We start from the raw sequence: 85,384 nt of genomic DNA, 5'->3' as shown, positions 1-85,384 counted from the left end.
GGCTATATCCTTCCCACTACCGGGCGGATTCGGGACTTGCACCCGCTAGAAACGTGCGCCGCCGGGCGCACTTTAAAAAAAGAGGATCTGCGCAAAGCAGATCCCCTAAAAGATGCAGAATCAATTTCAAGATTACTGCAGCATGCTTAATACACCCTGAGGCATAGCGTTGGACTGGGAAAGCATAGACTGAGCAGCCTGTAAAAGAATGTTGTTCTTTGTATAAGCTGTGATCTCATCTGCCATATCTGTATCACGGATACGGCTTTCCGCTGATGTAATATTTTCAGAAGTAACCTTCAGGTTGTTTACCGTATGCTCCAGACGGTTCTGGGCAGCACCAAGGGTTGCACGGTAAGTAGATACTGTCTCAATTGCAGCATCTACAGATGCCATTGCTTTGAATGCATTAGTTGTGTTATCTACCGCAATACCGTCAACCTTTAAATCTTTAGCTGTCATAGTCTGCTGTGCAACAGTCATTGCGTTGGCTGTAGCTGCAGAAGCACCGATGAAGAAAGTCAGGTTCCCCTTCTTCGCAGGATTTAAAGGTTTCTCACCGTTGAACTCTGTAGTAGTAGCGATACGGGTAATTTCTTTATTCAGTGCATCAATCTCAGCCTTGATGTTGGCTCTTGCGGTTTTGGTATAAGTACCATTTGCTGCCTGGGTAGTCAGAGTCTTCATACGCTGAAGCATGGAGTGGGTCTCTGTCATAGCACCTTCTGCTGTCTGGATCAGACCGATCGCATCGTTTGCATTGTTTACAGCCTGGTTTAAACCATTGATCTGGGAACGCATGGTCTCGGAAATAGCCAGACCTGCTGCGTCATCGCCTGCACGGTTGATCTTGTAACCGGAAGACAGCTTCTCTAAGTTTTTGCTCAGTGCGTTCTGGTTGGTACTTAAGTTTCTGTAAGAATTGATCGCTGCAATATTATGCTGAATTACCATAATGAATTCCTCCTTTTATAAAAGAAAATATGGCAGTGGACTCCTTTCCTCTGTCTTCTACTGTCCCAAGGGCCCTTTCTGGAACAGCAGAATTTTCTTTCTATATATATATCGTCTTATGTTAAAAAAACATAAGCCTGTTTTTCATTATTTCTTTCATTTTTATTTTAAAAGTTCAAGTATGGTCTGAGGGAGATTATTTGCATTTGTAAGCATCATATTAGAGGACTGTAGGACGATGTTACTGCTGGTATATTTCGTGATCTCCTCTGCCATATTGGTATCACGGATCTGGCTTTCTGCCGCCTGCATGTTTTCACTTGTAACGCTTAAATTATTGTGGGTGTGATCCAGATGCATATAAGCAGCTCCAAAGGATGCCCTGACTTTAGAAACAGCCTCTATCGCGTTTTCAATGTATCCCACAGATTTATGTCCCTTTTCTACATCGGAAAAATCTGTCTGATCCAGCTGTAGTTCCCTGCTTCCTATATAATAGCGTTCTACATCCAGAACTTCTCCAGCCTGAGCAGAACCGCCGATCTGGAGCGGGATCGTATCGTCCAGCTCTGGCGGCTGCCAGAGCTGTGTATTTGTATTGGCATCTGCCCTGGAAAACAGGGAGATTTCTCCAAATTTAGTGGTAGAACCAATCCTGTCAATCTCCTCAAGGATATGGTCTTTTTCCATGTTCAAGGTTTCCCTGTTGGACTGATCGTAAGTTCCATTTGCAGATTTTAAAGCCAGAGTCTTCAGTCTCTGGAGCATGGAATGGACCTCTGTCAAAGCGCCATCTCCTACATTGGTAAGTCCGATGCCGTCATCAATGTTTCTCATCGCCTGGTTCAGGCTGTTGATCCTGCTGCGCATACCTTCCGAGATCGCCAGTCCAGCTGCATCATCTCCCGCACGGACGATCCGAAAGCCGGAAGACAGCTTTTCAAGGGACTTTTTCAGCTTTCCTGTTTCGATCCCCTGATTTCTGGCAGCATTTATGGATGCTATGTTATTCTGCACCTGCATGATGTTTCACCTTCCTTTGTATCTTCTATGAATATCATCAAATAACCATTTGTTTTTATTATCGGCAAAATGCCTTATTTTATTGATACCAGGGTCAAAAGGCCGGAATTGCGGGAGTGCAAAGCGCGCGGCAATCCGGTATCTGTCTGTCAGATCAGCGTACCCGTATCCTTACCCATATTCATCATCATCTGAAGACGGAGGATCTGCACCATATTAGACCAGTCTTCCCCGGAAAGGTTCTCTCCCTTTCCTGCTGCCAGAAGTGTACCAAGGCTGCCGGCGCCGGACAGATCGGTATTTCCCGCAAAGCTGCCTAAAAGACTGCCTGCTGTCAGACCGCTTCCTGTAAGGCCACTTCCGATAAGGCTGCTCACTGCTGTACTGCCGGATGTTTTCCCATATGTTCCGGTACTCACCGTACGTCCTGCCAGGATCGTATTGTTTCCCGTATAATCCGCCATGATCTTTTTTACATAATTCTGGGTTTCTTTATATGGTGGGATGCCTCCGTATTTGGTCACACTGTTCGGACCTGCGTTATAAGCTGCCAGTGCAAGGCTTACGTCTCCTCCGAACCGGTCCAGATTTTGTTTTAAGTATTTTGCCCCTCCAAGGATATTTTGTCTGGCATTGTAAGGATCGCTTACTCCAAGAGAACGGGCTGTTCCCGGCATCAGCTGCATCACGCCCATAGCCCCTGCTTTGGATACAGCCTTTGGATTAAACCCTGACTCTGCCTTTGCCACCGCCCTGAGAAGTTTAGAAGGGATCTGATATAAAGCAGAAGCTTCTTCGAAAATAGAATCCATATCTTCTTTTATGGCATTCAGCCCATTTTTCAGTATCCCCTGAAATTCCTGGACCGGTGTTGTCTTCTGTGTCTGATCCGCTGCCTGTGCAGCTAACTTTCCCCCATCTCCTGTTATCGGTGCTAAACTCATATTTCTTACTCCTTTCGGCCTGCGCCGTCTGCTCCCAGGTACCAGCCATCCTGAGAACGGTTTACTGCCATAGATCCATCGTTATTTAAATAATACCAGATATTTTTATCATACAGCCAGCCGGTCTTCATATCCCCATCAGGGTTTAAGTAATACCATTTTCCATTTCCTGTGTTCACCCAGCCGGTCTTCATATCCCCATCAGGGTTTAAGTAATACCATTTTCCGTTTCCTGTGTTCACCCAGCCGGTCTTCATATCCCCATCAGGGTTTAAGTAATACCATTTTCCATTTCCTGTGTTCACCCATCCGGTCTTCATACTTCCATCAGGGTTTAAGTAATACCATTTTCCGTTTCCTGTGTTCACCCATCCGGTCTTCATATCCCCATCAGGGTTTAAGTAATACCATTTTCCGTTTCCTGTGTTCACCCATCCGGTCTTCATATATCCATTTCCGTCGAAATAATACCATTTTCCACCATACTGGAACCACCCCCTGGTACGGTTTCCTTCAGCGTTAAAGTAGTACCATATACCTCCCACCAGCTTCCAGGTATTAACTGCCAGAGTCCCATCCGGCATAACAAAGTTGTCTCCCTTTAGAGAACCTGCTACGCCTGGACCAGTACTGCAGCTCTGGGAAGTTGCTGCATGTTCTTTCTCCTCTTCCGCACTGTCATCTATATCCTGTTCCTGTGATGTAACAAATTCCCCTTCTTTTAAGTATTTTTTCTGTTCTGCCGTAACCGGGACCGCTTTTACCTGATAATAGTAGATCTTGTCCGGATCTGTCATGTACTCCTTTAAGCTGACAGAGTTACTTGTAACTGTCATCCGTTTCACCACTTTATCATTTCCATATAAAGTCAGGGTATAGCCCGGAGCATAGTCTACCTTCTTCCACACTGCCTTTTCTGAGTCATGTGAACTCCAGCCTGCTAAAGCTGTGTCACCCAGAACAGTGACCGGCGTATAGTTCACTTTTACCTGCATGGTGGTATTATCCAGGGCTTTCGCCGATACAAAATCAGCCCCGGTCACACGGCATTTGGATCGTCCAAGGGACACAGGGAAATACTTTCCCTGTGCAGCATCCACAGTGATCTCCATCCGTACCTTTTTACCAGGTTTCCAGTTTTCATATTCTGTTTTGTAATAAATATCCCCAATGGATACCCCTGATCCGCTGATGGTGATCTGGGGCTGTGGTATTTCCTCCGGATCTCCAAAAGTGGTGTTAAATTTAATACTCATGGTCTCGATGATACTGCTCTCTGCCCCATAAGCTGTATACATATGAAAGATTCCCCCTGGCACAGACTGTAAGCTTCCTGTGCTAAGCAGCAGTCCTGTTCCGGCACAAAGGAGTATTTTTCTGATCATTTTCATTTCCATTCCTCACATATCTTTACCTGTACCAGATCCCGTCCCCATTAACATAAAATCCATTGATATACTGGTTTTTTGCCATTTCACCTGAATCCGGCCAAAAATAATACCAATTCCCGTCAACCTGATACCAGCCGGCAGCCATAACTCCGTCAGCATCCAGGAAATAAGTTTTCCCTTCCCGGATCAGCCAGCCGGTAAACATGACTCCCTGAAGGCTGTTGTCAAGTGTGTTTAAGTAATACCAGGAACCATTCTGTTCCAGCCAGCCGGTATATAAGGAGCCGTCTTCCCTGAAAAAGTAATAATCCGCCCCTATGATCTTCCAGCCTCCATAAGCCATGGTTCCCTGTGTATGCCCATTTTCCGTTAATGGCCAGAAGTAATACCACTGTCCATTGATCTTTGCCCATCCGGTTGCCATTTCCCCGGTACCATACAGGTAATACCAGTCATTTTCCATCTTCTGCCAGCCGGTGAGCATCGTGCCATTGACATCAAAATAATACCAGTATCCGTTGACCGACTGCCATGTACCCCGGCATATAGAGCCATCCGGAAATCTGTAATTCCATATATTGCCTTTTTTTACCCAGCCTACTTTATCTGTGGTTCCGCGCTTTGCAGAAGGATTTTTTGATTGCTGTCCTTTACCATCTGATACATACCGGTCTGTAATGGAAAGCTCCCCGGATTCTATCCATTCGCTTTTTCCACCATATTTTTTTTGGGAATCCGTTCCCGGTACTGTGCGTACCTTAAAGGTATACTCTCCTGTTTTTGTCATATATGGATAAAAATTATACTGAACCGCACTGGTCTGGGAGACGCTGTAAACTTTCGTTTTTCCTCTGTAAAGCTGCACTTCGTAATAACCGGATGTGTTATCCGGCTTTTCCCATTTAGCCTGTCCCAGGCTTTTTTCATTCCACCAGGCATCTTCCGGAGCAGCATAGTCTCCTTTGATCCCTTTTACCCGCAGGGTAACTACCAGTTCATCTCCATCTCGTCTGGCAGACACAAATGTGCCCCCACTGATCTTTACATTCGCTTTTTTATAGCTGGAAACAAAATAATCTTCACTGACATCTTCCGGTTCCAGGGTGACTTTCATCTGAGGCTCTTCAGCAGCTTTCAGTTCATTGGAGCTTTTATCCGTCCATTCGGCCTCGGAAACGCTGTATTTACCTCCACTTGCATCTACTGCCACTTCTCCATCTGAAACCGTGGTCGTTTCCAGTTTTATATCCGGAAGCTTGCTGCCTACTTCCAGCTTGGATGTAACACGGATATTTACTGTTTTAATCTCTTTTGCTGCTGCAAAAGCATCTATCTTTCCCCATTGGAACAGCAAGACTCCCGAAAGAAGGAGCAGAAACATTTCCCGTCCGTGTCTGGATCTTCTGTCAGGTATTTTCGACTTTTTCTTCATTTTCTTTTTCCTCCGGTGACGGCACATATCCTAAAAAGTAAATATAGATCTCTATGATCGCCTGATATAATTCTTCCGGCACAGCCGCTCCCAGCTGTAATCTGCTTAAAAGAGTTGCAAGAGAATCATCCTCATAAACCGGAACCCCTGACTTTCTGGCTGCTTCCGTGATCTTTTCTGCCATATATCCCATTCCGGAAGCAACGATTACCGGGGCAGTGTCCTTTTCCGGCGAATATTGAAGCGCAACTGCCTTTTGCTCTAATAACCGCTCAAACGCTGACATTAATACCATTCTCCTTTTTTCTTATCTTTGGAAAAACATCCAGCAGACGGTAATGAGCTTTCCGTTCCTGCACCTGCATCATTTTCACGCGCATCCCGTTTCTGGTACATATTTCCTGAAGCTTTGCCTGTATCTCTCCGGCTCCGGCAGAAAGATTTTTAGGAACTCCCAGCTCCATGGATATTTTATGATCCTGGAGATCTGCCAGAAGCTGGAAATCTCCCAATCCCCTGATCTCAAAGTCCACCAGAAGGCGTATTTTCCTGCCTCCATCTTTTTCTTCTTCTTTTTTCTCTGCATCCGGATCGATCCAAAATTCAGATACTGCCTCTTTTCCCTGATATTGAAAAGGAAGGACAAAATGATTAACAGACATATATACACTTTCGTTTACCAGCATCCCTCGCATCAGCTGATAAAAATCCTGTACATGTTCCAGCCCGGCTTCTCCTTTGGCTCCTCTTTCCACAAGTGAGCCAAAAATATCTCCATAAATATTTCCTTTTTTTCCTTTTGAACCGGTAAGTACAGCATACAGCTCTTCAGGCTCTGTTTCAAAAAAACGTTTAAAATCCCTATTAGCTGCCATTTGTTCAAAAAGGCTTCTGAGAAGGGCACTGCTTCCGTTTTCATAACGTGCCCCATAAAGGATCAGCTGGATCACGCTGCTTCTTACATTGCCATAATCATGGGTACGGGAAATATATCTTGAAAGAAAGGGGACCAGCTTCTGAAACAGAACCTGGGAATTTTCCTTTGTTTCCCCATTTTCTGCCTTCCAGTCCAGCTGATCCAGAATTGATGCGTATTCCTGTCTTGCAGAGGTGTAAAGCATTCCTTTTATTTCATCTGTCAGTTCCTGCATCTGTTCTAAAAGATGCTCACCGCTGGAATAATTGTTGAATACCTGAAGGAATTTGAGGGCTGTTTCCTGCAGGCCTCTGTTTCCTTCCTGCTGCAAAAGAGTTCTCAGGTTTTCAAAGAAAGTACCGGAAAATTTAGTCTGTCCCTGCATTTTTAAAAAATCCAGCAGCTGGCCAGAATCTTCAAAACTGGCAGAATCCAGCAGCTGCTGCACCATTTTACCCAGACCTTCATCACCTTTAGCGATAACGGCTCCATCCCGGAACAGGATCCGGCCCAGGGAATCCTTTATTTCATTTTCCTGCCCCAGCTTCTGAAGAAAGTCCGTATAATTTCCATTATAATTGCGGACGCTGAAGCCACTTTCATTTTCCTGGTCACCAGCGGTACCGCTTTTCTGTCCATCTGCCCGCACTACACGAGATGGGTCAGAAGGATTCTGGATCTGGGAACTGTTCAGGGCGCTTTGCTGCTCCTGGCCTGTGTGGAGATTTCTATTATCTATATATGTAGAAGGATCTGTTACCTGTAATATATTAGACATGTTTTATCCCTTTTCTTTTTGATTCTATATATTATGATGTTGGGGTCAAAAGATTTTGACCCCTCTGATACCGAATTACCCTGCATGCTTCCATATGTATATTTAATCGGCGTTTTCCCGTTTTTTATAATTATTATTTTTCTTATATTTTCAAGAAAAAAGGCGATAATTTACATAGATATAGATTCAGTAAGCATGTGAAAATCACAGGATACTTTTGTGGTCCTGCCGTTTTATTTTAAGGTGAGGAGTAATTGTATGAAAATTCAAAATTTTATCCAGGAGCAAATACACATGGAACATGTATCAATGAGACAAAGCAATATTGCTTTGTCTGATAATATTTCTGCAAAACCGGCTGATCTTGACCGAGCCAGTTTTGAATACACCGAAGGTATTTCGGCTGATGAAACACTTTTCGCACGCTCTCTGGCCCACAGCATTACAGAAGATGTCTGCCGCGAGAAAGGCGTTTCCGTTGAAAAGGCTGCCCAACTGAAAAAACAGGTTGAGGAAGGAACCTACGAACCGGATCCCATGGCCATTGCAAGGGCCATGTATAATCTATGAGGGCGCCTGAAAGCCTGATCCCGGTATTAGAACAGCTGTGTACTGTATTAGAACAGCTATGCCGGGTTGAGGCTGATAAACTAACCGTTGTTTCAGCTGATCATCCTGACCAGCTGGAATCTCTTTTAAATGATGAAAACATGCTTTTACTGCAGCTGCGCGGACTAGATAAAAAACGAAGTGATCTTCTTCGCAGGTCGGGTCTTGAGGGGCTTACTTTCCGCCAGATTTTGATGCAGGAGGACAGCGAGGAGGCTGTGGCACTTCTCTCTCCGATCTTGGAACGTTTATCCAGCCAGGCTGAAAAGCTGAAAAAGATAAAAGGCGGCACAGACCGTCTGATCCGGATCCGCATGAAACAGTTAGAACAGCGCCTTTCCGGTGCGAAGCAGAGCGATCCTCATGTTTATGACAAATATGTCTGATAAAACTGTGGGGACTGCAGGATACTTATATTTTGGAGGTAATAATATTTTATGGTAAGAGCAACTTTTTCCGGTTTTAATACCGCTCTGTCCGCTCTCCAGGCCAACCAGAAACGTCTGGATATTACAGGACAGAATTTGTCAAATATGAATACTGCCGGATATACCAGGCAGCAGTTAGAGGCATCCAGCCTTAATTATACGAATCCTGTTTCCCATTATTCTAATGGGAATGAAACTGCAGTAGGCTTTGGGGTAAGCATGGACCGGGTCTCACAGATCAGAGATCCTTATCTGGATATCCAATACCGCAGCCAGTCTGCTGACTGCAGCTATACCAATCGTTTACAGACTGCCCTTAATTCTCTGTCAAAGGTACTGGACGAAACAACCATTTCCGGCATCCGCAAGGCATTTGATGATATCCAGTCTACCCTTACAAGCATGCAGGATCCTGCAAAGGTATCCGATCCCATCTATGAAAGTGAGCTGCGAACTAAAATGCAGTCTGTATGTAATCTTTTTAACCAGGCATCCAGACAGATCACACAGGCCGAACAGAATGAATTTCAAAGGCTCACAGGGGAAGGCAGCAGTGAACAGGGCGATGTACAGAAGATCAATGACATCCTCCGCCAGATCGGCGACCTGAACGTGCAGATCAAACGTAACCAGGTTGCCGGTCATCCTTCCCTGGAACTCCAGGATGAACGAAATCTTCTTCTGGATGAGCTTTCCGGTTATATTCCTGTTGAAACAAGATATTACAAGGATGATGCCCATTCCGGGAATAACGCCTATGACTATGATGCAAATGGTGCTGTGATCGGCAAGAAGGATTGGCCTGATGACCTGGAAGTGAGCATGAATTATATTGATGCCCAGGGAAAGAGCCAGAAGCTGATCCTAGTAAATGGATCTGACCTTGGTGCTGACGGTCTCACAAAAAACTACGGTCAGTTAAGTATGTTAAAAGGCGATCACCAGACAGCTGCTTCTGTTTCTGATCCTGCAAACATTTCCATCAAGTTTGAAAAAGCCCCCAGCTATCAAGGGAATGGACAGGCAGCTGCAGATGTATACGCAGAGTTAAAAGGGATCCATTTTGAAGGCGGCTCTCTTCAGGCAAGCCTGGATATGCTCCAGAAAACAGGTACCGGCACTGTGATAAATGGATCTACTGCTGTGGATGATGTCCGTGGATACCAGTATTACTCAGGAAAACTGGATCAGTTAGCTTCCACTTTCGCAAAATCCATGAATGACATCAACAATGGCAAAAAACCCACGGATAAGAATCTTTTATCTAATTCCACCGATGACTCAACAACTGGTATAACAGCCGGAAATATCGGTATCAGCAAAGGCTGGACCAGTGGAACGATCCATATTTCTACAGACGGCACCAACCGCACAGATACAATCCTTGATATGATCGCAGCTATGAAGGATACCAAGAAATTGAACGGGAAAACATTTGCTGATTATATGAATAACCTTTCCACCCAGCTGGCATCTGATTCCAGCTCCAACCAGACTGCATTAAAGACGGGCACAACTGTTTTAAACAGTATCCAGGACTCCAGAGACTCTCTTTCCGGTGTCAGCCTGGATGAAGAAGCAACCAATATGATGGCCTACGTTTCAGCCTATAATGCTGCTTCCCGTCTGATGACTGCCCTTGATGAAGTGTTGAATACCCTGATCAGTAATACTGGTGCATAAATATAAGGAGGATTAATAAATTATGAGAGTTGTACGTTCATCTGTTTACCGCAGGTATACTTCTTCTTTAAATGATCTTCAAAGCAATCTGAACAAAAGCATGAACAAGGTTTCTACCGGCGCTGCTTATGAAACAGCTGCTGATAATCCTCTTGCTTATTATCAGGGAAAGAAAATGGATCATTTATATCAGGATGCAAAGAGTAAAAGTTCTATTTTAGGTGATATTAAAAACCGTCTGTACCAACAGGAGCAGGGCGCAAGGGATATCCAGAAAACTTTAAGCAACAGTAAGACTTCCATGCAGTATGTGCTGGATTCCTCCCATAACAGCTCAAAAACTTCTGTCCAGACAAAAAGAGATGCTCTTCTTCAGGATGTGCAGAGCATGGTCAGCAATCTGAACAGCCAGTATCAGGATTTCTATGTTTATGGAGGAAATGATATTACAACAGCTCCGTTTTCTTTAAGCGGAGATGGAAAAACCCTTACTTATACCCATAAGTATTCAGACGGTACCACAAAGACGGTCAATATGACCATGGCTTATGACAAAAATAACAATACTTACAGTTATCATTTAAGCGATGATGACCTGAACAACCTTGTGACAGCTATGAGAGAACAAGGCCGGGTAGATATCGGTTATGGCGATATTTCCAACCGCCAGTCTCTTTTAGATACCTATACCGGAGGACTGAATATGCTTACGGGGCTTACTTCAGATTCCTTAAATGCCATGTCTGATGCGGATGCAAAGGATGCGGTCAAAGCTGCCCTGGAAACAACTCCTGTGGCACTTCTGAGCCGTTCGGTTATGGCCTGTGATAATTATATCAATGATACTACGACCGTTGATCAATTTACAGATACTATGGGCAGTGTACTTAAAGATGCAGCTAATACAGAGCATACCATCAGCACCATTTACAGCGACCTTGGTAATAAATATTCCCTGGTAGAAACTACAAAAACCCGTCTTGATACTTTAAGCGACAACCTGACAGAGGAATACAAAGACATTCTCGGAGCTGATCCTTATGAGGCCATTACAGAAATGTTCTCTTACCAGTACTCCTATTCTGCTGCTTTAAAAATGGGGTCAAACCTGATGCAGTCATCTCTTTTTGATTTTATAAAATGATACCGGTACATTGTTTACAAAAAACAAGCAAAAAATAATTTTCTATTTTCAGGTCAGAAGAAGGTGAAAATGTATGAAACCTGTGATTGAAGCAAATTTTAAACCTTTTGAATCTGTCCGTTTCCGTCAAAATGCCAGTCTGGTTTCAAAGGACCAGCTGGCAGCAAGACAGCATCAGGCGATTTCCCAATACCGCCTGAAAGTACGTCAGGCTCAAAATTACGGGATCAGTTCTCCGGAAAGCATGACCTGTATCCAGGATATCAGACAAGCTTTTAATCTCCGGGATACTGTCCAAAGAGTACATGGCACAGCAAACGTCTCTGGATCAGGAAACAGCTTTTGTGATCCATTTTCTGGCAGCCCTGACAATAATGGGCTGTATACCCTTCAGAGAGGTGAATTTGAATTTCGTGTGGCATCTGGCAATCTGGAATACGTACCAGCCCTGGAAATGACCATCATAACCTCTTATCCAAAAGTAGAGTTTGTATATACCGGCACCCCCAATTATGTTCCACCAAAAAAAGAGCCGGATTCCCCTGCTCTTAATGTTACCATATAAAAACTGACCCCCGGAGGCTTATGCAATCATGAAGATTGATACAAAATATTACGGCGAAATTGATTATACAAAAGATGAACTGGTTGTATTTCCAGATGGTTTATTTGGTTTTTCCCAGTACCATGACTATCTTCCCCTCTCTATGGAGGAAGATGACAGTTCCCTGCTGATATTGCAGTCTGTAGACGAACCTTATGTAGCCTTTTTTCTCATCGATGCAGCAGCACTCTTTCCTTCTTATTCACCGGTTCTTCTACCAGAAGAATTATCCTTTCTGGAAGTAAATTCCAGTGATGAATTGTCCTATTATGTCATATGTGCTGTAAAGAAGGATTATCTGGATGGAACCGTCAACTTGAAATGTCCTCTTGCCATTAATCCGGATACCCGCAAAGGAATCCAGGTGATCTTATCCAACGCTGACTATGATTACCGCCATACCTTACGTTCTCTTCTTGGTAAAGAGATAAAGGAACAGGACACTAAAAAAGGAGATAAATAGCCATGCTGATACTGAAACGTAAAAAAAATGACAGTATCCTGATCGGGAATGACATACGCATCACTGTACTTGACTGCGACAATGGATCTGTCAGCCTGGCTATAAATGCCCCGAAGCATATTTCTATTTTGCGGGAAGAATTGACAGAAGCAGAACGCAGCAACCTGGATGCCTTATTATCTGATACAGATTCACTGCGCTCTATTGAAAAAGGACTGAATTCTTATATGAAGAAATAGACCATAAGCTTAATGACCCGCAAACGGGTGAATACTGATAAAATGACTCTTATCTGCTATACAAAATATCATATAGCTCTTTCAGCTGCCGGCGTACGAGAGAAAAAAACTCTCTCAGACGCCGGTAAAATAATGCTCTTTTTTCCATGCGGTTTTCCCGCTCTTCTTCTTTTAATATGTCTGATCTAAGATCCAGCGCCTGTTCATCTGTTTCCGGCCCAAATTTCCCTGTCATGCCGTAGAATACATTTTTCTCCAGTATATCAAATACCTGGAGTTCTTCTTCCTCTGTCTCCATGCTGGCACATTCTTCCCGTGTTCCAAACCACATATAGCTTAAATGCAGAAGCTTCTGCGCCAGTATATTTACTTTAAATTCCTTTAGCCGGTTCTCAAGCTCCTGAAACTGGTCTTCTTCTGCTGCTTTTCTGTAAAATACATATAAGTCTGTCAGATGGCGTATCTGCAGATGTCCTGTTACATATAGGTAAGCAGACTGGATCATCAGATAGACTAGCTGGTCTATGGCATTCCATTCATAAATGTAGTTACCATTTTCTTTCAGGAAAACACGCTGGAGCAGCTTTTCCATCCCCCTCTGGTATACCTGGGTTTTAAAAGGAAAGGTATGATAGATCTCCACAGAAAAGCGACCTGGTATACGCATCTTTTCACCCACTCCCGGATAGAGCGTATCCGTTTCGTAGCCTATATTGACCAGATAGCCTTTTGCAAAAAGATAATCTTCCGGGTCAAGAAAAAAAAGCTTCAGAGAGCTTTCCCCTGCCATTTCCTCCCTTGGATACAGCTGTCTGCGGCTGCTGGAGGAAAGGACGAGTACCGGGATTTTTTTTAATTCCAGAAGGACCAGTATCTCCCGTTCTCCTTCTGTGCAGCTTTCGTTGAATTTCAGAATATCGCTGTAGCGCTCATAAAAGCGTGTTTTCCACCGTTCCGGCATTTTTTCATTATTTCCAAGGATTGCAAGATAGATCAGGTTTGAAATTTTGTTATAATCTGCAACCCGGAACAGCCTTTCCCAGTCCAGATTTCCATGAAGCGGCTTTAAATCATCCTGGCGCATAACAGATGCAGCCATATTTACCAGTATGCGGCCTTCATAAAAGTTTTGATTTTCCATTTAACTTCACCTGTTTTTTGATATTCTTCTGTTAAGTCCCCCATCGATCCTGCGTATCTTATCTAAAAGCTTTTCTGTGCGGCAACGCAGATCCTCAATACGCTTCTCCAGCATTTTTTCCTGCTCTGTCTTTCCTTTAAAACAGCTTTTTACATTCTTTAATGGACCTTTAGCCAGATCTCGTAGATACCGGGCCCGAAGGCTGTTTCCCGCAGTCTGCAGGATGATCTGTTCTTCACAGTCTGCATGGCGCTGCAGCTGTTCTCCCCTCATATCTAAAAGAAGAGAAGCGGAGACTGTGTCGCCGCGCTCCACTGCCTCCGCCAGTTCTTCCGTCAGACTACAAACTTCTCTTAATATATTATATCTCCTTTGAAGATATATCAAAATTGTTTCCAAGTCTGCGCTCATATATTCTCCTTTAACCGAAAACACTTCGTTCTCTCACAATATGCTGATCGCCGGAAATCTTTCCTGCCTGGTTAAATGCATCTCTTAATTCAGAAAGTATGTGGCTGATCCTTGGAATCTCTTCTGCCCTGCGTTCCCTTCCTGCTTTAACACGGCTGATATCATAGATCAGGTACTCATAGATACGTTTCAGATCCTTGCTGATGGGATACTGCATATCCAGTATCTGTATTAAATACCGGACGATCCGTCCTGTTTTTTCGAGACATTCTTCAAAAGTCTCATATTTTTTATCCTCAAGTGCGATCTGTGCCATTTTCAGACGTTTCACTGCTTCATCATACAATAAAAGCAACAACTCCAGATTGCTCATAGAATAGATCGTACTTTCCTTGTACTGCTTAAACTTTTCGTACATGCTTTCTTACCCCCATCAGCCACCTAACTGTGACAGGTAGCTGGACTGTGAATTCATCTGATTGATCAGCCTTTCCATCTGCGTAAACTGGCTGATATAACGGTCCTGCTCAGTTGACAGCTGTGACTGCAGGTTTGTGATGGTTTCCTGCATATCCTTTAATTCTTTATAAATACTGTTGTTAGTCAGGGTCAGGCTTAGTTTTTCAGATCCTGCCTCTTCAATAAGCACACCATAGGAATTTCCATTCTTGCTTGCATATCTGGTGGCATAAGTAGAAAGAGTACTGTCTATGGTGTTTACAATACCATGCGTGCCTGTGAACAGGTCTGATACCTTTTCCGGATCACTGTCCATGGCAGTTTTAAACTTTTCTTCATCAAATACGATCTTTCCACCTGCTGTGTAATCATCTGAGAAGGAAATTCCGATCTTTTCAAGATCGTCATAAGAAACACCGTTCATCATCATTGAAGAGAAAATGCCCTGGGTAGCATTGTCCAGATCTTTTAAAGCGCTGCTGTTGTACAGAATACCCTCTTTTGCCTTATCCTCCCAGTTTTTAATGGAATTTTCATTCATTTCATTTTTCTGGTCATCTGTCAGAGGCTTATAATTACTGTCCGGCTTGGTTGTTGCCTGGGTGCGGACCTCATCGATCATGGCATTATAAGCTTCAATGAATTTCTTTACAGTCTCTGTCACCTTTTCTGTATCTGCTGAAGCAGTAAAGCTGACACCGCCTTCTGCTGTTGCAGAGCCTGTATTAAATGTATTAGTGGCTCTAATATCCAGACCGTCAATGGAGAAGGTATTGCTGCTGCTGGTAATGGTGGTCTGTACCCCATTATAGAGAATACTCATCTCACCATCTGTGCCATCTTGGCTTACCCCGCCGAAAATGAGATTTGCTGCATCAGTAGTATCTTTTGGATCTGCACCAAGGGTGATCTTACGGCCCTCACCTTTTTCATTGGAAGAAAGAACAAATTTATTTTCACTGCCCAGATAGGTGGCAGTTACTCCCGCATCTTTATTATTATTGATCGCAGTAAGCAGTCCGTCTACTGTGGTATCTGCAGTAATATTATCTATTTTTGCACCATTGACTGTAAAGTTTTTTAATGCGTCGTTTAATTTCTCTTTTGTATCGTATTTTCCCAGTCCCAGTTTGACCCTGTTCTCCCACAGGCTGCTTCCTGTACTGATCTTGTTTGACTGGGTAGATGTGATACCCAGAGCATTCTGGAGTTCCTTTGAGTCTGCGGATATCTGTAATGTCTGTTTGTTGTCTTTTGCAGTAAACGTCAGGCTGCCATTTTGACCCTCACCTACAGTAACCTTTCCTGAACCGAAGGCTTTATCCAGCTTATTCTGTAAGCTATCCTTAAAAGCTTTAAAATCTTTTATCTCTTCCTTATCGCCGATCAGTTCAATATTCTTTGTCTGTCCGCCATAAGAAACAGAAATTGATTTTCCCTTAAGATAGCCGGAAAGGGGCTGCTTTGTTATAGCTGCAGCCTCGAATGAAGATTTATTTGAAGATGCGTTAAATTCATCAAGTGAAATGCCGTTATCTATATCATCCTGATTCATCTTGCCGGAATTAAAGCCAAGACTCTTTAAAGCAGATGATGTTTCCCTGATCACACAGCTTTTTCCTTTATCGGTAATACTGTCTGTCTGACTGATCTGGATCTGATCACCATTCAGTGTAAATTTAATGCCGCTCTTTCCATCTTTTCCGAGAAATCCCTGGGAATCAAGGGCTTCATTCAGCTGTTCTACTATCTTGTCAGAACTAGCCGTATAATCAATGGTAACTGTCTCTGTTTTTCCATTGTCCAGCTTTTTTTCATAACTGGTGGGGAACGTAAAGGTTGCTTCCGTTGTAAACTGCTTATCTGTAATACTGTAGGTTCCAAATGTCAGCTTCGTTCCGGAAAGATTGGAGGTCTTTATTTCTTTATTGCTAAAATCAGACGCGCTGATGCCGCCTAAGGTAATAGCTGAATCTGTTTTCTTTTCGCCGGAGATCAATGTGGCAGATGTTGCTAATTTGTTTACTCCCAGAACTGATACTCTGGATGCAGTGTCTGCGTTTCCTGTCGCTGATATATATTTTGTATAGTCAGGATCTCCCTGTACACTGACCTGGTTTTTTGCAAAGAAATCACTGTTTTTTAAGCTCTTTGTTGCTGAATAGCTAAGGTAATTGTCCTGAAGATCTATGATCTTATTGCTGATAGAACGATATGCATCCCGCTTCCATTCCAGTTTGGTCATAGCCTGTTTCTTGGATGTGATCTTGGATGTTGTTCTTGCTGTCATCTGTTCGATCAGTGCATCCCTGTCAATACCGGAAGCTAAACCACCAAATCCTCTTAAAGCTGTATTTCCAAGACTGCTGCTTGTACTTGATACACTTGACATATCTGCTGCTCCTTTCAGTCATGTGATGTCGCGGAGTACATAAAATGCGCCGCTTCTGTATACTTTATCCCTGTGATTCTATAGATTCTATATAAATATTTCGGCGCAGCATGAAAATTTATAAGATATGGCGTGGATGTTCTTTTACTTCCATACAGGCTCTCATGGACTGACTTAAAACAGCCACACGGAATTTATTGCGGTAAAAGGTTAACAGCATCGGGACTGTCGTATTATCTGCTACAATATATTTGGGCGGCAGCCTGGTAAGCATCAGCGCCTTCACATCTGCCTGACAGCGGCTGCAGGTACAGGTATCATTGCTTTTCAGTGCGTCAAGGATCAGTTCCGGAGTAAGAATCTCCTCCATGATATTTACGACCCGGTAACTTGGACCATCTTCCTGCTTCTGCTCTTCCTGTTGTTCCGGTTCTTTCTGTACAGGTGTCCCTGCGTTTGTTTTGGGCTGCTCTGTCTGTTCTTCTGTCTGTTCTTCTGTCTGTTCTTCCGGCTGTTCTTCCGACTGTTCTTCTGACTGTTCTTCTGACTGTTCTTCCGACTGTTCTTCCTGCTCCCCGGGCTGTTCTGCCTGCTCTTCTGTCTGTTCTTTTTCCAGCTCCTGGATCAGATTCTTCTGGATCTCTTCTGCCAGCTTTCCTTCTTCTCTTGGATCAACTACAGTCACATTAGCGGAAGGCACTCTTACCGGTTCTTCAGCAGCTGATCCTTCCTGCTGTGTTTCACCGGAAGCTGAAGAAGACGGCTGTGTTTCGCCAGAAGACGCAACTGGCGGCTGTGAACCTGTGATAAGGTTCAGCACATGTGAGGTTTTATTTGTTTTTTTTGCCATATTATTTCTCCCTGAAACCTATGATCTTTTCTACCTCATCTAAAAACTTTCCATAATCCTTTACAGCTGATGCTCTCGGACTGTACTCAAAAATACTTTCTCCATGGGCCGGTGCTTCTGCAATCGCCACTCCGGACCTTATTTTTGTGTCAAATACCCGGGTTTCCAGCTGCGCGGCCAGCTGCCCGGCCATTTCCAATACATCCCTGCAAAGACATGTTCTTGGATTAAAGCGGTTTAGCAGGATACCCATGATCTTAAGGCCGGGATTGATCTGTATGCGGACAGATTCTACTGTTTCCTTTAACTGTGACAGTCCAACCAGACTGAGGATATCCGATGCCATTGGTATAATAAGATAATCAGAAACTGCATATGCGTTAACTGTGAGAAGATTTAAGGCAGGGGGTGTATCGATCACAATATAGTCATAAAAATCCATTACCGGCTTTAAAACATTTTTTAAAATAGATTCTTTTTCTTCTCCCGGATTATACTCCAGACCACTGCTGCTTAATGTAATATCAGAAGGAAGGATATCGATCCCTTCTGTGCGGCTGATAGCCTTTTGTATGGATATATCTCCTTTTAATACATCCAGTATAGTAGATCCTCCTTCGGTATCCAGACCAAGGCAGAATCCAAGATTTCCCTGGGGATCCAGGTCTATACACAGAACCTTTTTACCTGCCATCGAAAATCCTGCAGCCAGCGCTGCTGATGTTGTGGTCTTTCCCACACCGCCTTTTTGATTTGAAACCGTAATGACCATTTATGTATCTCCTTTTATCCTCTCTTCTGCATACAATATTTTCTGAAAGATCTCCCTGTATTATTCTCCAAGGCGTTCCATGGATTCCTCTACCTGTTTTACCAGCTCCTGGATTTCCTGATATACAGCTGCTGACTCATTTGCCATACGGCCGATCTCATCTGCCACAACACCAAAGCCTACACCTGCTTTTCCGGCACGGCCTGCTTCAATGGCCGCATTCAGGGAAAGCATTTTTTCCATCGTAGCCGTCTGCTCCAGTCCCTTTGCCTTATACTTGATCTGTCCTACTGCATCCCGTACTTTCTTTTCCTCTTTTGCAAATGCTTCTACGCTGTCTGCATTGCTCTTCCGGTAATAAAGGGCATTAGCCCACAGATTCAGCATCTCAGCTAAAAGCTGCCCACCGGCACTTACTACTTCCTGGCTTGGGGCTGAATCATCCGGGTAATCTCCAAGGACGATACCGCCGATCACTGTACCTGCACGGAATCCTCCTACTGTAAGATCCTGGGTAAACTCTCGCAGCTCATTATGTTTTCCATTGGTATACCTGCTGTAAAAGCTGGTAAAGGAGTTTCCTCTCGTAATGTATTTTCCTTTCATATCCACTACTGCTGCTGTCATGCCTGTGACCGTTAAAAACAGATCCTGGATCCGCTGAAGTTCTTTTATATCCAGGATCTGACGGATATCCAGATTTTCTGTACTTTCATCTTTTGTAACGGTATCCATATAGGAAGTTTTCCCTGATACAGCTGATCCTGTTGCCACTTTAGAAGCTGTAACTTCATTTTTGGCTCCATTCTGGATCCACTGGGCCAGCTTGCGGTCTGTTTCCCGGATATGCTTAACCAGCACGCTTACCATATAGTTGATCTCGCCCAGGGAATTGATCGTCGGACCTTCCTGCTCCAGTTTTATAATGGCATCCCCCAGTTTCTGTTTATACCATTCATGAAATTTATGATGTTCTGTATATTCCGGATATTTTGACTGCTTCTGGAGATCCTCCTCATCTGAAAAGTGTTTCGTTACATATTCAACAAGAAATTCTCCCAGACTTGAGAGTTTTTCTCTTCCCTTTCCTTTTGAGCATGCATCCAGAAGGGTATTGACTTCGTCAAAAATCTTCCTGTGCTCACTGTCGATCAGTTCATTTCCTGTTACAAGATCCTGTGTTAATACATATTTTTCCATCCTTAGAGTCCTCCTTACTGCTGACTGTACTGTTTTTTAAAACGGGCAAGCAGTTCATCCATTACTGTGATCAGATGCCCGATCTCCGGCTTGGAAAGCTGTTCGTCTGCACCTAATTCTTTCCCCTTCTGCCTCATCTGCTCATTGATCAGGGAAGAGAAGATGATAACCGGGATCTTCTTTAAATGTTCGTCATCCTTGATCAGCTTTGTAAGCCTGTGGCCATCCATTTCCGGCATTTCGATATCTGTAATGACCAGATTGACCTTATCATACAGATCAGAATCATTATGTATTTGTGAAAGGTAATCCCATGCCTCCTGGCCATTGGAAAAATTCTTTACATTGGTAAATCCGGCCCTTTCCAGAGAATCATCGATCATTTTACTTAAAAGAATGGAATCTTCCGCGATCACAATAGGACTGTTGCAGATAGGGCGGTCTCCCATCTTATCTACATCTGTCACCTGTATAGTTGTTTCCGGTGCGATCTCTGCCACGATCTTTTCAAAATCCAGGATGATCACCAGCTCTTTTCCGCACTGGGCAATACCGGTAGCAACACTGTCATCTCCATTTGCAATGGTCTTATCTGGCTTCTGTATATCTTTCCATGAAATCCTGCTGATACCTTCGATACTGTCTACCCGGAAAGCGACCGTCATTTTATTAAAATTTGTTACGATAAACAGATCTCTTGGCCCATTTTCCCGGTCATCTCCTGTAAGATATTTTGCCAGGTTGATCACTGTGATCAGCTCATCCCTTGGTTTAAAGATGCCTTCTACTGCCGGGTTTGCATGAGGCATCGGTTTTACCTTTTCACTCATGATGATCTCCTGGACTTTTGCCACATTAATGCCATAAAATTCACCCAGAACTGTGAATTTCATTACTTCAATCTCGTTTGTTCCTGATTCTAAAAGAATCCCTTCTTTTTCATTTTTGACCATGATCTTCTCTCCTTTTTTCTGTAAACAGGCATGTCACAGATGGTGACACCACCATAAATGAAAGCCCTGGCTATAGATGGCGTTCCGGTCGTCCCACTGTACGCACGATCACATCGCCTGTTGCAAGATCTAAAAGCATGGTACGGGCATAATTTCCTCCTGTATCCTCTGCTGCGATACAGATTCCTTCCTGGGCCATGACTTTTTTTACACTTTCTGCATTTCTCTGCCCGATATTTCCAAAGCTGCTGTTTCCGCTGATCTCAAACATCTTGGCTCCCCCTGCGATCTTAACTACCATCCGGCTTTTTACCATACCGAATATTTTCAGCTTTCTGAGGGTTTCCCTGATGCCGCTGTCTGCAAATTTAAATGGATTGGAATCCTTTCCTTCAAACTGTGCCGGAAGCATGATGTGCAGAAGTGCTCCCAGACGGGTAACCGGATCATAAAAGGTTATCCCGATACAGGAACCCAAAGCATAGGTTATGATCCTTCCTTCCCCTCGTGAAAACTTCATATCACCGATTCCTACTTTTAATTCTGTGCCTCCGATCATTATGAAACTCCCAACCTCTCTAAAATATCGTTTAGAGAACGAATGTCCGGCAGCATGAGCAGCCAGTCAGAAAGTGCTTTTCCGCCGATCACAAAATCTGCATTGCAATACATCAGTTTATCTGTTTCATATCCATACTCAGCAATAGGTACCATTAAGATCCCACCCAGCATGTTGATGGTAGCACTTGGAACAGACAGTTCCACCTCTACATTTACAAGTTGTGAAAAAGCATTTATATAAGAACAGATAATGATGTTTCCTACTTCTACCAGTGCTGATCTGGCCATTTCGTCCATATCCAGAAAGGACTTATAACGGCTTCCAAGCAGTTTTTCCAATACCTCATTTGCAAAATCCAGGTCGAAAAGGAACAGCATCAACCCCTCAATATCACCTGACATTTTTACAAGGGCTGCTGCAACAAGCTCCTCCGCATCACCGATCCGGTTCATGGCATCATTGTATCCAAGGATATTCACAGATGGGATCGAGATCCGGACTTCTTTCTGCAGAAGCTTGGAAAGAGCAGTTGCTGCATGACTAGTACCGATACTGCCGATCTCCCGCATTACATCCAGAGCCTGCAGGTCCATATCTTCATATCGCTTTATTTCCATTTTTTACCTTATCCTCTCAGTGAATTGATCGTTCCCTCTATATCATCTGATGTAGTGATCATTTTTACAGCATAAGAAAAGGCTCTCTGACATTCGATCACATGGACCATTTCTTTTGCCATATCGGTGCCTGAATTCTCCAGTGCCCCTTTTTGCAGGACCGCATCTGATTTTAAAGAAGCTTCCATTCCATCCTGTGCTTTATATTCATTATCTCCTACGCTTAAGAGACGGCTGGGGTTTGAAAATGTGTATACACTTACCTTAGGAAGGTCAGTATCATCCTCTGTGCTGTCTGTATCATCTGTATCGTAGTCATCGTCTTCTGACTCTGATTCCTCCTGCAGCTTTTCTACATCTGTTACTTCCAGCTTAAGAGGCTGCCGGTTCTGGTCCAGCACCAGCTTTCCATCTTCTGTTGTAAGATAAAATCCATCTTCACGTTCTCCCCTGTGAAAATGACCGTTTCTTGTATAGGTGATCTCACCTGACGCAGGATCCTGTATCATAAAAAATGCATTAGGCTCCATAATTGCATAATCATATTCTTTTCCGGTCTGAGTAGCACCGGCTGTACTAAAATCCGTCCAGGTACGCTCCACTCTGGCTCCTGAACCTGTCTGCAGCTCTGTCTGGGCATTTTCAGAATCATTAAGATTATAGTGGATCAGTTCAGAAAAAGCCGCTGTTTTAGGTTTAAAGCCTGTATTGTTGATATTGGCCAGGTTATTGGATACAACTGACAGTTTTTTTGTAAACTGTCCGGCTCCTGCTGCTCCTGTATAAAATGACATATTCATTTCTTTATCCTCCTTACAGCTTACCGACATCTGACACAGACTTACTCATGATCTGATCATACATTTTCAGTGACTGGGCTGCGCTTTGAAGCGCTCTCTGGGATGACATCATAGCTGTCATCTGCTCCACCATGTCTACATTGGATTTTTCCAGCATTTTCCATTGAACAGTTGTATCTGCAGGCGTTGTTTCTGCCTGTGCAGTAGAGAAAAGTCCATTATCCTCTGCATGAAGCTGCCCCTGATCTGGAAAATCCACTACTTTCAAAGTTCCATAATCCTCTATGGTAACTTCCTGGCTGCCGCTTTCTTCACCATCAGACTGTTTTGTAATAGCAGCAGTAATGTGTCCTTTGGAATCAACTGTAAAGTTCTCATTTTTGATCTGGACAGGCTGTCCTTCTTTGTTTAAGACTCTTCCTGCCTGGTTTAAAACCAGATATCCATCTTTATCTACTGAAAATGAACCATTCCTTGTATACCGAATGCCCTGTGATGTCTGGATGCAGAAAAAGCCATTTCCATTTAAGGCAAAGTCATAGATCCCATCTGTCTGTTCCAGACCGCCCTGGTCATAATTGGTATAAACCTGCTTTGCTGTCTTTATTTTTGAAACAGTTGCCAGCTGGGTTGGATTTTCTTTGCTATACTGTCCTGTACGATAAAGCATTTCTTCTTTGAAAGTACTGCTTACCATTGTTTCGTTTTTATATCCAGGAGTCTGGATATTCACCATATTATTGCTGATGGTATTTAAGTTCCTGCTCTGGGTCAGCATGCCTGACGCCAGATTATAAAATCCCTGATACATCTGACTTTATCCCCTTTCCATTTTTTGTTTCTATAAAATGGCGCAGCTTACGCAAGGCGATCGTGTGGATCTGGGATGCTCTGGGCTGGCTGACACCTATGACCCGGCCCACCTGTTCCATTTTCAACCCTTCCATATAATGCAGTGCCAGTGTTTTCTGCTCTTTTTCATTTAGCTGGGCTATGCCTTCTGCCAGCACCCGCATATCCTCTTCCCACAAGCATGCTTCCTCAGGCTGTACCTGGGTATCGTTGTTTGTGATCTGGAGTCCATTGGATGTATTCTGGTTTTCCAGTAAAAAATCAAGAGACTGGATATTTCTCCTGTTTTTCATGGAAATGATCCTCTGACAGCGTTTTTTTTCTATTCCAAGATGCTTTGCCAGTTCATCAACTGTTGGTGTTCTTCCTAATTCACGCTTCATGTCCTCGCATGCAGATTCTATAATCCCCAACTGCTTGTAAAATCCCCGGGGCATCCACTCCTGTTTTCTTACATAATCCAGCATTGCTCCTCTTACCCGCGTTGTAATGTAAGTGGAAAACTTAATGTTTTTATCCGGATCATACATATCGATCCCTTTTATGATCGCCACCACACCTTCATTCACTGCATCTTCCATCTGCATGGTGGTAGAATAAAGATCATATAGTTTCGTTGCCGTGGTTCTGGCTATGTACAGATACTGCATTGTGATCTCTTTCTTTATTTCCGGATCTTTCGTTTTTTTATAAAGCGCAAATAACTCCTTCTCTGCCTTTTCCTGCTTATCTTCCATAACTTTACTCACTCCTGTTATCTGCTGTTTATATCATTTGACCGTACACTTATGATCCTTTTTTCATTGTACTTATATTTCCAATTGACTGGATCTGCACATTATTTGCGATCTCATTAAATGAAAGCACCCTGATATTAGGATAAAAGGGTTCTACCAGATGGTAAAAATGGATCCTCATAACCTGTGAAGTCAGGATCACCGGATTCTGTGATAAACCACTGAACTTTTTTATCTGCTCTGCCAGCTGCCGGATCACATGCTGGAGCATTTCCGGGTTTAATGCCAGATATAAGCCATTTTCCCCTTTTGACAAGGATGCGACCATTTCCCGTTCCAGCTGGGCATCCAGTGTGATGACTTTCATGCATCCGTCTGTACAGTACATGCGGGTAATGGTACGTTTAAGAGCTGTCCTGATCTTTTCTACTGTCTGGTCCAGCTCTCTTGGAGGAAGACCTGTTTCTGAGGCTGTCTGCATCAGATTCTCTACAATGGTCTCCAGGTCGCGGATCGGGATTCCTTCTTTTAGAAGGTTTGTAAGAACTCTCTGGAAATAACTGTAGCTGATCATCTGTGGTATTGCCTCTTCCACCAGTTCAGGAGCTGTTTTTTTCAAATTTTCCGTAAGCCTTACCACTTCCTGTCTTGTAAGCAGTTCGTATGAATGCTGCCGGATGACTTCTGAAAGATGCATGAGCAATACAGACAGAGGATCAATGACCGTATAACCATATAATTCAGCCCGATCTCTGTTTTCAGGCTTGATCCACCTGCTGGGTATACCGTATGCCGGTTCAATGGCCTCAATACCTTCAATTTCTTCTTCCACCTCCTCTGGTTCCAGAGCAAGGAAATAATCAATCAGGATCTCTCCTCCTGCAACTTCTTCTCCTTTTATGCGGATACTATACTGACTTGGTCCCAGGGAAGAACTGTCCCGGAGCCGGATGGATGGGATCACAAACCCCATATCCTGGGCATATTGGCGGCGGAATATAACGATCCTGCTGATCAGCCTTCCGCCTACTGACTCATCTGCCAGAGGGATCAGACTATAACCAAACTCGATCTCCACTGGCTCCAGTGTAAGAAGGCTGTATACATTATTTACATCTTTAAAATATTCTTCCTCACTTACTTCCTCTTTTGCAGCAGCCGCCTGAGCCTGTGGGGAATCCTGAAGCTGGGTAGAAGGAGCCATTGCCATTTGTGACAATGCCTGTGGCTCTTTTTTTATCTTTCCGGAAAGATAAAATCCGCTTCCCATAAGACATGCAGCCACAACCAGAGTCCTTACTGCCGGCATTCCAGGTATCACAGCCATAACCGCCACTGCTGCACCACTAACGATCATAGCATGAGGCTGGGCCAGAAACTGCTTTGATACATCTTCATTTAAGCTGCCTTCTGAAACAGCTCTTGTAACGATCATTCCTGTTGCAGTAGAAATAAGAAGAGCCGGTATCTGGGATACCAGACCATCACCTACTGTCGCAATGGAATAGGTACTCAGCACGGCTGAGATGCTGCTGCCGGACTGTACAATACCGATGATGCTGCCGCCGATCAGATTGATGGCAGTTGTGATAAGTGACATAACTGCATCACCCTTTACGATCTTAGTCGCACCATCCATTGCGCCATAAAAATCTGCTTCTCTCTGAACCTTGGCACGCCGTTCCCTTGCCTGTGTTTCATTGATCAGGCCAGAACTAAGGTCTGCATCAATAGCCATCTGTTTTCCCGGCATGGCATCCAGATTAAATCTGGCTGCCACCTCTGCCACTCGTTCTGCACCTTTTGTGATAACAATAAACTGCATCAACACGATGATCAGGAAGATGATCAGACCTACTACTACGTTTCCTCTTAAAACGAAATCACCAAAGGCAGCAATGACACGGCCTGATGAACCTCCCTGAGAAAGGATATTTCTCGTGGTTGAAACATTGATACCCAGACGGAACAGCGTGGTAATAAGCAAAAGAGAGGGGAATATGGAGAATTCCAATGGCTCCCGAATGGTCATGGTTATTACCAGGATCATCATGGAAAGGGACATATTCAATATGATCGCCACATCCACCAGTCCCGCCGGAAGGGGAATGATCAAAAGCAATATGATCGTGATCACAAACATAACCACTGAGTAACTCAATAACCGTTTCATTCGTCCATTAATCTCCAACTATTATTTTTTATCTTTATTTTTCCCGTTATCCTGTTTATACAGATATACCAGGATTTCTGCCACTGCCGTATAAAATTCTGAGGGGATCGGCCTGTCCAGTTCACAGGAATTGTACATAGCCCGTGCAAGTGGTTTATTTTCAATGGTATAAACATTGTTTTCTTCCCCCACCTTTACGATTCTTAACGCCAGTTCATCTAATCCCTTGGCAAGTACTACCGGAGCATTGTCATGATCAGGATCATATTTTAAAGCAATGGCCACATGGGTAGGATTTCGTATGATCACATCTGCCTGGGGAACCTTCTGCATCATCCTGCTGGATGCCATCTGACGCTGCAGGCTTTTGATCCTGTTTTTAATCTCAGGATTACCTTCTGTCTGTTTATACTCATCTTTTACTTCCTGCTTTGTCATACGAAGCTCTTTTTCGTATTCCCAGCGCTGATACAGATAATCGCCAAAGGCAATGACCATAAAGGCAATACATACACGTATCAGCAGATCAAAGATCATTTTCATCATATAAGCCGCAGATGCTGCAGGATTCATATCGATCATTGATGCCATGGGCTGCAGATCCTGCTTCAGTATGTTGTAAAGCAATACCAGCAGCAGTGTTATCTTGATGGAGTTTTTCACCAACTCTACTGCATTTTTCATGGAAAACAGACGTTTTATACCTGAAAGAGGATTAAGCCTGTTCCATTTTGGCCGGATGGATTTAAAGGATACATTAAAACGTGTTTGTACTCCATGCGCCACAATTCCAAGTAAAAGGGCTAAAAGCAACAGAGGAAGCGCACATTTTAAAAACACAGACAGTGTAACAAAAACAAGGCTGGCTGAAAGCATATCTTCTGAGGACCGGGCTGCTCCATCTATGACCCATGTCATATAATTTTTCATCTGTCCATATATAAAAGGAAGCCATATGCGGATCCCGAAAAATATGCCAGCCAAGATCACTACGGTAGCTACATCCCTGCTTTGGAAGATATTTCCTTCTTTTCTGGCATCCCGCCGCTTTTTGGCGGTAGGCTGTTCGGTTTTCTCCTGGCCACTCTGTCCCATCTTCTATGACACTCCTTTAGACTGGTTTCATATTGCTTAAAAGCTTCCACATCATCTGATACATATATGTAAAGATGGTATCTATATAATCTGCCATTGGCGAAAACAGTAGCAGCATCATCAAAAGCCCCATTATGATCTTTACCTGGAAATTTACCGTAAAAACATTGATCTGGGGAATGATACGCATCAGAATCCCCATTGCCAGTTCTGATACAAGCTCAATTGCTATCATTGGAAATGCAAACTGCATACCAGTAAGGATCCCCTGGCAGAATCCAGCTGTGATCACATGGACCAGCATGGGATTAAATGTCACTTTTCCAAAAGGGATCAGCTGTACCGACTGGTAAAACAGTTCTAACAGCCGCAAATGACTGTTGCTGGCAAAAAAGATCAGTACCATAAATGCATAATAAATACCGGAACTGACCGTTGACTGGGTTCCATACTGGGGATCATAAACCTGAGCCATGCTAAGTCCCATTGAATAATCCATAATGGAAGAAGCAAACCGGATCGTAAGGAATGCCAGTTCCATTGCAAAGGCTAACACTGCCCCAAGAAAAAGCTCTCCCGCAAGCATTAGGATGTACTCTGCCATTGATCCCGGATATGCCATCTGGGTCTGGTCTGCAGACAGATACAGGAGCAGTGACAGGGCAAAAATAAAATATGCCCTTATTTTTACAGGAAAATTACTTTTTCCAAAAAGGGGATTGAATCCGATGGCTCCGCTCATACGCATCACTGCCATTGAAAATGTGATAAACATAAATCTTCTTTACCCCTTTGCGATCAATTCCACTATGTATTGAAAAAATTCCTGAAGCATGACCAGCATAGAACTTCCTAAAAAACCTAAAAGCACCATAATAGCCAGCAGCTTGGGGACAAATGTCATTGTCTGTTCATTGATCTGTGTGGCTGCCTGAAAAACAGCAATGACCACACCTACGATCATACTGATCAACAGAAATGGCAGCGACAGCTTCATTGCCAGCTGGAATGCTTCATACATGATATCCAGGATCTGCACTTCTGTCATATTCCCACCTCTTTCCTACCGGAAGCTTTGTACCAGACTGGAAAATAAAAGTTCCCAGCCATTTACTGTAATAAATAAAAGTAACTTAAAGGGAAGAGAGACCATAGTTGGCGGAAGCATTACCATACCCATGGACATAAGGGTGGTAGACACCACTATATCTATAAGCAGAAATGGAAGATAAATCAGAAATCCTGCAAGAAACCCTTTTTTTAATTCGCTGGTCATAAAAGCCGGTACAACAACAGTAAGAGGATATTCTTTCACATCTTTCTTAACTTCCTGTTTTGACATCTGTACAAAATGATCCAGCGTATCCTTCTCTGTATTGCGAAGCATGAATTGCTTCAGTGGATCTGCCATGCGGCTTACTGCCTCCTGCTGTGTGATCTCCCCATTTTTATAGGGCTCGTAGGCAACCGTATTGATCTGACCTATAACCGGACTCATAATATACAGCGACAAAAAAAGTGCCATGCCTGTTAATACCATATTAGGCGGTGTCTGCTGGACTCCCATTGCATTTCTCGTAAAAGAAAGTATGATTATAATACGCATAAAGGAACTCATCATAACCACAATGGAAGGAAGCAATGCTGCAAAGGTAAGCAGCATGATAATATCCAGCGCAGGAACATTTCCTCCATTTAAGCCTGTAATCAGCTCATTCATTCGTTTTCTCCTCCTTAAACCGTTCCAGAACCTGGATCCCCGTCTGACTAGTCCCAAGCAGATATTGGTTTTCATCCAGTTTAAGAAGAATAATGTACTGATCATTTCCTACTTTTAGTTGTTCCAGTATCCGCATCTTTCCCCCTTTATTTCCATAAGGGGCGTTCTTCCCCAGGTACCGGCTTGCCTGCCATGCCAAAAACAAAATGACTACAAAAGCAAGCAGCATACCTGTTGTAGAAACAATATCTGTTATCATATTAAGGGCTCTCCGGATTGATATCCCTGGTTACAATATCGGTAATACGGATACCAAAATTATCCTCTACTACTACAATATCTCCCCTGGCAACACACTGTCCATTTACATACAGGTCTGCCTGTTCTCCTGCCATTTTGTCCAGGACTACAAGAGATCCCTGGGTAAACTCCAGAATATCCTTTACCAATTTCTTAGTGCGTCCTATTTCCACTGATATCTCCAACGGCACCTTCATGAGCATTTCCTGGTTGGCGCTTTCTTCTCCATTTTCACTTCCAGAAGATTCAAGACCAGGCGCATTGGCCGGCCGGATCAGGGCAGGTTCCCTGGATTCCTTTTTCCCTTCCTGTTCCCGTTTTTCCATATCCTGCATCAACTGCATCATCTGCACCTGTGACTGCTGCATCTGATTCAAAAGCTGTAAAATAGCCGGATTCATATCTGCTGAAATACCAGCTGGAATCTGGGAATATACAGGCTGCGATGTAGGTGCTGGCTGCGGTGTAGGTACTGGCTGCGGGGCCGGTTCTGGCTGCGGGGTTGGTGCTGGCTGTGGGGCCGGTTCTGGATCAGGGGTTGGTGCTGGTTCTGGATCAGGCTGCGTTTTTTCTTTCTCTGCTGCCTCTTCTATTACCTTCTCTGCAGTTTCTTCTGCTGCCTTTGATCCTGACTCCTTATTTTCTGTCTGAACCTCTGCTGCTTCTTCCAGGGATATCTCAAATGGTTCCAAAAGCCTTTTGGCAAGCTTTTCCGGCATAATATTTAAAAACTCACTTTTCAGCTTTCCTTCGATCTCAAGGGTAAAGGAAATGACCACCATAGGAATTGTTTCCGGAAAATACTTGTTTTTAAAGCTTTCTGCGTCTGTGATCTCAAAAGAAACTGGTGTGGATATATTAACTGTAAATTTCAAAAATTCTGAAAGTGCCGTTGCTGAAGCACCCATCATCTGGTTCATTACCTCACAAATAGCACTTCTGTTGATCTCATCCAGTTCAAATTTATCATCTGGTACCTCTTCGCCCAGAAGGGTTCCTACTATGATGCGCACGTCATTTCTGCTGAACATCATAATATTGCTTCCTTCCAGGCCCTCTACATAAGCGATTTCTACTCCTACTGCCGGTTCCAGCTTTTTAAACTCAAACTGATCCCTTGTAAGGATCTTTACCTTTGGAGTCGTGATGTGAACGGTAGATCCCAAAAGGGTAGACATTGCTGTCGCTGATGCTCCAAGGCTGATATTCATCATCTCCCCAAGAGCATCTATTTCCATCTCATTAAAGCTGAGTGCACCCATTCTTATTTTCCTCCTGTTTTCTACTTACCGATTTCCAGTGCTTTCTGAGCCATCAGCTTAATTGCGTTTAATGCTGTTACATTTGCTTCATAAGACCGGGTCGCTGACATGCTGTCTACCGTTTCTTTCAGCACATCCACATTTGGCATAGTCACATAGCCGTCTGCATCCGCATCCGGATGATCCGGATTGTAAACTTTCTTAGCTTCTCTGTCATCTTCCACAATGCCAGAAACTCTTACTCCTGCATGACGGCTGGTTATTCCTTTTCCCCGTGCTGCATTTTCCATTGCCTGGGCAAAAGACGTATCTGAATAGCTTTCAAGAAGTACATTTTTCCTTCGGTATGGACCACCTGACTCTGTCCGCGTTGTGTCCATATTTGCTATATTTTCTGCCGCAATATCCATCCTGACACGCTGTGCGCTCATTCCAGAAGCGCTTATATCGAATGAACCTAAAAATGCCATAACAGTTCCCTCCTTATGGATCATTTTCCTAAAATGTCATTTACAGTTTTTACAATTCTCTGTGCATCAAAAGGCTTCACCACAAAATCACGGGCACCTGATTTGATCGCATCTACAACCATGCTTTCCTGTCCCATTGCTGTACACATAACAACTTTGGCATTTGGATCACCTTCACGAATTTTTTTCAAAGCCTGAAGCCCGTCCATATTTGGCATGGTGATATCCATAATTACCATGTCCGGTTTTTCCTCACTGTATTTTTTTACTGCTTCTGCCCCATCCTGTGCCTCGATAAAATCGTTATATCCACTTGAACTGAGAGCTTTCTTGATCATCATCCTCATAAAAGCAGCATCGTCTACCAGCATTATCTTAGCCATTTCTTATTCCTCTTCTTCCTTCATTCTTATTTATACTCCCGTATTCCGGAGCGTATTTATCCTTGTTCTTTTACAGATCCGTCACTGTTATCAGGATCTTCTTCCTTCTGCGGCATTATATCCGTTTTCTTTTCTTCTATTTGTGACGCAATGCATTTTTCAATCTTCACAGCCACATTTTTCTTATAACATCCCATTTGTCCTGTAAACCAAGGCTGACGTCCTACAAAAAGTCTGACCGGACTGTCTTTTGGCTTTCCAAGATCGATCACATCTCCTACCTGGATCTGATAAAGTCCTTTCAGATCCAGCTGTACCGTGCCAAGCTGTCCTGTAATAGGCAGTTTGGAGTAACGGATATTATCCATGATCTTCTCTTTATTATCCTGATAAGAAAATCCTCTTGCCAGGTGCTTGCGGTTGTCAATACTGTGAAAGATCACCGTAAGAAGATTGCCCGGAAGGCAGATCTTTACTTTTTCCTGTGCCTGTCCAGATATGTCCACATTTAAAATGATAATGGCTACTGTTTCATCCAGACCTACATCCTGGACCATGGTTGGATTTTCTTCTACATGTTCTACGGAAAAAGCAATGCTCACATAATTTGAAAATCCATCCTTTAAAGCACCTGTCATATATTCTACAATCCGCTTGTACAAAGCACGTTCCACGTCGGAATACCGGTAATCATCCTCTACTGCTACAACATCTTCGCCCCCCAGCATATGGTTGATCAGTGTAATCACCATACCCGGAGTTACAAACAGCATCAGTGGAACACTCATTTTTTCTTCTCCTGCTATTGATGCGTCTATCATTGTCATGCAGTCGTTTTCGTGAAGGGCATTTACGTATTCGTAATACCTTCTTTCCTGTACATCCAGCACCGTTATGTCCGTCATCACGCGGAAAATACCGTTGATCTGGGAAGTAAGAATACGTGCATAATTCTCAAATACACTCCTGAGGATCTTCATTTTTTCTTTTGTGAATTTCCTCGGGCTGAAAAAGTCGTATTTAATATAGTTCTTTTCTTCTGGTGACAGAGGCTGTACAGATTCGGTTTTCTTTTCCTGTGCTGGTGCATCTGCACTCATGGATTTTAAAAGTGCATCTATCTGGCTTTGTGATAAAACATCTGCCATTCTTCCTGACCTCTCTTATTCACTGGTATTTTGCATTTCCTCCACAGACCCTGCATCTTCTGCACCTGCATCTGCTGCACCGGTATCTACCGGTGCCTCTGTATCTGCCGGTACGGTTTCACCACCCTGGGAAGAGCTTTGTGACTCTCCTACTGTTACTACTGTAGTATTCGCATATTCACCGCTCTTAAACTCTTTATAATACTCATTCAGGTCTCTTTCTTTTGCCCCATTATCTAAAAGCAAAAATTCAATCCTGCGGTTTTTTATCCTTCCTTCTTCTGTGGAATTATCTGCTATAGGGCGATATTCACCATAACTTATATCCACCAGCTTCTCCGGCTTTATTACATTCTGCTGCTGAAGATAAATACATACTTCTGCAGATCTCATCGCCGAAAGGATACGGTCTTTTCGTATAATCTGTGGATTGATCTGTGAATTATCTGTTACTTTCGCAGTGTGGGACATGATATTAACCTGTTCAATCCCACCTGCTGCAGGAGCTATGGCTTTTGCAAATGTATAGAGGACTGCCTGTCCTTCCCGTGTAAGCACGGAGCTGTTTGCACCGAAAAACACATTATTTGCAAAAGAAACATAAGTATAATCATCTCCCCTGATGACCGTAGCCTCCTTTACACCCGCCTGATTCAGGCTTTCAGCGATCGTAAGATACAGCTTATTTACATCTTCTGCCTGAAGATCTTCCTGGCCGATCTCCTGGCCTTTGCTATCCACCTCTGGGGTATCTGACATCTGGGAATTAATGGTAATATTCTCTGATCCCTGGTTCTGTATGTTTGGGATGCTTTTCACAAAAATAGTCCATTTCTGTGCGTCCAGGTTAGACATGGAATACAGCATGATAAAAAATGTAAGCAGCAATGTTACCATGTCTCCATAAGTATCCATCCAGTTGCCGCCGCTGTCTGTGGGGCGATTTTTCTTACTCATTTATCTTCCTGTTCCTTCCCCTGAGAATCTCCACCTTCTGTTTTTGCAAGGATCTTCTGCTGCTGTGACTGTTTAATCGATGCAAGAAGATGTTCCCTCAGGTATTTTGGATTTTCTCCTGCCTGTATGGCAATGATCCCTTCAATGATAGTAGAACAATACAGTTCTTCCTCATCCTGACGGATCCTCAGTTTCTTTGCGATCGGATTAAAAATAACATTTGCAAGAATACAGCCGTAAAAGGTTGTGATCAATGCTATTGACATGTCACTGCCGATAGTAGATGAACCGCCTGCATCCATATTCATTCCCTTCAGCATGTTGATCAAACCGATCAGGGTACCTATCATACCAAAGGACGGTGCATAAGATGCAGCTTTTTCATAAAGACCTGCCGCCTGGTCGTGACGGACCATCATATTATCCAGTTCTCTTTCCAGAACCAGCCTTACTTTGTCCGGATCGTTTGCATCTACGATCATCAGGACACTCTGCCTAAAGAAAGGATCCTTGATCTCCGCCGCTTTATCCTCCAACGCCAGAAGGCCGCTCTGCCTTGCTATGGTTCCCAGATCTACAAGCTGTTCGATCAATTTAGGGATATTATAGCGGTTTCCCCTTATAAGTACTGCAAAATGCTTTGGGATATCCTTTAATATCCCTAATGGATAGCTGGACAAAGTTGCTGACAGAGCCCCACCAATTACAATGACCATACTGGGGATATCAATAAAGTTACCAATCTTAGCAAAACCGATTCCGTTTACAATTAAAGCAAAACCCAGGATTATACCTAGTAATGTTGTAGGATCCACCTGCTTTTCCTCCTAAATCTGCATCTCTTTTTTTATGCTGACACATCTTTGAAAGAACCCGGCCACCTGATCTTTGATATTTTCTACACTGTCTTTTACCAGATAGTAATCTCCATTCATCATACGGATCTTTGTTTCCGGGATCTGTTCGATCAATTCAACCTGAAGCCAGTTCAGATATAAAATTTCTCCGTTAAGTCGTTCTACACAGATCATATTCCTTACCGCTTCATGTTGATCAGATCAGACAGGATCTCATCACTGACTGTGATGATCTTTGAATTGGCCTGAAAGCCTCTCTGTGTTGTGATCATATCAGAAAATTCCTTTGCAAGATCCACATTGGAAGCCTCCAGATATCCGGTCATTAAAGAAGAGGTGCTTCCTCCTGGGATCGTAGCGGAAGCATTACCACTGTTATCGCTTTCTGCTGCCCCATAGTAAAAAGAACCCTTTTTGCTTAAGCCCTCCGGATTCTGGAAGGTGGCAATGGCAACCTTACCGATGCTGACGGTTTTTCCATCCTTATCCGGATCCGTTGACTTTACTGTACCTGAAATCTCTCCCAGACTGTTGATCTTTACATTTGTCAGCTGCAGCGGAGCATCACCAAAATCATTGCCTGTTACATCACTAGGAACCTTGATGGCTACAAGATCTCCATCAAATCTCGTTGGCTTATCTACCTCATCCGGACGGAAACCATAAACAAAATTTCCGTTGGCATCTGTAAGATATCCGTTTCCGTCAATATTGAACTGACCAACTCTGGTATAATCAAAGTCCGTTTTCTTCATATCCGCTACTGTAACCGTTTCTGTGCTCTTTGGGAATGTAATAAAGAAGCCTTCTCCGTCTACACTTGCATTAAGACCACCTACATAGGTTGGTGTAGAGGCACTCATATCCGTACTGATGGAACCCATCATGGAACCATATCCATACTGGGCTGCATTTACACCACCGGCATTCTCGCTTCCCTTTGTGGAGGTGGTGGAAGTCTGGTACATCGCCTCTTTAAAGCTGTAGCTCTGGGACTTAAAACCAAATGTATTTACGTTTGCAATATTGTTGCCGATGACGTCCAGTTTGTTCTGATGCGCCCTAAGACCTGATACTGCTGAATCCATTGCTCTTAACATATTCTTTTGCTCCTTTTTACATTTCTTCTGTTTCTGTATCTTCAGATCCTCTGTCTTTCAGATCTGCATTTGCTAACTGTTCTGTGATCTTATCTGTTTTTTCAGATCCTCTGTCAGGATCTTTTTCATCTGCTTTCTCTGGAAGCTTTCCTACTCCCAGGACACTGGACATCTTATAGCTGGTATCATCACCTTCCAGACGTACCACCGGATCTCCCTGGGTAAAATCAACAGAAATTACCTTCCCATATTTCACGCCATTTGCTGCCCCGGTATCAGGATCCGTAACCGCCACAGTTACCTCCTGACCGATCAGGCTGCCTGCATATGTCTGAGTTGTAACAGCAGCTGATGTATTTAATGACTCTGTCATGGCAGTAAGTGACTGGACCATTGCCATATTTGTCATCTGGGACATCATTTCGCTGTTATCCATAGGGCTTGTCATATCCTGATTGGAAAGCTGTGCTGCTAACAGCTTGATAAAGCTGTTTACATCCATCGTGTTCTTGCTGTTGGATCCGGCACTGTAAACACCTGCCTGATACGGGTTTGCAGTGCTGCTGACTGTTATTTGATCTGCCATATCACTTTAATCCTCCTTCTAGGTCAGTCCCAGCCTTAGCTGTTGGGCAAAGCTGTCATCCTGCTTCTGGCGCTGCTCTTTTTGATCCTGCCTGCCGTTTCTGCCATGACCGGTATCCTGATCCATGTTTTGCCTGTTTTCAGTCTGTTCCGGTGTGTAAATAACAGTAGGAGTTCCTGTTTTTTCTTCCAGGATCTGTGCCAGATGCCCTGCTTCTTTGCTTAATATCTCCAGTGTTTTTGCACTGGTTGAAAAAATAGTGACCTCTGTTTTTCCTTTTTCATACTCCAGCCGGATAGTCAGCTTTCCAAGCCTTTCCGGCTCCAGGGAAAGCTCCAGCTTTCCTTTTTTTTCACTGATCTTTGTATCCAGGTAGTTTCCCAGATCCTCTGTCAATGTATCCTGGGCTGTTGGCAGCCGGTCTGCCGGTCCTGTATCAACAGCAGCTGGTTTTGCTGCTGTGCCAGCTGAACTTTCAACAGTTCCTGTATAACCGGGCGATGCCAGGGCTGTCATTTCCTTTCCGGAAATATGTTCCTTCTGGTCTGGTATTTCTTCTTCCCGGTTCATTTTGGCAGTTTGCTTTGACTGCCCGGCTTCTTCTGCCTCTCCTGATTTTTCTTTCTCTCCAGTCTGGTCCGATCTGTTCCGGAGCTTTAAGTCATCTGCATGGACAGCTGTTTCTGTGTGGGGGGATTCTGTGTGGGGGGATTCTGTCTGCTGTATGGTACTGACCGCTGCCGTCTGGTCCTCCATTCCTGTTTCCACCGTTGTCTGTACAGCCAGATCTTGTATTCCATTTATTTCATTGTTGTAAACAGCAGGCGTTTTACTATTTTCTGCTGTTATCTGTACAAAGGTCCTGTAACAGGCTTCAGAAACATAGGCAGCTGCCAGTTCCTGCTCCTGCTCTTTTTCTCCATCCTGGCTGTTCTTTCCGTCCTGTATGTCCGTTACTTTTATTTCTGCTTTTATTTCATCTGTTTTTACGTTTTCTCCGGACTGCCTGCCATTAACCTGTTTTTCATTTCCACTGTTTTTGGTTTCTTCTGGCTGTGTTTCTTTATTTTTTGTTTCCCCTGTTTCTGCTTTTTTTGTTTCGTCATCCTGGGCTGCTTTTTTCTTGTATTTTGTCAGCATCGATGCAAAATCTGACCCATTCTCCACTTTTTCTTCTGGGTTCGTACCTGACTTCACAGAATATCCTGTTTTTATCTGACCGGTATTTTCAATCCTGCTCAACCTAGATTACCTCCCTGTTTTGAGAATATCTGGCTGTTCTTGAAGCAAATTCTTCTATAAACAGCTCCTGTGCCTTTTTAGCAGCTTTTTCATACTCACTCTGCCGCCTGTCCTTTAACTTTTCATAACGGGACGTATCTATCTTTGCAGCGATCACCTGTACTTTTTTCTTTTCTTCTTGCTGCTGTAAAAGCTTTAACTGTTCCTGTTTTTTCCGGATCTGATCTTCCATTTCACTGATATACATACCATAAAGACAAATATCTTTTATCTGTACATCCTGTTTTTTCAAATCATCCATCTTATTCTGGGCAGATACCAGCTTGTTCTCCAGTTCCTGTATCTCTGCTTCTTTTTTCCGGATCTGTGCCAGAAGTGTACCATGTTCTGCCTTAATGCTGTCCAGAATCTGTTCCTTATAATGAAGTACATTTTCAAGACTGTATTTAAATCTCTTCATCTTAAGTATCATCTCCTATAACTGCTAACCCACGATTTTTTCCATTCTCCTTATGCTTTCCTCATAAGGGATATTTTCATTTGTTTCCTGTTCCAGAAATTTATTCATATCACCTATGCGGTCAACTGCTTCATCCAGAGCACTGTTTGCACCTTTTTTGTAAGCGCCAATGGAGATCAGGTCTGCATTTTTCTGATAAAGACTTAACATGTTCCTGAACCTTGAAGCTGCTTTCCTGTGTTCTTCCCCGGCTATATCATTCATAAGACGTGAAATACTTGCACTGATATCAATAGCCGGAAAATGGTTTGCATTAGCCAGCTGCCTGCTTAAAACAATATGACCATCCAAAATACCTCTGACTGTATCAGCCACCGGCTCATTGGTATCGTCTCCCTCCACCAGTACCGTATAAATCCCGGTAATGGAACCTTTTGCAAAATTCCCGCTTCTTTCCAGAAGCCTTGGAAATTCTGCATAAATAGAAGGTGTATAACCTCTGGCTATAGGCGGTTCTCCAATAGCAAGACCGATCTCCCTCTGTGCCATGGCATATCTGGTAAGAGAATCCATCATCAGCAGCACATCTGCTCCCTGATCCCTGAAATATTCAGCGATCGTTGTTGCAACCAAGGGACATTTCATACGCAGCATTGCCGGCTGGTCTGATGTGGCTACAATAAGGACAGAACGTTTCATGCCCTCTTCTCCCAGATCCTTTTTAACAAATTCCAGAACCTCCCTGCCTCGCTCTCCTACCAGGGCGATCACATTGATATCTGTTTTTACATTCCGGGCGATCATTCCCATCAATGTACTTTTTCCAACACCGGAGCCTGCAAAAATCCCCATTCTCTGACCTTTTCCAATGGTATTTAAACCATCAATGGCCTTAATCCCAAATTCCAGATGTTCCCTGATAGGAGGACGGTTAAGAGGGTTGATATAGGCACTGTCTACTGTATAAAGCTTCCCTGGGGGAAACTCTCCTTTTTCGTCAATGGGATGCCCCAGCGCGTTGATGATACGGCCTTTCAGGAAGTCTCCCACCGGTATCTGCAAACGGCATCCGGTATTGCGGACAAAACTTCCCGCTGTGATCCCGCTGATATTTTCATAGGTCATCAGCTGTATTTTGCCATTTTTGAATCCTACCACTTCCGCAGGAACCTGACAGTTCTCAGCTTCATTGTAGATCATAACAATATCACCAATACCGGATCTGCCTCCGGAAGCTTCCATTGACATTCCCACTACATTTTCAATTTTTCCAATGCGGTCTGCTGTTTCTGCCTGCTGTATTAACTTCAGGAGATTTTCATACATGGTTTTCACCTCTGTGTACTTTATGTATCCATAAAATCTTTATGTATTGGCGTTGTCTACAAGTCTGTGTATATTTTCAAGCTGGGTATCTACACTCATATCTATAATCCCGTCCGGCATTTCGATGATACAGCTTCCGCATTTTCCGTCCTCCATTACTATAAATTTGACGTTGTCAGAGAGCCGTGACAGTTTCTCTGCCAGATGTCCATCTGCCTGAACCATGGTCTCATAGTCTTCTTTTTCCATATAGATCTTGACCCAGTCCATTTTCTGCAGTTTTTCTGTTTCAGCTTCTATCATCCTGCTTATAACAGAACCGCTGGATCTCAGGCTGATATGGATCACTTTTTCAGCCACTGCCACAGCAATATCTTTTAATTCTTCCAGATATTCTCTGAGGCATTTTTCTTTTTCTTTGTTGATCTCTATTAAGGCTTTTTCCAGGCTTTCTTTAAAAAACCGCTGATTTTCACGATGTTTCGCCTCATTTTCCTTTTCTGCCCTAATCAGTCCCTCTTCATAGCCTTTTTGTCTGCCTTCTTCAAATCCTTTCATCTGGGCTTCCTCAGAGATCTGTTCTGCCTTTTCCTTTGCTTCCTGTTCAATGGCTGCCGCTTCTTTCCGGGCTTCTTCTAATATTTTTTCTTTTTCCCTGAGCCCCAGCTCTATTTGTTCCTGACTGCATTCCAGACCATTGTATGTATCATTGTCCGCATTTAAAGAAGCTTCCGTTTCTTTTTTATTCTGCTTTTCTGTTTCTGGTTTCTGTGCATCCGGTGCCGTAAATACCTGTAAGGGAAGCTTCCGGACTCTGGCTTTATTTTCAAAGCCTGTATCCTGATCAGACAACAATGTTATCGTCATCTCCTCCCTTATTGATTATTACTTCTCCTGCATCTTCCAGTTTACGGATCAGATTAACAATACGCTGCTGTGCCTCTTCCACTTCCTTCAGTCTTACATTGGTAGTGATCTCCAGATCGCTCTTGACTGTTTCTGCCATACGCTTGGACATATTTGCAAAGAATACGTTCTTCATATCCTCTGATGCAGTCTTTAATGCATATACAATATCCTTGGAATCGCAATCCCTGATAAAACGCTGTACAGATCTTGGATCCATATCGATGATATTCTCGAACATGAACATCTTGTCCCTGATGCTTTTTGACAGTTCCGGATTATCTTTATCCATTTCATCAAAGATCTGTTTCTCGTTTCCTCGGTCAACATGGTTCATTACATCTGCCACATAATCAATACCGCCCAGGTTCATATTATCCTCACTGGTAATGATCGTAGCGAATTTCCGCTTCATTTCCTCTTCCACAATAGCTATTGCCTCAGGAGATACACGGCTCATATTTGCCATGCCTTCCAGTACCGGTATCCTTTTTTCATTTGGAAGCTGTTCCAGTATCTGGGCCGCCTGCTGAGGATCCATATAAGCCATGATCAGAGCGATCACCTGAGGCCGCTCATGCTGGAGCAGGGCAAGAAGGGATTTGGGATCTCCCTTTGTAAAAAAGTTAAATGGCTTGGACTGGAGAGTCTTGGATACTTTTTCCAGAAGATTTCTGGCTGTGGTTTCTCCAAAAGCTTTTTCCAGTACACTTCTGGCATAATCCAGACCTCCATCTGTCATCATCTTGTGGGTAAGGCACATTTTATAAAACTCATCTAATGCATTCTCCACCTGGGCATTATTTGTTTTTCCAAGCTTTGCTACCTCATAAGTCAGGTCTTCGATTTCCTGTTCACTGAGATATTTATAAATCTGGGAAGCGCGGTCTGCTCCCAAAGACACAACTACCACTGCTGCTTTCGCCCGCGCATCCATTTTATCCAGTTCGGATCCCCCGGTAATATCTGTTATCTTACTTTCCCCTATTTCTGCCATCGTTTCCTCCACCAGTAAGCAGCCAATTCTGGATCAGTTTTGCTGCGATCTGCGGATTTTCATCCACAAAGGAACCGATCTCCTGTTTTAATTTCAGACTGTGCTGCATTTTCAGATTTAAAATTTCTTCATTTTTCTTAAGTTCATCGTCCTGTCCCTGAAGCGCCGACTGTTCCTCTTCAGTTAACAAGGATATATTCCCATCATTTTTAGTTTTATTGTCGGCGGCAATGGCATTTTGAGAATCTTCAGTAATCGCACCTCCATCCGGTATCTGTTCCAACAGTGCCTGTCTTTCTTCTTCTGACGCTTTCAAATGCTGCCTGCTGAGTATCAGCAAAGCAATCAGCAATACCAGAAGCAGCCCACCTGCCCCTATGGCGATCAAAAGAGGCAATGGAAGCTTTGCTTTCTGTGCCGGTGCTGTTACCGGCACTGCATCTGTGTTTTTACTGGCTGCTGAAAGGGCTCTTATCACCGTGATCTTTGAAGGAGCGTCCTCCTGGGTAATACCTGCTGAATTAGCTACAAGACTGACCAGATCTGCGTCTGCAATAGATGTATCATCTGTATCAATAGTAACGCCTACTGTTGTATTTTCCAGAACACCCGGATCGATCTGGCGCTGTTCTTTTGTGGAATTATACAGCCACTCTCTTATTGCGCTGTTGTTGGAATATGTATCTGAACCTGCCTGTGTGCCTGTCTGGCCCGTATAACGGGGTGTATCTGCATTAGCATCTGCGCCTGCTGCGCCTCCATTTCCCGAAGACGTACTTCCTGTATTCTCCCCTGCTGTTTCTTCTTTTTCCAGCAGTCCTGTTTTATCATTCTGGTCAACCTTATCCGGAGTGGTATACTGGACTGTTTCCTGGATCAGCTTCTGCATATTCAGTGTGCCTTTTACAGAAACTGCAACTTTTCCCTGACCATACATTAATTCCAGGACACGGCGCACATTTCCTGCTATACTTTTTTCTACCTGACTGGTAAGCTCCGCTACATCTTTTCCTGTACCGGCAGTATTACCTGCCTCATCTTCACCGCCGACTTCCATCATGGTAGCAGCATCAAATACAGAAACATTGGTAAAATTCATTCCCTTTACAGCTCTTGCGATCAGGTTCTTGATAGCAGCTGCCTTTGTATCTGTCAGATCCTGTCCGGGATCCATTGTCACCACAACAGAGGCTGATGCATCTGTCTGCTGTGTATCATCCAGTGCATATTTCTGGGTTCCGCCTTCTGCTATGGTCACTTTTGCATCACGTACCCCTTCAAATAATCCGATCTGGGCACCAAGACGATCCTGAAGTTCATACAATGTATATTTTTCCTTATCCTTTTCAGTGCTCATGATTCCCGCATTATTACGGTACATATCATAAGTAAAGCCGCTTTTAGGATATCCTTTGCTTAGCAATTCAGCCCTGGTCTTATCTACTGTATCTGACATTACCTGGACAGAGCCGTTTTTGTCATTGTATCTGTAATCAACACCTTCATCCTGAAGAAGACTTACAACTGCCTGGGCATCATCCGAGCTCATTCCTGTAAACAAGGTACTGTATCCTTTTTTCGTGCCTATATTCAGGACCAGAAGTCCGGCTGCCGCCAGGATAATCGTCCCCGCTGCAATGACTGCGATCATTTTTTTTGTTTTCCCTGGCATCTTCTGCCATGCTTCTTTTAGATTCTGCACTGTTCCATTCATCCTTTGCATTTCCATATATAGCAAATATTAAAAATCTACTGTTCCATTCCATGGCCAGCAGTATTAAACACTCATCTTTAAAATTTCGTTATACGCTTCCATTGCTTTATTTCTAAGAGAGATCATAACTTCCAGGCTCAGTTCTGCTTTTGCCTGGGCGATTGGAAGACTGTGGGCATCTTCTAACTGCCCCGTTGCCAGAAGATACTGTTTCTGTTCTACATCCTTCTGTGTGTCGTAAACATTTTGCACTGTATCTTCAAGCACTGACTGGAACACAGATTTTGTGCCATTTTCTGTTCCTGTTATTTTTTTATCATTCTTTTCAACAGCATCCCACCCTTTCATAGGGGTAATAAACCCATTCACCTGTTCAATCATTTTATATTTTCTCCTTAACCGTATAATTTGTATGATTTAAAAGTTTTTAGCTGCGCTGCGCAGACGTGAAAGGTCGCTACTTACAGAACTGATCATAAACTGGTATTCATAAGCTGTTCTTGCCAATTCAACCTGTTCCTGATCCATATCCACATTATTCTCATCCAGTCTGGTTGATTCATTTAAGGTTGTATGGACAGACGGTCTCATATTTTCAATCCCTCTTGCCACATTTTTCATAGAAGTCTTCTTCACAGTAAGAGCAGACCGGATCTTCTGTGCCAGTTCATTCTCAAAGGTCATATATTGTGACTTAAAACCTGGCGTATCAACATTTGCAATGTTGTTCATAGTCAGGTTCTGTCTCATCCATAAGCTGTCCAGGGTTTTTTCTCCAAGTAATAATCCATTTCCATACAAGTCCATCATAAATGTTCATCCTCCTGTGTGGCCGATATAATTTTCTTCAAAAAATACATACCGTTAATATCCCTTGATGGAAGGGGTTACAATTTTCGTATTTTTATCATTATCTATATAATATATAATTCTTATGTTTTTTTCAAGTCTTATGTTTTTAGCTGCCGCCTTTTTTGTATTGGTAATTTGTCACAAAGTTTTATAGCAATTTACATTGTCTTTTTATTATATCTATTTATTTTTTTATTTTGCCCATACAATTGTGATTTTGCATAACTCCACCGTTATTTTGCACGTTTTAGATGTTATATTTTGTCAATAAATATACTTTGTTAAGTTTTTTAATTTTGCTACTATAAATGAGCAAATTTGAAAAATGGAATTTATCAAAAAGCACTTTTGCATATTGCCGAATATCGATGTGCAAAATTTGCATGCTCCGCTTTCATCATATGCAAAAAGAGAACAGCCACCCATCCTCTTTTCGCCAAGTCTATCTATTTCCTATCCTTAGAAATTCCCCGGCAGGATCTCCTTACCCGCAAGAACCTCCTCATAATCCTTCAGGTTTCTCTGCAGCAGCTCCGGCGTATTCAGACCATACGGGCACTTGCTCATGCAGTGGCCGCAGTGGAGGCAGTCCTTGATCTTCATCATCTTCGCCTGTACCTCCGGTGTGAGCTGGAGGTGGGACGGGGATCTTCTGAGAAGCAGGGACATTCTCGCGCAGGTGTTGATCTCGATCCCTGCCGGACATGGCATACAGTAGCCGCAAGCACGGCAGAAGCTTCCAAATAACTGTTTTCTGTCATTCTCGATCAGGGTGCGGATCTCGTCGTCCATCACCGGCGGATTGTCGATATAGCTTAAAAATTCGTCAAGCTCATGTTCCTTCTGGACACCCCAGATCGGAAGTACGCTGTCGTACTGTGCCTGAAACGCGTAAGCGGCTCTTGAATTGTTGATCAGGCCGCCGGACAATGCCTTCATGGCAATAAAGCCCATATCTGCCTTTTTGCACTTTTCCATGAGCTCCAGATCCTTCTCGCTGCAGAGATAGCAGAACGGGAACTGCAACGTCGCGTACAGACCGGAATCCACCGCCTCGTTTGCAACCGCAAGGCGATGATTCGTGATGCTGATGAACCGGATCTTTCCCTGTTCCCTTGCCTTTAAAGCAGCGTCATAGAGGCCGGATTCATCGCCCGGCTTCGGACAGACTGCCGGGTTGTGGAACTGGTATACATCGATACAGTCCGTCTTTAAAAGACGAAGGCTGGTCTCGAGATCCTTCCAGAAGCCTTCTGCTGTCGTTGCCGCTGTCTTTGTCGCCAGATAGATATGGTTTCTGACATCACTTAAGGCATATCCGATCTTTTCCTCACTGTCAGAGTATGCTCTCGCCGTATCGAAATATGTAATTCCGCCGTCATATGCCTTTCTCAAAAGCTTTGCGGCCTCTTCCTTCGTGATTCTCTGGATCGGAAGCGCGCCGAATCCATTCTTGTTCACCGTGATCCCGGTCTTTCCAAGTGTAACTGTTGTCATGAAGACTCTCCTTTCTTCCTATACGTTTGCCCGTAACCTTTTCACATATCTGTGACCTTAAGCTACGGGCATACCAAAGCTACTGTTTTCCGGCGTCCAGCATCTCCTTCAGCGCTTCATCCCCGTCATCGATCCACGCGTCCTCTTCGTCCGCGTTGAGACCCAGGAATTTTGCCAGCGTTCTCTCGTCATCGCTGTTGTTCCACTCATCCACATAGTCGTCGATGGCTTCAAATTCAATTTCTCCTGCCTGGTACTTTTCTTTGAATGTCATTTTCCTGCTCCTTCAGATTCTTGAGAATCGTGATCTCCTGATTGTCGATGTGTTCCCGCACAGCCATCTTCGCCTCCTGGATGTGGCGCAAGGTCAGTGCCTTTAAAATATGTTCATGCTCCACCATGAGGATCTGGCGCTTGTCCGCGTCCTTAATGTATTCCAGGCGGTAGCGGTACATCTGCTCTCTTAAATTGTTTAAGATCTGGACCAGCTTCTGGTTCTTCGTGCTGTTGTAGATGATCTCATGGAACTGCTCGTCAGTCTGGGCGATCTGCATCGCGTCCCCGTTCCCGATGGCTGCCTTGAAATCAACTTCCGCTTTATTTAATGATTCCAGCTCTTCCTCGGTGATTCTCTGGCATGCAAGGTCGATGGCAAGCTCCTCTAAGGAACGGCGCACCTCCAGAACATCCCGCAGGTTGCTCTCAGAGATCTTCGCAACCTCCGCGCCCTTTCTCGGTATCATGAGGACCAGGCCCTCGAGCTCCAGTTTACGGATCGCCTCACGGATCGGGGTACGGCTCACGCCAAGCCGCTCCGCAAGCTGGATCTCCATCAGGCGTTCGCCCGGCTCCAGCTCTCCTTTTAAAATTGCCTGGCGCAGGGTCTTGAACACAACATCCCGTAATGGCAGATATTCATCCATATTTACTTCAAAATGATTCGTCATCGTGTCTCTCTCCTCTATCTGGCTTTCTTCCGGTTGTAGAATTCAGTCAGGTACACCTGACGGGTCAGACGTCCGCCGTCCGCTTCCCTGAGGGCCTGACAGGCCTTTTCCGCCAGTTCTTTATCCTTGTAGATACCGAATACCGTAGGACCGCTGCCGCTCATCAGGGAGCCGCAGGCGCCGTTCTCCATCATCATTTCCTTGATCCTCGCGATCTCCGGATGATCCGGTACCGTCACAGTCTCCAGGACATTTCCAAGACGTTCGATCACACCGTCCAGGTCACCATTTTTGATCGCCGCCATCATGCCATCGATATCCGGGTGTTCCTCCGGTGCAAGCTCATTCACGCGCAGTTTTCCGTATACCGCTTTCGTTGACACGGAGATCTGCGGCTTCGCGATCACGAGATGGCACTGCGGAGGTGCCGGGAGCTCTGTCAGGATCTCACCGATTCCTTCCGACAGGGCCGTTCCACGCATGATACAGTACGGAACATCCGCGCCGAGCTTTACACCCCGCTCCATAAGCTCTTTTTTCGTGAATCCAAGATCAAACATCCGGTTCACACCGACTAAAACGGCTGCCGCATCGGTACTGCCTCCGGCCATGCCGGCCGCAACAGGAATATATTTGCGGATCTTTATAGTCACGCCGTCCTTGATCCCCTTTTCATCGAGAAGCAGCTTCGCCGCGCGCCACGCAAGGTTTCCCTCCCCGTCCGGAACGAACGGGAGATTCGTCTCCGTCCTGATCACGCCGTCTTCGGTCCGGTCCATCTCGATCCGGTCGTACAGGTTCACGGTCTGCATGATCATGCGGACCTCGTGGTACCCATCCTCTCTCTTCCGGACCACATCCAGGCCAAGGTTGATCTTGGCATACGCTTTGAGGTCTAAATGGTCTTTCATGTTATCACCTTCTATATTTTCTACACGCGAGTCCTACCATCGGAATGCTTCGCATTCCCAGGAACAAATTTAAAGCTTCTCCTGCAGGCAGGCTTGAGCCGAACCTTTAAGCTTGTTACCCTGGTATCATCAAATTGTATTTGTGTTGTTTGTATACAATGTTTAATATACATGATTGATACACCATTTGACAAGAGAAATCTTGCGGAATTAATGACTTTTTTCCTCAATAAACCTTTATTCCGTCCGCACGAATCCCAGGCTTTCCGCGACCTTCTTTGACACGATGTTTTCCTTCCCGATCCTGACGATAAACTGGACAGTTCCAAACTCTTCCTCAGCGTATTCGATCGCCGCCCGGCATGCCTCTTTCGCGTATCCTTTTCTCCGGTATTCCGGGAAAATATGGTAGCCCAGCTCCAGCGTGTCATCCAGGATATTCTCATCATCCAGGGACAGGACATAATAATCCACATCCCCGATGCCGTCATCCTGCGGGATCCGGAACCCCACAACACCGGTGAGATTTCCGCTCTTCTTTTCCTCGACCGCCCAGAATCCAAACTCAAACACCTCATAATGGTGCTTTGTGTAACCGGCTACCTTCTCCACCGTATCCAGGTCGGCATCCACATGGTTCTCCACGATCTCCTCATAATCGCCTTCCGCGATCTCCCGGATCTTAAGCCGCTCCGTCTCGCAGATCGCCCACGGCAGCCCAAGATGCCTTCTCGCGATCCGCCCCAAAAACTCTTCGTCCGCATCCTCCACATCCGCGATCAATGTGTCCGCCGCGCACCACTCATTCCCCTGTGTGTCTTCTCTCCATAAGCCAACAATGGCCCTCCCGGCAGCCTTTGCCGCCAGGAGAGCCTCGTTTTCATCGGAGAGCAGGACAGGAATTTTCTCACCGTCTACAACTGCATAACGGGTCTCCTGCATAGCACGTCTCCTTTTTTATATTTGCGGCAGTTGTTCCTGCTCCGCCTGCACACCTGCCGAATCTCCTCCGGCAGCTTCTTCCGAATGCATGACAGCTCAAAAACAGTACTTTTCCATGTCTGGAATCCAACTGCCATTTTTATCGGCACTTCTCCGGTTCCGGATACTCTACGCCGAAGGTCTCTGCTGTGATAGATTTGATCTTCTGCTCCTTCATCGGACGGTCGCTGTAATCGGTGCGGACCTCAGCGATCTTGTTGACGATGTCCATACCGTCGATGACCTGACCAAACGCTGCGTACTCACCATTTAAGTATGGAGCGTCCTTGTGCATGATGAAGAACTGGGAGCCTGCGGAGTTCGGGTTCATTGCACGGGCCATGGAGAGAACGCCCTCGGTATGCGCCAGATCGTTCTGGAAGCCGTTGTGGGAGAACTCGCCCTTGATGCAGTATCCCGGGCCGCCCATTCCGTTGCCGTCCGGGCATCCGCCCTGGATCATGAATCCCTTGATCACGCGGTGGAAGATCAGTCCGTTATAGAATCCCTTATTTACAAGACTTAAAAAGTTGTTTACCGTATTCGGAGCAACGTCCGGGTAAAGCTCAGCTTTGATGATATCGCCGTTTGTCATTTCGATGGTAATGACCGGATTTTTCTTTTCTGCCATTGTCTTTCTCCTTTTTAACTGTGGGCTTTTACCGCCTGAACAGTAATTTACATGACTGCCAGGATACTGGACAGCCACTTGATCGTACCCTATATTATACAGGGCATAGTCCCGTATGTCCACTGTTTTCCGGTCCATGCCCTGTGAAATAGTTACAGTTCAGTCATTACATCTTCTTGTTTTCATATTCATGAAAACAAGAAGCTTGGTGGTTCCACCATATGCTGATTTGAATGAAAAAGTGCTTATGCAAGCAAGCTTGCAACACACTTTCTCATTCAAACCAGCGCATGGCTGAACTGTAACGTGAAATACCTAGTCTCCCATGGAGAACACGATCTTAATATTCGCGCTGACTTCCATCTCACCCGGCATCACGTTCATATCTGCCGCGGTGTCCTCTGCCCCGGCTGCCTCCATTACAGCGCTTTCCTTTTTCAGGTTCACGCCGCCGTCCACATATCTGCCGTACTGGCTGTCCGAATACTCTTCAATACTCACCACATATCCGAGTGTCCGTCCGCTGGCCTCCGCAAGTGCCTCCGCCTTCGTCCGGGCAAGATCAACTGCTTTCTTTAACGCCTCCGCATACGCGTCATCATATCCGCTGGAATAGTAGGACACGGAATAGATCTCATTCGCCCCGTTTCCGACACCGTTGGAGAGCAGCGTGCCGACCTGGTCCACCGCAACATCGGAGACGGTCACCTCGGTCTGCATCTCGTATCCGATGAACTTCCTCGTGTTGCTGCTCCAGTCATACCGTGGATTCAGGTAATATCCGGAGGTCGTGATGGACTTTTCATTGATCCCCTGTCCTTTCAGGTATTCGGTCAGGGAATTTAAGCCCTCCGTATTCTTCTGCTGGCACTCATCCGCTTTAGTCGCCTCAGAAGTAACCGCAAACACGATCTTCGCCATATCCGGCACGATCTTCACCGTCTCACTGCTGTCCATGGTGATCTTTCCGTCCGAACTGTCTCCCACATTTTCGACCTTCACGGTATCCGGCACAGACACCGTCGTGCTGCATCCCGCAAGAGAAACTGCCATCATCATCGATAATCCCGCCGCTGCCAATGTTCTTTTCTTCATACTGGATTCCTCCTTATCCCTGAATGGTATGGTTTCACACTCCCAAACATGCCTGCAGATATGCGTATTTCCTGCGTTGACTGTGAACCATACGAAAACACCTCTTTTATATTAAGGAGTATAACAGAAAAACATTGCGGCGTTTTATCTTTTCTCTTACTTTTTTAGGACATTTTCCTGTAGAAAAATGGCATCCGATAAGCGATCTTTCCTTCTGTTCTATTGAAGCGATATCCGCATACTGCTAACCGATTTCACCATATTTATACACAGCCTTATGCCGTTATTTTCGAGAACTATGTCAACAAAATCTGGAACAATGTCATTTGAATTCGGAACAATGTCAATCATATTTGATATTGTTCTTTTTTACTGTGCCTTTTCATTATTCTTTTAAGCTTGGTCTTCTATCAACGTATGCAGGATCTCCGGCAGCTCCACAAGCAGGCTCTTCCGGTTCACCCGCTCTGTTCTCCTGTGGATGTCTTTTCCCCATGGGCCCATGAGGACGGCTGGGATGTTCAGCTTTCCGATCTCTTCAAAGTCTACCTGGTAGCCGCCGCCCCAGAGCGGAGTCTCGGCGGCGTAGCCGGAAAAGTCCATATCCCCGCAGGTGCCGCAGTAGCTGAGGTCGGAGATTCCTGTAAAGTAGTGGACTTTCTTCACCATGCATCCGGCTGCCTCAGACGCTTTCTTGATCTTTCTGAACTGCCAGCTTCCGGCGCCCTCTTTTCCGGTCATCTGATCGCTGTGGTATGCCGGGTAGAGCGGCGGGGCGAAGCTGATGACCATCACCGGCTCTGTGAGTCCGGACCAGTCCAGGATCTCCGTCATCATGTCGATGGTGGCCTGGGGATAATTTGTCTCTCCGCTGCGGATCCGCGCTTCTGTGCGGCCCTTTAGCCCCTCCAGGAAATCCTCAAAGCCATCCGCATTTTTCTTGCGGCATTGTTCGGAGAGTTCCTCGAAGGAGAGGACATTAAACTTCTGCGGAACGACATCATTCGTTTTTTCACATTCTCCAACATTGTCCGCATATTCTTCCGATACCGGATCTGCATGATCCACACTTTCTGCATTTGCCGCCTGCGGCTTTGCAGTCTTTACGCACTTTTTCTTTCCCTGCATCGCCCTGCCGGAAAGCTTCTCCTCCAGTCTTCTCCTCTCTGCATCCATCTTCTCAATGTACTCCGCAAACGCCTCAGACCCAAGCTCCCGCATTTTCTCCAGGATCTCCCCCGGACCGGACCGGAAACTCAGCACACTCAGATATCCCGCCGCTCTCGCCGGAACCGACACGTCGTATCCCTTCTTGAGATCCTTGAAATTCAGCCATGTCGGCGGCATGCACACCTCGCCGTCAAAGACTTCCGCAAACTCCGCCGAGAGCTCCGTCTTCTCAAACATGCGTCCCAGGACACCCACCGCATTGAGTCCGTCAAAGCACCGGCTCACATGGGCGGTACGCCCCTGGACCAGCACCACCGGCATGCACTTTCCGACGGATCCCAGGAATACCTCCTGTCCATTTTCATCGCGGCTCATGGGCTCCAGATTGATCAGGAGTTCATAGGAGAGTTTTTCCTGTTCCCGGAGCTCTGCGAGAAATCCTGCTCACCATACGCTTTTTCAAGCTGAAAACAAGTGCCGGACACGGCGCTCATAAACGCGAAATGGAATTTATCATGGATCCTTTTCGAAAAAAAGACATGAAAAAAAGCACCCCGCCGAGTGCTTTTCTTCGACAAAATAATTATTTGAAAAAGGGAGGAGAGCTGATAATCACTTATCAGCTCGAGTATTATGAAAAAAATCTTATAAGCAGCATCTATATCAGATGTCTCTCTGTTTATGGTTATATGATATCCATAAAACATGAAGAAATCGTGTGAATTGTGTAAAAGAATTTTGAAGACTTTTTGAACAAGATATGAACACGAAAAAGGGCAATTGTTCCCATCCCAACAGCATCATTTTCATCGTCCCACCGAGAACAGAACGCACCCTTTTCCGCCTTCTTCCAACCTGATCCTTTCTTTCCTTATTGAGGAAGTGCTGTTTTTATGCTATGATAGGAACAGGAAAACACCCATGACAGGAATGGCTGCTTCTCTTTTCATTGCCCGGCTTGCCCGGAGTACATAGGAAAGGAGGCGGTGCCGATGACAGCATACGAAATTTTATCCGTTGTGATTGGGATAATCGGATTACTTATCTCATTTGGCGGTTTGCTCATCGCATTACTTTCCTTTCTCGATAAGAGAAACAAAAGAAAGTAAAAAGCCCACCCTGTCGGCCAACAGGATGGGCGGTGTCCGTTAGGACATTAGCTCACAACTGAAGCATCCACTTTTTGGAGTGGGTGTTTTCTTTTCTCTTTTATTATAGACAATTCTCTATGCGATTTCAAGTGATTTCCTTATAAATTCTCAGATTTTCCTCAGTTTCAGCGAGATTCAGGCAGCTTATCCTCAAAATTGCAAAATATCCCGGCTATCCGCGTTAGAAAATCTGATTTATAATAATATCAACGACTGAATTATTCCTGATTGTTTTGTTCCCATCCCAACAGCATCATTTTCATCATCCCACCGAGAACAGAACGCACCCTTTTCCGCTTTTTTCTCTCTTTCTTTTCAACCAGAAGAAAAGAGAAACTGAAACGAAGCAGAAAAGTCTTTTTTTCGTCGTTCCTGATTTTCAAAAGAAAAAAGGAAAGAAGCCTGAAAACTATTGTAAATAAAGGAAAAAAGAAGGAAAGGCCAAAAGAAGAGGAAGGCGGAAAGCCTTCCAGGAAAGAAGAAGGAAAATATAAGAATTTCAAGGGAGAATCAGCCCCGGCCAAAATGACGATTTTGGACGGGACTTCGATAGCAATTTTGCACCGCCGCAGGCCGTATCGCACACCCCTCTCCGGCGTGAGGCAGCAGCTATGGATCCCGCTTTTCCCCCGGCGCATAGATCTCCCCCGCCAGCAGCACCAGTGCCGCCAGGTTCGGCACCGCCATCAGTCCATTAAAGATGTCCGAGACCTCCCACACCGTCTCCATCGCCCCGAGACACCCGAGAAACGCCGCCAGAAGATATCCCACCGTGTAGACTGCCGGGATCTTTCCCGAGATCTTCCCGCCAAGATACTCCGCCGCCTGCCGCCCCATATAGTACCATGCGATGATCGTGGAGAACGCGAACAGCACCACGCAGACCGCCACCGCGTACCCGCCGGGGCTCCCAAGCGCTGTAAAAAAGCAGAGACTTGTGAGCGATGCCCCGTTCTCCGCCCCGAACTCTGAGACCGTCCCGCTGCCCGCCACGCAGAGGATCACAAGCGCTGTCAGCGTACAGCTCACGATGGTATCAAAAAACACCTCAAAGATCGCCCACTGCCCCTGAAGCTCCTCCGCCGCCGTCTCCGCGCTTCCGTTCAACACCGCAAGGCTCCCGAGCCCCGCCTCATTGGAAAACACACCTCTGGCGATCCCATAGCTGACGCATCGGGAGATCCCGTACCCCGCGACTCCGCCTGCGGCGCTGCGGAAGGAAAAAGCATCCGCCAGGATTCCCAGGATCACTCCCGGCACATTCCCGGCATACAGAATGATCACTGCCAGCGCTGCTGCCGTATAAAGCCCCGCAGACAATGGAACAAGCCGCTCCGCCGCGAGAAAGATCCGCCGTCCGCCTCCTGCCAGCACGATGCCCGCAAGGATCACAAGGATCACCCCCACTACAGCCTCCGGGATCCCGTACACATAGGACGCTGTCTCCGAGATCGCGTTCGCCTGTACCATACTGCCCATCCCGAACGCTGCCGGGATGCAGAAAAATCCGTAGAGAACCGCCGCCCCGGGACATCCCAGCCGCTTTTCCAGATAGATCATCGGTCCCGCCATCCAACCGCCGTCCCGGCCTTTTTCCCGATAACGGATGCCGAGGACCGTCTCCCCGTAAGCCGTCGCCATCCCGAGAAATGCCGACACCCACATCCAGAACACCGCCCCGGATCCGCCAGCGATCACAGCCGATGCGACCCCCGTGATATTCCCGGTCCCTATGGTTGCCGCCAACGCCGTACATGCCGACCGGAACGATTCCCGGTGGTTCTTCCGATCCCGTAAAAGATTCCCGATGGTCGCATCCCACCAGCGCGGGATCTTCCTGAGCTGAAAGAACCGGATCCGCACACTGTATACGGTCCCCACCATCAAAAACAGTACCGGTGTCCATGGTCCCCAGACAATATCATGGATCTCCCCAATCATATTCATTCCATATCACGCCCTGCAGCCTGACGGCCTCATTTTCTATCCCGCCGCACATTACCGCCGCCCGCCGCGTTTTTACCTTTTCTATTTCTTACTACGTTTTATTCCCATTTCCACACATCTATGCTATAATAAACACTGTGTCTGCCCATGGCAGCTTTTATTTGCACAAGCAGAAAGCCAAAGTCCGCGCCGGAGCAGGACCTTGGCATTTTCTTTCAAAGGAGATGATTCTTGTGCCGGGATTTACGACCCACTACCTGTTCGGTGTGAAAGCCTACAATGACCTGCCGAACAACTATTTAAAACATGTGATATCCAAATACCGCTGGCTCTACCAGCTTGGTCTCCAGGGACCTGATATCTTCTTTTATAATGTCCCGATCCTCCGTCACAGGGACTACCGCAACGTCGGCTCCCATATGCATGAGTATCAGGTAAACGACTTTTTTAAGAACAGCCTCTTAGAGCTCACCGAGATCCACTCGAGACAGCAGAAAGAGGAGGCGGCGGCATTCCTCGCAGGATTCATGTGCCACTATATCTCTGATTCGATCTGTCACCCCTTCGTCTACGGGCGGATCAAGTACCGCACCGATAAGAAAAAGACCGAGTGTCATGGACTCCATGCCGCCCTGGAAAACGATATCGACGCGATCCTGCTCTGGAAGTTCAAGCACAAAAAGCCGTCCGAATTCAACCAGACCGCTTCCCTCTGTTTAAACGCCCAGGAGAGCCAGTTTATCTCCAGATATCTCAGCCGGTGCATCAACCGCACCTACTACCAGATCACAGAGAAAAACAACTTTCAGGTCACAGACGGAATGGTTGCCCGGTCGATCTTCGCGATCCGCTTCGGAAGCCGGATCCTGTCCGATCCTGCGGGACATAAGACCCATGTGATCGGCTCCCTGGAATCAATCTTCCTAAAGCATCCGATCGCTTCTAAAAAGCTTGTGACGGATAAGCTTTCCGCCCAGGTCCGCGATATCCTGAACCTGGACCATGAGGTCTGGACGAATCCATGGGATAATTCCATCGCCTCGACGACGTCATTCCCCGATCTGTACCATCAGACCTTGAAGAAATGCAATGCAGTCTACTATTACCTCAATGCGTTCCTGATCGCGAATGTCTCATCCGGGCCGCCGGATATGTCCGCGCTGTTGGCGGAGCTTGGAAACTATTCCTACCACAGCGGACTTGATGTGGGATGACCTGCATCATCTGATGCCAGACACGGATTCTGGGAGGCTTCGCTTTCCGGGGCATGCCGCTTAAAACGGATGATTTCTGCCCTGTGCTGCAGAATTATCATATACTATCATAGCTGTTTCACTTTTTAAACAGCTGCCATCTATCAACTTCCGCTCTGTCTGTATGAGAGACAGCCGGATCCATTCCGTCAGATTTCACTACGGGGACAGGCAGACGGCAGAAATGGAAAAGGAGAATTACATTATGAAACCATTGATCTTACTGACCGGAGGAACCGGCGCAGCAGCCAACGGAACACCGACATGGGCATTAAACCAGAACTATGCTGAGAATATCCGCCGCGCAGGCGGCATCCCGATCCTTGCAGTCAACAACGACTGTGCTGAGGAGTACGCGGATCTCGCTGACGGACTTCTCTTAAGCGGCGGTAAAGACGTTGAACCAAAGCTCTACGGTCAGGAAAAGATGTTTGACTTCGTCATCACAGACCCACAGCGCGACGATCTGGAATACAAGATCATCAAGGCCTTCGTTGACCGCAGGAAACCGATCTGGGGCATCTGCCGCGGAATCCAGATCTTAAACGTATACTTCGGCGGTACTCTCACTCAGGATATCCCGACACAGCTCGGCGGTGATCACTCCAAGGGTGTCTGCCATCAGGTGACGCTCAAGAAAGATTCCATCTTAGGAAACCTTTACGGCGGGTCCATGGAAGTAAACAGCTACCACCACCAGGCCCTCGACAAGCTCGGCGAAGGTCTTGAGGCCATCGCATGGGGCGAGTCCAACGGACACACCTTCACAGAGGCTGTGCAGCACGAGACTCTTCCGATCTGGTCCGTACAGTGGCACCCGGAGCGCATGACCGGCCCGGTTACAAACCCGAAGGAATGTGCCGACTCTCTTCCGATGTTTGAGTACTTCGTGAAGCAGTGTGCAAAATAAGCCGCGTCAATAAACGCAGGTCTGAAAATCAAAACTGAATCCATACTATAAACGCCGCATTTATTCTGCCGTTAAGAATAGTGCGGCGTTTGTTACTGTTCAGCAGGTCTGTACAGACCATAAGAAAATATGACAATAAAAAATGGCAGGACGCTTTCTGGATCACATTGAAAAGCATTCTGCCATTATATTGTCTTAATTATTTATTCTGTTAAAATTATTCCAACTAATTACTTGGAAGCCTTTGTCTCGTCAAGCTTCTTCGGTGAATCGTCTGCAACGTCCTCCGGACCTTCTGCAGCAGTCTCGTTGCTCTTGAGGTCGATCTTCTCTCCGGCCTTGTAACTCTTATCTACAAGTGCCTTTCCTCCCTCAGTAACAACTTTTACATCAAGGGAAAACTGGTTCCAGAGTGTTCCGAAGGAATCAGTGCTGGAATTCTCAAGATCCATGCTCTGTGCAGCGATGATATCGTTGAACTGCTTAACCATTGTCACAGCATATTCCATAGCGTCATCGTTTGTTGTGTCGTTCTTTACTGTCCATGTGAGACCGATGTTTAATGCGGACTCATCATAAGTGAACTCCATCTTTACAGACTGCGGGAATGCAGATGTGTCGTTGAACAGTCCGTCGCACTCGCTCTGTGCCTGCTCCCAGTCGTACATCGTCGTCTCTACAGTCTCATCCTCTACAAGGAAGTTCTGATCTCTCGGAAGTGTCTCATCGTCATCCGTCTCCATTTTTGCCGGATCCACTTCTTCACTTCCAGATACCGGTGCATCTGTTGAAATGCTGCTCTTTGTACATCCGCCAAGGGCAAGAACTACTAAAGACAGCACAGCCATTCTCTTTAATAATTTCATGATAAAATTCCTCCTCTGAATTCAACGGATCTCCCATTATGCTAAATAGATTTTTCCGGGAAATCGGCATACTCACGTATTATATACGATTCCCTTTTATTTTTGAAGTCCTTTTCTCAAATTTACACAAATAATTCATGATTTTGTAATGTTTTTCCAGTGGTTCCGGTGGGAGTCCGCCGATCACAGCTGAAAAAGTTCCTGCCAGGATCATTTTCCATGCATAGAACCTACCGGGCATCCTGTCCATCTGTATCTTTGCTTCATTTTTTTTTGATATTAGCAGTATCTTTCACGATATACACCGGCCTGTCCTTGATCTCCGCAAACAGGATCGCGATATACTCGCCGATGATCCCCACGATCACAAACAACACGGAAAACATAAACGAGATCAGTACCACGATGGTCGCATAGCCGTTCGGCGCCCCATAAATTTTCCAGGTATAGACCGTATAGATCACCATGATCAGTCCGAAAAGCGCTGTGATCACACCGGAATAGATTCCAAGCTTTAACGGCAGATCAGAAAAGCACAGGATCGTGTTGATGGAAAACTTGAACAGACTCTTTAAGCTGTACTTGCTCTCCCCTGCAAAACGCGGTCTCGCCTCGTACTCGATGGTGGTCTTCTCAAAACCGATGCTCTGGACATAGCCCCGCAGGAAGCGGACCTTCTCCCGGTAGTTGTTCCTGAGAACTTCCGCCGCGTTTTTGCTCACCGCAAAAAAGTCCGAGGCGTTGGCCTCAAACTTCACATCGGAGAGATGGTTGATCAGCTTGTAGAACGCCGCGGATGTGACATTCTTCACCAGCCCAGCCGTCTTATTCCTCGTGCGGACCATGCTGATCACTTCATATCCCTCGTCAAATTTTTCCACGATCTCCGGCAGGCACTCCGGCGGATGCTGCAGGTCCGCGTCCATGCAGACGATACCGTCACCGCCCGCATAGTCCAGCCCTGCGATCATCGCCGCCTCATGCCCGAAGTTCCTGGAAAAATTGACGATCTTCACTTTTTCGTCCGACGCCGCGAACTCCTTTAGGATCGAAAGGGACTGATCCCTGCTGCCGTCGTTCACGAACAGGAACTCATAGTCCCAGTTTCCCGGCAGCCTTTTCAGGATCTTCCCTGCCTCTGCATAGAATTCTCTTAGCGCCAGCTCCTCGTTGTATACCGATACAACGACCGAAAGCAGTTTAGTCATAAATTTTGATCTCCATATCGGAATGTTCCGGAATCTGTTTTTCCTTCGGCGGAAGCTTCATGTAGTCGCCGTAAAGCTGCGTCAGAAGCTCATCCCAGCCGGCCGGAGCGTAGAACCTTGTGTCCTCAAAAGGCATCTCAACGACCTCATCGTCCCACTCTCTCTTCATCTCCACATAGAACCAGTTCGGCGCGTAACCCGTGTAGAAATATAACGGGCGCTCTTTCCTGCTGTCCATATGGCACAGGGCATTCCACAGCTTCCAGATCACCGGGAATGGGATCAGCTTTCCGATGGTCGCGAGAACTGCCACAAAAAGCTTCATAACGCCCTTGTAATCGCTGTAATCGATCTCATACCGGTGTCCCAGGGCAAAGCCGTAGAGAACGCAGTGGGAGAGCTTTGTGAGCTTCTTCGCGAGCTTTCCCTCCGGAAGTCCGTCCACGATGAACAGGTCCACGTTCAGGCGGCTGATCTTATCGTCATAGAACTCCATCTTTCCGGAGTCCTCGAACTTCTGGCTCTTATTGTATGTCACACGGGAGATAAAGTCGTAGAACGCCTTTCCGCCATGGTACTCGTTCGGCTCCACAAAGGACATGTCCTCCGGCAGCTCCCGTCTTACGACCTTCGCGAACATCTCGTAGTTCTTTCTTGTGAACATGACGTCCACATCGTCATCCCACGGGATAAAGCCGCCGTGGCGCACCGCGCCCAAAAGCGTGCCGGAATCCAGTGCGTACTTGATCTTGTACTTTCTGCAGATCCGGTCGATCTCCTTTAAAAGCTTTAAGTTGACCTCATGGACTTTCGTCAGGTCAAAGGATGTTTCTCCGCTCACTGTAACAGCCCCTCTTTAATCACTTTTGCCATATAGTCGATCTTTTCGTCTGTCATTCCCGGATAAACGCCAACCCAGAAGGTGTCGCTCATGATCCGGTCCGTATTTTCCAGGGTTCCTACTACGCGGTAGCCCTTTTTCTCTGCTCTCATCTCGTCGAAGCACGGATGCTTGATGAGGTTTCCGGCAAACAGCATTCTCGTCTGGATGCCTTTGCTCTCGATGTACTGGACGAGTTTATTTCTGTCAGTTCCCTCTTTACATGTGATCAGGAAGCCAAACCAGCTTGGTCTGGAATTCTCAGCCGGTACCGGAAGGATCAGACGGTCCTCTGTCTCAGCGAGAGCTGCTCTCAGGCGGTCGAAGTTGTGGCGTCTGCGCTCCACGAAGGTCGGGAATTTCTCGATCTGGGCACATCCGATGGCTGCCTGGAGGTCTGTGGCTTTCAGGTTATATCCGAAATGGGAATATACATATTTGTGGTCATAGCCAAGCGGAAGCTCACCGTACTGTTTGTCAAAGCGGTGTCCGCAGAGGTTGTCATGTCCGGACGGGCAGACACAGTCACGGCCCCAGTCGCGGAAGGAACGGATGATCTTGTTTAACAGCGGATTGTCCGTGTAAACGGCTCCGCCCTCACCCATGGTCATGTGGTGCGGCGGATAGAAGCTGGATGTTCCGATATCGCCTACGGTTCCGGTGAATTTCTCCTCACCGTTGATGGTGTATCTGGAGCCTAACGCGTCGCAGTTGTCCTCAACGAGCCACAGGTTATGTTTCTCACAGAATTCCTTCACTGCCTTTAAATCGAACGGGTTTCCGAGTGTATGGGCGATCATGACTGCCTTTGTCTTATCGGAAAGTGCCGCCTCTAACTTTGTGACATCGATATTGTACTGCGGGATCGTCACGTCAACGAACACCGGGACAGCGCCATACTGGATCGCCGGAGTTACGGTGGTCGGGAAACCTGCCGCAACAGTGATGATCTCGTCCCCGCGCTTTACACGACGCTCGCCGAGAAGCGGGGATGTAAGTGTCATGAATGCGATCAGATTTGCGGAGGAACCGGAGTTTACGAGGGCGCAGTAGCGCACATGAAGGTACTCCGCGAGCTTCTTCTCGAACTCATCCGTGTAACGTCCGGATGTAAGCCAGAACTCCAGGGAGCTGTCCACAAGGTTTACCATCTCCCTGCTGTCGTACACACGGGACGCGTACGGAATACGGTCTCCCTCATGGAATTCCTTTTTCTGGTTATGGAATTTATCGGCATATTCGGCTACGAGGTCAAGGATCTCTTTTCTTGCCTCCGCCTCTGTCTTGTTTTCAAACATAACTTTTTCCTTTCCTGATGATACAGCAGACCAATTTCTGAACTCGTTCCTGCTGTATACAATGTTTCATTTGCCGGGAAGTTTCTGCACGCACCTCCAGGTTTCCTGTCTTTTTCAAATAGTGGACTATTTTCTTCTGTTCTACTGGAACATCTCCTTGATCTGTCTGTCCATGACAGCCACAACATCGCCGTTCTTCTCATACTCCTGGCACCACTCAACAGTGAGTCCGATGGCTTCCTTCACGCCATAACGCGGATGCCATCCAAATGTGGTCTTCAACTTGGAGCAGTCGAGTTTTAAGAAGTTTGCCTCGTGAGGACCTCCGTCGCTCTTGTTTTCCCAGGAAAGTCCATTTCCCCAGGCGCTGCAGAACATGTCCACAAGCTCACCCGTGGTCACGCAGTCCTTGTCATCCGGTCCCACGTTGTAGTATCCGGCGTATTTTCCGTCCTCATACTGGGCCTTCGCAACCATGAGATATGCCGCTAACGGCTCCAGCACATGCTGGTACGGGCGGGTAGAATGCGGATTGCGGACAACGATCGGCTTTTTCGCCATCGCCGCGCGGACGCAGTCCGGAACGATACGGTCATTCGCAAAGTCGCCGCCGCCGATGACATTTCCCGCACGGCAGGTTGAGATCGCGCAGTGTCCGTCCGCAAAGAAGGACTTCCTGTAGCTGTGTGTCACAAGCTCGGAACATGATTTGCTGTTGGAATACGGATCATAGCCGTCCAGGCGGTCCACCTCGCGGTAGCCGTACTCCCACTCCCTGTTCTCGTAGACCTTATCCGTCGTCACGTTTAAGAAGGACTTCACGCACGGATTCAGGCGGACACACTCTAAAATATTGACGGTGCCAATGACGTTCGTCTCGTAGGTGTAGACCGGATCCTTATAGGAGTCCCGCACGATAGGCTGTGCCGCCAGATGTAAGACAATCTCCGGTTTTGTATCCTCGAATACCTGCTTTAAATGGGCGAGGTCCCTGATGTCACCGATGACAGAATTCATCTTACCCTCAAGACCTGCCATGTTGAACAGTGCCGGGTCTGTCGGCGGGTTTAAGGAATATCCTGTGACCTCCGCCCCCGCGTTTACAAGGATCCTGGAAAGCCAGGTTCCCTTAAAGCCGGTATGTCCGGTTACGAGGACCTTCTTTCCTTTATAAAAGTTAAATACTTCTTCCAAATTCATTTTCGTATCTCCATTTACGGATTTTTGCTCTCCGCGCAGCCGTTTTCTGCGATCCTCACAGCGGCTTCCGGAAAGCAGGCGTGTGAACCTATTCCCAGATCTTCCACGGCGCGTTTCCTGACTGCCACATCGCCTCTAACTGCTGTTTCTCGCGCTGGGTATCCATGCACTTCCAGAATCCCTCGTGGCGGTATGCCATGAGCTCGCCGTCCTTTGCGAGGTTTCTTAACGGTGCCTGCTCGAATACGGTGGAATCGCCCTCAATGTAGTCGAATACGCCCGGATTTAATACCATGTAACCGCCGTTGATCAGGCTGCCGTCATCGTCATTCTTCTCGCGGAAGGAATTGATCTTTCCGTTATCCTCGAGGTCGAGGACACCGAAGCGCTGTCCGATATTGACTGCCGTGATGGTTGCGAGCTTTCCATGGCTTCTGTGGAACTCTTCCAGTGCCTTTAAGTCGATGTTTGCGAGACCGTCGCCGTAGGTCAGCATAAACGGCTCATTTCCCACATAATCTTTGATCCTCTTTACGCGTCCGCCGGTCATGGTGTTGAGTCCTGTGTCGATCAGAGTCACCTTCCACGGCTCCGCATAGTTGTTGTGGACCTTCATGCTGTTGTTCGCAAGATCGAAGGTCACATCAGATGTGTGAAGGAAGTAATCCGCAAAGAACTCCTTTACCACATACTGTTTGTATCCCAGACAGATAATAAATTCGTTATACCCGAACTGGGAATAATATTTCATGATATGCCACATGATCGGCTTCTCACCGATCTCGATCATCGGCTTTGGTTTTAAATGACTCTCCTCGCTGATCCTTGTTCCGAATCCTCCTGCCAGGATTACTACTTTCATAGGTTTACCTCCATATATTCCAACCGTTTTCTTTGAGGACCGTAAGTGCTTCCCGGCATCCCGGTTTGTGATACTCCAGCGCGTCCTCCAGTGTTTTGTCTGACTCGTTTTCAAAATTTAATAAGATCTGTTTTACTTCGTCCCGGTTATGTTCTTTCCGGTACTTTCCGAAGCGGAATTCCTCCGCCGTCGTCATCACGTTTCCGATGAGGAACATGGCGGCGAGGGCGATCGATAATCTCTTTACCAGCTTTGGCAAAGGATCCTTTTCAGTCCTGCTGATATGCTGTGCCACTTTCGGCTCTGTGCCTCTGCTTTCCCTGCATTCTTCCTTTTTACAGAATCCGCACTTCGCAGCCAGAGCGAACGTAAGAAAGATTCCGATCACACCGATCTGATACTGCAGCGCATACCGGGAACTCATCCCATACTTGTCATTCGGCATAAAGATGTACCGGCTCACAAGCACCATCAGGTGGTTCATACCACCGCCTGCCAGGAGCATCAGCGGCAGGATCGTCTGTTTCTCGATCCGGTAATAAAAATTCATCCACAGCGCAAAGAAATACGCAAACAGGACGATCACGCCGACCGCGCACCAGACCTTCCCCGGAATCCCTGCAAAGCTCCTGTCAATCAATTCTACTCCAAAAACCATGGAAGCAAAAGACTTAAGAAGAAATTTAATAAAAAATTTTGGATCCTGTCGGAAAGCCGTTAAGAGCGGCACATTTACCGCCCCCGAATACTCGTAAACCGCCTGGGAGTTGCTCCAGAGGTAAATGAGAAACGGAATGACTGCCACTGCGATCAGGGCGATCACGCGGGCGGTTCCGATTCCGGCAAGATCATCTGAAATTACACCGATCACGCCAGCGTTTTCCCTGCCTTTGCCCGATACGTTTTTCCTATCCGTGCTGCTTAAATTCTGTCTGTCGGCCTTTGCCTGATATTTTCCAGATAAACTCTTTGCAATTACAATATCGCGCACGTAAATAAACAGGTACGCCATCACGATCGTCACCGTGTAGATCGCGCAGTACGGTCCCGCCGCCCCTATGGTGATCACAAACGGCAGTACAAAGAGAAGTACAAGCTCCGATTTCTTCGCGTTTCGGAATCCCTTTTCGTACACCTGATCCAGCAGGGCATAATTCCAGAAAAACAATCCGAATGCCAGGAAATGCGCCCATCCGGTTCCGTTGTACAGCATCTCCCACTTATTAAGGCTGAACATGACGATCATCATCGCCGCGTACCAGACCGGGCAGAGTTCCTTTTTCCTGCTGTACCGGCCGATGACCAGGGCGGATAGTCCAAATCCGAGGATGCCCATGATCCGGTCCACAGTGACGCTGTATCCAAAGATCATGACATTCAGTCCGCGCTCTAAGAAGTTCACCGGAATTCTTGTGAGCAGATCCGCCACAAAAAACTTATCCGGGTTCCACACGTCCGGCAGATAGGAATTGATGAGCCGGATATAATCGGAATACACCATGTCAATGGCGGAGCGCCTGATATATGCCAGATAAAAAATCATCCCCAGAACTGGAAGTCCGATATAGACATAGCTTTTCTTATTCTTCATGATCTCCTCCGCCTGCTGCGGTTCTTCCTACGTTATTTCCTGCATGTTCCGCTGCCGGTCTTCTTTTCGGTCTGCGGAGGCGTCTCGCTGTCGGATCTGCTGCGCCTTCATTCTGTGTCTGCCTTGCTGCAATGTTCCCCTGCGTCCGCTTTTCCGCTTCTCCACTCTTCCGCTTCAATTGCGGTGCTGTGTTCTTCTTTGACTTTTCTGACTTCACTGTCTCTTTCTTATCAGTTCCCGCTGTCCATCCGCCGGTTGGCTGACTGAGTGTCACGATCCTCATGGAAGTCTGGGGCTGTACCTGGCGCGGTTGGCAATCTGTCTCTTTCCCATGACACACAGTGCGTTTTTCTGTCGGCTTTACCGTTTTTTCTGTCGGCTCTGCTATTTTTTCTGTCGGCTTTGCTGCCTTACTCTGCGGTGCAGTCTCGCGAACCATTCCTGCTGCCTCAGCCTGCTCTCTGGCCGCTTTCGCGCGCTTTCTTCTCTGACGCCTCTTTGCGGAAGAACTCAGCTTCTCCGGCTGGGCATTCTCTGCGGTCTTCTCTACAATCTTTACTTCCCTGCTCTGCTGGGCTTTATTGACCGCTGTTTTTACTTCTCTCTTCTGCTGAGTTCTCTCCGACGTCTCATTCTTTCCAGCTGACTTCCCATTGCTTTCGTTCTGCGGCTTTCTCAATGTCTGCTTATTCTCAGTGCTTTTCTGTTCCGCCGTTTTCTTTCCCTCAGTCTTCTGAACCACTCTCTGATTGCCGCTTACCTTTGCGTCCTGCCTCGCGTTCCCGCCACTGGTCTGCTTTCCGCCTTCACGCTTCCGGGCATGTCCCTGTCCGCTGTTCTTCGCCTGGCTTTTTCCTGCCTGACTCTGTCCTCCACTCTTTGACTGCCCCTGTCCGCGTCCTTTCATCTGTGCCCCGGACGTCTTCTTCACGCTCGCCCCATGGCACCCCGTCTGGCTCTTTTTAACCGCCGGTCCTCTCTGTTTCCGCCGGTTTGCATGGTGGTCAGCGACGATCCGCAGAACATCTTCCATATAATTGTACTGATTCCAGGCATCTTCCTTAGAAACATAGTTCTCATGAACCGCCTTGTTTCCGATCACGCGGATCTCGTTCAGTTCCCACTTTCCGACCCGGTCCAGATACCCATTCTCGTCGAGCCACCATCCAAACTGCTGGAATGTCATGACTCTCTGGCGTTTTCTCCCGTTCATCCGGTAAGTTTCGCGCTGTCCTCTTCCATCCGGACCGCTCTTGGCGTTCGCCATCGCCTGGGCAGAATTGTCGAGCTCGATCCCATTAAATTCCGCCACCAGCTTCAGAAACAGTTCCAGATTCTGGCGGCCCTTTACCATAGCCGCATTATACTCCCCGCGCCGCAGCCATTGCTTTTCCTTCTTGAGTTCCCGCTTTACGGGAGCAAGATGGGCAGTCATGTCCCTCTTCCTCAGGAAATACCCGAGTACAAGGAACAGGACCACAGCAACGGCAAAGCCCGCGCACATTGGAGCCCACTGCTGTCCATTCATTCTTCTGATTCTCCTTTTTTACTGTCGCAGCCTTCTCCGGCTGCCCTTTTGCAGAAAATTTCATTCCTGCGTTTTCCCGGCGGTCCGCAAAAATTTCTGCGGACCTGCCTCTTTTACTGGTCTACCACCTTCACGACCATCGCCAGATTTTCCTCCCCGCGGTGTTCCTTCGCCCCTTTCACATAGAAGTTGCAGGAAAATTCCACGGTAAATCTCTGATACGGCGCAGCCGGGATCTCGTAGTACATCGTGTTGTCCGTAAATACAAGATCAGCCATCTGCCGTCCGTTCACCTTGATCTTACAGGTCTCACCGCCTGTAAGCCTGCCCGGGTAGTAGCACTTTAAGGTCAGCTTGCTGCTCTCCCCGTTTGTCAGAACGATCTTCGCGTGCTCATCGATCCATCCGTCCGAATAGCTGCCGAAAGGCGTGTCGAACCTCTGCCTCTTCACGATCTCCGTCACATCGTTGTATGCGTTGTGCTCCGGATCCTCACACAGGAGCACCATGTCATCCGTGATCTCCTTGAGATCCATGTCACTGTCGATAAACTGGAGCTTCGGAACATTTGTTTTATCTTTTGCATATACTTTCAGGAATGTTTCAGCATTAAAATCACTGATCTCAAAATCCTTCCCGATGATGTAGATCTCCTTGTCGAAGATATCGTCCCCGTATGTTCCGTATGTCTTCTCCGCCAGGGAATTATACTGGCTCTGGGGCGCCCACAGATACAGGTTGTCCCAGTTGTCCCGGTAATATGTCTCCACCGGGAAGATCAGGCAGCCGTACAACAGCACCAGGATCCCCGCCTTCCCCATCACCCGTGACAGGTAGGCAAAGAACAGAAGCGCCGCCGCGTAAGCCACATAGACCCAGCGCATCTCCACACGGATCGTCACGCTGGAGCTGCCGATGCAGAGTGTGATAAACACAAGGAACAGCACCGCGTTCTTTAAATGGCAGACGATCTCATCCCGCGCCCGGATCATACCGATCACAGCCGCCAGAACGCCGACACCCAGAATTGCCTCCGCCGCCAGAATAAGATTTTTGATTCTATCCGGGCTGTCCGCAAACGGTTCGATACAGAGGTGGAGCGGTCCGGAGTTTCTCCCAAACACGAATCCCACCTGGGTCAGTGCCTGTCCAATGGCATCCGTGAACTTAAAAGTATCTGCCACGTCAGTTCCGCCGGTTCCCGCCGGTGAAAGCGTTCCGATAGTGTAAAGGCGGATCATCTGGATCGCGCCGAACACGAAAAGCGTGATCACGAAAAGCAGGAGCTTCGGGAGATGGAAACCAACCTTCTCCTCAGCCGCTGCTGTGCGGGCCGCCGCCTCTTTTTTATTCTGCGCCCCGCGGCTCTGTCCTCTTCCGCGGCTTCGTCCCGGCTCCGCGGCGCGGTTCGGTTCACTATTTCTCCCTGTCTCCGCTGTCACAGTCTCCGGCGCCAGTCCCTTTCCAAATCCGAGGGCTACTGCCAGAAGCAACAATGGAAGAAGCGCCATATACCGTTCGTGAATGAAGCTGACCACGAAATACAGGAGGTTTGCCATGAGAAAGGCCCCCGTTTTTTTCTCATTCACATACCGGTACAGAAACCACAGTATCCCCAGCGCTGCCCAGAGCGCCAGGCTCTCCATCAGACCGTAAAACTGGCCGATCTGATAATATGCCATTCTGGATGACAGGTAGAGAATCCCCACAGCGAAGCTTATGATCCTTCGCCCGTCGCTGAATGACACCGCCATCCTGTAAATGCTGTATGCGATTCCCGTATTCAGGATGATGTTGAATGGAACCATCCATTCCACATGTCCCCCGATGAAGAAAAGCTCCAGCCAGGACGCCAGATAAAACAGGAAGCGGAAGCGGCTGCTGCCCATTGGGAATACATACTCCGTAAATGACTGGTTCCCGTAGCAGGACCAGAGATACAGGTCATCCATGTAAAGTCCCTTTAATTCCACTTCACGGTTGATCCAAAATCCAAATCCCAGAAAGATCGCAAAGATGAGGAGCTCCGGGCTCCACCTCCTCCACACTTTCAGGATCTTCTCCTGTAAATTCATGTCTTATCCCCTTACTGCTGTTCTCCGGGCCAGTATTTTTCAGTAAACTCCGCTAAAAGCGCCTCACTCTCCTCCTCGGTGAGGTTCTTCGGATCAGACGAGAATACCGCAAGCCCGTTTCCGTTTTCATACAGGAGATCCATAAGATACCCCTGTTTTAAGAGACCTGTCACGTTCCGGAATCCATCCGTTCCAGGCTTTAAGTATCCGCTTCCGAGATAGATGTAATCTACTCCCGCGAATGTAAAGAAGTCCGCCAGCGCCTCCGGGCTGGATGAGAGATTAAAGTTTCCACCGCTTCCCTCAATGTCCGTGTAACTCTGAGTGCTGCACGGGAACCTCAGCATTTCCGGCTGCTCACCGAATACGACGACGCGGGTTCTCGGGTTCTCCGCCAGGATATCCCATATCTTCTCATTTCCGTAGAAAGCAAGCAGTTCATGGGACTCTTCCATATGATCATAATATCCCTTGTGGATGAACTTCACCGGTGTCAGTCCCAGGGTTCCGCCCCAGTTGCTGACCGCCGTGATGGTCACATTAAAGAGAATAAACGGTACCAGCATCCTGCATATGGACCCGCGCAGGAAACCGCTCTTTAATTTTCCTACCACAATCACCGCCATGATCGCTGACAGCGCATAGAGAAGCAGGAAATAGTTGCCGTCCACCTGCCATAACAGGTAAAGTGCCACAAGACTCATGAGTCCATTCGTCACAAATACCAATGCCAGGCAGATCACGGTATTTTTCTCTTTCTGCCTCGATCTTCTCACATCCGCCAGCACCGGCAGACAGACGAGAAGAAGAAAGAGCAGAAGCAGCGGTGTGCCCCAGGCAATCCGCACATGGGCCATGTCCTCGCCCACAGGGGCCATGAGGACACCATAAATTCTCTTTAAAATGTGCTTTAGTCCCTCGATTGAGATCAGGGACCCTCCGTTCGACGGCAGACTTTCAAACCGGTACGGGTACCTCACGGTAAATCCGAGGGCCGCCCAGATCGAGTTAAACACGGATGTCAGCGGAAGTCCTGTGTGCAGCCATGTCCGGTACCAGATGAGAAGCCACATCGGGATCATATAGATACAGGAAGGAAGAAAACTTCCCTTCAGCCGGAATTTCAGCAGTCTCGTGAGCAGGATATAAAGCCCCGCCGTTCCAGCAGCCACCGTTGAAAATACAAGTGCCGTTGGCTTTAACACAAGCGTCATCAGGTAGGCGTCCACCGCCAGCACGAGATACGCGCTCCTCTGTCTGCGGATATAGAGCAGAAGAAACAGCAGCAGTACAAGCTGCATAAACACCGTCATGGAATCCGTCTTTGCCGTGATGGACATGTTCATGATTCCCGGAATGCAGGAGAGAAGTGTCATGCATCTCACCGCATACCTTCTTCCGACAAACAGCTCCACGATCTGTCCCGCCGCGATCAGAGTGCCGACAGTCATCCAAATCTGGAAGCTCAGGAAAAATCCGTAGGACGGCAGCCCGGAGATCGGTAAAAGCAATGTCTCAAGGCCTTTCGAATAGGTGTACACCACATTGACCATTCCGAGATTTTCATAGATTCCGCCGCCGTTGTCCAGAACATACTCATTCCGCAGTCCGTAATGGAGGGAATCGTAGTCGGCACAGATATTCATTCGTCCCGCCTGCAAAAGGATCATGGCGAACATGAGCGCGATACAGATGGACATCTCCAGGGAGATCCTGGTTCTCTGCGGCACGCGTTTCCACGGCATTCCGCTATCTCCCGCCGCCCTCAATTCCATCATCCGGTACCCAGCCAGAAGTCCAGCGATGACCACTGTGAGAAACCGGAAGCTTGTGATCCCACATCTGAAAAACAGGGATCCCAGGCAGAACAGGCATATCATAAATCCACTTCCAAGAAGGAAGTCCGCCAGCCCTGTGATCACATGGTACTCCCTCCATCTGTGCTCACGGTCCATCCCTCTGCGGATCCGTGCGCCGAGCATCAAAAGCACCAGCACATACGCGCCTGACAGGATCATCGCCGTGAATGCCTGATGGATCCAGAGAAATCCGGCTGTGATGAGAAGTACTGCACCTGTCCGGATCCGGTTCGATTCAATTTTCCAGATCGTGAACAGATATAAAAAGAACAGCACCGCGATCTCCGTCAGAAGGTCGATGGTCTCCGTTCTTCTGAGCCTGATCCCGTCTACGCCTGTCACATAAACCTGTCCGATGGCAACTAACAGTGCGGGTACCGCCGCCAATGCCAGAATAATTAACGAGGCACATTCCCGTCTCTTCATAATTCCCCCCAGGTCATGGTCTTTTTATTCCGCATAAAACTTATCTTCTAACATCAGGCAGAGCACATGGTAGATCGGCAGGTGGAGTTCCTGGATCTTGTAGGTCTCCTGCTCCGGCACGATAATAGCGACATCTGCGAGCTTCGCGAGCTTTCCGCCTGTCTTTCCCGTAAGACCGACAACTTTAAGTCCCTTCGCCTTTGCAGTCACTGCGGCGTACATCACATTCTCAGAGTTTCCGGAGGTGCTGATTCCGAGGAACACATCCCCTGCTTTTCCGTAGCCGTTTACCTGCTGTGCGTAAGAGAGCATTCCATCCACATCGTTTGCGAATGCGGAGGAGAGAGCCGTATGATTTGTGAGGGCGATGGCTGGGAGCCCGCCCTGAAGCTTTTTCGCCAGTTCTTCCCCTCTCTCCGGGTCCGCCTGCTTTAACGCCTCGGCGAATTCCGCGGATACCGGGCGGCGCTTTACAAAACCTTTCATCAGCTCCCCGACGATATGGTCAGAGTCTGCGGCGCTTCCTCCGTTTCCGGCGATCAGAAGCTTTCCTCCGTTCTCATAGCATGTCTCCAAGATCTTGTATGCATCCTCGATCTGGCCCTTTACGGATTCCAGAACCGGATATCTCTTTACTAATTCCTCAATCATTTTTTCTCCTTTTTGTCCTGCCCGATCATTGATACGCATAATGGGCAGGCAATGCCATTTTCATGCTATCCATTTTAACACATAAGCGCCTGTCTTTCCACCGCCAAATTACTTACAATCGCCCCAAAATGAAAAGAATGTGCTAAGGCACATTCTCGCGCCTCGCGCGGCCGCTTGCGACAATCTACATCTTTGCGCGAGTGTGCATCTTTGGCACGTCAGTGCCTTTTTATGTAACGGGGAATTCCTCGGAATTTCCTGTTACATGAAAAAATCCGCAGGAAGTCATCTTCCTGCGGATCAAAACATTCAAAGTATAAAAGTTGAGTAACTGTTCAGTACCTTCACAGTTACATGCAAAAATCCATTCCAAATCGGCTACGCCGATGGATTTTTGCCTTTTAGCCTAGGTTTTCTTACGGTCAGCGCAGCAAGTGCGCAGACCTACTGAACAGTTACAAAGTTGATTACTTAAGAGTAATCTTAGCGCCTTCAGCCTCAAGTTTTGTCTTGATGTCGTTAGCTTCGTCTTTGGATGCACCCTGCTTAAGAACCTTCGGAGCGCCGTCTACAACGTCCTTAGCTTCCTTGAGGCCAAGACCTGTTACTTCACGAACAACTTTGATAACTTTAACCTTGTTCGGGCCTACTTCTGTAAGCTCAACGTCGAACTCAGTCTTCTCTTCCTCTGCTGCTGCGCCAGCGCCTGCTGCTGCAACTACTACGCCTGCTGCTGCGGATACACCGAACTCTTCCTCACAAGCCTTTACTAATTCGTTTAACTCTAATACGGATAATTCCTTGATAGCTTCGATAAACTCAGCGGTTGTTAACTTTGCCATTATAATTTACCTCCATAATAATTTATATTTCACGTTTGTTTTTCACAACTTTTATACAGCATCTATGCTGCCTTTGACGGGATCACGCGATGCGTGTTTCCGCCTGCAGGACCGGGATGAGGATTAAGCCTCTGCCGGAGCTTCTGCGCCTTCGCCGTTCTTCTCTGCGATCTGGTTGAGAACGCGTGCGAAGTTTGTGATCGGGGACTGCATGCTTCCAAGAAGTCTTCCAAGAAGAACCTCTCTGGACGGGATGCTTGCGATCACACCGATACCTGCTGCATCGTAGTATGTTCCCTCTACAACGCCGCCTTTTAATTCAAGCTTGTCAGCTTTCTTTGCGAACTCAGCTAATACTCTGGCCGGAGCTGTTGCATCTTCTTTAGAAACAGCAAGTGCTGTCGGTCCTTCAAGATGCGGCTCAAGTGCTTCGAACTCAGTTCCCTTTGCAGCGAAGCGGATCATTGTGTTCTTATATACTTTATAAGAAACACCAGCTTCTCTTAACTGTTTACGAAGAGCAGTATCCTGCTCAACAGTTAATCCACGGTAGTCAACGACTACAGCAGACTTTGCTCCGTTGAGGACTTCAGCGATCTCAGCAACTACCGGCTGCTTTAATTCAACTTTTGCCATGAATGGTTTACCTCCTGTTTTATTTAGTATTGGATTCGCCGTCACAGCATTTTTTCGCTTATCAGAAAAACCTCTCTGTCCGCAGACCGAGAGGTTTACAAAATTCTGTGTGAGTTTTGTACGTCCCTCGGCAGGTGTTTTTACCTTACGCCTTACGGCACCTGCTGTCTTCGGCATTCAATACCCAAATAGTTTATCATAATATATTTGGATTGTCAATCACTTTTTTAGTTTTTTTGCATTAAAATACTGCCAGACGGTCAATCCGGTTGTACGCCGCTGGGGCACAGAACCAGATCAATGTCTGACAGTTAAAATGACACAATCGACTAGTTTGTTAACTTAGCTACGTTTAACTTAACGCCCGGGCCCATTGTGGAAGTAAGAGTAACGCTCTTTAAGTAAGCGCCCTTTACTGTGCTCGGTTTTGCTTTGTTGATTGCATCCATAAGCGTCTGGAAGTTGTCCGCTAACTGTTCTTCTGTGAAAGAAGCCTTACCTACTGGCACGTGAATGATGTTTGTCTTATCGAGTCTGTACTCAATCTTACCAGCTTTGATCTCTTTGATAGCTTTTGTAACGTCCATTGTTACGGTACCAGCCTTCGGGTTCGGCATTAAGCCCTTCGGTCCAAGTACACGACCAAGACGTCCAACAACGCCCATCATATCCGGTGTAGCAACAACTACATCGAAATCTAACCAGCCTTCGTTCTGGATCTTCGGGATTAAATCCTCTGCTCCAACGAAGTCAGCGCCTGCAGCCTGAGCCTCATCAGCCTTCGGTCCTTTAGCGAATACAAGGATACGAACAGTCTTACCTGTTCCGTGCGGCAGAACTACTGCACCACGGATCTGCTGATCAGCATGACGGCCATCACAGCCTGTTCTTAAGTGAGCCTCGATTGTTTCATCAAATTTAGCAACAGCAGACTTTTTAACTAATGCGATTGCATCTGCTGTATCATAAAGAGTAGCGCGGTCGATAGCTTTTGCCGCTTCTACGTATCTTTTTCCTCTTTTCATTATAAAAAACCTCCTGTGGTAGTGTCGGGAGTCCTCCCTCCCACGTGATTGTTGCTGTATATGGAGGTCCATCCTCCATTCAGTCGCTTACGATCAGTCTGTTACGGTGATACCCATGGAACGAGCAGTACCAGCGATCATGCTTGTTGCAGCCTCGATGCTTGCAGCGTTTAAGTCTGGCATCTTGAGCTCAGCGATCTTCTGTACTTCTGCTCTTGTAAGAGTAGCTACCTTTGCTTTGTTCGGTGTTGCAGAACCGGATTTGATCTTTGCAGCCTTCTTTAATAATACAGCAGCCGGCGGAGTCTTTGTGATGAAGCTGAAGCTTCTGTCAGCATAAACTGTGATAACAACCGGGATGATCATATCGCCCTGATCAGCAGTCTTAGCGTTGAACTCCTTTGTGAACTGTACGATGTTTACACCGTGCTGTCCAAGAGCCGGTCCAACTGGCGGAGCCGGTGTTGCCTTGCCGGCAGGAATCTGTAATTTAATATAACCTGTAACTTTCTTTGCCATAATTAGGCACCTCCTAAATAATGTGGTAATGTCGGGGATTTCCCTCCCACGCGGGCACAAAGTCCGTTTTCTTAAAAAGGTACGGACGACCGGTCCGGATCTTAGTCCGTTTACGGTCACATCTTCTTGATTTCAGAAAAGCTCAGTTCCACCGGTGTTTCACGGCCGAACATTTCGACGTTGATTGTAATGGACTGCTTGGACTCATTGACGGTTCTAATGACACCGACGGTATCCTTCCATGCGCCGGCCGTAACAACGACGGTATCTCCGACGGCGAAATCCACAACGACATCCGGTGTCTTAAAGCCAAGGCTCATCATCTCTTCTTCTGAAAGCGGCACCGGCTTGGATCCCGGTCCTACGAATCCGGTTACGCCTCTGGTGTTCCGTACAACGTACCATGTATCATCATTCATGATCATATGAATCAGCACATAGCCCGGGAACATCTTACGCTCGACCTGCTTCTGAGCACCGTTTTTAAGCTCGATGACTTCTTCCAGCGGGACGGAGACCTCTAAGATCTGATCCTGAAGACCTCTGTTTTCGATTGTTTTCTCAATGTCAACCTTTACCTTATTCTCATATCCGGAATAAGTGTGTACAACATACCATTGTGCTTCTGACATATCTTCACCTCATCCTTAACCAAGTACAATATTGAGACCAAATTTGATGATCAGGTCAAGGGCTGCGATAACAATCCCCAGAATTACTGTTGATACGACTACTACAGCGGTCTCTTTCGTAAGCGTATCCTTATCCGGCCAGATGATCTTATTGAATTCAGCTTTTAAGCCTTTGATAAAGTCCGTTTTAGGGGCTTTCTCATTACTTGCCGTTTCTCCCATAAATTCACGTCCTTCTTGCAAACCGGATTACTTAGTTTCTTTGTGCATCGTATGTCTCTTGCAGAATCTGCAGTACTTCTTTGTCTCCATGCGGTCCGGATGAGTCTTCTTATCCTTCGTCATGTTGTAGTTGCGCTGCTTGCATTCTGTGCATGCCAGTGTAATCTTAGTGCGCACGACTTCCACCTCCGTTTAATTTCTTTGTAAGGCGGTCTTTTCTCTATTCATTGCTATCGTTTTTTGAGCATAAAAAAAAGACCTATATCTTCCATTCGCCCGAATATTGTAACATAAGAATTGCGGCGCGTCAAGCATTTCCTTGAGAAATAAGAGTTTTCGTGGAGTTTTAGTTGATTGGCGGGGCAGGGAACTTTCAGAAAGCAGTGCTTGTGGGATTCAGGGAAGGTTCCTCTAGGCTTGCGGGCGACTGCTAGGGACGAAAAAAAGATGATGCAACTCGCTTCGCTCAGACAAGCATCATCTTTTTTCCAACGCATTCACCTGCGAGCCAAGAGGAACCAGATCCCTGTATCCAGGCACTGCTTTCTGAAAGTTCCCTGCTGCTGTGTAGTTGGCACGCCAAGGAGAAGGGGCACTATTGAGAACAAGATTTTGCGCAAGAGCGGACTTTGGTCAGTTGTCGCGTAAATAAAAAAAGCCTCTCGTTTCCATCTTTCAGGCAACAAGAAGCTTTTCATTATCTAATATTTACAGGACCTTCGATAAAAATTCCTTTGTTCTCTCATTCTTCGGATGCGCGAAGAATTCTTCCGGTGGAGCTTCTTCGAGAATTTTTCCCTGATCCATAAACAGCACGCGGTTTGCAACCTCTCTCGCAAAGCCCATCTCGTGGGTTACAACGACCATGGTCATTCCTTCGTTTGCAAGCTCCTTCATGAGATCCAGTACCTCACCTACCATCTCCGGATCGAGAGCACTCGTCGGTTCATCGAAGAGGATCACATCCGGCTTCATCGCCAGAGCGCGGACGATGGCCACACGCTGCTTCTGTCCGCCGGAAAGAGTGGACGGGTAAACGTCTGCTTTATCCTCAAGACCGATGCGGCGTAACAGCTCCAGAGCTTCCTCTCTCGCCTGTGCCTTGATCTCCGCCTTTGTCTTCGGCGCATCAGGTGCCAGCGTTCCTTTTCTCTTTGCCTTCTTTAACTCTTTACAGCGCACATAGACCGGCGCCATCATAATATTCTCGATCACAGTCATATTGTTGAACAGGTTGAAGTGCTGGAATACCATGCCCATATGGCGGCGGTGGATATTGATGTCCACGCGCATATCGGCGATATCTACGCCGTTAAAAATGATGCTGCCGGAGGTCGGATCCTCCATACAGTTCAGGCATCTTAAAAATGTACTTTTTCCGGAGCCGGACGGACCGATGACTACAACGATGTCACCTTTATTGATGGTCACATTGATTCCCTTCAGGACTTCCAGATCACCAAATGTTTTTTTCAGATCAATGACGTCTATCACTCTTCTTCAGGCTCCTTTCCATCAGTTTTACAAGAATTGAGATCACCAGCACGAGAACGATGTAGATCGCCGCCATGACAAGATACGGGACCATGAACTCGTAGCTGTTGCTTCCGATATAGTTGAAGGCAACGTAAAGATCCGCCGCGCCGACGAAGCTGACAACGGAGGTTTCCTTGATCAGGGCAATAAACTCATTGCCCAGAGTCGGAAGAATATTTTTCACTGCCTGCGGGATTACGATCCGGATCATCGCAGGACCAAAGCCAAGACCAACTGCACGTCCCGCCTCAAGCTGTCCCGGATCAACGGACTGGATACCGCTTCGCATGATCTCGGAAATATACGCGCCGCTGTTTAAGCCAAAGACCACCATGGCAACACGGACACCCGGCAGCTTGATCCCCATAAGCGGCAGCATAACATAGTAGAAGATCAGAAGCTGCACGACCATCGGGGTTCCGCGGAAGAGACCCACATAGAAGCTGCAGACCGCATTCAGCGCCCGCGGAAGTGTCTTATATTTCGGCAGGACGCGGACCGTCGCGATGATGGTACCGATCAAAACACCGATGAGCATGCCGACTACCGCGATCAGAAGCGTATTCTGCAGACCCTGTACGACCTTGACGTAACCGTTTTTCTCAATAAATATCTGTACAAACTTGTTCCATTTGTTCCCGAAGTTTCCCATAATACCTCCAGATAGCAAAAACACAGCGTTTCCAGCCATGTTCCAGTACAGTCAAAAACGGGAGCGAACCGTATCCTGCCCCCGCTTTTATAACCAGTATTTCCAATATTTTTACTGCATTGCGTTGATCGCCTTTGTGATGCTTTCCGCCGGAGCCGCATCAATGAGCACATATTTCAAGTTGCCATTGATCATATCCTGAACTGCAAGAGATGCGCTCTTATACGGTACCCACTCAGCCGGAAATCCTTCAAAGCCCCAGTCATCACTGCCCTCAATGAAGTACTGGGCTGTTGTTCCCTGCTGTCCGCCGATCTTGTCGCTCGCACTTAAGCCCTTAAGGATCTCTTCTACGGACGCTGCATCCTTGCAGTCATCAAAAGCCGTATCATCTGCCAGCGTAACCAGTCTCTGGGATGCTTTATAATACGGATCAGAGAAGGTTACATATTCTTCTCTCTCCTCGTTAATCGTTAAGCCAGCCATTGCGATATCGCATTTGTGCTGACCAACAGATAAGCATACGGCATCAAAGTCCATGTTTTCAATTACAAGCTCCTTGCCAAGCTCCTGTGCAAGAAGAGAAGCAAGCTCCATATCGATTCCCTTGTAGCTGTCGCCGTCTACGTACTCAAACGGCTCAAAGGATGCGTTTGTCGCAACAACAAGCTGATCCTTGGAAGCATCATACTCTGCGGATTCTACTGCAGCCGGCTCGCCATCACTGAAATATTTATCACAGATCGTATCGAAGGTTCCGTCCTCCTGGATCTTTGCGATGAATGCATTTACCTGCTCAAGCAGCTCCGGCTGGTCTTTATCCACGCCAAATGCATACTGCTCATCTGTAAGATCATATTCGATCACCTTAACAACTCCGGCTGCCTCATCTTTCTTTTCTTCTGCAGCCGCACCTGCTGTTGTCTCTGTCTTGTTCTCTGCTGCTGCCGTTGTCTCTGTAGTTTTGCTGCCGCAGCCTGTAAGAAGTGATGCTGCCATTGCAGCGGTCAGACATAATGCAATCGCCTTTTTCATAATATTTTCCTCCTCTAACCCAATACGGATTTGCAACTTTTTCGACGGAACCCACTATACCACAGGCCTATACAAAAAGCAAGTGTTTATGCATATGCTTTTGCATATTTATGCAGTATCTCTCATTCTATAACCTGTATGCATATCACTTTTCCCTGTCCTATCTGCCCCCGGTCATGCAGATCACAACGAAATAGATCCGGCTGATCCCCGATGCCCGCAGGGCTCTCGCGCACGCCTCGATGGTACTGCCCGTTGTATAAATGTCGTCCACAAGGATCACACTCCTGATCCCCTCCGGGATCTCCCCCGCCGCAAAGGCACCGGAAAGGTTCTTAAGCCGCTCCGCTGCCGAAAGATCCTTCTGCGGCAGCGTCTTCTTATTTCTCACCAGCATTTCCGGTATCACCGGAATCCCCAGCTTCTTTCCGATGACCCGTGCCAGGATCTCTGCCTGATTGAATCCCCGGGTCTTTTTCCTCGTGGCATGGACCGGCACCGGGACCAGGGCATCTGCCTGCATCCGGCGGATTGTCCGTCCGTACCGTGCCGCCAGAGCTGTCCCGTAAAAATCCAGGTACTCTCTCTTATTATTGTACTTGATCTGCGCCATGGAATGCCTCGCCGCCTCATCGTAATTTAATAAGGCGATCCCGTACTCAAAGGCACGCGGATGGCGCATGCAGTCCGGGCAGAACTCCAGACTCCCGTCTTCAATCTCTTTTCCGCATTTTTTACATACCGGTGATCTTACAAACGATAGTTTATGAAGGCAGTCCGGACAGATCATCCGCCCGGAACTGCCAGTGATATCCCCGCATACCGGACAGCGGCGGGGATATAGGACATCAAGAATTTTATTAAATTTCATGTTAAATATAAATATTAGAACAAATAGTGCAGGTCTATTTCTGCATCATAGATGTATCAATCTCCAGAATCCGGTCCTTCAGCCCTGAGTACCGTTTCTGCTCCACCTCATTGTCCACCATCGCCTGGAACACCTCCGGTATTCCCACGAGGCAGACGCAGGATTTCGCCCTCGTAACCGCCGTGTAGATCAGATTTCTCGTCATCAGCATCCGCGGACCGGAATGGACCGGGATCACAACTGCCGGATATTCGCTTCCCTGGGATTTGTGGATCGTGATCGCGTAGGCAAGCTCCAGCTCCTCCAACTGCTTAAAGCTGTACTCCACCATCCGCCGCTCATCAAATTCCACCTCCATGGTCTCCGCGAAGCTGTTGATGGAGCGGATGATCCCCGTATCCCCGTTGAAAACGCCTTCGCCCTTATCCACCGGGATTCCGTAGCGGTTGCGGACCTCCCACTCGATCTGATAGTTGTTCTTGATCTGCATGACCTTATCGCCCACACGGAAGATCGTCCCGCCGGACTCTTTCTCCTGCTTATTCGCCGCAGGCGGGTTAAACTTCTCCTGAAGCTGCTTATTTAACGCCTCGACTCCGAGAGCGCCTTTCCGCATCGGTGTCATGATCTGGATATCTGACATCTCGGCATGGACATAGTTCGGAAGCTTGTCCTGCACGAGGACCATCATATCCTTCACAATATCCGCCGGATAATCGCGCCGGATAAACAGAAAGTCACGGCTCTTCTTATTTAAAGGAACTGTTTCCCCGTCGTTGATCTTATGGGCATTGACGATAATGTCGCTCTGGGCCGCCTGACGGAAGATCTTTGTGAGCTTCACCACAGGGAACGCCTCCGACGCGATCATGTCCCGGAGAACATTTCCCGGCCCCACGCTGGGAAGCTGGTTTACATCACCCACAAGGATCAGCCTCGTTCCTACATTCACCGCCTTTAAGAGTGAGTGGATCAGGCTGATATCCACCATGGACATTTCATCGATGATGATCACATCCGCGTCCAGAGGATTTTCCTCGTTCCGCTCAAAATGCATGCCCTCCAGCCGGTTCTCGCCGGAATTGCCGTTGTTTTTCCGATCAACTGTCGGAGCGCCCGTAAGCTCCAGAAGTCTGTGGATCGTCTTCGCCTCGTATCCCGTCGCCTCCGTCATGCGCTTCGCCGCACGGCCCGTCGGAGCAGCCAGAAGAATGTCCATGTCTTCCTGGTCGAAATAGTGGATGATCGTGTTGATGGTTGTCGTCTTACCGGTTCCCGGACCTCCGGTGATGATAAGGAGACCGTTACCCACAGCTTCCATGACCGCCTGCTCCTGAAGCTCGTCCAGCTCGATCTTCTCCGCCTCCGTGATCTTTTTCAGGCGCTTTTTCACGTCGTCCTCATCGATCTTCGAGTGGAGATTCAGGTCATGCAGCATTCTCGCCGTATTGAGTTCCATATAATAGAACTGCGCCGGATAGACGATCCGTTTCCCATCCTTTTCCTTCACCACCAGCTTCTTCTCCATCTGGAGATCCACCAGATGCTTTTCCATATGCTCCGGTTCTACGTTCAAGAGTGCCGACGCATTGGCAAACAGCTCCTCCTCCGGCAGATATGTATGGCCGTTTCCCGTCGCCTGGAGCAGGGCATAGAAAAGTCCGCTGCGGGTCCGGTAATCGGAATCCGTGAAGATCCCGACCTTCGCCGCGATCTCGTCCGCGATCTTAAATCCCACCCCCTGGATATCGTCCGCCAGCTGATACGGATTCTCCTGGATCACGGAGTACATTCCCGGACCGTAATGCTGGTAGATCTTCACCGCAAGGTTCATGGAGATCCCGTACTGCTGAAGGAACACCATGGCCTGACGCATATCTCTTTTTTCCTCCACCTGGCTGCTGATCTCCATCGCCATGCGCTCGCTGACGCCCTTGACCTCGGCGAGACGTTCCGGCTCCTCCTCCATGATCCGGAAGGTGTCCGCCTTGAACTTCTTTACGATCCTTTTAGCTAAAGCAGCTCCGATGCCTTTGATAGCACCGGAGCCGAGATACCGTTCAATTGCCAGTGTGTCCTCGGGAGCTTTTATCTCATAGCTCTCCACCGCAAGCTGTTCACCGTAGATGGAGTGTTCCACCATCCGGCCCGTCGCCTCGATCCGCTCTCCCTCACTGATGTAGGGAAATGTGCCGACGAGGATATATTCTTCTCCCCCGTCCGCCACGCTTAAGACCGAGTAACCGTTATCCTCGTTGCGGTATTTGATTCTTTCCACATAGCCTGTTACAGTTGCCATTTTTTATTTTTCTGCGCCTTTTCCGCCGTGTGCGAACTCGATAAACTTACCGGTTCCGATCGCAACCGCTGTAAGCGGCTCCTCCGCGATCATTGTCGTGATTCCGGTCTTCTCCTCGATCAGGGCGTCAAGTCCGGAGATCAGGGATCCACCGCCGGTAAGAACGATTCCACGGTCGAAGATATCGGCCGCGAGCTCCGGTGGTGTACGCTCCAATACATTGTGTACGGCGTCTACGATCTGCATCGCCGGCTCTCTTAACGCCTCAAGTGTCTCGTCGGATGTGACAACGATGGTCTTCGGGAGACCTGTCACAAGGTTTCTTCCGCGGACTTCCATCGTCACAAGCTCCGGACGGCGGTAAGCCGCACCGATATTGATCTTGATCTCCTCAGCGGTTCTCTCACCGATTAAGAGGTTATGTTTCTTTCTCATATAGCGGACGAGAGCTTCATCGAAGTCATCTCCGGCAGTCTTAATAGAAGTACTTACTACAGTACCTCCGAGAGAGATCACTGCGATATCCGCAGTACCGCCTCCGATATCTACGATCATGTTTCCGCATGCCTTGGAAATATCGATTCCGGCACCGATCGCTGCCGCAACCGGCTCCTCGATGATGCAGACCTCGCGGGCACCTGCCTGGTAAGTTGCGTCCTCAACAGCCTTTCTCTCAACCTCTGTCGCACCGCTCGGAATGCAGACCGCGATACGCGGTTTTCTTAAGGTTCTCTTTCCGACCGCTTTGTTAATGAAATATTTTAACATTTTTTCGGTTACGGTATAATCGGAAATTACACCTTTACGGAGCGGTCTTACCGCAACGATATTACCCGGAGTACGTCCGATCATCAGACGCGCCTCCTCACCGAAGGTAATTACTTTATTCGTCTCTCTGTCCAGTGCTACTACGGACGGCTCCTTTAAAACAACGCCTTTTCCCTTAATGTATACAAGGATGCTGGCGGTACCTAAGTCAATTCCAATGTCGTTGGACATCATCATTGTCGTCTTCCTCCTGTCTCTCTAACTGAAAATCTCCTGAATCCATTTCCACATCCCATCGGTGGGATGTGCCTCGCTTATCTCTCTATCAGAAAACCCTGCTTTATTCAGGGCGCGAAATATCAGTTTTTATTATATACGAAAGACCTTTGTTTTTAAAGGGGTTTTTGAAATTTTTATTCTACTGCACCCAGACGCCATTTTTATCAACATAATACTGTCCGCCGATCATCTGGCTCGTGAGCATCGCGCCGTCAGCTCCGCAGTAGTACCATGCGCCGTTGGTCTGTACCCACTGGCTCTTGACCAGCGCGCCGGACACTCCGCAGTAATACCACCGGTTGTTGTTCATTACCCACTGGTTCTCTGTCATATATCCGGACTGGTTGAAATAATACCATACGTTGTTGATCAGCTTCCAGTTCGCCACTGGGTAAGTCTTATCCGGGTTGCACCACCACCAGCCGTTGCCGTCGCGGAGCCATGCGCCGTCTGCGGTGCTGGAGGAGCTGGAGCTTGTCTGATTGTTTGATCCTGAGGAACCGCTGCCGTAATACTTCGCTGCTGCTGTGCGGTTCGCGTAGATTGCGGATGCCTCGCTGCTGTTTACATCTTTGGAGTCAGACTCCTGCCAGCTGGTCTCGTTGTTTCCCCGGATCGCTTTTACCTTAAATGTATAACTTCCACTTTTTGCGAAGGAACCACAGAAGTTGTAGTAATCATTCGTTGTCGTATATGTGGAGCCCACTGCGCTTCCGTCCCTATATAAACGAACCTGATATTTCTTTGCGGAATCAGATCCCTCCCAGCATGCAACTCCACCGTAGCTGTCATCCCAGAAAAGATCATATACTTCCAAATCATCATCAGAATCATAGTCCGTGTCGATATCTTCGATCTTCGGGAGTGTCACATAGACAGACAGCTTTGAAGTACTTCTCGAAACAGATGTCACCGTCTGATCATCATTTCCGAGATATACATCGGATCTACCGAGTCCGGTGGAGAACGTATATCCGCTCTCCGCGCCAAGAGTAACTTTTACCTTCGGCTTTGTGCTGTCGTTCCAGTCTCCGCTCGGTGTATTTGTGACTGTCACCTCATCCACATAACAGCCGTCATCCGACACTTCCGCCTCAACTTCAAGGTTGTCGGAATCTGTCAGGACTGCACTGATATCGATCGTGACCTCCTCGATCCTTTCCGATGCCATAACCGGAAATGCCAGCATTGCTGTCATAAGAAACGCTGCGGGTACTAATATCATTTTTTCTTTCTTCATTGTGAACCTCCCCGTTTTCTTTTTCTCTTATCTCAAGATGTTGGGATCAAAAGCTTTTGGCCTCTCTGATACCAATTTATTATATAGTATATCAGATATTTATGGACAATTTATGTTCAAATTTCCTGCCAAACTTCGGCAAAAATGCGGCAGATCTCCGGGAAATCCTCGGCGCAGGATTTGTTGTCTGTCTCTGTGCCAATTTTCGCCATATTTCGATACGGCTCTTCATTATTCGTTAAGTAATTTTACTTTCTTTTAATTTTTTACTCACAGTTTAGACACATTTTGTCTATATAATATAATTACGTTATCCGAAAGGATAACCTGCCTTTGTTTCAAGTGTTACACTTGAACACACAAAGCTTTTTCATACTCATACCTGTCGGAGGCAACTCTGGCAGGTCCCCCTAAAAAATTGATACTTTCCATACTCCCCTTAGGGACTGCAGGAACGGCTGCGGTTCCTATTTTTTTGCTCAGCCAATTTACCAAAGTCCTTGTTTCCTATATTCTTGTTTTTTAACTTTTATTTCCGGACATAATCCTTCCAGCCATTGATTTCAACTTCAACTTTCGACATCCTTCCCTTTTCACCAGTTTTATGTTCTTTTCCATTGACTTCTATTTTCCCTCACGGTATAGTAAATATATTAACATTGCCAGCAACGCGGAGGCATTATTTTCAGAAATCAAAACTCCGCAAAAGTGGCTCATTCCACAGGAGGATATTTTATGAATTCGCTAAAACGCATCGCAGCTGCCGCGCTGTCCGCAGCTCTCTGTTTTTCCATGGCTGTTCCGGCCTACGCCGACCACTACCAGACTCCGAAGTCCATCAAGGGCGTTCTGATCAACGAGCACGCCCAGATCCCGGATGTCCTCGAGGTGGGCGCATCTCAGGTCGTTTTAAACTTTCCAATGTCCTGGGCATTCAGCAGCCAGTTATCTGTCTGTCAGGATCTCTACACAAAGCTTGACCAGGCGGGTGTCACCGTGACACTGATCGTCTTAAACGACTGGGCGGCAGCGAGCTACAGCCCGTCCCTTCTTCCGGTATCCCAGCCAACCGGCGCAAGCTACTACGCGTTCAACACCTTAAACGATGCAGGCGTCCAGTCCACAAGAGATGCCGCAAAGCGCGTCACAGAGGCATTCAAGGATTGTGTCTCCAACTGGGTCATCGGCAACGAAGTCAATGACGGTCAGGCATGGAACTATATCGGACAGATGGATATCGACACCTACTGTTCCAACTACGCCACCGGATTCCGCACCTGGTACGACACCATCAAAGGTTCCAACAAGCTGGCAAACGTCTATATTCCGTTTGACTTCCGCTGGAACTGCGGACAGGTCGAGGGCTTCAAGTACGGCGCTATGGACATGATCCCGCGGTTAAACAGCCGCCTAAAAGATACCGACTACGGCATCGCATGGCACGCATATCCGGAGACCTTCGAGGATCCGGTCTTCACCGATGATATCTACACGCTGGAGAAAGCAGATACTTATATCATCAACCTGAAGAACCTCCACGTTCTGACCGACTACATGCAGCAGGCGGACATGCTCTCCCCGGCAGGAAAGGTCCGCCACCTGATCCTCTCCGAGCAGGGCTTCACATCCGATTCTCCTGCCCACAACGGCCAGTGCCTCGATCTCCAGGCTCAGTGCATCAAAGAGGCTTACGAGACAGCAAAGGCAAATCCATATGTTGAGGCATTCCTGTTAAACCGCATGAAGGATGAGCAAGGACTTCTGGATGCGCATTATGCGTTCGGCCTCATCGATGTGAACGGAAATAAAAAGCCGAGCTTTGAGGTTTATAAGAATCTTCAGTAATTTCCCAATGCCTGACTGTCCGCGTTAGGGATACAGCAGACAGCCAGATACTTTTACAATAAATCAATCGAGTAGGAGGCGGTGGCTAACCGCCGTCCTCTCACAGCACCGTACGTACCGTTCGGTATACGGCGCTTTCAATAG

General features: G+C 46.8%; 89 protein-coding genes and 1 other annotated feature. Of the genes, 11 read left to right on the top strand and 78 right to left on the bottom strand.

Annotated elements, in window-relative coordinates; translation table 11 throughout:
• Window positions 1-132 precede the first annotated feature (132 nt).
• The 7 genes from GPK83_RS00435 to GPK83_RS00405 form a co-directional block, all read right to left on the bottom strand.
• Complete coding sequence (locus tag GPK83_RS00435) at window positions 133-954, bottom strand: flagellin (RefSeq protein WP_215703707.1); 822 nt, start codon at window positions 952-954, stop codon at window positions 133-135.
• A gap of 162 nt (window positions 955-1,116) precedes the next feature.
• Window positions 1,117-1,977, bottom strand: coding sequence for a flagellin (locus GPK83_RS00430; RefSeq protein WP_215703706.1), 861 nt, complete (start codon window positions 1,975-1,977; stop codon window positions 1,117-1,119).
• Between the two features lie 149 nt (window positions 1,978-2,126).
• A complete protein-coding gene (locus GPK83_RS00425) occupies window positions 2,127-2,921 on the bottom strand; it encodes a lytic transglycosylase domain-containing protein (protein WP_215703705.1) in 795 nt (264 codons plus the stop codon).
• 5 nt (window positions 2,922-2,926) lie between these two features.
• On the bottom strand, window positions 2,927-4,219 hold the full coding sequence (locus GPK83_RS00420; RefSeq protein WP_252196175.1) for an N-acetylmuramoyl-L-alanine amidase family protein: 1,293 nt from the start codon (window positions 4,217-4,219) through the stop codon (window positions 2,927-2,929).
• A 112-nt stretch (window positions 4,220-4,331) separates the two neighbouring features.
• A complete protein-coding gene (locus GPK83_RS00415; protein ID WP_015553168.1) occupies window positions 4,332-5,744 on the bottom strand; it encodes an N-acetylmuramoyl-L-alanine amidase family protein in 1,413 nt (470 codons plus the stop codon).
• Window positions 5,719-6,030 carry an EscU/YscU/HrcU family type III secretion system export apparatus switch protein gene (locus tag GPK83_RS00410; RefSeq protein WP_015553167.1) on the bottom strand — a complete coding sequence of 104 codons (312 nt, stop codon included), beginning with the start codon at window positions 6,028-6,030 and terminating at the stop codon, window positions 5,719-5,721. Before GPK83_RS00410 ends, GPK83_RS00415 begins: the two co-directional genes overlap by 26 nt.
• On the bottom strand, window positions 6,017-7,438 hold the full coding sequence (locus GPK83_RS00405) for a hypothetical protein (protein ID WP_215703704.1): 1,422 nt from the start codon (window positions 7,436-7,438) through the stop codon (window positions 6,017-6,019). Before GPK83_RS00405 ends, GPK83_RS00410 begins: the two co-directional genes overlap by 14 nt.
• A gap of 258 nt (window positions 7,439-7,696) precedes the next feature.
• Between GPK83_RS00405 and GPK83_RS00400 the strand changes: the two genes are divergently transcribed.
• The 7 genes from GPK83_RS00400 (at window position 7,697) to GPK83_RS00370 (ending at window position 12,608) form a co-directional block, all read left to right on the top strand.
• On the top strand, window positions 7,697-8,008 hold the full coding sequence (locus GPK83_RS00400) for a flagellar biosynthesis anti-sigma factor FlgM (protein ID WP_117566853.1): 312 nt from the start codon (window positions 7,697-7,699) through the stop codon (window positions 8,006-8,008).
• Window positions 8,005-8,433, top strand: a complete 429-nt coding sequence (gene flgN, locus GPK83_RS00395) for a flagellar export chaperone FlgN (protein WP_015553164.1) — start codon at window positions 8,005-8,007, stop codon at window positions 8,431-8,433. Before GPK83_RS00400 ends, flgN begins: the two co-directional genes overlap by 4 nt.
• Before the next feature lie 51 nt (window positions 8,434-8,484).
• Window positions 8,485-10,158, top strand: a complete 1,674-nt coding sequence (flgK, locus tag GPK83_RS00390) for a flagellar hook-associated protein FlgK (protein WP_215703703.1) — start codon at window positions 8,485-8,487, stop codon at window positions 10,156-10,158.
• A gap of 22 nt (window positions 10,159-10,180) precedes the next feature.
• Window positions 10,181-11,302, top strand: coding sequence for a flagellin (locus tag GPK83_RS00385; protein ID WP_117566856.1), 1,122 nt, complete (start codon window positions 10,181-10,183; stop codon window positions 11,300-11,302).
• 73 nt (window positions 11,303-11,375) lie between these two features.
• Window positions 11,376-11,867, top strand: a complete 492-nt coding sequence (locus GPK83_RS00380; protein WP_117483981.1) for a hypothetical protein — start codon at window positions 11,376-11,378, stop codon at window positions 11,865-11,867.
• Window positions 11,868-11,895: 28 nt separating this feature from the next.
• Window positions 11,896-12,369 (top strand): flagellar assembly protein FliW, encoded by a 474-nt coding sequence (locus tag GPK83_RS00375; RefSeq protein ID WP_015553160.1) that lies wholly within the window; start codon window positions 11,896-11,898, stop codon window positions 12,367-12,369.
• Window positions 12,370-12,371: 2 nt separating this feature from the next.
• Window positions 12,372-12,608: a carbon storage regulator gene (locus GPK83_RS00370; RefSeq protein WP_117483982.1), complete on the top strand. Its 237-nt coding sequence runs from the start codon at window positions 12,372-12,374 to the stop codon at window positions 12,606-12,608.
• Between the two features lie 49 nt (window positions 12,609-12,657).
• Here the strand turns inward: GPK83_RS00370 and GPK83_RS00365 are convergent, their stop codons facing one another.
• The 44 genes from GPK83_RS00365 to GPK83_RS00155 form a co-directional block, all read right to left on the bottom strand.
• Window positions 12,658-13,749, bottom strand: coding sequence for a nucleotidyltransferase family protein (locus GPK83_RS00365; protein ID WP_215703702.1), 1,092 nt, complete (start codon window positions 13,747-13,749; stop codon window positions 12,658-12,660).
• 6 nt (window positions 13,750-13,755) lie between these two features.
• Window positions 13,756-14,160, bottom strand: a complete 405-nt coding sequence (locus tag GPK83_RS00360) for a hypothetical protein (protein ID WP_015553156.1) — start codon at window positions 14,158-14,160, stop codon at window positions 13,756-13,758.
• 10 nt (window positions 14,161-14,170) lie between these two features.
• Window positions 14,171-14,578, bottom strand: a complete 408-nt coding sequence (locus GPK83_RS00355) for a flagellar export chaperone FliS (protein WP_117551782.1) — start codon at window positions 14,576-14,578, stop codon at window positions 14,171-14,173.
• A gap of 15 nt (window positions 14,579-14,593) precedes the next feature.
• Window positions 14,594-17,011, bottom strand: coding sequence for a flagellar filament capping protein FliD (fliD, locus tag GPK83_RS00350; protein ID WP_015553154.1), 2,418 nt, complete (start codon window positions 17,009-17,011; stop codon window positions 14,594-14,596).
• A gap of 118 nt (window positions 17,012-17,129) precedes the next feature.
• Window positions 17,130-17,861 (bottom strand): late competence development ComFB family protein, encoded by a 732-nt coding sequence (locus GPK83_RS00345; protein WP_215703701.1) that lies wholly within the window; start codon window positions 17,859-17,861, stop codon window positions 17,130-17,132.
• Between the two features lies 1 nt (window position 17,862).
• On the bottom strand, window positions 17,863-18,633 hold the full coding sequence (locus GPK83_RS00340; RefSeq protein ID WP_015553152.1) for a ParA family protein: 771 nt from the start codon (window positions 18,631-18,633) through the stop codon (window positions 17,863-17,865).
• A gap of 60 nt (window positions 18,634-18,693) precedes the next feature.
• A complete protein-coding gene (locus GPK83_RS17080) occupies window positions 18,694-19,833 on the bottom strand; it encodes a hemerythrin domain-containing protein (protein ID WP_015553151.1) in 1,140 nt (379 codons plus the stop codon).
• 14 nt (window positions 19,834-19,847) lie between these two features.
• A complete protein-coding gene (locus tag GPK83_RS00330; protein WP_015553150.1) occupies window positions 19,848-20,786 on the bottom strand; it encodes a chemotaxis protein in 939 nt (312 codons plus the stop codon).
• A 70-nt stretch (window positions 20,787-20,856) separates the two neighbouring features.
• Window positions 20,857-21,345, bottom strand: coding sequence for a chemotaxis protein CheD (locus GPK83_RS00325; protein WP_015553149.1), 489 nt, complete (start codon window positions 21,343-21,345; stop codon window positions 20,857-20,859).
• Window positions 21,345-21,965: a chemotaxis protein CheC gene (locus tag GPK83_RS00320; RefSeq protein ID WP_015553148.1), complete on the bottom strand. Its 621-nt coding sequence runs from the start codon at window positions 21,963-21,965 to the stop codon at window positions 21,345-21,347. Before GPK83_RS00320 ends, GPK83_RS00325 begins: the two co-directional genes overlap by 1 nt.
• Before the next feature lie 8 nt (window positions 21,966-21,973).
• Window positions 21,974-22,765, bottom strand: a complete 792-nt coding sequence (locus tag GPK83_RS00315) for a flagellar hook-basal body complex protein (protein ID WP_015553147.1) — start codon at window positions 22,763-22,765, stop codon at window positions 21,974-21,976.
• 13 nt (window positions 22,766-22,778) lie between these two features.
• A complete protein-coding gene (locus tag GPK83_RS00310) occupies window positions 22,779-23,576 on the bottom strand; it encodes a flagellar hook-basal body protein (protein ID WP_117514362.1) in 798 nt (265 codons plus the stop codon).
• Window positions 23,557-24,354: a sigma-70 family RNA polymerase sigma factor gene (locus GPK83_RS00305; protein WP_015553145.1), complete on the bottom strand. Its 798-nt coding sequence runs from the start codon at window positions 24,352-24,354 to the stop codon at window positions 23,557-23,559. Before GPK83_RS00305 ends, GPK83_RS00310 begins: the two co-directional genes overlap by 20 nt.
• A gap of 49 nt (window positions 24,355-24,403) precedes the next feature.
• Window positions 24,404-26,527 (bottom strand): flagellar biosynthesis protein FlhA, encoded by a 2,124-nt coding sequence (gene flhA / locus GPK83_RS00300; RefSeq protein WP_015553144.1) that lies wholly within the window; start codon window positions 26,525-26,527, stop codon window positions 24,404-24,406.
• Window positions 26,528-26,548: 21 nt separating this feature from the next.
• Window positions 26,549-27,622 carry a flagellar biosynthesis protein FlhB gene (flhB, locus tag GPK83_RS00295; RefSeq protein ID WP_015553143.1) on the bottom strand — a complete coding sequence of 358 codons (1,074 nt, stop codon included), beginning with the start codon at window positions 27,620-27,622 and terminating at the stop codon, window positions 26,549-26,551.
• 16 nt (window positions 27,623-27,638) lie between these two features.
• A complete protein-coding gene (locus GPK83_RS00290; protein ID WP_015553142.1) occupies window positions 27,639-28,397 on the bottom strand; it encodes a flagellar biosynthetic protein FliR in 759 nt (252 codons plus the stop codon).
• A 9-nt stretch (window positions 28,398-28,406) separates the two neighbouring features.
• Window positions 28,407-28,670: a flagellar biosynthetic protein FliQ gene (locus GPK83_RS00285; protein ID WP_015553141.1), complete on the bottom strand. Its 264-nt coding sequence runs from the start codon at window positions 28,668-28,670 to the stop codon at window positions 28,407-28,409.
• A gap of 15 nt (window positions 28,671-28,685) precedes the next feature.
• The gene (fliP, locus tag GPK83_RS00280) at window positions 28,686-29,342 is read right to left on the bottom strand and encodes a flagellar type III secretion system pore protein FliP (RefSeq protein ID WP_015553140.1); all 657 of its coding nucleotides are present in this window, start codon (window positions 29,340-29,342) and stop codon (window positions 28,686-28,688) included.
• Window positions 29,335-29,601: a flagellar biosynthetic protein FliO gene (fliO, locus tag GPK83_RS00275; protein WP_015553139.1), complete on the bottom strand. Its 267-nt coding sequence runs from the start codon at window positions 29,599-29,601 to the stop codon at window positions 29,335-29,337. Before fliO ends, fliP begins: the two co-directional genes overlap by 8 nt.
• Before the next feature lies 1 nt (window position 29,602).
• Window positions 29,603-30,904 carry a flagellar motor switch protein FliN gene (gene fliN, locus GPK83_RS00270; protein WP_215703700.1) on the bottom strand — a complete coding sequence of 434 codons (1,302 nt, stop codon included), beginning with the start codon at window positions 30,902-30,904 and terminating at the stop codon, window positions 29,603-29,605.
• A 20-nt stretch (window positions 30,905-30,924) separates the two neighbouring features.
• A complete protein-coding gene (flgC, locus tag GPK83_RS00265) occupies window positions 30,925-31,374 on the bottom strand; it encodes a flagellar basal body rod protein FlgC (protein WP_015553137.1) in 450 nt (149 codons plus the stop codon).
• A gap of 20 nt (window positions 31,375-31,394) precedes the next feature.
• Window positions 31,395-31,757, bottom strand: a complete 363-nt coding sequence (locus tag GPK83_RS00260) for a response regulator (protein WP_015553136.1) — start codon at window positions 31,755-31,757, stop codon at window positions 31,395-31,397.
• A gap of 56 nt (window positions 31,758-31,813) precedes the next feature.
• Window positions 31,814-32,905 carry a FliM/FliN family flagellar motor switch protein gene (locus GPK83_RS00255; protein WP_015553135.1) on the bottom strand — a complete coding sequence of 364 codons (1,092 nt, stop codon included), beginning with the start codon at window positions 32,903-32,905 and terminating at the stop codon, window positions 31,814-31,816.
• Window positions 32,906-32,920: 15 nt separating this feature from the next.
• Entirely contained in the window at window positions 32,921-33,862 is a 942-nt protein-coding gene (locus GPK83_RS00250) for a flagellar motor protein MotB (RefSeq protein ID WP_015553134.1), read from the bottom strand.
• Window positions 33,859-34,677, bottom strand: a complete 819-nt coding sequence (locus GPK83_RS00245; RefSeq protein ID WP_215703699.1) for a MotA/TolQ/ExbB proton channel family protein — start codon at window positions 34,675-34,677, stop codon at window positions 33,859-33,861. Before GPK83_RS00245 ends, GPK83_RS00250 begins: the two co-directional genes overlap by 4 nt.
• A 12-nt stretch (window positions 34,678-34,689) precedes the next feature.
• Complete coding sequence (locus GPK83_RS00240) at window positions 34,690-34,893, bottom strand: flagellar FlbD family protein (protein WP_015553133.1); 204 nt, start codon at window positions 34,891-34,893, stop codon at window positions 34,690-34,692.
• A gap of 5 nt (window positions 34,894-34,898) precedes the next feature.
• Window positions 34,899-35,819, bottom strand: coding sequence for a flagellar hook-basal body complex protein (locus GPK83_RS00235; protein ID WP_117566868.1), 921 nt, complete (start codon window positions 35,817-35,819; stop codon window positions 34,899-34,901).
• 16 nt (window positions 35,820-35,835) lie between these two features.
• Complete coding sequence (locus GPK83_RS00230; RefSeq protein ID WP_015553131.1) at window positions 35,836-36,405, bottom strand: flagellar hook capping FlgD N-terminal domain-containing protein; 570 nt, start codon at window positions 36,403-36,405, stop codon at window positions 35,836-35,838.
• A gap of 18 nt (window positions 36,406-36,423) precedes the next feature.
• Window positions 36,424-37,647, bottom strand: coding sequence for a flagellar hook-length control protein FliK (locus GPK83_RS00225; RefSeq protein WP_215703698.1), 1,224 nt, complete (start codon window positions 37,645-37,647; stop codon window positions 36,424-36,426).
• Between the two features lies 1 nt (window position 37,648).
• The gene (locus GPK83_RS00220; RefSeq protein WP_015553130.1) at window positions 37,649-38,107 is read right to left on the bottom strand and encodes a flagellar FliJ family protein; all 459 of its coding nucleotides are present in this window, start codon (window positions 38,105-38,107) and stop codon (window positions 37,649-37,651) included.
• A 24-nt stretch (window positions 38,108-38,131) separates the two neighbouring features.
• Complete coding sequence (locus GPK83_RS00215; RefSeq protein WP_015553129.1) at window positions 38,132-39,433, bottom strand: FliI/YscN family ATPase; 1,302 nt, start codon at window positions 39,431-39,433, stop codon at window positions 38,132-38,134.
• 39 nt (window positions 39,434-39,472) lie between these two features.
• On the bottom strand, window positions 39,473-40,300 hold the full coding sequence (locus GPK83_RS00210; protein ID WP_117483999.1) for a FliH/SctL family protein: 828 nt from the start codon (window positions 40,298-40,300) through the stop codon (window positions 39,473-39,475).
• Window positions 40,278-41,336, bottom strand: a complete 1,059-nt coding sequence (fliG, locus tag GPK83_RS00205) for a flagellar motor switch protein FliG (RefSeq protein ID WP_215703697.1) — start codon at window positions 41,334-41,336, stop codon at window positions 40,278-40,280. The genes GPK83_RS00210 and fliG overlap by 23 nt, the downstream gene beginning before the upstream one ends.
• Window positions 41,314-43,050: a flagellar M-ring protein FliF C-terminal domain-containing protein gene (locus tag GPK83_RS00200; protein WP_252196173.1), complete on the bottom strand. Its 1,737-nt coding sequence runs from the start codon at window positions 43,048-43,050 to the stop codon at window positions 41,314-41,316. Before GPK83_RS00200 ends, fliG begins: the two co-directional genes overlap by 23 nt.
• Before the next feature lie 63 nt (window positions 43,051-43,113).
• Window positions 43,114-43,431, bottom strand: coding sequence for a flagellar hook-basal body complex protein FliE (gene fliE, locus GPK83_RS00195; protein WP_015553124.1), 318 nt, complete (start codon window positions 43,429-43,431; stop codon window positions 43,114-43,116).
• Window positions 43,432-43,467: 36 nt separating this feature from the next.
• Window positions 43,468-43,860 (bottom strand): flagellar basal body rod protein FlgB, encoded by a 393-nt coding sequence (gene flgB / locus GPK83_RS00190; RefSeq protein WP_015553123.1) that lies wholly within the window; start codon window positions 43,858-43,860, stop codon window positions 43,468-43,470.
• Window positions 43,861-44,361: 501 nt separating this feature from the next.
• Window positions 44,362-45,399 carry an aldo/keto reductase gene (locus tag GPK83_RS00185; RefSeq protein WP_242992118.1) on the bottom strand — a complete coding sequence of 346 codons (1,038 nt, stop codon included), beginning with the start codon at window positions 45,397-45,399 and terminating at the stop codon, window positions 44,362-44,364.
• 79 nt (window positions 45,400-45,478) lie between these two features.
• Window positions 45,479-45,673: a hypothetical protein gene (locus GPK83_RS16715; RefSeq protein WP_015553121.1), complete on the bottom strand. Its 195-nt coding sequence runs from the start codon at window positions 45,671-45,673 to the stop codon at window positions 45,479-45,481.
• On the bottom strand, window positions 45,636-46,346 hold the full coding sequence (locus tag GPK83_RS00180; RefSeq protein ID WP_215703696.1) for a GntR family transcriptional regulator: 711 nt from the start codon (window positions 46,344-46,346) through the stop codon (window positions 45,636-45,638). The genes GPK83_RS16715 and GPK83_RS00180 overlap by 38 nt, the downstream gene beginning before the upstream one ends.
• 14 nt (window positions 46,347-46,360) lie before the next feature.
• A complete protein-coding gene (gene ispE / locus GPK83_RS00175; RefSeq protein WP_215703695.1) occupies window positions 46,361-47,257 on the bottom strand; it encodes a 4-(cytidine 5'-diphospho)-2-C-methyl-D-erythritol kinase in 897 nt (298 codons plus the stop codon).
• 237 nt (window positions 47,258-47,494) lie between these two features.
• Window positions 47,495-48,199: a GNAT family N-acetyltransferase gene (locus GPK83_RS00170; protein ID WP_117469095.1), complete on the bottom strand. Its 705-nt coding sequence runs from the start codon at window positions 48,197-48,199 to the stop codon at window positions 47,495-47,497.
• A 139-nt stretch (window positions 48,200-48,338) separates the two neighbouring features.
• Window positions 48,339-48,869 carry a peptidylprolyl isomerase gene (locus GPK83_RS00165; RefSeq protein ID WP_021904634.1) on the bottom strand — a complete coding sequence of 177 codons (531 nt, stop codon included), beginning with the start codon at window positions 48,867-48,869 and terminating at the stop codon, window positions 48,339-48,341.
• A gap of 315 nt (window positions 48,870-49,184) precedes the next feature.
• The gene (locus GPK83_RS00160) at window positions 49,185-49,964 is read right to left on the bottom strand and encodes an SIMPL domain-containing protein (RefSeq protein WP_215703694.1); all 780 of its coding nucleotides are present in this window, start codon (window positions 49,962-49,964) and stop codon (window positions 49,185-49,187) included.
• A gap of 393 nt (window positions 49,965-50,357) precedes the next feature.
• Window positions 50,358-51,509 carry a hypothetical protein gene (locus GPK83_RS00155; RefSeq protein ID WP_215703693.1) on the bottom strand — a complete coding sequence of 384 codons (1,152 nt, stop codon included), beginning with the start codon at window positions 51,507-51,509 and terminating at the stop codon, window positions 50,358-50,360.
• A 617-nt stretch (window positions 51,510-52,126) separates the two neighbouring features.
• On the opposite strand from GPK83_RS00155, the gene GPK83_RS17245 reads away from it, so the two are divergent.
• Entirely contained in the window at window positions 52,127-52,243 is a 117-nt protein-coding gene (locus GPK83_RS17245) for a putative holin-like toxin (RefSeq protein WP_015553113.1), read from the top strand.
• Window positions 52,244-52,503: 260 nt separating this feature from the next.
• Here GPK83_RS17245 and GPK83_RS00150 read toward each other — a convergent pair whose 3' ends face one another.
• A complete protein-coding gene (locus tag GPK83_RS00150) occupies window positions 52,504-52,923 on the bottom strand; it encodes a hypothetical protein (RefSeq protein WP_215703692.1) in 420 nt (139 codons plus the stop codon).
• On the bottom strand, window positions 52,895-54,232 hold the full coding sequence (locus GPK83_RS00145; RefSeq protein ID WP_215703691.1) for an amino acid carrier protein: 1,338 nt from the start codon (window positions 54,230-54,232) through the stop codon (window positions 52,895-52,897). Before GPK83_RS00145 ends, GPK83_RS00150 begins: the two co-directional genes overlap by 29 nt.
• A 224-nt stretch (window positions 54,233-54,456) precedes the next feature.
• Between GPK83_RS00145 and GPK83_RS00140 the strand changes: the two genes are divergently transcribed.
• Entirely contained in the window at window positions 54,457-55,446 is a 990-nt protein-coding gene (locus tag GPK83_RS00140; RefSeq protein ID WP_252196178.1) for a zinc dependent phospholipase C family protein, read from the top strand.
• A gap of 244 nt (window positions 55,447-55,690) precedes the next feature.
• Entirely contained in the window at window positions 55,691-56,395 is a 705-nt protein-coding gene (locus GPK83_RS00135; RefSeq protein WP_015553111.1) for a gamma-glutamyl-gamma-aminobutyrate hydrolase family protein, read from the top strand.
• Window positions 56,396-56,625: 230 nt separating this feature from the next.
• Here GPK83_RS00135 and GPK83_RS00130 read toward each other — a convergent pair whose 3' ends face one another.
• The 25 genes from GPK83_RS00130 to GPK83_RS00010 all read right to left on the bottom strand — a co-directional run bounded on the left by GPK83_RS00130 (window position 56,626) and on the right by GPK83_RS00010 (window position 83,395).
• Window positions 56,626-57,261, bottom strand: coding sequence for a hypothetical protein (locus GPK83_RS00130; RefSeq protein WP_015553110.1), 636 nt, complete (start codon window positions 57,259-57,261; stop codon window positions 56,626-56,628).
• A 263-nt stretch (window positions 57,262-57,524) separates the two neighbouring features.
• Complete coding sequence (locus tag GPK83_RS00125) at window positions 57,525-58,469, bottom strand: glycosyltransferase family 2 protein (RefSeq protein ID WP_215703690.1); 945 nt, start codon at window positions 58,467-58,469, stop codon at window positions 57,525-57,527.
• Entirely contained in the window at window positions 58,462-59,310 is an 849-nt protein-coding gene (locus GPK83_RS00120) for a LicD family protein (protein WP_215703689.1), read from the bottom strand. Before GPK83_RS00120 ends, GPK83_RS00125 begins: the two co-directional genes overlap by 8 nt.
• Window positions 59,307-60,647 (bottom strand): lipopolysaccharide biosynthesis protein RfbH, encoded by a 1,341-nt coding sequence (rfbH, locus tag GPK83_RS00115; protein ID WP_215703688.1) that lies wholly within the window; start codon window positions 60,645-60,647, stop codon window positions 59,307-59,309. Before rfbH ends, GPK83_RS00120 begins: the two co-directional genes overlap by 4 nt.
• 141 nt (window positions 60,648-60,788) lie before the next feature.
• Complete coding sequence (gene rfbG, locus GPK83_RS00110; RefSeq protein WP_117469085.1) at window positions 60,789-61,847, bottom strand: CDP-glucose 4,6-dehydratase; 1,059 nt, start codon at window positions 61,845-61,847, stop codon at window positions 60,789-60,791.
• 88 nt (window positions 61,848-61,935) lie between these two features.
• The gene (rfbF, locus tag GPK83_RS00105) at window positions 61,936-62,709 is read right to left on the bottom strand and encodes a glucose-1-phosphate cytidylyltransferase (protein WP_015553106.1); all 774 of its coding nucleotides are present in this window, start codon (window positions 62,707-62,709) and stop codon (window positions 61,936-61,938) included.
• 4 nt (window positions 62,710-62,713) lie between these two features.
• Window positions 62,714-64,300 (bottom strand): hypothetical protein, encoded by a 1,587-nt coding sequence (locus GPK83_RS00100; RefSeq protein ID WP_215703687.1) that lies wholly within the window; start codon window positions 64,298-64,300, stop codon window positions 62,714-62,716.
• On the bottom strand, window positions 64,290-65,828 hold the full coding sequence (locus GPK83_RS00095; RefSeq protein WP_215703686.1) for a hypothetical protein: 1,539 nt from the start codon (window positions 65,826-65,828) through the stop codon (window positions 64,290-64,292). The genes GPK83_RS00100 and GPK83_RS00095 overlap by 11 nt, the downstream gene beginning before the upstream one ends.
• A 113-nt stretch (window positions 65,829-65,941) precedes the next feature.
• Window positions 65,942-67,903 carry a hypothetical protein gene (locus GPK83_RS00090; RefSeq protein ID WP_215703685.1) on the bottom strand — a complete coding sequence of 654 codons (1,962 nt, stop codon included), beginning with the start codon at window positions 67,901-67,903 and terminating at the stop codon, window positions 65,942-65,944.
• Window positions 67,904-67,914: 11 nt separating this feature from the next.
• Window positions 67,915-70,188 (bottom strand): hypothetical protein, encoded by a 2,274-nt coding sequence (locus GPK83_RS00085; protein ID WP_215703684.1) that lies wholly within the window; start codon window positions 70,186-70,188, stop codon window positions 67,915-67,917.
• A gap of 24 nt (window positions 70,189-70,212) precedes the next feature.
• A complete protein-coding gene (locus GPK83_RS00080) occupies window positions 70,213-70,839 on the bottom strand; it encodes an SIS domain-containing protein (protein ID WP_252196172.1) in 627 nt (208 codons plus the stop codon).
• A gap of 467 nt (window positions 70,840-71,306) precedes the next feature.
• Entirely contained in the window at window positions 71,307-71,681 is a 375-nt protein-coding gene (rplL, locus tag GPK83_RS00075; RefSeq protein WP_015553100.1) for a 50S ribosomal protein L7/L12, read from the bottom strand.
• A 123-nt stretch (window positions 71,682-71,804) separates the two neighbouring features.
• Window positions 71,805-72,317: a 50S ribosomal protein L10 gene (rplJ, locus tag GPK83_RS00070; protein WP_015553099.1), complete on the bottom strand. Its 513-nt coding sequence runs from the start codon at window positions 72,315-72,317 to the stop codon at window positions 71,805-71,807.
• A gap of 54 nt (window positions 72,318-72,371) precedes the next feature.
• Window positions 72,372-72,509, bottom strand: a sequence feature (ribosomal protein L10 leader region).
• 137 nt (window positions 72,510-72,646) lie between these two features.
• A complete protein-coding gene (rplA, locus tag GPK83_RS00065; protein WP_015553098.1) occupies window positions 72,647-73,342 on the bottom strand; it encodes a 50S ribosomal protein L1 in 696 nt (231 codons plus the stop codon).
• A 93-nt stretch (window positions 73,343-73,435) separates the two neighbouring features.
• Window positions 73,436-73,861, bottom strand: a complete 426-nt coding sequence (rplK, locus tag GPK83_RS00060; RefSeq protein WP_117469078.1) for a 50S ribosomal protein L11 — start codon at window positions 73,859-73,861, stop codon at window positions 73,436-73,438.
• 116 nt (window positions 73,862-73,977) lie between these two features.
• Window positions 73,978-74,493, bottom strand: coding sequence for a transcription termination/antitermination protein NusG (gene nusG / locus GPK83_RS00055; RefSeq protein ID WP_117484019.1), 516 nt, complete (start codon window positions 74,491-74,493; stop codon window positions 73,978-73,980).
• Window positions 74,494-74,508: 15 nt separating this feature from the next.
• Entirely contained in the window at window positions 74,509-74,715 is a 207-nt protein-coding gene (secE, locus tag GPK83_RS00050; protein ID WP_117469077.1) for a preprotein translocase subunit SecE, read from the bottom strand.
• Window positions 74,716-74,742: 27 nt separating this feature from the next.
• Window positions 74,743-74,892, bottom strand: a complete 150-nt coding sequence (gene rpmG, locus GPK83_RS00045) for a 50S ribosomal protein L33 (protein ID WP_008726232.1) — start codon at window positions 74,890-74,892, stop codon at window positions 74,743-74,745.
• A 531-nt stretch (window positions 74,893-75,423) separates the two neighbouring features.
• Entirely contained in the window at window positions 75,424-76,209 is a 786-nt protein-coding gene (locus tag GPK83_RS00040) for an amino acid ABC transporter ATP-binding protein (RefSeq protein ID WP_117469075.1), read from the bottom strand.
• A complete protein-coding gene (locus GPK83_RS00035) occupies window positions 76,193-76,903 on the bottom strand; it encodes an amino acid ABC transporter permease (RefSeq protein WP_015553094.1) in 711 nt (236 codons plus the stop codon). Before GPK83_RS00035 ends, GPK83_RS00040 begins: the two co-directional genes overlap by 17 nt.
• Before the next feature lie 111 nt (window positions 76,904-77,014).
• A complete protein-coding gene (locus GPK83_RS00030) occupies window positions 77,015-77,938 on the bottom strand; it encodes an ABC transporter substrate-binding protein (RefSeq protein WP_117469074.1) in 924 nt (307 codons plus the stop codon).
• 160 nt (window positions 77,939-78,098) lie between these two features.
• The gene (locus GPK83_RS00025; protein ID WP_117469073.1) at window positions 78,099-78,809 is read right to left on the bottom strand and encodes a ComF family protein; all 711 of its coding nucleotides are present in this window, start codon (window positions 78,807-78,809) and stop codon (window positions 78,099-78,101) included.
• A gap of 34 nt (window positions 78,810-78,843) precedes the next feature.
• Entirely contained in the window at window positions 78,844-81,108 is a 2,265-nt protein-coding gene (locus tag GPK83_RS00020; protein ID WP_215703682.1) for an ATP-dependent RecD-like DNA helicase, read from the bottom strand.
• A gap of 3 nt (window positions 81,109-81,111) precedes the next feature.
• A complete protein-coding gene (locus tag GPK83_RS00015) occupies window positions 81,112-82,110 on the bottom strand; it encodes a rod shape-determining protein (RefSeq protein ID WP_330579494.1) in 999 nt (332 codons plus the stop codon).
• Between the two features lie 184 nt (window positions 82,111-82,294).
• Window positions 82,295-83,395 (bottom strand): cell wall-binding protein, encoded by a 1,101-nt coding sequence (locus GPK83_RS00010; RefSeq protein ID WP_015553089.1) that lies wholly within the window; start codon window positions 83,393-83,395, stop codon window positions 82,295-82,297.
• A 735-nt stretch (window positions 83,396-84,130) separates the two neighbouring features.
• Between GPK83_RS00010 and GPK83_RS00005 the strand changes: the two genes are divergently transcribed.
• Window positions 84,131-85,240 (top strand): DUF5722 domain-containing protein, encoded by a 1,110-nt coding sequence (locus GPK83_RS00005; protein ID WP_215703681.1) that lies wholly within the window; start codon window positions 84,131-84,133, stop codon window positions 85,238-85,240.
• Window positions 85,241-85,384 lie beyond the last annotated feature (144 nt).

It is taken from the genome of Clostridium sp. MCC328 (assembly GCF_018785465.1).
GTDB classification, from domain to species: Bacteria; Bacillota; Clostridia; order Lachnospirales; family Lachnospiraceae; genus Pilosibacter; species Pilosibacter fragilis.
This window is presented reverse-complemented; position numbering and strand designations above follow the sequence as displayed.

Bases quoted from the DNA above. Each gene is read 5' to 3' on its own strand.
- GPK83_RS00010 (WP_015553089.1), bottom strand. From the start codon at position 83,395: ATGAAGAAAGAAAAAATGATATTAGTACCCGCAGCGTTTCTTATGACA.
- flhB (WP_015553143.1), bottom strand. From the start codon at position 27,622: ATGGGACAGAGTGGCCAGGAGAAAACCGAACAGCCTACCGCCAAAAAG.
- GPK83_RS00240 (WP_015553133.1), bottom strand. From the start codon at position 34,893: ATGATCTGTGTAGAACGACTTAACGGAGAAATTTTATATCTGAACTGG.
- GPK83_RS00210 (WP_117483999.1), bottom strand. From the start codon at position 40,300: ATGACGATAACATTGTTGTCTGATCAGGATACAGGCTTTGAAAATAAA.
- GPK83_RS00020 (WP_215703682.1), bottom strand. From the start codon at position 81,108: ATGGCAACTGTAACAGGCTATGTGGAAAGAATCAAATACCGCAACGAG.
- GPK83_RS00150 (WP_215703692.1), bottom strand. From the start codon at position 52,923: ATGCGCCGGGGGAAAAGCGGGATCCATAGCTGCTGCCTCACGCCGGAG.
- GPK83_RS00375 (WP_015553160.1), top strand. From the start codon at position 11,896: ATGAAGATTGATACAAAATATTACGGCGAAATTGATTATACAAAAGAT.
- GPK83_RS00415 (WP_015553168.1), bottom strand. From the start codon at position 5,744: ATGAAGAAAAAGTCGAAAATACCTGACAGAAGATCCAGACACGGACGG.
- GPK83_RS00355 (WP_117551782.1), bottom strand. From the start codon at position 14,578: ATGTACGAAAAGTTTAAGCAGTACAAGGAAAGTACGATCTATTCTATG.
- GPK83_RS00400 (WP_117566853.1), top strand. From the start codon at position 7,697: ATGAAAATTCAAAATTTTATCCAGGAGCAAATACACATGGAACATGTA.
- GPK83_RS00100 (WP_215703687.1), bottom strand. From the start codon at position 64,300: ATGAAGAATAAGAAAAGCTATGTCTATATCGGACTTCCAGTTCTGGGG.
- GPK83_RS00200 (WP_252196173.1), bottom strand. From the start codon at position 43,050: ATGAATGGAACAGTGCAGAATCTAAAAGAAGCATGGCAGAAGATGCCA.
- GPK83_RS00425 (WP_215703705.1), bottom strand. From the start codon at position 2,921: ATGAGTTTAGCACCGATAACAGGAGATGGGGGAAAGTTAGCTGCACAG.
- GPK83_RS00370 (WP_117483982.1), top strand. From the start codon at position 12,372: ATGCTGATACTGAAACGTAAAAAAAATGACAGTATCCTGATCGGGAAT.
- GPK83_RS00260 (WP_015553136.1), bottom strand. From the start codon at position 31,757: ATGGCTAAGATAATGCTGGTAGACGATGCTGCTTTTATGAGGATGATG.
- GPK83_RS00230 (WP_015553131.1), bottom strand. From the start codon at position 36,405: ATGGCAGATCAAATAACAGTCAGCAGCACTGCAAACCCGTATCAGGCA.
- fliE (WP_015553124.1), bottom strand. From the start codon at position 43,431: ATGATTGAACAGGTGAATGGGTTTATTACCCCTATGAAAGGGTGGGAT.
- GPK83_RS00135 (WP_015553111.1), top strand. From the start codon at position 55,691: ATGAAACCATTGATCTTACTGACCGGAGGAACCGGCGCAGCAGCCAAC.
- flgN (WP_015553164.1), top strand. From the start codon at position 8,005: ATGAGGGCGCCTGAAAGCCTGATCCCGGTATTAGAACAGCTGTGTACT.
- GPK83_RS00095 (WP_215703686.1), bottom strand. From the start codon at position 65,828: ATGAATGGACAGCAGTGGGCTCCAATGTGCGCGGGCTTTGCCGTTGCT.
- rfbH (WP_215703688.1), bottom strand. From the start codon at position 60,647: ATGTTTGAAAACAAGACAGAGGCGGAGGCAAGAAAAGAGATCCTTGAC.
- GPK83_RS00160 (WP_215703694.1), bottom strand. From the start codon at position 49,964: ATGAAGAAAAGAACATTGGCAGCGGCGGGATTATCGATGATGATGGCA.
- rfbF (WP_015553106.1), bottom strand. From the start codon at position 62,709: ATGAAAGTAGTAATCCTGGCAGGAGGATTCGGAACAAGGATCAGCGAG.
- GPK83_RS00285 (WP_015553141.1), bottom strand. From the start codon at position 28,670: ATGACAGAAGTGCAGATCCTGGATATCATGTATGAAGCATTCCAGCTG.
- ispE (WP_215703695.1), bottom strand. From the start codon at position 47,257: ATGAAAGACCATTTAGACCTCAAAGCGTATGCCAAGATCAACCTTGGC.
- GPK83_RS00255 (WP_015553135.1), bottom strand. From the start codon at position 32,905: ATGGCAGATGTTTTATCACAAAGCCAGATAGATGCACTTTTAAAATCC.
- rplL (WP_015553100.1), bottom strand. From the start codon at position 71,681: ATGGCAAAGTTAACAACCGCTGAGTTTATCGAAGCTATCAAGGAATTA.
- secE (WP_117469077.1), bottom strand. From the start codon at position 74,715: ATGGGAGAAACGGCAAGTAATGAGAAAGCCCCTAAAACGGACTTTATC.
- flgK (WP_215703703.1), top strand. From the start codon at position 8,485: ATGGTAAGAGCAACTTTTTCCGGTTTTAATACCGCTCTGTCCGCTCTC.
- GPK83_RS00015 (WP_330579494.1), bottom strand. From the start codon at position 82,110: ATGATGTCCAACGACATTGGAATTGACTTAGGTACCGCCAGCATCCTT.
- GPK83_RS00315 (WP_015553147.1), bottom strand. From the start codon at position 22,765: ATGAATATGTCATTTTATACAGGAGCAGCAGGAGCCGGACAGTTTACA.
- GPK83_RS00185 (WP_242992118.1), bottom strand. From the start codon at position 45,399: ATGACAACAGTTACACTTGGAAAGACCGGGATCACGGTGAACAAGAAT.
- GPK83_RS00345 (WP_215703701.1), bottom strand. From the start codon at position 17,861: ATGGCAAAAAAAACAAATAAAACCTCACATGTGCTGAACCTTATCACA.
- fliG (WP_215703697.1), bottom strand. From the start codon at position 41,336: ATGGCAGAAATAGGGGAAAGTAAGATAACAGATATTACCGGGGGATCC.
- flgB (WP_015553123.1), bottom strand. From the start codon at position 43,860: ATGATGGACTTGTATGGAAATGGATTATTACTTGGAGAAAAAACCCTG.
- GPK83_RS00090 (WP_215703685.1), bottom strand. From the start codon at position 67,903: ATGAATTTACAGGAGAAGATCCTGAAAGTGTGGAGGAGGTGGAGCCCG.
- GPK83_RS00080 (WP_252196172.1), bottom strand. From the start codon at position 70,839: ATGATTGAGGAATTAGTAAAGAGATATCCGGTTCTGGAATCCGTAAAG.
- GPK83_RS00145 (WP_215703691.1), bottom strand. From the start codon at position 54,232: ATGAATATGATTGGGGAGATCCATGATATTGTCTGGGGACCATGGACA.
- flgC (WP_015553137.1), bottom strand. From the start codon at position 31,374: ATGGCATTTTTAGGTTCATTCGATATAAGCGCTTCTGGAATGAGCGCA.
- rfbG (WP_117469085.1), bottom strand. From the start codon at position 61,847: ATGAATTTGGAAGAAGTATTTAACTTTTATAAAGGAAAGAAGGTCCTC.
- GPK83_RS00005 (WP_215703681.1), top strand. From the start codon at position 84,131: ATGAATTCGCTAAAACGCATCGCAGCTGCCGCGCTGTCCGCAGCTCTC.
- GPK83_RS00035 (WP_015553094.1), bottom strand. From the start codon at position 76,903: ATGGGAAACTTCGGGAACAAATGGAACAAGTTTGTACAGATATTTATT.
- GPK83_RS00030 (WP_117469074.1), bottom strand. From the start codon at position 77,938: ATGAAAAAGGCGATTGCATTATGTCTGACCGCTGCAATGGCAGCATCA.
- GPK83_RS00025 (WP_117469073.1), bottom strand. From the start codon at position 78,809: ATGAAATTTAATAAAATTCTTGATGTCCTATATCCCCGCCGCTGTCCG.
- rplA (WP_015553098.1), bottom strand. From the start codon at position 73,342: ATGAAAAGAGGAAAAAGATACGTAGAAGCGGCAAAAGCTATCGACCGC.
- nusG (WP_117484019.1), bottom strand. From the start codon at position 74,493: ATGTCAGAAGCACAATGGTATGTTGTACACACTTATTCCGGATATGAG.
- GPK83_RS00320 (WP_015553148.1), bottom strand. From the start codon at position 21,965: ATGGAAATAAAGCGATATGAAGATATGGACCTGCAGGCTCTGGATGTA.
- GPK83_RS00430 (WP_215703706.1), bottom strand. From the start codon at position 1,977: ATGCAGGTGCAGAATAACATAGCATCCATAAATGCTGCCAGAAATCAG.
- rplJ (WP_015553099.1), bottom strand. From the start codon at position 72,317: ATGGCAAAAGTTGAATTAAAGCAGCCGGTAGTTGCTGAGATCGCTGAA.
- GPK83_RS00325 (WP_015553149.1), bottom strand. From the start codon at position 21,345: ATGATCGGAGGCACAGAATTAAAAGTAGGAATCGGTGATATGAAGTTT.
- GPK83_RS17245 (WP_015553113.1), top strand. From the start codon at position 52,127: ATGACAGCATACGAAATTTTATCCGTTGTGATTGGGATAATCGGATTA.
- fliP (WP_015553140.1), bottom strand. From the start codon at position 29,342: ATGAATGAGCTGATTACAGGCTTAAATGGAGGAAATGTTCCTGCGCTG.
- GPK83_RS00170 (WP_117469095.1), bottom strand. From the start codon at position 48,199: ATGCAGGAGACCCGTTATGCAGTTGTAGACGGTGAGAAAATTCCTGTC.
- fliN (WP_215703700.1), bottom strand. From the start codon at position 30,904: ATGGGTGCACTCAGCTTTAATGAGATGGAAATAGATGCTCTTGGGGAG.
- GPK83_RS00220 (WP_015553130.1), bottom strand. From the start codon at position 38,107: ATGAAGAGATTTAAATACAGTCTTGAAAATGTACTTCATTATAAGGAA.
- GPK83_RS00305 (WP_015553145.1), bottom strand. From the start codon at position 24,354: ATGGAAGATAAGCAGGAAAAGGCAGAGAAGGAGTTATTTGCGCTTTAT.
- GPK83_RS17080 (WP_015553151.1), bottom strand. From the start codon at position 19,833: ATGGAAAAATATGTATTAACACAGGATCTTGTAACAGGAAATGAACTG.
- GPK83_RS00365 (WP_215703702.1), bottom strand. From the start codon at position 13,749: ATGGAAAATCAAAACTTTTATGAAGGCCGCATACTGGTAAATATGGCT.
- GPK83_RS00420 (WP_252196175.1), bottom strand. From the start codon at position 4,219: ATGTATACAGCTTATGGGGCAGAGAGCAGTATCATCGAGACCATGAGT.
- GPK83_RS00310 (WP_117514362.1), bottom strand. From the start codon at position 23,576: ATGTATCAGGGATTTTATAATCTGGCGTCAGGCATGCTGACCCAGAGC.
- GPK83_RS00405 (WP_215703704.1), bottom strand. From the start codon at position 7,438: ATGTCTAATATATTACAGGTAACAGATCCTTCTACATATATAGATAAT.
- GPK83_RS00140 (WP_252196178.1), top strand. From the start codon at position 54,457: ATGATTCTTGTGCCGGGATTTACGACCCACTACCTGTTCGGTGTGAAA.
- GPK83_RS00130 (WP_015553110.1), bottom strand. From the start codon at position 57,261: ATGAAATTATTAAAGAGAATGGCTGTGCTGTCTTTAGTAGTTCTTGCC.
- GPK83_RS00235 (WP_117566868.1), bottom strand. From the start codon at position 35,819: ATGTTAAGAGCAATGGATTCAGCAGTATCAGGTCTTAGGGCGCATCAG.
- fliO (WP_015553139.1), bottom strand. From the start codon at position 29,601: ATGATAACAGATATTGTTTCTACAACAGGTATGCTGCTTGCTTTTGTA.
- GPK83_RS00360 (WP_015553156.1), bottom strand. From the start codon at position 14,160: ATGAGCGCAGACTTGGAAACAATTTTGATATATCTTCAAAGGAGATAT.
- GPK83_RS00290 (WP_015553142.1), bottom strand. From the start codon at position 28,397: ATGTTTATCACATTTTCAATGGCAGTGATGCGTATGAGCGGAGCCATC.
- GPK83_RS00385 (WP_117566856.1), top strand. From the start codon at position 10,181: ATGAGAGTTGTACGTTCATCTGTTTACCGCAGGTATACTTCTTCTTTA.
- GPK83_RS00155 (WP_215703693.1), bottom strand. From the start codon at position 51,509: ATGAGCCGCGATGAAAATGGACAGGAGGTATTCCTGGGATCCGTCGGA.
- GPK83_RS00435 (WP_215703707.1), bottom strand. From the start codon at position 954: ATGGTAATTCAGCATAATATTGCAGCGATCAATTCTTACAGAAACTTA.
- GPK83_RS00180 (WP_215703696.1), bottom strand. From the start codon at position 46,346: ATGACGAATCATTTTGAAGTAAATATGGATGAATATCTGCCATTACGG.
- rplK (WP_117469078.1), bottom strand. From the start codon at position 73,861: ATGGCAAAGAAAGTTACAGGTTATATTAAATTACAGATTCCTGCCGGC.
- GPK83_RS00125 (WP_215703690.1), bottom strand. From the start codon at position 58,469: ATGACTAAACTGCTTTCGGTCGTTGTATCGGTATACAACGAGGAGCTG.
- flhA (WP_015553144.1), bottom strand. From the start codon at position 26,527: ATGAAACGGTTATTGAGTTACTCAGTGGTTATGTTTGTGATCACGATC.
- GPK83_RS00165 (WP_021904634.1), bottom strand. From the start codon at position 48,869: ATGGCAGAAAAGAAAAATCCGGTCATTACCATCGAAATGACAAACGGC.
- GPK83_RS00410 (WP_015553167.1), bottom strand. From the start codon at position 6,030: ATGTCAGCGTTTGAGCGGTTATTAGAGCAAAAGGCAGTTGCGCTTCAA.
- fliD (WP_015553154.1), bottom strand. From the start codon at position 17,011: ATGTCAAGTGTATCAAGTACAAGCAGCAGTCTTGGAAATACAGCTTTA.
- GPK83_RS00085 (WP_215703684.1), bottom strand. From the start codon at position 70,188: ATGAAGAGACGGGAATGTGCCTCGTTAATTATTCTGGCATTGGCGGCG.
- GPK83_RS00330 (WP_015553150.1), bottom strand. From the start codon at position 20,786: ATGGTCAAAAATGAAAAAGAAGGGATTCTTTTAGAATCAGGAACAAAC.
- GPK83_RS00380 (WP_117483981.1), top strand. From the start codon at position 11,376: ATGAAACCTGTGATTGAAGCAAATTTTAAACCTTTTGAATCTGTCCGT.
- GPK83_RS00340 (WP_015553152.1), bottom strand. From the start codon at position 18,633: ATGGTCATTACGGTTTCAAATCAAAAAGGCGGTGTGGGAAAGACCACA.
- GPK83_RS00250 (WP_015553134.1), bottom strand. From the start codon at position 33,862: ATGAGTAAGAAAAATCGCCCCACAGACAGCGGCGGCAACTGGATGGAT.
- GPK83_RS00215 (WP_015553129.1), bottom strand. From the start codon at position 39,433: ATGTATGAAAATCTCCTGAAGTTAATACAGCAGGCAGAAACAGCAGAC.
- GPK83_RS16715 (WP_015553121.1), bottom strand. From the start codon at position 45,673: ATGACATTCAAAGAAAAGTACCAGGCAGGAGAAATTGAATTTGAAGCC.